Origin of the sequence: Chitinophaga sp. MM2321, assembly GCF_964033635.1 — a bacterium.
Classification (GTDB): domain Bacteria; phylum Bacteroidota; class Bacteroidia; order Chitinophagales; family Chitinophagaceae; genus Chitinophaga.
Genome location: NZ_OZ035533.1, coordinates 634,385 through 749,727, shown reverse-complemented (window position 1 = coordinate 749,727; position 115,343 = coordinate 634,385). Strand labels below are relative to the sequence as shown.

Sequence of the window (115,343 nt, the reverse complement as noted above, 5' to 3'; positions counted from 1 at the left end):
CTAAACCCAGGTGCCATTTCCCTATTACAGCGGTGGTGTATCCCGCTTGCTGTAACATACCGGGCAAAGTAGGCGTACCGGGTCTGATTAACAAAGGTGCGTCTCCGGGAAGTATAGCGGCATTATTCCTGAAGGCGTAACTACCGGTCAGCATTGAAAACCGGGAGGGCGTGCAGGTGGCAGCCGTACAATGTGCATCTGTAAACACTAAACCATTACTGGCCAGCTGATCGATGTGCGGCGTTTTTACACGCGTGGCGCCATAGCATCCTACATCACCGTATCCTAAATCATCGGCGTACATAATGATAATATTGGGTTTGGATGGTTGCTCCTTCTGTGTACAGGAAGAGGCAATTATTGCCCATATTATTACCAGAAAATAGAAAGGCTTCAAGGTATAATTCATAAAAATATTTTAGCGCTGCTGTATGTTCACTTCATCCGGCCACTTAACGGTTTTCCCTGTTTGTTTAACAACAGGCAATTGCGCGTTATATGACTTCAGTTTTTCGGTCAGCAGCTTTGCCATTTGAATAGCTTTCTGCGGATGAACAGCGGATAAATCCTGTTGTTCTCCTATATCATTTTTCAAGTTGTACAATTCTATTTTGCCCGTTTTTTGAAAATAGAGCGCTTTCCAATCTCCCTGGCGAACAGCGCTCACCCAGGCGTAGCCCCAGTTGTTAGACCGGTTGTTGGGGAAATTCCATACCAATGCTCTTGTTGTATCCGTATACAAAGGGTCTTTCAATACCGGTACAAAACTTTTACCATCAATTTTCTGCACCGTTTTATAGTGTTTCACTTTTGCCATTTCAAGAATGGTGGGAAAAAAATCGTCTATACATACATATTGCCGGGTGGTGGTGCCGGGTGCTGTTACACCTGGCCATTGCACCATCATGGGTTCGCGGATACCACCTTCATACAAAGAACCTTTTCCGCTACGCAGCGGATAATTTTGCGTATTCGCTTTTCCGCTGCGGGGAGGGTTACTCAATCCGCCATTATCTGACATGAAAATAATGATGGTGTTTTCAGTAAGATGGCGGTCTGCTACATATTGCATTAAGGTTCCCAGACTGGCGTCCATTCCTTCCACCAATGCCGCATAGGCCGCTTCTGCGTTGTCCAATCCCATTTTTCTATACTTATCAAAATACCGGGGATCCTTATCAAAAGGAATATGGATCGCAAAATGCGACATATACAAAAAGAAAGGTTGTTTTTTCTCCAATGCTATATCCATTTCATGGGTAGCTTCTGAAGTAAGGGCGTCCGTAAGAAAGGTAGACGTACCCCAATATTTTTCCAGGCCCGGTACAGCGCGCAGATTGGTTTTACCGGGAACGTTGCCATAGTTTTCCTCTCCTAAATAAGAAGCGGGGCTCCCTAGCGCCCCGCCTCCAATATTAACCTCAAACCCCATTGTCAAAGGATCGGCGCCGGGTGTACCGGCAGTGCCAAAGTGTCCTTTACCGCATTGAATAGTGCGGTATCCCGCGCTTTTCAGCACCTGCGGTAATGCAGTAACATGTACAGTGCTGTTTATTCCTTTTACAGGACTAAGGCCATTCAGATTCCATGCGGGACTATTCAGCACAAGATCTTCCTGGTCTGTCGATTTATCTTTACCCGAAATCCAGTTGGTAACACGGTGACGGGAAGCGTTCATACCCGACATCAGGCTTACACGTGATGGCGTGCAGACGGTATTTGCGTATGCATTCGTGAACTTCATCGATTGTTTTGCCAACTTTTCCATATTAGGGGTATGGAATTTTCTGTTTGCCGGTGTAATACTGTCCCAAAACGGAACTGATGTATCCTGCCACCCCATATCATCTACCAGAAACAAAATAATATTGGGTCGCTGCTGCGCGCTGAGTGCAACACATGACATCATCAACATCCCTAAAACAACCAATTTCATTCTTTTCATTTTCGTGTATAAACTATGCGGTTATAAATCAATTCCGTTTACTTTTTAATACTGATTTTGATCACCCCAACAGCGTATGCAGGTACATTTATAGCGTTATTGACAGCTACTTTAGATGTAACAGGCACCACATTATCAGGTGCTTCCACCGTATTTTTGGCATACAACGAACCGGAAATATGACTCAGCTCCGCAGTTGCTCCCTGAAGCGATACTCCTTTGATGTCAATCCTGATATCCCGCGCTGCCTGGCTTTTATTAATAAAAGGTACGTAGATCGTTTTACCATCTTTTGAGAGATAAGAAAATGCCGTGATGTAGTCTACATCTACGTCAATTACTTTTGTTGCACCTTGTCCTGGTACCAGATTTCCTTTATTATCCTTATCCTGGATCCACGTGGCTGTTTTAACGATGTACCCGCCGTTGTTTTTAACCGTTGTTGCCAGCCTCTCAGCAGAGTTCTTCACAGCGCCTGCTACCAGCGAATATGCATGACCAACAGGGCTGTTTACAGGTATGTTTCCTTTCCAGAACCTGGAGCTTTTAATGGACGGAGTGGGTGAAATAGAATAAAACTTAATATAGGAAGTGGTTACATCATCGTTATCCGCCCATCTTAAATAATAGTCTGCCTCCACTATCCCTGTAAACAAATTATTAGTGAAGTTTTTTTCATCCGCTTGTTTTCCGATACCGGAGATATAGCCGGTTTCTGTCATCCAAACTTCCTTCCCTGGGAAAATGGCTTTCCATTGGCCAATAGATGCTTCAACTGTTTTCTTTGATATGGCGAATATCTTATCCTTTCTGAATTGCGGACCTTCAAGATTACGGTCAGAGGTTCTTAAGTAACTGTGAATAATAATTGCATCATAAAAATCCCGCGGATAATTATCACTGATTCTTCTACATAGCAGATCCACGTCCTCTCCACGTAATTGCTTATCGATCATGTACGCAAGGATACCTATTTTAACCTGGGGGAATATTTTTTTAACCCGGCGTGAAATACCTTCGCAGGTTGCCATGTATTTATCAATATTATACAACTGGTGGGGGATTCCCTGCACATTTTCAGCTCCCTTAGGGCCAATAAGTTCATTCCCCAATTCCAGGTACTTTACCGTTAGTCCCCTGTCTTTCAGGTGCTGCATCCAGTCCACCAGATGGTCAGCTGGAGTTTTACCCGCTGGCGCAAATGACACGTTACCCACATAATAGATATCCGCGCCTAACTGATTGGAGTAGTTCAGAAAATCTTCATAGCCATACTTGCCCCTCACTTCCGTACTTCTGGTGCCTTTATGTATATACTCCTGTAAATAACTATCTCTGAATTTATTAACCGATACTCTGTACTCCTCCTCTGTTTTGTAATCCTCTCTTTTGACCATGTCTTCGGGAACAATCTTCTTAATTTCCTCCGTCATGAAATCATCGTTCTTCCAGTCATACCAGTTAGCGATAGTACCTCCGGGGAATCTCGTGATAGTAGCGCCGGATTCCTTCATCATTTTCACATAGGGTGCTTCATTGAAACGGTGATGAGGTGTGGAAGTAATAACATACTCATTAAATCCAAAGTTCATCTTTACCGGCTTTCTTGCCGATGCGTCAATACTTATAACAGCCGCAGGTTTTTTCGCAGGTTCCAGCCATATATCAGGATAAGTAATGACATCTTTTCCTATTTTTATTTCCAGCTCCTTTGTTAAAAAACTCCCTTTTGACGCCTGTACGATGTAATCACCGCTGAGGTTCGAAGCATTAATGTTATAGACGCCTTTATTATCTGTTTTAAGACTTTGAAGCGGCGATACCCTTCGGGTATCAGCAGTCTTGAATATTTTAATGGTTACACCTGCTATTGGTTTAAGGTCGCCGGTTGTTACTTTTCCAGCGATACTGTTTACACTCACTTGGCTTCCGCCTGGTGATGTATCTTCCACCATAACCTTCATAGCATTTGCATGCACGCCAGATCTTTGACTGGCATGTGTCGGACTGGTTGCCATTGCAACAGCCGCCGTGATAGCCAGGATTTTTATTCTGCCTATAATTTTATTGCCAGCCTTTCCGAAGAAAGAAGCGCCGATATATTTCTTTTTCATTTGCTAAATATTTATTGCGCCTGAGCAATCCATTTCCCTTACTTTTTGATACTGATTTTAATCACGCCAACAGCATATGCAGGTACTTTTATGTTACCGTTAACAGCCACTTTCGTGGTAACAGGTACGATGTGAGCAGGTTCTTTAACCGTATTCCTGCCAAACAGCGGACCGGAGATATGCTGCAACTCCGCCGTTGCACCTTTTAGCGTTACCCCTGCAATAGCCAGCTTAATATCCCTTGCTGCCTGACTTTTATTAACAAAAGGAACATAGAGGGTATTGCCATCTTTGGAAAGGAACGAGGAGGCGGTGATATAATCCACGTCTACGTCAATTACTTTTGCTTCACCTTTTCCTGGGATCAGCTTACCCTGCCCGTCTTTGTTTTGTATCCACGCGGCTGTTTTCATGGTGTAGCTGCCGTTATTTTTAACCGTGGTGGTAAGTCTGTCGGAAGCGTTTTTCACGGCGCCTGCAACCAATGAGTAGGCATAACCTACCGGTGTGTTTACAATGCTGTTATCTTTCCAGAATCTGGAACTTTTTATATAGGGGGTAGTAGATATAGAATAGAATTTAATGTAAGAAGTAACGGCATCATCGTGATCGGTCCATCTTAGAAAGTAGTCTGCTTCCAGCATTGCCGTAAACATATTCGTGGTGAAATTTTTCTCATCATCCGGCGTACCTGCGATATATCCGGTTTCCGTCATCCAGATTTCCTTACCGGGGAATACTGTTTTCCAGTGATTAACAGAAAACTCAACGATTTTTTTTGACAATGCAAATATTTTATCCTTTCTGAACTGTGGGCCTTCGGCGTTACGGTCAGTCGTTCTTAAATAGCTGTGTATGATGATGGCATCATAGAAATCTCGGGGATAGTTATCATTAATTTTTCTACAAATCAGGTCTATTTCGCTTCCGCCTAATTTATTACCAAGGCCATCCGCGAGAATGCCGATTTTAACCTGCGGAAATATCTTCTTCACCCGTTTGGAAATATCCTGACAGGTAGCCATGTATCTATCCAGGTCATACATCTGGTTTGGAATGGCTTGTGTGTTCTTAGATCCGTGGGGACCGATGAGTTCATTACCGAGTTCCAGGTATTTCACGGTCAGGCCACGTCCTTTCAGGTGTTGCATCCAGTCTACCAGATGATCCGCCGGATTTTTACCGCCTGGCGCAAACGACACGTTACCCACATAATAGATATCAGCGCCTATCTGAGCAGACATATCGCGAAAATCTTCGTAACCGTATTTACCTCTCACTTCTTTACTGCGGGTACCTTTACTAATGTACTCGTCCAAATAGTTATCCCTGAATTTTTTCAGCGTCTCCTGATAATCCTCTTCTGTTTTATGGGCTTCTCTTTTGACCATATCTTCGGGCACTATTTTCTTGATGTCCTCCGTCATGAAATCATCGTTCTTCCAGTCATACCAGTTAGCGATGGTACCTCCGGGAAAGCGCATGATATTAGCGCCGGATTCTTTCATCGTTTCTACATAAGGCGCTTCATTAAAACGGTGATAAGGTGTGGCGGCGATCACATATTCATTGAATCCGAAGCTCATCCTTACCGGCTTTTTCACCGAAGCATCGATGCTGATGACGGCGGTAGGTTTCTTCGCTGGTTCCAGCCACAGGTCGGGGTAAGTAGTTACGCCTTCGCCGATTTTTATTTCCAGCTCTTTTGTTAAAAACTTTTGTTTCGACGCCTGTACAATATAATCGCCGCTCAGTTTTGAAGCATCAATATTATACAAACCCTTACTGTCTGTTTTCAGGCTTTGCACCGGTGTGGTCCTTTTTGTATCTGTAGCCTTGTATATCTTAATGGTCACGCCTTCGATCGGTTTCAGATCGCCTGTTGTTACCGTTCCTGCGATCGCATTTGCAACTACCGGATTTTCACCGGTAGCCGCATGCACCACGATACCTTTAGCCGACTTTGTATGATCAGTGGATTTCGGGGCCGCATACGCCGCACTGGTTGCCAAAGCAACCGATGCAATTACAGGCAGCAACTTGAGGCTTCCTTTAAATTTATTTCCAACTATTCTGAAGAAAGAAGTACCGATATATTTTCTTTTCATTTGTTACGTATTTGTTGCGTTGTAATGGTCGTTTTATTTCGACTTTAATAATTGCGGAACGGGATTCTCCACCATTCCAGGCTTACGGGTGCCTTTCCCTTTAACATTCAGATCACCTAATTCATTTCGGGCCTGTGCGGCGTATTTCATCAGCCGGGCAACCACGTCAGGGTGATCTGCAGATACATCCATTTCCTCTTTTATGTCTTTTCCGAGATCATAAAGCGCCAGTTTTTTACCGGGACCAAATTTGCCCTGGTGTACATTCGCTAACGCCGTATCCGTAGGAACAATCAGCTTCCAGGTTCCGGAACGGATGGCCTGCAATTGTTCCAGCTGATAATAATACAAAACGTCGCGGGGTGACGGGGTATCCGGATTCCTCATTAAAGGGAGCATATCCTTCCCGTCTACCACTAGGTTTTTGGGCAACTGGAAAGATACCAGCTTAGCTAATGTTGGCATAATCTCTAAACTGGTGACCAGTTGATTACAAACCTTACCGGCTGGAATTACGGCTGGCCAGCGCATCAGGCAAGGAACCCGCATCCCACCTTCGGCGGTACTGCCCTTATATCCGGACAACGGAAGATTACTGCCTCCATAACGTTTGTCGGCGCCATTATCCGAAGTGAAAATAACCAGGGTGTTATCATCCAATCCATTTTCTTTCAATGCCCGGTTTATCTCACCCATCGACCAATCAATTTCTTCAACAGCATCTCCATAAATACCGTTGGCAGATTTTCCTCTGAACTGGTCGCTGGCATATACCGGCGTATGCGGCATCGCATGAGGCAAATAAATAAAGAATGGTTTATTCTTATTCTTTTTGATAAACGCGACCGCTTCTTCGGTATAACGTTTGGTGATGGTATTCTGGTCAACCGGTGCTTCAATCACTTCTTCGTTCCTCATGAGCGGTAATGGGATGGCTGCGCGGCCCATATCATTGCTGTAGGGTATGCCAAAGTAATAATCGAACCCTTGCCTGGTAGGCAGGAAAGCACGCTGATCACCCAGGTGCCATTTACCAATACAAGCGGTGGTATACCCTTTGCGCTTCAGCACCTCAGCGATGGTGATTTCATTCGGATTGAGTCCTTTTTTGCTTTCAGGAAAAAGCACCTGCCTCCCTACGCTTCCAATCGGACGCTCATTCGCCTGCATGTCTACCCGCCGCGGATAACAACCTGTCATTAAAGCGGAGCGAGATGGCGTACATATACTGCTGGCTACATAAAAATCGGTAAACCGGATTCCCTCTTTACCCATTTGATCAAGGTTAGGAGTTCTATTCTTTTCCGATCCATAGCAAGTCAAATCTCCATAACCCATATCATCTGTAAAAACAATAATGATATTGGGATTTTTGGAAGTGGGCTTCCCGGATTTACCCTGACCATCCGCCAATAGTGCAGGCATCAGAAAAAACAAAAAAAGTAATTTATGCATACGACTGTATTTAAACTGTTTTTATTCCAGGCGGTTTCATGACTTAGTCAATCAGTATAAAAAGGCCGGATCTGGGCTTTACTGATTTTGTGATGGAAGTAGTGTGAGTGCCTAATTTCTTCTTTTCATATACATCTTTAACCTTTACTTTACCGGATATACCGAGGTCGCTAAAGTTTAACTGAATGTTTTTATTCGCCGATTTATTCCTGTTTATTAACAAGGCAGCCACTCGTCCGTCTTTCAACTTCTTGGCCCATATTTCGGTATCGCCATCCACTTTTATCCGGGTTCCCTGTTCAGTAGGATCCTGATCAATCATAATCGCATCTCTATTAAGCAGAATACTCTTTTCTTCTTTCGTCATATTGATCAGATCACTTCCAATCATCAGCGGGGAAGTCATAATACACCAAAGTGCGAAATGCACTTTTTGTTCTTCGTGTGACAACCCCTGTGCACCGGTCACCAACATGTCGGGATCATTCCAATATCCGTTACCGGCAAATTTCGCCAGCTTATTATTCTCGTCCGCAATACCCATCACACTTTTGTACGGATGAAATTCTTTGGGGATTTCATCGAAAAAGGCGCCATGTCCAACTTTCGGGCTGATATCACTGGTGGTACGCACCATGTTGGAGATGTCCTTGCTCCAATCACGAAATTTGTACGCGCTGATGCTCAATACAATATCTGACTTGCTTTCTTTCAGAATTTTACTCCATTTTACATAAGTATCTTTCAATACATCTTCATCCCAACCGGGTGTAAATCTGCATTTATCTAGCTTGATAAAATCTACGCCCCAGGCAATAAATTGTTTTATCTGTACTTCTTCATTACCAAATCCACCCACTGCATCACCGCCACAATCATGCGTACCGGGAACGGTATGCAGGCCAAATTTAAGCCCCTTTGAATGTGCATAATCTGCCAATGCTTTTATGCCATTAGGGAATCTTTCGGCGTGAATAAGCAGCTCTCCATTGGGACCCAGTTTGGTATCTCTCCAACCACCGTCCACAACAACGTAGTTGTAGCCCGTACCCCGAAACTCTTTCCCCGACAGGATATCAATGACTTCTCTCACCACTTTCTCATTGATATTTCTTTTAGCATACCAGTTCCAGCTATTCCATCCCATCGGAGGAGTGGGAGATAAGCGGTGAATATCCTGTGCTATCGTGTATTGGCTGGTTATAAACAAAAGAATAACCGCAAAAATTCTCTTCATAGTTGTAATAATTATACTTAATAATCTGTTTCACATTTTCCTTACTACTATTCGTAAGAAAACAATTTAGTCGTTAACACGATCGGTTCGTTTGCCAGGAACTGAAGCAGGATATTATGATCTGATCCACGCCCGGTTTCATCCCCGTTTAACCGGCGTTGTTTCACCCATTGGCCGTCTCTATATACCAATTCGTAGGCCCAAAGGAGTTCCGCATGTGGCAATCGTTTAGAGGTAGAAAGAAAAGTCAGGTTGAATCCATCACCGGTTACCAGAAACTCATTATTTTCCTTTGCGATAATGATTCCATATGCCGGCAATTCGCGATTTTTAAGCGCTTCAATTTTCAACTTGTAATCCCCTATCTCCAGTATTTTTGTTTCACCGGCAGGTACCAGTACCCCTCTCATTTTCCCGGTGCCCTGGTATTCGGTGATAATCGGCAGCAGCTTTGAAAGGGTACCATAGCTGTTGCGCAACACTGTGGTATCTTTTGCTTCCAGTCTGTTGTCGATGCCGAACGGAGAAAAACATAACGCGTCTTCCCCCACCGCATAGAATACATTCGCCGCCATGTTTGCATTGATATTGGCTTCCGGAATAAACAACGGATTACCCATCCGTTTAAACAAACCACAGATCACATCAAAATCGGGGCGATAAATATCCGGCGCCAGGAAGTCGAGATGAGGAGCGGCTGCCTGATAAACGGGGACCATTTTCGCAGTAGGTCCTCCACTTGGGTAGTCACCGGGTTTGGGCACCCCCTTTGGTCCTTCCAGCCAGGCATTTGCAAACATCGGCAATGGGTATTCCCGCTTGCCTGCCATGGCCACCTTATCAATGTAGCTCGCAATATACCAGGCCATAAAAATTTCCGCTGCATCTTCACCAAATATCTCGGACCAGTTGCCATTGGTTTTATAATTCGATTTCTTCCAGATGGCATCAAATTCCAGGATCAAAGTATTTTTGTTTTTCCTGAGAAATGAAATCAGTTCATCAGGCACTTTAGATTTAAAATACTTTTCAGCTACGGGGCTATAATCCCTGGGGAAGTTTCTTACGCCCGGTTCATTTTGTACCTGCACCGCAACAACGGTATTTTTATCGCTATCAATTTGTTTAAGGTGCTTCATAACAGCCGCTAATGCTTTCCCATCCGCCATCCATGCTTCCTCTGCAAAACAAGACAGCGCATTTGTATTTTTACCTTCAGGATTCTGGCGGTGAGGGAAACGCTTTAGATCCTGCCGCACCCATGCCGGAGGATAGGAAGAGCCTGCATTTTTCCAGGTAGCAAACCAGAGTAAAACCAGTTTCATATCATGTATCCTTGCTTTGGCTATCAAAGCATCCAGACTGGAAAAATCGAAACGGCCCTCTTCCGGTTCAATCATTTCCCATGTGATGGGAGCCAATACCGCATTCAGATGCAGCCTTTTCAACTGTGCCCACACAGGTTCCATGTAATCCATACTCGATCCGGCCGAATTCGTTAATTCTCCGGAAAGCAAAACAATAGGTTTACCATCAACAATTAATTGCATGGAATTTCCTTGCTTTTTTAAATGCGGAATTGACGACTTCACCTGTGCATTTACATGTAAGTAAACAAGCACCATTATCATCAAAAAAATCTTTTTTTTCATCCGGTAATTATTAATACGCATTCAAGTTTTTCAAACCAATACTTTATCCTTCTCCCGGTAAAATGGGTAATGGAACCATATCCCGATAGCGGATCATCCATTGATGCAGCGCCTTTTTCAACTGATATTCAATATCCTTGTACGCTTCTTTTCCGTACAGGTTATTGAATTCGTCCGGATCATTTTCGAGATCAAATAATTCGAACATGGGCCGCTGCGGCGTAAACATGGTAGTCTGCGCAAATCTTGGTTCCAGCTTTCCTTGTTTGCTGAGTGTTACCAGTTCTTTCCAGAAAGGGCTTTTCCCAAAATCCACCGGTTGATAGTTGAGATAATACATCGGGTTGTAGATGAGCTTAAATCTTTTACTGATAACAGTTCTCGACAGATCAAAACCACCGGACGACGTGTCAGGAAGCGCAGATCCGTGCGGACCACGAACAGCAAAAACATATTCCCTGTCAGGCATCTTTTCATTTTTGAATGTAGGCAGAAAGCTTTGGCCTTCTATTTCCTTTGTTGATTTGATTCCGGCAACTTCCAGAAAAGTTGACACCAGGTCTTCACCTGATACCAGGTGATTGGAAACCGAGCCGGGTTTAATAACACCGGGCCATTGTGCAACGAGTGGTACATGTAATCCACCCTCGTACAAGGTTCCTTTCCCACGGAGTAAAGCCGCCCCGTTATCTCCCATAAAAACAACCAATGTATTTTCAGTCAGATTTCTTTTCTCTAATTCTTCCAGCAGTAATCCAACGCGTTGATCCAGCCGCTGAATTTCCCCGTAATGCGCAGCGAGGTCTTCTCTCAACAGCTTGGTATCAGGCATGCCGGCCGGCACCTTTATTTTGGTAGGATCAGGTTCAAATTCCTTTGCTGTAAAAGGACGGTGAGGATCACTGTAACATGTTTGTATAAAAAACGGTTTTCCCTTAGGCACCTCGTCCAAAAACTCCCTGAATTGATCGATTGTTTTTTCATCATCTTCCTCAATCTTCACATAATTAAGTCTTTTCGCAAAGGTGACCATACCATATTTTTCAAAGGCTTCGTCTGACTCCTTCGGTCCGTTGCCGGAACCATCCAAATGATAATTTCGTCCGCAAAGACCTGTGTAATAACCGTTCTGTTTAAGGATCTCCGGTCCGGTAATAATGTCTTTGTTTAGCGGAGCTGTAAACCGCAGCATCTGAAGGTCCAGTACATTTCTGCCTGTCATGATAGACGCTCTGGACAGCACGCACTGCGGAGCCGTTGTGTAGGCTCTATCAAACCTCACACCTCTCTTCGCGATCTTGTCGATATTAGGCGTTTTCAGATCCGGATGATCGTAGCAGCTTAAATAAGGCGCGCTATGATCATCCGAGAGGATCAATACTATATTTGGTTGCAGATTACCTGTAGCTTTGTCTGGAACAGTACCGCAGGCTGTTAAAAATGTCAGTACAACCCAACCGAAAAAAAAATTTCTTGAAGTCATATTTAGTATCATATTTTCTTGATGCCGGAAATATTATTGGCAGATAACGGGCACGATTTCAGTTATTGGAAATAAATATTTTTCTCACGAGGTCTCCCTATATAAGAGTACGTTTAGCCCACATTCGGGTGGGTGTATCCGTGAATTTATTTCGTTACAGATGACATATCTCCCCGGATCTTTCTATTACCAGAAAAAAAGATAAAGCGCCGCCAGTATAATGGACAAAATAATGGCGCCAAGATTAAACTGTCTGCTGGTATAAAACATCGATCTTTTTATGTCAATGGCTTTGTCAGCTGGCCCTTTTGATTCTATTCTACTGATGACAACAATAATGGCCGATAAGATCAGGAACACTACCAATACCCGGTTCATAAATGGCAGCTGGGGCAGGAATACTTTCAGCATCACAGACAAAGGTATCGCCGCAATGGCTGCCCATAAAACGGCATTCGAAGTAGCCCGTTTCCAGAAAAGTCCAAACCCGAAAATGGCAATGATCGCAGGGCTGATGAACCCTGTATACTCCTGGATAAACTGAAATGCCTGATCCAGGTCACCCAGTAGCGGCCTTGCTAAAACCACTGCTATCATTAACGAAACAACCGCCGAAATCCGTCCTACCAAAACAAGCTTCTTCTCACTCGCCTTCGGGTTGAGATAGTTGATATAGATATCCATTGTAAAAATGGTGGAAGCACTGTTTCCCATCGAAGAAAGAGAAGATACGATGGCGCCGATCATGGCTGCAATGACAATTCCTTTTGCCCCTGTCGGCAGAAATTGGTTAATGATCCACGGATAAGCCCCATCGGGCTTAACCATATCGCTTTTTAAAACGAACGCGATAATACCCGGTAATACCACGATTACCGGTAACAGGATTTTAAGAAACCCTGCAAACAACATTCCTTTCTGTGCTTCCTTCAGATCCTTAGCCGCCAGCGCACGCTGTGTGATATACTGATTGCATCCAAAGTAAGCAAGATTAAGCACCCACATTCCTCCGATCAGTACACTGATACCAGGCAGCAGATCATAATGTGGATTATCTTTCGGCAGAATCATATGAAATTTTTCAGGAGCAACAGCCAGTACCTGTTGAAACCCTGCTATAATTCCGTTTCCGTTACTGACTGCATCCAGCGCAAAAATGGTCGTCAGCAATCCGCCTATAATCATAAACGTAACGTGGATCACATCTGTCCACGCCACTGCCATTAATCCGCCATAAATCGAATAGATAGCGGAAAATAAAGCAAGCCCGATAATACAGTGCATCAAACCAACATTCAGTACGGTGCTGAGAAATAACGCTCCCAGATACAGTACAGCGGTGAGGTTAACGAATATATACAGTACCACCCAAAATACAGCAAGACTGGTACGTACCCTGTTATCAAAACGACTCTGAAGAAATTGCGGCATCGTATATATTCCCTTTTTCAGATAGATGGGAATAAAATATTTAGCTACCACAATTAGTGTAAGCCCACCCATCCATTCGTAGGAGGCAATACCCAACCCAATCACATATCCCGATCCGGACATTCCTACAAACTGTTCTGCGGAAATATTAGACGCGATGATGGATGTTCCGATAGCCCACCAGGTCAACGTTTTTCCTGCAAGAAAATAATCCTGTGAAGTTGTCTCGTGGCCTTTTTTCTTACGTGAAACGTACAACCCAACAATGACAATGATCAGGCTGTAGGTACAGATCACCAGAAAATCAATAGTCGAAATACTCATATGGTACTATTTTGAAAAAGCAAATAATTCATTTTGATCCGCCTGTATGACCATGTCAATAAAAGGGTGATCCTCCGGCAAACCGGTATACCTGCATAGTGTAGTCAACAATCCATTCTGTGCTAAAGATGTACGGACTTCCAGGGATCCTTCGTCCGTTGATCCTTCATACCTGATGGCCGCAGCAGTGGCAGTGGCATAAGCATATGGCTTTCTGCCATGTTTTAAACACAATAGCGCCGGGCCCACCAACCGCTCATTTATGCCCAGTTTTTTTCTCAGGTCCCGCGCATTCCTTTCTATCAAATCCTCCAATGTTTCATCCTTGTATTTCGTCAAAGCCAATAAATGAAATCTGTCCTGCTCCTCCGGATCGAAACCATACTCTCCGATCAACCCGAATTTGGATTCTGACTGGATCTCTTCGATAAAACCATTTAATTCCGGTGCATTAGCAGCTTCGTGGAGAAACTGGTATCCATTTAACCAGCCGACATAACTGATAGGACCATTCGTGCCATTGAACGTAAATAGCTTACGCACCAGCTCATTTTCAAAATGTTTTTTAGGCATCAATCCTGGAAATACAGGGATAGCGCCCTTATATGCGTCTTTGTCAAAAGGTAGCACCGACCAATCCTGTGTTTTTAATGCCAAAGGTTCCTGTTGCAGGATCAGGTCATCCGGCAGCATGACTGAACAGAGGATCTGTGTCTCCACTAATCCTAGTTTATTGGTAACAAAATCCCGGAAATCATTCCCGGCATTTTCCAACAGTCTTTCTTTTATCAATACAGACGGGCGGTACGCATTCTCACAAATAAGCCAGTTAACTGGCAAGCTGTGGTCCCGCTTCATCAGCAACTCTTTAATAACATCCGTCATACCGAGCATGTTAGGAGCGCCTACCGCAGTAATAAAAAGGTCTACCTTTTCAAAGACCTTCCTCATGCCTTGATGATCGCTTATATGAAAGCTTCCGCTAACAGGAATATAGCGTGTCATCTCAGGCTTTCCGGCTACCTGTACCCTAAACTGTTTTTCCGTGTTCAACAGTTCTACGGTATCCCGGTTGTTATCCACAAAATACAGGTCGTACCCACCATCATAAAAGAGGCGGCCAATAAAACCACGCCCGATTTTTCCGGCACCAAAAATTAAAATTGATTTCATCAAGAATATCCTCCTTTAAAAAGATTTAGTATAACGAATGAACTGGCTGTATTGGTCTACATACAAGTCCGTCATTCTCATATCAGGATTCAGCCTGTCGGTTTGCTGTAGCGCTGCTATATAATTTGTTATGTCATCATTCTTCAACTCCGCTGCCATTAATAGGATGGTTCCAAGTATCGATAATTCCGCCTCCTGAAACACAAGCAGCGGTTTCCCCATCACATCTGCCCTCAGCTGATTCCATACATTATTTCTGGCTCCGCCGCCACCTATTTTAATCATTGCAGGGCTATTACCCGGCATTGATTCAAAGCTTAAACGGCGGGCAAAAGCCACTCCGGTTAGTACCGCTTTGAATAGATGCGCCATGTCATGATGCGTTTTCAGGTTGATAAACCCTCCACTGAGATGATTATTCCAGAATGGCGCCCTTTCTCCTTCGAGGTAGGGAATGAAAAGCGGACAGGAAAGTGGGCTGATATTTAGTGTGCTGGTAGATAAACCCGTCAGGTTTTCATAATTGAGTGGCTGACGATATATTTTTTCAAAGAACCAACTGATCAAATTCCCACCTGTTTGCGTACTTCCGTACAAAATAGATTCGTTCTGCTGTAAACAGGTTTGTAAAAAACGGTCTGATTTAACCTGTTCATTACCGAGTCGTTTTCCGGCAATCTCTGAGCTGTTGCTTAAAATAAATCCCTCCTCCTGCTTTAAATCAAGCGCGGCAAAGGATGCATAGAAGTCTGCTACTCCAGGGAATACAAAGGTTTCAGTGGGCAGGCTCCATTTTTTTTTCCACATCTCCAGCATTGTAAAAAACCGGTCATTACTTACTTCGGGTAAATTGTCCGTAGAAATATTTAATGCATCAAGTATATCCTTCGAGTAAGCGCGCGTTATCCGATGGCAAAGGCTGACAGCCGTGCTGAAATGAGTGAAATAACCGCCTGTTAAACGATGAAATATTGCATCCGATATCTGCAGAATAATATGGTTTCCGGCGTTATTATGTTGGTGATGGTGAAGGATTTTCGTAACAAGCCAATTCGTTGCAGGAGGAAGGAACGTTCCTAAATATTGTTCTGCGCTGTTGTCTTTGAAGAGTGTTCTGATTCCCGGTAGTGCCGGCTCACAAGTGTGATCAGACCAGATTGGGAAAAAATCATTGACAGGTACCGCTGCGTCTTTATCCCAATTCAAATAACTGGACACGTGGCCGCTGATACCGATGTGGATTTTTTTCACCTGCTGCTCCAGACAATATTGGCCAAGATGTTTCAGGCATTCCATTACGATGGCTTCAATTTTAGAGAAGCTGTTTAGTGCCTGACCGGGAAAAGCACTGACTGTTTCATTCCGCCAACTTCCAATGATACGGAAGCTGTTGTTTATTCCAACGATGGCTACCCCGCATTTGATGTTGGTGGTCCCGATATCGATCGCAGCAAAGGCGGAATGTGTAGTGGAATGATTCACGGGTGATATTATTTGATAAAATTTCGATAAAATACTGTCGGTTTAAACGCTACTTACGCTGACTTTCCAACACAATCATCTGAAACAGGAGATCGTTGGTATCCAGATTACAATATTGTTGCAGCATCCAGCCAACTCCGTGAAGTGCCCGGGTTGTTTTCATTGAAATCTCTTCGTCTTCATACTGTAAGGCTGCCAGCACACCAGCAATGATGGCCCGGGGAACCACATGATGTTTCAAAGCCAAATTGGCCGGTCCTATAAGCCGGTCATCGTTCCTTAATTTCCGTACAGGATCGGCGGCATTCCTTAGAATTGGGTCCGGTATGGCGGGGTCTGCAAATTTATCCAGGGCACTTTGTACCCATGCTTGCTGTTCTGCAGGATCAAAGCCGAATTCGGCCAATAATGCCTTACTTGCTTCCCCACCTGCCGTGGCAGCCATCTGGTAAATTTCAGGATCGGCGGCAGCTTCTGACAAATAGCTATAGCCTTTTGCAGCGCCCATATAGGTCATCACGGCATTGATACAGTTATAGGTATATATTTTCCGTACCAGCTGATTCCGAAACTCCGGCAACGGCTTGAGGCCGGTAATGTCCGGTATCTTTCCTTTGAAACCATCCAGGTCACATGGCAATTCATTGAAATCCTGTACCATTACATTCACCGGATGATCTGGATCTGACAGACATGTCTTCAGCATGATGCCTTCTACAAAACCGACTTTAGCCTCCAGGTATTGCCTCGATGCGTCGTTATGCATCTTATTAGCAACGTGTTGTTTGAGCACAGCCGCCGCATGAGATAAATTCTCGCAGGTAATGATATTCATGCTCCCGTCGTTGCCCTGCTCCATCCTGTGCACAATTCCTTTGGCAATAGATGCTGCCAGGTCTTCCAGGTTGTTTCCAAAAACAGCCGTAAAGCACACCTCCGCAGTAGCAAATACGTCCAGCCAGGAAGGGTCGTTAATAGCGTAACAATGCTGCGGATTTATTTCAACGATGTCCTTTTTCGCATTGAGAATATGGATCTGATACGTCTTAGACTTTTTCAGCGCACTGATCAAACCTTCGTCTTTATCAACAAATACAATATCCCGGTTGCTCTTACTACACAAGTGTCCGATAAATCCTCTGCCGATTTTGCCCGCTCCGAATACGATTACTTTATTTCCCATGTACAATTTTTATGTTGTTGCATCTGGCGATAATGCATAGCCGCCATCCAGACGAAGTAAACTTCCTGTCATGTACGATGATTGATCACCTGCCAGAAAAAAAGCCAGATCTGCTGCTTCCTCCGCATTCCCAATTCTTCCGATAGGAATTGTATTACCAGCATGTTCTCCAATATTCTCTCCGCTGTAAAATGTTCTTTCTCCTTCCGTATCAAACCAACCCAGTGCAACCCCATTTACGCGTATATTATCTTTTGAAGTAGCGTACGCAATATGTTTTACCATGTGGTTCAGGGCGGCTTTGGAAAGTGAATACGCAAACCCGGTAGGGTTCACAAATTCGCCCTGATTGGAACTATGTATAATAAGTTTGCCGGGGATGTTTTTTGCTTTGCATGTCTGAACAAATAATTTCGCCAGATGGAAGTTGCCAAAAACATTTACAGAAAAGGTTTTCTCTAATAGTTCCCAGTTCGATTCTTCAAACTTCATTTTTTGCTGATATGCGGCATTCAATATTAATACCTCCGGGAAATTTCCGGTGTGGTTAAACATCTCCCACAGGGTATCAATTTCTATGGGGTTTCCCATGTCGGCCTTTGCCAGTGTAGCTTTACCAGGGTACTTCCGGTTAATTAGCCGCAGGGTTTCATTTGCCTTTTCATCGTCACCGGCGTAATTAATAATTACGTTGGCACCTGCTCCGGCAAAACGAAGCGCGCATGCTTTCCCAATCCCCTTTGAACCTCCGGTAACCAGTACCGTTTTGTTATTGAAATTGTCCCTATCGACTACCATAGCTGAATTATTTTTCCGGGCCATATGTCTGCATTATGCGACGACCTATGACCGCTACTTTTCATTTTCGGGCGTATTGGGCACCAGTCCCAGGCTCCATAAAAAATCCAAAGCAGCCGATTTAACATTATAATTTCTGCCCTTCATTTCATGAACAGCTTTGATCGTATTAATAAATGGTTGCTTGTTATCTACATACAGCAGGTAGTTGATTGACATCAATGACAGATCCATATTATCACTACTACTATATTTTTTCAGGTTTTCTTCTCCTGCTTTCTCTTTGAATACCTGATAGGCAATTGCGGAAGCCGTAATAGCCACCGGTGGATATTCGTCCAGTATTGCAGCTACTACAGCCGACCGGTAAGGCTTCAGATCCTTTTCGCTTTGCGACCGGAGCCCGGTCATGGCCCAATAGCGGACAATGTTATTTTTACTCTTAAGCAGGCGGATCTGTTTGCGTGTGATATCTCCTCCACGTTTTCCTGATAAGGAAGCCGCTTCATAGATCTCCTTTATGGGATAGTTTTCATCCCTTAAGCGAAATTCATAGAGGTTTGTCGTTTTTGAAATCAGGCCAAATTCATATTCCGGAAGAAACATAACATCTCTTGCCGCTAATATATCAGTAGTAAGTTGTTGTCTCATTTTCGCCAAAACAGGTTTCATCCTGGGATCGTTAACCAAATTATTGGCTTCCCATTTATCATTTTCCGTATCAAATAAATACTCCGCCGGGCGCTCCTCAAAAAGGCTTTTTTGAAAAGCATTCAGTGTATGCGCCTTTAGGTCCTTCCGCATCTGTTGCTTGATATCACCCATCTCCATATAATGGATATAGCGTACCTGTGGCATGAAAGGCATGAAGTTCCGGGAATAGATATACTTCCCGTTTGTGATGGTACGCACGAGGTCGGTCCCATTATCAGAACGATCTGAAGAAAGTAACAGATGATCAACTGGTTTCGAGCGATTATCTCCGGTCAATATTCTTCCTTTCAGATAGTCAGGTATATTTCCTCCTGCCAGGTTAATGATTGTTGGCGCAAGATCTTCGAAGTCAATCAGCTCATCAGACACTTTTCCTCCAACACCCCAGGGAGACAGATGCTCGTACATGGGCGGGAACCATGCAATAAACGGCACACGGTAGCCGAGATCGATGCCATTTGTTTTCCCTCTTGGGATCCCTTCTCCATGGTCAGCATAAAAAAAGATGATGGTGCTATCCAGCAGGTGGTTCTCTTTAAGTTTAGCTAATAACTGGCCGATCTTATTATCTGTTAACTTAATGGCGTTATAAACCCGTGCCATTTGTTTACGCATTTCCGGGCTATCCTTATAGAAAGGAGGCATGTCAAAAGCCTGTTCGCCTATACGATCTTTTACGGGCAATTCATCCAATACGTCTTTTGTATATTGTTCGTAGGAGTCGGTCATTGTGCGGGACTGATGAGAATCCATGTAATTGAAAATAGCAAAGAAAGGTTGCCCCGGTTTGCGGTTCCACCATCCTGCCTCATTGGAAAACTCATGCCACGCGTCTGCAATAAACTCTTTAGAATTACTTACATTATAGTCGCCTTTACTATTGTTAGTAGTATAGTATCCTGCCTGTTTTAAAAAATACGGGAAGCCATAGATATAGTCAGGCTTCGGATAGTTACTCCTATGATGTCCGGTACCCAGCTTAAATGTTCTGACACCAGTGATAATGGTGGAACGGCTTGGCGAGCAAACAGTACCTGTAGAAAATGCGTTTGTGAATTTCACCCCTTCGCTCGCCAGCCTGTCGATATTTGGTGTACTGGCATCTTTATTTCCATAACAGCCAATAAACTGAGGCGAGGTATCCTCTATAGTAATCCAAAGAATATTTGGTTTGGTTTGACCAAATGAAGCGATGGAGAAAAAAAGCAGTATGGAACTGAGTCTCAATTTATTTTTCATGCATAGAATTTTATTCAGAATTGTACAGACTGTTATCACACATATCATTCACTATGGAAAAGTTTCCCCTAGTCCATCTCTGTCTTTATATTTTTTGCGTAGTTGGGTAAGCTTTTTATGTAAAGCAACTCTTTCCTTTGCATATGCCGGATCATCATATATACTTTTCATTTCCTTCGGATCTTTCTCCAGGTCATACATTTCCCATTCATCCACATCGTAGTAAAAATGTATCAACTTATACCGGTCTGTACGTACACCGTAGTGTCTTTTCACGTTATGCACATTCGCCAGGTACTCATAATAGTGGTAGTAGATAGCATCCCGCCACTTCTTCACCGGTTTTCCCGCCGCCAGTTTCCGGAAGGATTCTCCTTGCATGTCACGAGGAACGGATACACCTGCGTAATCCAGGATGGATGGTGCATAATCCAGGTTTTGAACAAGGTTACTCACAACTGTACCCGGTTTTATTTCCTTGGGATATCTTATCAATAAAGGTGTGCGTAAGGATTCTTCATACATAAACCGCTTATCAAACCAACCGTGTTCTCCCAGATAAAAACCCTGATCGGAGGTATAAACCACGATTGTATTTTCTTCCAGGCCATGGGCTTTCAGATATGCCAATACCTCGCCTACGCCATCATCTACTGATTTAACACATTTGAGATAATCCCTCATATAGCGTTGATACTTCCATTTATCCAATTCAGCTCCTTCGGGGATCTTCTTCAGGAAAACAGCGTTCAGTTTATCATAAACAGCCCGCCAGTTAGCTAATTGCTGTGGGGTAAACCGTTTTATTTCGGGTAGAAAATTGGTCGTTTCACCAGTGAATGGGTCGTTTTCAAATTTAAGGTCATGACCCCAGTTCAGATACTCTGAGATCTTCATTCTTTGTGTGTGGGCGGCAGTTCCTCTTCCGGAATAGTCATCGAAAAAATTATCCGGCAGTGGAAATTCTGTATCCTCGTATAAGTTGAGGTACTTTTCTTCCGCCAGCCAGGTGCGATGGGGAGCTTTCTGTTGCAGCATCAGGCAGAATGGCTTTGAGGTATCCCGGTTTTCGAGCCAATCCAGTGCAAACTTTGTTGTTAGGGTAGTCACATATCCTTCCACTCTTTTTTTAACGCCCATCTCGTTAAAATCGGGGTTGTAGTATTCGCCTTGTCCTGGCAGCACATTCCAATAATCGAAACCCTGGGGGTCGCCATTCAGGTGCCATTTGCCAACCATAGCCGTTGTATAGCCGGCCTTTTTCAATAATTTCGCAAACGTTACCTGGTCATTATTGAAGATCGCATGTTGATTATCTGTTTTGCCACTCAGGTGATTAAATTTTCCCGTCAGCACTACTGCCCTGCTTGGTCCGCAGATAGAATTGGTTACAAAGCTTTTTGTAAACAGCGCGCCCTCTTTCGCGAGACGGTCAATATTCGGTGTTTGATTCAAGCCGCTCCCATAGGCACTGATGGCCTGGTAGGCATGATCATCGCTCATCATATAAATGATGTTGGGCTGTTTACTTTGACATTTTACAATAAATGGGCTTAGACATAAAGAAATTGTAATACCGATACAATATCCTCTCAACAATATTTTTAACAACATCGTAAACTTTTTAGCACAAAGGTTATTGAATGGCAACGCTTACGCGTTGCCAGCATATGAACAGTCAAGTAATGATATTTATAATATCCCTTTAGTATCCCGGGTTTTGGACTAAGTTTTTGTTTAAGACCAGCTCATTCAAAGGGATGGGGAACCAGATCCGGTAAGACGCCCAGTTCAATTTAAATGTCGGCACCATTTGATTATTAAACGATACTGTTTTGCCGTCACTCAAACTGTTAATGGCACTCTGATAGCGATCAAAACGCATCAGGTCAATATGTCTTAATGATTCAAAGCACAGTTCGCGTGCACGTTCATCCAGCAGCTCGGCGACGAAGTCGGCTTTTTTATAGGCGGTATTTACTGCGGTCAGGTTGGCTGCAGGAATGGCACGCTGTCTTACTGTTACGAGATCACTTGTAGCGGTAACCACGTCTCCAGTGAGATAAAATACTGCTTCCGCACGTAACAGGTATATTTCAGCGAGTCTGAGCATAGGATAATTCCCTGCCCATTTCTTTTTATCGATCTTTTTGGTGGCAGGATCTATCGCACGGAATTTTCCTGCGTAGAAGTAACCTGTTTTTATGCTCGCATCCGTCACTGCAATGGGAGCATAATACACTGCGCCATCTACGGTTTCTTTCACAGATTTATTAGTATAGGCACCTGTGAGGTTCCATCCACGACGGGTGTCATTAGCATTGTATTTGGTCCAAAGTTCTCCCAGTGGTACCTGCTGCGCTGCACCGCCGCCGTAGGTATTAACTGCGCCGGACGAAAAGAACTGGTTCTGCGAATTGAAGTAGTTACCATTGAGGGGATCCTCGCTGCTTTCTATCACAAACAGACATTCTTCCTGTTGATACGACTTGGTGGTTTCCATAAACAGGTAGCCATACTTTGCCGTCAATTTGTATCCACCACTGGTAATGATGTCATCCGTTAATGTTTTCACGTGGGTGTACGCCTCATCCGAATTAACCCAGTCAAAGCTATTTAACGGGAAATTCAGGTCAGCTCCGACACTATTCAGTTTGGAACTCCCCAGGAAGGCATATGTTCTTGCCAAAAATCCTGCTGCAGACCATTTATTAGCTCTTCCACTGATGCTGGCGCGGGGAGACAGATGCTGGTAAGCAAAATCCAGGTCTGCAATCACCTGTAAAAACACTTCCTGCAGTGGTTTACGCGGACCATCCACGTCTAATTCAGCGTTGGTCACTAACGGCACACCGCCATACATCATACCCAGGTGCATATAATAAACACCACGGAGAAAACGGGCTTCCGCAACTATTTCTTCTTTGCGTGCGTCGGGCATATTGATGCCATCCAGTTTATCCAGTAAGATATTACACCGTCCAATAGCAGCATAAAAACAGAAATAGGCTTCCTGATTCATCTCAGAGCTGCTGGACCAGCTTGCAATACCCCATGGGCCAAACTTTGCGTTATCAAGGTTAAAGCGTTTCACGGCTTCGTCTGTGCTAGCAGTCAGCATCACCGGAAGCTGATGGAAATATAGTCCACCTGCTCTCCCCTGCATCGAATTCTCATTTAGCGGGCTATAGCACCCGTTTATCGCTTTTTCAGCATCAGCAGCTGTATGGTAAAACTGTTCAGCAGATATCGTGGAATAAGGAACGCTGTCAAGGAATTTCTTACATCCACTTAACTGAACTGCTGCCAAAATAATTACTAAAGTATATTTTATAGTTTTCATGTTGCAATTCTTTAAAATTAAAAGGTAACAGTGGCGCCAAAAATAAATGTTCGCATACGTGGGAACGCCAGATTATCAAGGCCTGTCAACAGATCATTGCGCCAGTTTACTTCGGGATCATAACCTGAATAGTTCGTCCAGGTTAGCAGATTATTGCCTGTAAAATAGACTCTTGCCCTGCTGATACCTGCGCGGCTGGTGTACTTACCGGGAACATTATAAGCTACCGTTAAGCTTTTCAGGCGGAGATAGGAAGCATCTTCCACATAAAATGAAGATGGATACAGCGCTGTGGCATTACTGGTACTAAACGTTCCATATTCGTTGGTAGGGTTGTCTTCTGTCCAGCGGTTATGATAAAAATCCGTACTGATGTTCTTGTTATTATTATAGGAAGTCAGATACAGCTTAATGGTGTTCAGTACTTGTCTACCGTGCACTCCTTCTACAAAGAAGCTCAGATCGAAATTTTTATAGCTGAATGTATTGGTAATTCCGCCTGTGAATTTAGGCTGGCTCTGACTGATAATCCGCATATCACTGTCATCTACCACATTATCACCCGTCAGGTCTTTAAATTTATAGCTGCCTGGTTTCACCTTTGCACCGTTAAAGGAAACAACACCAGGTTTCAGTTCGTAGACTCTGAGCCCCGGCTCAACGGTAGGATCGCTATCACCCTGCCAGGTAAAGTCGTTCAGCTGATAGACACCATCAAGTACGTAGCCATATCCTGTACCTACTGGTTGACCAATAGTTATACGTCCCCATGTAGGAATATCGCCAGGTCCGGCAATCGGCAGACTTTCGGCACCACCCAAACTTACGACCTTGCTTCTATCGAAGGTTACGTTAAGGCTAGTATTCCAATGGAAAGATTTTGTGTCGATGTTACGGGTAGCTAAACCAAATTCAAAACCACGGTTATCAATCCTGGCAGCATTCTGCCATTGATAATTGTAGGCGGATTGTGATGGCAGCACCCTTTTAACCAACATATTTTTAACCTGACGGACGTAGTAGTCAGCTGTCAATTCAATTCTTCCTTTTGCCATTGCCATATCCAGGCCAGCATTGTACTGCGTACTCTCCTCCCATTTCAGGTCTGGATTGCCGGGATTCACGATGGCCTGTCCGAATTGTGCCTTACCACCGGTAGCATAATAGGAGTTTTCCAGAAGTGGGAGATAACTATAGGCAGGGATGCCCTCATTACCCGTGACACCATAACTCAGCCGTGCTTTCAGGTTATCGAAAAGACGCTGATTCTTCATGAAACCTTCTTCCGTAACTCTCCAACCAATCGCTGCACTGGGGAAATATCCCCATTTGTTGTTTTTACCAAATTTATCCGAACCATCTGCACGGAAAGTAGCCGTCAGCAAATACCTGTTCATCAAAGAATAATTCGCCCTGGTGATATAAGACAAGCGGTTATTTTTCCAGCGGTTTGATTTGATACTATTGACCAACTGCGCTTTGGATATATCATTTATACCCACACTCTGATCCGGAAAATCCTGTGCACTCAGATTGTTGCTCTGGAAATTATATGAACTCATCTCAAAGGCGCCCATCACATCCAGGTTATGATTGGCATTAAATCTTTTACGATAGCTAAGTTGGCTGGTATTTGTCCAGTTATAGGAATTAATATCCTGCAAAAACGCCTTACCATTGGCACTTACACCAGGCGTAGTATTGGAGCCGTAGAACTCTTTACCTTTTGAATTAGATAAGGTACCCCCACCGGTGATATTCAGTGTAAGTTCTTTGTTGATCTTGTAAGTAGCGTAAGCGTTCAGGAGGGTTTTACTGGTGGTTACATTCTTATATGCTTTCACAATATCATTAAACGGCGAAACGTAATCTTCATAACCATTATTGGCATCCTCCACCGTATATATTTCCACAGGACGGGAAAAAAGAATCCGGTCTGTTACCCCGGAGAAGGAGCCACCACTATTCGTAGCACCATTCAGGGATGAAATAGAGGTATTTACATTGACGCCTACTTTAAATGCTTCATTTACGTTGTGATCCAGTCTTAACCGGGCACCATACCGGTCATTCGTATTAATGCGAATCACCGACTGATCTCTCAGATAATTGAGGCTGGCGGAAAAGAGCGTTGTTTTGCTTCCACCGCTAAGCGATACCGTATGATTTTGTGATAAAGAGTTCTGGTATATTTCATCCTGCCAGTTATGCCCCTGTACATCGACAATACCATCTTTATCCACATCCATTTTTGACACCAGCGAATCGGTTAGTCCAAATTTTGTTTTCCGGAACTCATAATATTCCTGGACACCCAAAACGTCTAACTTCTTGCTGATCTGACCTATACTGAGGTTTCCATCATAGCTAATAACCGTTTTGCCGGCCTTTCCCGATTTGGTGGTAACCAGTACCACGCCGTTCGCGCCTCTTGACCCGTAGATAGCAGTAGCAGAAGCATCCTTCAATACTTCAATAGACTCGATGTCTGCCGGGTTAATATTACCCAGCGGATTGGGGGTGGTCGAAGTTCCCAGCGAAGAACCCGCAATCTCACTTGAGTTCAGGTCTATCGCAATACCATCTATCACAAACAGGGGTGTGGACGACCCATTCAGGGAAGTAGCACCGCGTACCCTGATATTGAAGCCTGATCCTAGCTCACCTGACTGCGAGCTGATTTGCACGCCAGCCATTTTTCCCTGGAGGGCGCTCAGTACATCCGTTTGTTTGTTATCGTTTAATGATTCCGTTGTCAGTCCACCGATAGCACCAGTGATATCCGACCGTTTCTGGGTTCCATATCCTACCACCACCACATCATTCAGGCCGGTAATATCCTCCTCCAGTGTGACATTAATGTCAGTCAGTTTATCAACTTTTACGGTTTTCATTTGATATCCCAGACTGGAAATCCCTAATACATCATTTCCGTCGGCTACCGTTAGTCTAAACCGCCCGTCGCTATCTGTAGTCGTTCCTTTTTTAGTACCGACTATCACTACAGATACACCCTGTAAAGGATTGCCCGCCTTATTGACGACTCTCCCGGTAATATCAATGGGAGGAGCTACCGCACTGGCCCCGGTAATATTTAAAAGAATATCAGATATATATGCTTTTTTCAAGCGGATTACGATCGTATTCTTAACAATGGCATAAGTAAGTTGCTGACCTTTCAGACAAGCTGTCAAAGCCTGATCAATCGTCGCGTTCTTAACGGTAATATCGATCGGTGAGGTCTTCTGTATCAGCCCCTTATCATAAAAAAACATGAACCCGGTCTGCTGCTCAATAGCTTTGAATACTTCCAGTAAAGGAACATTCTTTTTAACGATGGTAACCTTTTGCGCATAACTATTCGCGCTAACCTTGAATATGAAAAATAACAGTAATACAGTTGTTAACTTCATAATCATCCATATTTTGGCTCGTGATGATTTGGTACCGTTTTTGTTTTGGTACCCTACAGGTAAAAACATAATTTTGGTTAGATTTAGGGTGATAAAATTTGTTTAACAGACGACTTTTGACCCATCGGCCAGCGATGCTCGTAACATTGCTGGTCTTTTTTTTGAACGGCATTCCACGCAAGCATATGTGATCTACATATGTTGCGAAACACAGACAATTAAACTAAATACCTGTTTTAAATAGTGAATAATACGTGGTGCTAGTGTACAAATATAGTTTTACCTTCTACTGTAAATTTAACATTGCTCAGTTCTAATATTTTTAACACATCTGACAATTGCGCATCTCTGCTTATTTTTCCTTCAAACACATGTTCCGGTACTTTACCGGTATAAACTACATCTACATCATACCAGCGGCTGATCTGGCTCATGATAATTGAAATATCCACTCCGTCAAACTCGAACAATCCATTCTTCCATGCGACCACTTCGTCCATATTAACCGCTCTTATTTCCGCCCTATCGCTTTTCTTACGCAGGACTGCCTGCTCACCCGGTTTCAATAAATCAGATATTTTGCCTTTGGTTATTTTTACGCTTCCCTCGATCAGGCTCGTTTTTATGGCATCGTCGTCCATATAAGCATTGACGTTGAAATGCGTGCCCAACACATTTATCGACATATCGCCTACCTTTACCTGGAACGGCTTTTCTTTATTTTTCGCGATTTCAAAGTACGCCTCTCCTGTTAACTCCACCTCCCGTTTACGACCGGCAAAAACGGTGGGGAAACGTAATGAGGACGCTGCATTCAACCAAACCTTGCTACCGTCAGGTAATACCACTTTGAACTCTCCGCCACGGGGCGTTGCAAGCGTATTAAAAGAAACCGGCGCGACAGCAGCAGTCGACGCAGGTGCAGTATAAATTAATACACCATTCTGTTTGGTAACTTTTGCACTTCCTTCCCCGAAACTCCCGTTTTGAACGCTATCCAATACAACAGTACTGCCATCGGCCATTGTGAGTAACGCGTGATCCCCTCCCGGCCCAACCGATGAATTGCTTTCAGTTATTGAAGCAATATTAGTTCCGGCTTCATTTTTATCTTTTTGTAGCGTACTCCATAAAATGCCTCCTGCAATTAACAGCAAAGCTGCTGCCGCCACCTGCATCCATGGCCTCAAAATGGCTTTTCCCCCTTTAACGGGAACCAGGCGGCTTTTATCCTTTTGCAGGATATTTTGTAAAATAGAAGCTGCCACATGATTATCCATATGTACTTCAGTGTCAGCAGTTTCTACAAATTCCTTTACCAATGTCCGGATTTCAGCTTCATTTTCAGACCGGTCCAATAATTCCATAAACGCCTTCTCCTCTTCAATGGTGCAACTACGATGAACATAACAGTTGAACAGATATTCTAAACGTGATACAGCCATAAAGCAGGTTAATATTAAAAATTGTTTTCTTCTAACAACTATCCTTATATAGGAGAGTACGTATCGTACCGCGTTGGGTGGGGTGGAAGAAAAATAAAATTTCGCAGGCTGAACTCCAAGTAGCATTCTTATGTTGTCCACTGCCTTATATCCTGCCACCAACATCCTTTCCACCTATCTTAATAAATTATTTTCCTAACTAAGTGTAAAACAAACTTCTTTTTTTGCCAAAAGATCGGTTCCATCGGCTATCTGAATAAAAAATTCTATCTTGTTATCTACTTCAAAACTCCGTAAAAATTAAAATGGCAAGAAGCAATTCATTTCTTAGTGAGCTATCCAACGAGGAAATTTCCGGTGTAGCCTATAAGAACCTGCAGTTAAAAAAAGGGATCCTCTCCTATTTTGCCAACCAGGGCAGTACCACTATTGCTGACCTGAGCAAGACCCTAAATATCAGTTCACCTAAAATAGCCGAGCTTATCAACGAATTGATAGAGGCCGAACTGGTAAAGGATCACGGCAAAACGGAATCCGCTATAGGACGCCGGCCCAACTTATACGGACTGGAATCCGATTCCCTGTTTTTCCTCGGCGTGGAAGTAAAAAACAATCATATCAATATAGGGCTCCTTAACTTCCAGAAAGACCTGGTCAGGTTTCAGGAAAAAATCCCCTATGAACTTAACAACACGGCCGCCTCACTGGATCAACTATGCCATCTCATTAATAAATTTATTAAGGAACTAAAAGGGTCGTCCAAAAAAATATTCGGGATCTGTATCAACCTTTCCGGCCGTATCAACTATAAAACCGGCTACAGCTACAGCTACTTCTATTTTAATGAGGAACCCCTCACAAAGATCTTCGAAGGAAAACTGGGGATAAAAACCTATATAGAAAATGACTCCCGGGCAATGGCCTATGGCGAATTTTGTAGTGGCGTTGTAAAGGACGAAAAAGATGTGATCTTCATCAATGTCGATTACGGGATAGCCCTTGGCGTTATGATCAACGGAGAACTCTACTATGGAAAATCAGGATTTGCCGGTGAGTTCGGACACATCCCTTTTTTCAATAACGAAATCATTTGTCATTGCGGCAAGAAAGGCTGCCTGGAAACAGAAACATCCGGAAAGGCACTTGTCAAAGAATTTAAGCGGCGACTCAGTCACGGCGCCACGTCTATCGTATCCAAAAACATCCCTGATATCAACGACGTAACCATGGAAGATATTCTGGAAGCCGCCAACAACGATGATACACTCGCTATAGAATTAATTGCGGAAATAGGGGAGAAACTAGGGAAAGGGATTGCGATCCTGATCAACCTCTACAATCCGGAGCTGATCATCCTCGGAGGCGCCTTATCTTCCACCGGAGAGTGTATCTTTCTTCCCCTCAGAAGCGCTATCAATAAATATTCACTCAGCCTGGTCAATAATGACACCTTGTATAAGTTATCCAAACTGGGTAATAAAGCGGGTGTAATAGGCGCTTCTATGCTGGCGCGCAATAAATTATTTAATATATAATTTGCTAAAGTGAATAAATTCTCTTTACATTTGCACTCGCTGAATAAAACGGATCAGTAGTTCAGTTGGTTAGAACGCCGCCCTGTCACGGCGGAGGTCGCGAGTTCGAGTCTCGTCTGGTCCGCCTCACGGTACAAGTCGATAACGCTATCGCTTGTACCGTTTTTTTTATCCCCGCATTTCTTTCGGCAATACACCAAACCATTTTATTAACACCTTTGGCGCAGGTTTTCTGAAATAGCTATTCAAAAATTATTTTCCAGAAGGAGGAAGACCCTCTTTCACACACCGGAAACCTAAGTTATTGGAACCGCTACTCACTTCCCCTTTACCTCTGCTGCCTGGTTTATAACGGATACAGTACTGGTCGCTGCAAAGAAAGGAACCACCCCGCTGCACACGTTTGATGGCATCGGGCTCATCAGGATCATAGCTGTCTGATGGTCCTTGCGGGCTTTTTACCGGACTATTCTTATAATAATCGGGCCTATAGTAATCGTTGCACCACTCCCATACATTACCGTCCATATCATACAATCCATATCCGTTTGGCGGAAAAGATTTTACCGGGGCAACCCCGATAAAACCGTCCTCTCCTGTATTCTTATCAGGAAAGTTTCCCTGGTAAATATTAGCCATCCATACTCCACCTGGCTTTAACACGGAACCCCAATAGTATTTCTGATCCTGATTTCCACCTTGAGCTGCATATTCCCATTCCGCCTCCGTAGGGAGACGCTTGCCCGCCCATTTAGCGTAAGCCATGGCATCTTCATAGCATACATGTACAACAGGATTGTTTTGTTGACCGTTAATGGTGCTACCCGGCCCTTCTGGGTGCCTCCAACTTGCCCCGTGTATATACTGCCACCATTGCAACGGATCATCAAGGGAAACGGCCTGAGAAGGCGGGACAAATACAACCGAACCTTCCACCAGGCTTTCAATCGGCACACCTGGAAAGTCAGCAGGATTCAAAGGTCTCTCTGCTACCGTGATATAATTTGTTGCGTTCACAAATTTTTCAAATTCACCATTCGTTACTTCATGTTCATCCATCCAAAAACCTTCCAACACCACCGTATGAACCGGCCTCGTATCCAAAAAAGCAGGATCGTCCGCGCCCATTCGGAATGATCCAGCCGGAATCCAAACCATAGATAAAGTATCTGAAGGCACCGAACCTTCAGCGCTGTTAGATTTCCCCTGTGAAGAAACGGTATCAGCTGTTGCACTTACATTTCGCTCTGCAAGGTTTCCGATACAACCGCCAAGTACCGGTAACAGTATTATAGAGAGATAAAAAAATTTCGTCATCATTAATTATTTGCTTTGCTTATTTGAAGAAGGAGAAGCATCTTCACCACGCTTTATTTCAGAAGGGAACGAAGCGGAAGGCGAGCCGTACTCGTTCCTCAAATTTTGCTGCGACCCAGCATCCGGGTATAGCGGAATATACATTCCACCGGAGTTTTTCAATTGTTCAAAAAGCTCTTTATTCATTTGATTGACAATTTTCTGGTGCTCTTTATCATGAATCAGATTTTTAGCCTCAAGGGGATCCGTCTGTAAATCATAAAGTTCGTCGGTATCCCATATTCCTGTATAATGAATATACTTATAACGATTTCCTCTTAGTGCGTGTATAGTAGGCGTCTGCGGGAAATTACGCTCCCAGTAATATTCATACAGCAATCCGTCCCTCCAGGGCTGCTGCTCACCTTTTAGAAACGGTAAAAAACTCTTCCCATCCATATAATCCGGTGCTTTCAGCCCCGCCACATTCAAAATAGTCGGCGCTATGTCAATGTTAGCAACCACTTCTGTTACAACGGTACCCGGTTTAATTAATTCCGGACAATAAGCCAGCATTGGAACCCGCATCGAGGCTTCGTAGGCGGTTCGCTTATCAATAAGACCGTGTTCTCCGAATTGAAAACCATTATCACCCATATAAATAATCAAGGTGGACTCCAACAAACCCTGTTCTTTCAGGTAATCCATTACACGTCCTACAGATCGATCCACGCCGTAAAGGGTTTCCGCGTATTGTTTATAATATTCTCCGATATTCAAACTGCTATGATACGGGAACTCAACACCATGCCAGGAATTTCTTTGATTTTGCAACCACATCGGGGCTCCCTGGTGTGTTCCGATCTCCATCGTAAAAGGTGGTTGAAAACTATAATCTTTAAACATGTCTTTGTCGCGATCAGCCGGAATAAAACCAGCGTGTACGCCCTTATGCGACAGATACAACATAAAAGGTTTATTCTTTTTATGGTGCTTAAGGAAATCCAGCGCATAATCCGTTAGCTCGTCCGTAATATATCCTTTCTGTACCACATGCTTTCCATTCACGTTAAACCCATTCTTTTCGGGCAAATACGATCCCTGTCCTTTAAAAGAAACCCAATAATCAAAGCCTCTCTGTGGATCGTCAAAATTGCCTCCCATATGCCATTTACCGATCATGGCTGTTTCATAGCCAACCTGCTGCAGGTACTGCGAATAAAAAACCAAATCCTTTGATACCGGATTATTATTATCCACCACCTGATGTTTGTGCGCATAAAGTCCTGTAAGAATAGAAGCCCGCGAAGGTGAGCACAAAGAAGTGGTCACGAAAGCATTAGGCAAATAAGCCCCTCCCTGTGCAAGCCGATCCAGATTCGGCGTCTTAATAAAAGATTGTGCCTTCAAAAATCCCAAAGCATCATAACGATGATCATCTGTTAGTATAAAGACAACGTTCCGGGGCTTACCTTCCGAAGCCTTAGCGAGCTTTAATGAACCACCCACCTGTTTCACTACGGCGTTCTGGGCTACAACAAAACAAGCGTTAACAAACAGCAAAACAATGACGTTTATAAAAGTCAGTCCATATTTTGAATGTTTTTTCATATCTAGTATTCCAATTTTAATTTTTTAAATGATTTATAACCCGCACCGGTATTTAGTTATTCAGTCATTTTTATTCGGCCCTTTTGTACATCCTGTAAGATTAATAAGTTCCTGCGACAATTACTAATCATTTTCAGTTTTTTGCCAGGGAACACTTCCTCCTTTTTGGATTTGTTTCATCAGCAGGTGCTGTAACGATCTGTGTTGATCAACCTGAGAAGTGATAAGATTGTGTTTTTCCAATGGATCGTCTGAAAGATGATAAAGTTCATAAGGACCGTACGGGGTATTTTGGAGCAGTTTCCAATTATCAGCAATAACCGCTTGTATGGTTTGCCCACCATATTGGCGGTTTCCTTCTCTGCGAATAAAAAAAACCGGACGTTCGGCAAGTTTTTCAGAAGGCTTTTTCAGTATCGGAAGCAGGCTCTGTCCATCAATGCTGTGGTTGATGCTGGCGCCGGTAATTTCGCTGATGGTAGGATAGATATCCATTGTAAGTGCCAGCTGTGTGCTCACAGCACCTGCTTTTATTTCGTTTGCCCAAACAAGAAATGCAGGCACCCTGATACCACCTTCATACATACTACCTTTTCCTCCTCTTAATGCGCCGTTGTTCGCTTCCACAGACAATTCCCCACCATTATCACTTAAAAAAACAATCAAGGTATTTTCATATAATCCCCGCTCTTTTAAGGCCTGGATAACTTTCCCTACCCCATCATCCAAATGCTCAATCAAAGCAACCAGTTTCGCCCTTTTTTCGGATATATGCGGCTCTCGTACTTTTACTTTTGCCAGCCATTCAGCCGGAGGCTGTATGGGAGTATGTGGGGCGTTATACGCCAGGTATAGGAAAAAAGGATCCTGACTTTTACTTTGTTTATGAATATAATCAACCGCCCATTCCGTGAAGATATCAGTAGCATGCCCCTTTGGATTTACCACCTGCTGATTTTCACGCATGAAATTTTTCCCATGACGAAGATGGGTCGAGTAATCTTCCATCATATCATCCAGAAATCCATGAAAAAAATCAAACCCCTTTTCATTAGGCGTATTAGGCGTTTCAAGCCCTAAATTCCATTTACCGATGATCGCCGTGTGGTAGTGCTCCTGCTTTAATAGTTTAGGGAGCAGCATGGCATCCGGCATAAGAAATCCAAAATTATCATCCGCCCTGTATCTCACCAACCCGGGAACACCCACCATTTCCGGGTAACGACCACTTAACAAAGCGGCTCTGGTGGGGGAACACACGGGGGAATTCGCATAAAAATTATCGAAACGGATCCCTGCTTTACAAAGATTGTCAATATTCGGTGTTCGGATATCCGGTGTTCCGTAATACGAAACATCATGGTACCCCAGGTCGTCAGTTAAGATAACGAGGATGTTAGGCTTTTTTTTTGTTGGGCAAAAGTGCAAAAAGATGCCACGAACAATAAATGAAGTAAGATGATTGTACTTTTCATTTTTTAATCATTTATAATTTAATATCAGTTTGAAAACATGTCTACATCTTCCATTTTAATTGCTAAATGATGTAACCACATTTTCTAACTTTACCGGCTGTGATATAACATCCGGAAAATAGTTGATACTATCAAGCCGAACACTATTACCAGCCACTAAATGCAATACCGGGGATTTGAAATAGTGTTCAAATGTGACATTACGCAATGCAAGACTATCAAAATTCATTACATGGAAGAAAGCGGACGAAACGGTTTTTCTATTACCTTCAAAAATTAATTCATAATTCTTTGCTCCCTCCCGGAATGAAAAGTTTGCGTTTCGAATAGTCATCCGCAGACTTTTATTTTGGTCACCATTAATGCTGAAAGACCGCAGCATCTCTGTAGCCTTTATATTCTCAAAAACGATGTTGGTGACAGGTTGTCCGTTTTGCCACAGCCCATTTTCATAATTATAATAATAAAGACAATCTCCGTGGTTAATCGTCACGTCTTTAATAAGCCAGTTGCCGCTTGGCTGTTTTGAATGATCATCTTTTGGCGAAAAATGCACAAAAGCAGCCAGCATTTCTGTTCTCTGACTAACCCGGTGTGGATACTCACCCGGGCCCCATATCGAGCAATTTTTAACTGTAAAATTCAAGCACCCAAATCTGAAAGCGTTGGATGAAGTATTGATTTTGCAGTCGTACACCAAAAAATCAATGTTATCATTTCCAGCAAATGCATCGTCTCCGGTTCGAAAATCACATCCCGAAACTGTAAAATTTTTACAAAACCTTGTATGAAGCCCATCATATCCACCTCTTATTGAAACCTGCTTAATCGTTGCGTCACTACAATTTCTGCAATTTATCGTCCAGTTTGCTGCATTGATGATGGTTATCCCCTGAATAACAATATTGCTACAGTTTGTAAGTCTTATACCATGGGGTCCACGGAAACTGTTCTCTCCTTTGGGATTGAAGCAATCGGATCCATCAATAAGTCCTTCTCCCTCAATCCTGATATTAACCAGGTTGTCTCCCGAAATCAGACTATTACTCCATTCTCCTTTGCCATAGTCGAGATAATTATTACTACCCTGCAACACCGATCCTTTTTCTAACCGTAACGTAACATTACTCTTTAGTTGTAATGCCCCGGTTAAATATCTGCCCTTCAAAAAACGGACAACTCCTCCCCCTGCAGCTGCACAGGAGTCAATAGACTGCTGTATTTTTGCGGTTACCAGGCCGCCTTCATTAGCTGGTACATTAACAATTAACAGGGCGTTGGTTTGCGATTGTATTGAAGAAGCCACAAACAGGCAGCAAAATAAAAATAAAAACATCTTCTTCATAAATAAGAATTAAAGCATATTACCCAGACCCTTAATTTTGCTGCCTTATCTGCCAGCAACTATTTTAAAAAAAACTGTATGTGCGAAAGCATCATATCGTTCGGTATTTTTGCATCATTTGCTTTACTTACCAGGTAGATATTATGCTGCTTACCATCATTCTCATGTGTTAAATCAGCCGTAAGGGTGATAAAATCCAACTGAACTGCCGCTGCACTCTCCTCATGGTTTTGTCCTTTACCTGCAAAAGAAAATTCTCCTATTTTCTTCCCATCAGGCGCATCCATCCTTATTTCCAAGACACAGCCGGCAACCGGTGTTTTCTCCCAGCCCAATGTCAGTGCGGCGCGCGATATGCCGGACAGGTCAATGTTGCCAATTCCCACCCACCCACCGGCTGGTGGCAACATCATATAGGAAGATCCATTGATAATGGATTTACTAAAGCCCTGCATGATATTGATCTCATCAAAAGTAATTTTGGGATTTTTCAATATCAGCGATTTATTACCCATCAGCGGCTTGCTATTCATTCCACCTCTATCTGTATAAGTAGCAGAAATATACAAATCGCCCTCCTCTGTGACGGGCTTATTCAAAGCGGTATTTACTGCTCCTTTTGGAGGCAATGACTTCAGTTGCAGGTTTAGGGATAATATCCATGAAGTAATCAGTTTTGCATCGCTTTCCTTTAAGTCAGGATGTGCAGGCATGGCCACAGGCCCCCAGGCGCCACTACCACCTTCCATTACTTTCTCCGCAAGGTGTGTAACGGATTTCGAACCTGGTTTATATCGTTGTGAAATGGCTGTAAATGAGGGCCCCACTGATTTCTCATCTACTTTATGACAACTCATGCAATCCAATGTAAGCATCTTATTTCTACCCATCATGGCCCTGCTTAATGTCTGATGTCCTTGTGATGAACCAGCCTTACCCGTTCTGGAGTGATATTCAGCCGAAACAATCAAATTACCCAAGTCGATATTCTTACCATCTTCTTTGTCACTCACCACCACTTCATATTTTACTTCTTTACCGGGGAAATAAAATGTTTTGTTACCATCGATTTTAATATTTACTGCCGGTGCTTCATTACCTGCATATACACTTACAACACTGCTCTTTGAAGAAGCGTTTTTATCATCCTTCACCTCCACCCAGATCGCATAGTCGCCCTCTTTGTTAAAGGTATGTTGCAGCTTCGGTCCGGATGTTTCTTTTGTTGTTCCATCATCAATATGCCATATATAAGTAATTTTGTCGTTCTCAGGATCTTTTGCTGTTACCTGTGCTGTTATTTGGAAAGGCAAGGCCCCGGAGGTTTTATCTACTTTTATGGCTGTAGCCTTCGGAGGTCTGTTGCCCGCTATATAATCAATACGCGCCAGGCCCGCATTTGCATTTTTAGAAAACCATCCACTGCCATATTCAAGTATATAAATTCTACCATCAGGGCCCACTTCCATATCTGAAGGGTTGGCAAATTTTGTACTTAACATGAAAGGTTCCATACTATCGAAATCTCCGTTTGGTAACAAAGTCAGCACTTTTATCCAGCCGCGGACCCATTCATAAATAAAGAATTTGTTGTGGTAATAATCGGGCATGCGGGTTTTCTTTGGATACAAATCAGTATAGTAAACGGGACCGGCCATCGCGGTTCTCCCGCCACTTCCTACCTGTGGAAATTCTTTTGATACGCCGTAAGGATACCAGATAAATGCCGGCTTCGCAGGAGGTAACTGTTGCAGTCCTGTATTATTCCGCGAATTATTAATTGGTTTTCCCGGATCAAAGGGAAGACCAGATTCGCCAGTAGCATAATCGTAAGCAACGTAAGGGATATTATTCCCAACAAAAAAAGGCCACCCGAAAAACCCTGCTTCCCGTGCCTGGTTAATTTCATCGTACCCTCGCGGGCCACGTGTTTCCATGCTGTCATTTTTTGCATCAGGCCCTACTTCACCCCAATATAAAAATCCCTTTTTCTGATCTATCGAAATCCGGTAGGGGTTGCGGTTGCCCATCACAAAAATTTCGGGTCTTGCATTTTCTGTTCCTTTTGGAAATAAGTTATTATCTGGTATCGTATAGCTTCCATCTTCATTTACACGGATCCGGAGGATTTTACCACGCAAATCGTTGGTATTACCCGCGCTTCGGCGGGCATCAAATTGCTCGTGCCCCGGCCGGTCATCCATGGGCGCATATCCATGACTTACAAAAGGCTGATTGGGCTCATTAAATGGCGTGGTGTTATCACCGGTGGATAAATAAAGCATTCTATTGTCACCAAATGCGATGGACCCGCCTGTATGGCAGCATATTTCCCTTTGGGAATAAAACTGCAACAGTATCCGCTCTGATTTTACATCAATGCTATCGTTGGTATAAGTAAAACGCGACAGCCGGTTCACGGACGTGTCTGCCGGGCTGTAATATGCATAGATAAAATTATTTTTTGCAAAATCAGGGTCTTTTTGTATACCCATCAATCCTTCTTCGGCATTTACACCGGAATTGCCTGTTTTCCAGTATACGTTTAAAAAACCTGCTTGTTTAACCGATTTGGTGTCGTCTTTGTATACCATGATTTCACCCCTCCGTTGTGCCACCAGGATATCGAGATTGGGGAGAATGGTCATTTCTGTTGGCTCGAAAAAAACGCCATCTACCAATTGTACTTTCGCAAACCGATCTTCTTCAGGTACAGGTGGTGTTGTCGCTTTTGCATAATTCAATACTTTATTCTCACCTACTGCATATTTGATACCATCCAGGATATGCTTTAAATAACTGGAATCGTTGTACAGCTCCTCAGTAGGACTAAGTGCCATACACCACGCTCTGCCGCCGTCATATTCCTGGTACCATGTTGCTGGATGATCATAGCCATTGGCCGTATCTTTGTAACTATTTTCGCCTACCAATCTCCTGTACCAGCCCCAATGACTGCCGGCCTCTATGGCAGTATGAATACCCACAAATCCTCCACCTGCTTGAATATAACGTTGAAAAGCATTCTTCTGATAGTTGTCCAGCAGCACATCTGCCGTATCAGCAGTATTAAAAAAAACAACGGCGGCGTAGTCCTTCAATGCGGCTTCGGTAAACCTTTCCGCATCAGATGTGGTATCCACCTCGAAACCATTTTCTTTCCCAATTTTCACAACAGCATTGGCGCGTTCATCTATAAACGCATGCCGAAACGCCGACGTTTTTGTAAATACCAATACTTTTGGATTTCCGGCACGTTTGTTACAACCCGTTAGCACCAAAACAACTGCTAAAATGGTCAGCGAATAAATTATTAAATGTTTTTTCATTAGATATTCGATAAGTTAGATTTTGTGCGTGGGCTTACATCTATAGAGTGTACAGCACAACACGCCAATAGGAATTTTTAGACACCTGTTGATAAATGTCTACCGGGATTTTGAGTAAATGCCGGGTGCTTATATTTATTTCAAACCGAATATGGATCCTTCTATAAGATCCATATTCAGCTACACATCAACTTTCAAAGATTGGAAGCGCTGATTGTCTGTGACAATCAATATCCAGGATTCTGTTTAAAACCAGCCGTATTAGTGGTAACATCAATTTCCACTGATGGTACCGGGTATAGGTAATCCATACTTTCATCTATCGTTACCTTAACTTTTGGCGTATATCTTGCCTCAACTTTTACTTTAAGAAGTCCGGTTCTTACTAGGTCGTACCATCGGATATGTTCAAAACACAACTCTCTGGCTCTTTCCTGCAAAATTTCGTCAAAGGTCAAAGTGGCTGTCGTATAATTCGGGAAGTTGGGTGTAGCGCTTGCAGGAATGACCTTGCCACCTGCATCTAGTCCCCTCGCCCTTTTTACCACCCTATTTGCCGCATCAACGGCTGATTCAGGGGCCAGACCACCATTCGCTTTTAAGGCCGCTTCGGCATACATCAGCAATACATCAGCGAACCTGATAATGTTAATATTATTAGGGCATTGACTGAACAGGAAAGGCATCTCTGCATTCCAGGCTCCCCACTGATATTTGGCGGTTCCCATCAACGTCCAGATAGGAGCTGCCTTAGTTTCATTAGGGTCCATCGCCACTTTTATATCAAAGGACTTTTTACTGGTCGGTACATTATTCGTAAAGTCAATGGTATAAGTAGGCACATTTATTTCTCTGCGACTATCTCCGTCCTTAAAGAAATAATAGAAAGAGGGTGCGGGTTTTATAGCACTCTGGCCGATGGAAGCAAAAAACCTGAATGTATTCGTCGGCTTCTTACCCGTGCCCTGGAGTCCGTAAAAATCCTTACTCCATGAGCTACCATAAGGATCCACCGAAAACTGTACATCCCATATTGATTCTACATTGCTGTTCTTTTTATCTATGGAAAATACATCTGTGTATAACGGCTCCAAATCATACACGCCCGCATCGATCACGTCTTTTAAAACATCTCTCGCCTGTTCGTACAAAGATTGAACTGTTTGATCGATCTGGGCATATCCAGGAATTTTAGCCGATTCCTTGTAAGCAGCCATACTAACTAACGCCCTTCCTTTTAACGCTTTAACAGCCCAGTAATTTGCTCTGCCAGGCTCCGCAACATCCTTCACTTTAAGTAAGGCCCCCTCTTCCAACGCATCGTCCAGATCTGCCAGTATCCTGGCATAAACGTCTTTTATAGGAGCCCTGGGTAAGTCAAAATCAGGAGAAACTGTTTCTTTGACTACCAACGGTACCTCTCCAAACGCCCGCACCAGGTTCAAATATGCGAGTGCTCTTAAAAATTTCGCTTCCGCAACAACCCTGCGTTTAACTCCCTCGCTGGCGCCACTCACATCAGGAGCTCTTTCAATCATAGCACATGCCCGCTGTACTAGTATATAATTATCAGCCCAATATGTTCTGAAAACAGAAGTCAGTCCTGTAGATGCATAGGTGTCCAAATCCTGTCTTTGCCCCGCCCCCCCCGTACTCGTTTCTATATCAGTTCCCACACCTGCTATAATGGTGGCCATATTATTTGTATAAAGACTTTGCGTTATCGCATATGCCCCTGTTATACCCGTTTTAAGAGAAACGTCATCAACAAAAAATGCATTGGGGTTCAAAAAAGATTTTGGATTTTCTTCCAGCATCTTTTCACAGGAAGAAATACACGTTGCGATCAATACTATTAATACCAGTGAAAGTTTATAGGGGAAAAATTTCTTCATATTTGTATATTTTTCTCAACTAAAAGGTAATATTTGCTCCTAATGTCACAATTCTTGGTTTTGGATAAGCGCTCCAATCCATTCCGGGCGCCAGCGTATTGCTATTTGAAGTGCCCACTTCAGGATCATAGCCCAAATACCTTGTCAATACGTACAGGTTTTTACCGCTTGCAAAAAGCTTTATGTTGCTGATTTTTAACGCCCTTATTGCTTTTATGGGTATTGTATAAGCTAACGTAACATCACTTAAACGAATAAAAGATCCATTCTCAATGTTGTCACTATACAAATGGTCATCTGCAAAAAATCCCTTCCGTTTGTATTGATCACTTGGGCTGCCCTCAATAAACAGATCGCCTCTGGTTTCATCTGGATTGATAGTATAGAGCGTGGGAAACCACCTGTCGTTCAAATCCCTCATTTGGTTTGACCAGCTTTGTAAGCGGGAGAGCCGGACCCTTGTGGCGTTCACAATATCGGCACCATAGCTAAATTGCAACACCACTGATAAATCAAACCCTTTATAGGAGAATCTATTAATAAAACCACCCGAAAAGTCAGGGGTCCCTTTCCCCAATATCTGCTGATCTCCATTATCAATAACGCCATCGTGATTGATATCTTCTATTATGTAGGATCCGGGCTCGTATTTACTGATGTCTGTTCCAAAAATTGAGGTGATCCCACTTTTATCAATTTGCGACTGGCTTTGGTAAACCCCTAATTTCTTGAATCCGTACCAGAGTCCGAGCGGGTATCCTTCCTGAATGATGTTAACCATCGACTGAAAGTTCCCTGATGGGTTTCTTTGAATGTAACCGTTCTGGTTCAATTCAATAACTTTCGAACGATTGAACCCCATATTATAGGTCACGTTCCAATTGAAGTGCTTATTTCGGATAACAGCGGCATTCATACTGATTTCCAATCCTTGGTTTTGGATAGAGCCCAGATTTGTCCAATAGCTTTTGTATCCGGTTGATAATGGTGTAGTTACCTGATTAAGCATATCACGGGTAACTTTATTATATACATCAAAGGTGAAGTGAAACATATTGTCCAGTAAGCCCACTTCTAACCCTATATCTGTTTGTGTAGTCGTTTCCCATTTGAGCGAAGGGTTTGGGGTACTATTAATGGCTAAACCAAAAGTCGGATCTACGCCGTTCATAGGGTAAATTGCCGTATTCAATGATGCGATGGACTGATAGGCTGGTATAGCCTCCTGGCCGCTCTGACCCCAACTTAGGCGAACCTTCAGATCGCTGAGTGTCTTTTGTTTTTGAAGAAATTTCTCCTCAATAACCCGCCATGCGAATGCACCTGACGGAAAGTTCGCAAACTTATTACTTTTACCAAACCGCGACGAACCATCCCGGCGCAATGTTGCCGTAAAAAGGTAGCGATCCATATACGAATAATTGAGCCGGGTAAATAAAGAAGCCAGCGAGGATTCATTAAAATTATTTTTAGGTATCTGCGGATTTATTCCCAACCCTATCGCATTAATACCCAGCTCTTCTACTGCAAAATTTCTGTTTTCAAGGCTCGCTTTTTTATTTCGATCAATGTTATAAGACGCGCCCAACAAAGCGTTCACGGCATGGCTCTTTCCAAACTTCTTATTATAAAACAGTAGGTTCTCCGTCGTCAGATTAATTTGCTTGTTAAAGCTCAGCGAGCTTACACCATTCGCCGAATATCCCTGTTGGGTGTTGGAAGGATAATAATTTTCATTGGAAGCATCTTTATTGATGTAGCTATTCTGGGTTTGAAAACTAAAATTGTCATTAATTTTCCAATTCAAAGTCAGAGAAGATACTAACCCATTATTAAACCTGTTAATAGTTTGATTATTTACCTGATAATAGGGATTGTTGTTTACGCCTACTGCTTCTTCAGGAAATAAATCCAGCTCACTGGACGTAATTGGCTTTGTGGGGGGTTGAGAAAGTGTGTTCATCACAACACTTTTGCTATCTCCTCCAAAAACACCTTTAATATTTTTCGTATTCGCATTCAGGTTCAGATTTAACGACAGGTTCTTATGTAATTTCTGGTTAAAATTGAAACGGCCGGAAAAATTATTTGTTGAGCTGTTAGGGATTATTCCATTTTGTCCAAAATAATTTAATAAAAGTGAGTAAGTCTGCTTGGCATCACCCCCGGAAACATTTAACCGGATATCTTTCGTCAATACTTCCTGGAACATTAAATCCTGCCAGTTTGTATTAATAGAGTCGGGGCTGTTATAGCCATCCCAATAGCCATAAGCGCCACGATCTGCAGGAAGTTTATATATATTTTCTTCAGCGTCATAATATGATAAAGAATCAATGGTGGTTGTCCCCTTTTTAAAATAATTTACATTCTGGTCATAACGCATATGTACATAATCGGCAGCCTTCATCATCTCAAGTTCATGCGGAATGCGTTGCAGGCCATAATTCGCATAAATATCAACTTTTGTTTTCCCTTTAGAACCGGACTTTGTTGTAATTAGCACTACGCCATTAGCTCCTCTGGATCCATATATTGCAGTGGATGATGCATCTTTTAATATCTCTATCGATGCTATGTCTGCAGGACTTACATCTTCTCCGGTACCAATAATACCGTCTATTACGTACAAAGGCTCGTTACTCCCGTTGATCGACCCTGCACCCCGGATACGGATGCTGGATTCACTGCCGGGTGAACCATCCGATTCTGTAATCTGTACCCCTGCAGCCCGTCCCTTCATGACATCCGCCAAAGAAGTAACAATCCGATCGGTCGCAGCGTCTTCTGATATAGAAGATACAGCGCCCGTCAGATCCCGTTTTTTAACCGTACCATAGCCCACCACCACCACATCATTCAAAGAGGTGAAATCTGCGGAATGTAGGATAACATCGAGTTGAGCCTTACCATTAACAGCAATTTTAACCGTTTCATAACCTAAATGGCTAAAACGTAATGCCGCATTCTCCTGAACAGAAATTGAAAAATTTCCGTCTTCATCCGTGCTGGTGCCTCTTTTGCCGCCCACTACCAGAATGGTCACCCCAGGGAGTGGCTTCCCTTTTTCATCGTTTACGTTCCCCCTAACTTGAATAAGCGCAGGAGGTGCATCAGGGGCTTTCACGGGCTGCGTTTCTTCCTTTCCCCTAATCGTGATGGTATTTTTTGTGATAGTAAAATTCAGGGGTTGACCTTTAAAGCATAGTTCCAACACCTGTTCAACAGATGCATTTTTGACGTTAATATCAAAAGTTTTTGCCTGTTGTAATAACTCAACCTTATAAAAAAACTGAAACCCCGTTTTTCGGTGAATTTCTTTAAAAACCCTTTCCAAACTGGTATTCCGTTCCGAAATCGAAATGTTTTGTGCATTTGTTTTTTCAGCCCTTACCTGCAGGAATACAGCAATTAGCAAAACAGCTGTTATTTTCATGACAAATAACGTTTTGGAGATTATTTTCATACCTGGGATCTGGTATGGAAACGAACAGATTTTTTTCATACTTTTGTAAGGTTTGGTTTAGACATTGAACAATCATTCCATTTGTATTTATGGATAAGACCAAACAATTACCCGGGGGTGCTGCAAACACCCCTGGTTTCGTTTCGGTAAATCCTTCGCCTTAATTTGAGAAATACATCAAAGCAACTTAAAAATTGGTCTCTCTGTTTTTGTTATTTATCGTGGATAAACAGGTTTAAGATAAAACAAACACTTTCCTTCCTTCAATTCTAAAACGTACACCGCCAGCTTCCATAATTTTCAACACCTCTGAAATGTCATTCTGCCGGCTTACCAGCCCCGAAAAATGACCGGTTGGCATTTTTCCTTCATAGATAACTTCAACGTCATACCATCTTGCAATCTGACGCATTACTTTTTCGATATCAGCTGTATTAAATTCAAACCAACCATTCTTCCAGGCCATAACTTCCTCCATTTCGGCCTGCACTACCTCCATATCCCCTGTTTTCCCAACCCTTGATTCCTGACCCGGAACCAACACTTTTTCCGAAGTACCCTGAGAAACTTTTACCGACCCTTCCAGTAAAGTTGTATTGACAGAACTTTCATCATCATAGGCCATAATGTTAAGATGAGTTCCCAACACCTCCACGACCACGCCCTTCGCATTTATTTTAAAAGGCATCGTTGCATTCTTAGCCACTTCAAAATAGACTTCCCCCGTCACGGTTACGTATCGTTCCTTACCTTTGAAGTAGGTAGGAAAATGAATCGAAGAAGAAGCATTAAGCCACACCTTGGTCCCATCCGGCAATATTAGCTGATAGTTCCCTCCACCAGGGGTGGAAAGTGTATTATAAATAATCGCCTGCGTATCTGTAATGCCGGCATTATAGGCCAGTGTGGGCGTTTTCAACTTCACTACTTTGGTATTGCCCTGCCGGGTCAAAGCACCTTCCTGCGTGGAGTCAAGTACAATTTCAGAACCGTCAGACAAGGTGAGCACCGCTCTATTCCCCCCAGGCACAACAGTGCTCCTGTGCAGGTGGCTACTCTCATCTGACAACATCGATTGTTGCGCCGGAGGTTGATTGTTTATCCAATAGTAAGTTGCGGCAACACTAAAAATAAAAATAGCCGCTGCCGCTGCAATCCGTAACCAGCCCAATAACGACCTGCTCATCCCAATAACGGGTGTCCCGCTATTCCGCTTTCCTTCCTCTAATATTCCCGAAAGCATTTCTTCTCCCCTGGCCTCACTGAACAATTGATTTTCAGTACTGAATTTCTCCCAGGTCTCTGTCAATAAACCCATTAATTCCTCATCTTTTTCTCCGAGGGATATTAACGCCATTAATTCATCCCGCTCCTTTATGGTAGCGGTTTTATTAAAATAAGCCTGAAATAAATAAGTCAGTCTCGATTCATTCATATTATCCATTTATTATACTCACAAAAAGTAATGCGCCAGATCTTTTTGTCAACCATAAGACAAGAAAAATCCCAAAAAGAGGTAATGGGTTGAAAATACTTTTCATTCTTTTAAAAAAATGGTACAAAAAAAATCAGGAAGTTGATATGTGCACGTAGATAGGTTTTCAAAAAACGTAGTGCCAGCACCATGTGCTTTTTCACTGTTTCAAGAGAAATATTCATCTCGGAAGCTATCTCCAGGTGCTTCTTCCCCTCTCTCCTGCTTAGCATATATACTTTTTTCTGCTGCGGTGGGAGTAAGTCAATGGCTTCGTCAATCAGCCGATCAGGGTTGCTATCACTACTTCCCTCTACATTACTATCGGCGTGCTGCAATGCTGTTTTTATCCATTCATTCTTTTGGTATTTTTCCTTGGCTATTTGTTTCAGACAATTGAACGTATGATTTCTTGCCACTACCAGCAGATAAGCCTTAAATGAGTTTACCGCTAAAAGGGAATCCCGATTGATCCATATCTTCAAAAATACATCCTGCACGATCTCCTGTGTCAAAGGTTCAGATTCAGTAATACGCATTACAAAATCCCCCAGTTGATTATAATAGGATTTAAAAAGCTGCCCAAAGGCATTTTCATCCCCCTCCGCTACTTTTGAAAGTAGCACCTTCAAATCATTTTTTGAATGGCCAGACATGAAGTTAGTGTTTTGAATAAAATGAAATTAATTACTACAAAGTGATATCACTATCCAATCGAAATCAGATCCAATGCGGTCTACAGCCCTTGTGCAGCAAGAGAACAGACTAAAATCAGGGTATTTAAAATATGAGGGTACCTACCTATTATTCACGATCGCGAAAACGTAAACAAGGTATCATGAGTTTTTCCCAGGTCTTTTTTCATACGTGTATCTTTCGAAATCCGACAACCTCACATCACTTACCAGATGTAATCGAATAACCAGTATCGCAGCCTTTCACCAGTTACTATCACCCATATTTATGCCATTAGCACGCTATACGCCTGCATTTTAGTGAGATTGACATCTTTTGGCTTGCTCAGCGCTCATTCATATGGGGTAAGATTGTACCATACTTCTGGTAGCTCTATTTGGTTGTGTTCTCCCATCCTATTGGTTGATCTTCTGACTTACACCGGTCGCCGGCTATGTATGCATCCTGAATAGTTGCGCCGTAAATACGTCTATCTGCTCTCATGTTACTTCGATATAGGTACATTTCACGTTTTCCCGGAAAGCTGTCCGATTAAATCTACTGCTTTTTTCTAAGTTTAACCAGTGACCTTTCATCAAAAACAAAGCACAGTTTAAAAATAGGTAAAATGGGCAATTATTAATAACTTAAAAAGAAAATAATTTACCGATGCAAAAACAAGATCTGCAGAAGCACAAATCGTGTTTGCACTAAAGCGATCAAAACAAGAGATTGTCGGGAAATGGGTAAGTGAAGCTACATTTTACAACGGAGCGAAGCAGCTCAGTTTGACAGCGGTGAAAGGCTAAAGCATCGGGCAGAAGAGGGTACTAACACTCACCCCCATAAGAAAGCATTACTGAATAGGTGCAGGAAAAATGTCTGATGTAGATTAAACTTAAAAAAGCAGGCCAAGTATCTAATCTCAAGGTGGCTGTGACACGCTTGTTTTAAATACTATCGCCTGCTTCTTATCTTCCACGGAAAAGCATCAAAAATTACTTTCCATTTTCTAAAACTCCTTGTCACCCAATTCGCTTTTCGGGAGTTTCAATTTACTGGTAAGTCTATTTAAGCTAAAGCTAAGGTTGACCATAAAAATATCTGTTTCATAAATATAATTGGTGGTCGTATAAAAGCCAGGGCCGCTGGTAGTAATACGTTGGCGACCGGAACCCATAAAACCCATATCCATATTTTGCCACTGAAGCATAACCGACATCTTCCCCTTCATGAAGGTCTTTTTCACGGATGTACCGGGCGTCAAAAACATAGAATTCTCTCCCTGGGCTGTAGGACGATCAGACAAATAATTCAGATTCCCCTGAATACTCCACGTACTACTTAATTTAAAATTTGTGTTGGCATTTATCGAATAGGCCCATGCTGTATTACTGATGTTAAATTTCTCACCTAAAATATTAAGATTGCCATTGATCTTGTAATGATAGACATTCCCACCTATATACAGATTCCACCATTTCAGCGGTTGCAAATTGGTCCCCAACTCCAGCCCTGTTAATCGGGCTCTTTCTGCATTGGTATACACCCGGTTGAGAATAGTATCGGCATAGATGCTATTGACCCTTTGAATGGCATTTTTTATATCCTGATAATAAGCGGTAACAAAAAAGGATCCGCTCTTAAGGTTTTTAATGACGCCAAGTTCAACGAGGCTTACAAGTTCTGGTAAAAGGTTGGGATCTCCTTGTTCCAGCGTTTCCGAATGCTCCCGTTCAGGAATGGGATTGAGCTCATGATGCGTTGTCCTTTGTATTCGTCTACTGTACCCCGCCTTGGTTTTCCAACCATTATTCAACGTGTAAAGTAAGCTGGCAGTGGGGAATAAATTGGATAAATTCAGCTTATGCGGAACGGGATCATATGATAAATCAACAGTTCTGGTCGCATATTCATAACGCAGGCCCCCTATGTATTCCAACTGGCCGGCTTTCGCACTGTATTGACTATAAACGGCATTGATCTGGCTTTTGGCGCTCATGCTCCCCGAGAATCTCGCCGGATCCTCAAACGCGGGCAGAGGTGTTACCTGGTAATCAAACTTACCCTCCTGCGTATCGTATCTAAACTGATAACCACTCTCCAGAATGCCCCGTCCAACAGACATCGCATAATCCAATTTAAACCTGTAACCGTTGATAGGTCTTTTATAAGGATTAAAAACATATTGCAGCGTATCCGCGCCAGGCGTATCGCTCGTCAGATTACGATTCCTGGTATTGCCATACAAATTGGCACGTTCATACACAACAACAGCCGTTAATGACGATTTATTCAAAAAGATGTGCGTGTAGTCCAGATTACCTAGCGTGAAATTCCCTTCTTTTATCTGAAGGTTGGAATTAAAATATTCCGTTTCCCGAAATGGTTCAGCAGCATCCAGGTAAGTGGCGCTATTTTTATAATGAATATCGGCTAAGCGTGATTGAAATCTCCGGCCGCTAAAAAAACCGAGTGAAAACACATTGTTTGAATCCGGCGTAAAATCGAGCGACATCCTTCCCGCATAATCATGCTTATCAAAACTTCTTTCCCCGGTAGAAGGAAACCGGGTAATATAGTCCCTTGTATCATTGTAGTTTTTCGTAAAAGCATCCCCTTCCCGGAAACCGGCTACATCATTTCTGGTGTAATTGGCCCCGGCAGATATATCCCACTTGTCATTTTTATAATTCACCATTACATCCCCACCGAAACGAATCGGTTTTTCCAGATTATTATGATCCGTGGTACTAGGCAAACCTTTCTGCACATTGACTACAAAAGAAAGCCCTTCATTCACCCCCTTTTTAGTGACGATATTGATGATCCCGGATTTTCCGTCAGGGTCATATTTCGCAGATGGGGCAGTAATCAATTCTATATTTTCAATGGCATTGGCAGGGATTTGGCTTAGCACCAACTGCGCATCTGTTAGTACAGGTTTACCATTAATTAAGACCAGGAATCCGGTAGAACCCCGCATACTTATCTCACCTTCTCCGGTTACGGACACCGATGGCATGTTTTTTAAGACATCCATGGCCGAACCGCCTTTGGCTGCTTCAAACTGGTTTGCTCTATATACCTGCTTATCAATTTTGTTGTAACTTTCTGCGACCTTTCCAACAACTTTAATTTCGTCCAACATTCTTTGATCCGGATTAACAAATAGTACGCCGAGGTCAACTTTCTCTCCTTCAGACAGATTTAAAAAAGGTACCATCTTCGTTTGATAGCCAACAAATTGAATTTTCAGGTAAAAATGGCCTGCTTTTAATCTATTCAGTTGAAAATGGCCTTTTGAATCCGTAATTGTGCCGTTTACCAAACTGGTGTCGCTTGTATTATATATAGACACGCTTGCATAGCTCATGGGTAAATGGGTGAACTGATCACTGACTATTCCCCCGACACCCGCATTTTGCGCAGATAGCGCTGACGTAATGACCAATAAAACACCAATAAAGTAAATACACTTTTTACTTAAAAGGAATGGGCGTTTTTTTTCAGACAAAGCCTTTGTTAATACTGATCCGCTTGTTGCCGCAATTGCTTTTTCGATCTTTAATCCACTCATGAATTTATTTATTACTGGTCTCACAGGTCTTTTACTAATTATTTCTTCCTAAATACTTCTTCGTGCACTTTGTTCCCATCTACATCAAAATGCTGAAGTTTCAGTACCGGAACGTCATTTTCGCGAAATGCATACCCTTTTAAAAACCCCCCTTTTACCCGAAGAAACCGATGGGCGGGCATTTTGTCCTCTTCATTCCAACCCTCTGCATGTTTGTCGCTGCCAGGTCCACAACCAAACTCCCAGAGGTTGGTATTTTCCCAATGGGTTACATACTGCCAGTGCCGATCGCCATTACATATAAATATGTTGTCGTGTTCGTTGATAAACTGACGTAACTGATCACCCTCATATTCGAAGTTAGTATTGGAGTAGTTGTCATGTTTATTGTTTCGGTCGGGACCTAAAACCGGCGTAGGTGATATCAATATTTTAAACGTAGCATCTGACGCTTTAATGGTCCGGAAAAACCATTCCTTCTGTTCCTCCCCCCATATTGTTTTGCCAGGTCCATCCGGAGCATTGTTCTTACTTCTGAAATTTCGACCTTCCACCAACCATATTTGCAAATCCTTTCCCCAGCGAATGGTTTTATAAGGTTTTTCGCTGGCGGGAAATTGTTCTTTATCGAAAATTTCCAGGCCTCTTTCAAATGAAACAGTACCATATGTCATTCCCGGATAGGCATCATCACACAAAGTGTCATGATCGTCCTTCATGAAATAAGTTGTTATTTGCCTGAAAAAATCCCTTTGGTAAGGCAGCGCAAATATTCGGTTCCATTTAAACCTCATCAGCGCTTCGGTAAGTGCATAGGGTTGTTGTTTATCATAATACTCCACATCTCCGGTATGCACATAAAAATCAGGGGCCATATTTAGCATCACCGGATAAATCTGATGTCCTTTTAAAGCATTATCACGGCGTAAGTAGTCATGACAGGTAACAATACAGAAATTGATATCTTTCACGCCTCCTTCCGCTGGAGGCGTAAGGAAAGTGCCTTTTGTAGTACTTGAAATTTTTGCATCAGTATTTGTCCTTGCTTCCAATACAATCATATATCTGGTACCTGGCTTTGTATCCAGCTTCCATTGTGCCGTAAAGTCCTTATCCGGATCCACTTTAATCCACGTCAGTTCTTGCTTTGCAGCCAGTTTGTTTTCGGGATAAAAGGTCAGTCTCACCTCTCCATTTGCGCCAGGACAAGCTCCCTCCATGTCCACCAATTGATACCCTTCCGGTATTTGGGCATCATATATTTTTTTCTCGTCGATGCACTTCTTTAATTCCTTATGTTCAGTGTTGGCAGGTAGTTTGAATTTCATCCCATTCACCTTCATTTCGGGATTTTGGGTCAGGCGTGTCCAGATTACCACCGAATTTTGGTCAGCCCAACCATTTCGAAAGCCGTTGCCAAAATAAGGTCCATCGTTCGCTCCTGTTACCTCGCCACTACTTTTGATATATAAGCCTACTGCCAACCCTGTAGTGGTCAGGGCAGCTTTTTTAATGAAGTCTCTTCGGGAGTTTTCGTGATGCATTATGATAAATTAAAACCGAGATAGTTAATTGAATATGAATTATAAAATCCTCACCGACGTCGAGCACGCCCAAACATAGCTTTTTTATTTTTCCAAAAAGAACCTCCAATGAAACTTATTTTATCGGGCCCGGCTGGTTATCTGTAATCGCCACCATTGAGACTAAAAATCACTGATTTCTGCCAGGTCTCCATCAGTGACTTCATAGATTTTGTTATTTTTGAATGACGCGCTGACAGGTCATCCTTTTCTTCCGGATCCACTTCAAGATTGTACAGTTCAAATTTCACCTCATTCTTCGAATTAATCCGATGTAGTTTATATGGCCAATCGAGCCAGGCAGCGTGACCGGGCAGGCTACTTTCGGCGTATTTACGGGTGATAACGCCGGCATCCAAATGCAAACCAGCACTATCAATAGTCGTTATTCCGGCCTGCTGTTCTTTAAGAAGGGCTGCCATTAACACTGCTGATGATCCTTCATTTATACCACCACCGGGATACTGCCAGAATCCCATTGGTTGGGTCCTGGACTTCATGGTACCCTTTAATAAGGGTACGAAACTAATACCATCCAGCGGGGGTTGGTCTTTCATCTTAACGCCCGTAATTTCAAGGAGTGTGGGGTATATGTCGGAAGTATTGAATGGAATATTTGTTACACGGGGTTTTGGAATTTGGTCAGGCCATTCGAGCATAGCGGGAACCCGGAGTCCACCTTCGTAGATCTGACCTTTGTTTCCGCGTCCACCCGTAGCGCTGAATCCTTTAACGCCGCCATTGTCACTACAAAATAAAAGGATCGTATTTTTATCAATTTTAAGTGTTTTTAATTCCTGCCTCAATTTGCCAAAGGCCCGATCCATTGCGGTTATTTCTCCATAATAATTTCGCAGCTTTTCTTCCTGCCCTGCATACAGTTGGAGGTCTTGTTCAATTGCTGCATAGGGGTTATGGGGGGAGCCAAACCAGACTACGGCAAGGAATGGCTGGTTATTACCCGTTTGCGCACGTATAAATTCAATGGCCGCATCAGCAGTAACCATGGAGCCTTCTCCCTGTGTCTGAACGGCAATACCTTCACGGCTCAAAATGGGATTATTGTTATAAAAGTTGGGCGATGAGAACCAGCTATCAAACCCACTATTACCGGGGTTTATAGGACTGCCGCTTCGTACGGGGCCAAGGTGCCATTTCCCAAAATGACCCGTAACGTACCCCGCCGTCTTAAGTGCTTCAGCAACCGTGATTTCCTGCGGCCTGAGCAACCCTCCCCAGCTAAAAACGCCAAAACGGTTCGGATGGCGGCCGGTGAGAACACTCCCGCGCGTAGGCGAACACACAGGAGCAGCTGCATAAAAATGATCAAAGCGCAGTCCCGAACGCGCCATACTATCAAAGTTTGGCGTTTTAAGAACCGGGTGCCCGTTATATCCCATATCGCCCCAGCCCTGATCATCGGCCATACACAAGATGATGTTAGGCTTACTTTTATGCTGCGCCACCGTTTGCCCGACACCAAATATCATTAAAAACACCAACATCGCGATGCCTCCATATTGGTAATTCCTATTGAATGTAGTTAGCCTCGAGCGCTTAGTAAGCCTGAACGGAGCGCAAACATTCAAAAATGTTGTAGCAAAATTATTCATGAAATAATAGTTTAAAATTACATTTAAGAACAGGTAATACCTGATTCATCTTTTGATTGAAACCCGGTATAGATGTTTAAATATGTTTAGGATGGTGAGGCGGGTAAAATTATATTTTCAACATTCATGCTGCTATTTTCCAACACCTTCTTTTTTAAGATGAAATACCAATCTTCCGCCGGTTACGATATCCTGATGATTCAGCGTATATTTTTTATAGGGCTTTCCATTCAAACTTAATGAGTGTATGAAAACGTTTTCCTCCGCACCCGGACTTTCGATGACGAAATTTTTTCCAGGGTAAAAATCGGCATCAAGATCTATTGTAATCTTCGTAAATACCGGGCTGGCAATCTGAAAATTCATATTACCAGGGCAGTCAGGATAAAAGCCCATCATTGCAAAGAGCAGCCAGGCTGACGTGGTTCCACAGTCATCGTTACCAGGTAGTCCCGCTGGCGAAGTGTTGAAATTCCCGGATATCATTTCCCGCACATATTTTTGGGTACGCCACTCTTCTCCCTTTACATAATTAAAAAGATAAGGGTAAGCCATATCCGGTTCGTTACTCATGATAAAGTAGTTGTCATCGAAACAGGTAACCAGTTTCCGAACAAATTTAGTTTCGCCGCCCATCAGTTTTATGAGTCCCGGAATATCATGTGGTACAAAAAAGGTATAATGCCAGGTATTGCCTTCAACGAATCCGGTTTGTGAGCGCAATGAATTTCCATCAACAGATGGATTAAAGGGTTCAAACCATGAACCATCGCTCAACCTAGGTCTTATAAAATTAGTTTTGGGGTCAAAATAATTTCTATAATATAGCGATCGGTTGTTAAATAATTTATAGTCTTCGTCATTACCCAGCGCTTTCGCTAACTGAGCCAGGTTCCAATCGGCAATACCATATTCCAGTGCAGTAGAAACAGATCCCCATATCTTTCTTTTGTTTGTAGCATCCTCCGGAATATATCCATATTTGAGCAGGTTATCCGAACCAGGACGTACCGGGTTATCTACTTCCGGGACGGTAGCATTATGTTTCATCGCTTTATATGCAAGTGCTACATCAAAATTTCTGATTCCCCTGAGATAAGTGTCTGTAATAACAGGAAGTGCAGGATCACCCACCATCACATACGTTTCCATACCTGCAAGCTCCCATTTAGGAAGCCAGCCACTTTCCTTGTACATCGCGATCATTGTTTTGACCATGTCCGATTGCTTTTTCGGATAAACAAGGGATAAAAAGGGGTGAACGTTCCGGTACGTATCCCACAAAGAAAATACGCTATAACGATCGAAGCCATCGGCTTTTACTATTTCATTGGTTAACATGGCAGGGTATTCGCCATTTATATCGCTGAAGATATTCGGGTGTAATAGTATATGGTATAGGGCCGTATAGAACATACTTTTTTGCATGAGAGTGCCGCCCTCCACCTTAATCTTAGACAATTCACTGTTCCAAGCATTTAAGGCGTCATTCCTTACCCTGTTAAAGTCAACAGCGGGTTGTTCTTTTTGTAAATTTTCCCTGGCATTATCTATACTTACATAAGATACGCCTACCTGTACTGATATTGTTTCGTTTTCCTCTGTATCGAAAGTAAAATACGCCCCAATATTATCACCGGCAATTTCCCGTTGGAAATCCTGGAATTTTCTCTCATCGTTCCAAACCCCACAGGACGCAGGCTTTTTGCTCAGTTTGGCAACGAAGTATACATTTTGAATCGTTGGAGGGCCGCAAAATCCTCCGATGGATTTAAAGCCTTCTACTTCGGTATCTGAGACGCGGCGTATATTTGCTCCTTTACGATTGGTAAGGGAGAGACCGAGATTGATCAGAATATTTGACTTCCCTTTTGGAAAGGTAAAGCGGCTAATTCCGGTACGAAGGGTGGTCGTAAGTTCAGCCTTGATATGGTACCGGTCTAATTGAGCAGTATAATAACCGGGGGAGGCTTCTTCCTTAGAATAATCAGACCAATATTTATAAGGCACTAATTCCAGGTTGCCGGTGGTGGGCATTAACAAGAAAGTACCCATTTCCCGGCAACCTGTTCCGCTTAGATTAAGATGCGAAAAGCCTGACATCTTTTTCTCCCCGAATCGATATGGACTTGCCATGCCCCTATTTTTTAAGGTGTCGTAGGTATTTAAAGGAGATAGTGATAACAGTCCATGGGGCAGTACCGCTCCAGGATTTGTATTACCTCCACCCGCCGTGCCAATGAATGGATCAACATATGATGACAGATTTTGACTATTGGCACTCAGGAACGACAGAAAAAGAATGGCAGAAAAAAACAGCCTCATTTGTATTTAAAATTTAAATATTGGGGTTTATTCGTTCATAGATTTTGTTGAACCATCCTATTTGTTAGCGACGAGCGCTGCACGACAATACTGCACACATTTGGCCACTTCTTTTACGGCATCTGAGCCTGCAGGAATAGGATACTCCATTTCAATATCGCAGATGATCGGCCATTTTTTCTGTTGGATCAATTGAAGGATTTCCGCTATGGGCGTTCCTCCTGATCCAAATGGTACCGGCTTATCAGGTATAGCAGCCTTCGGGCCTGTTTTATCTTTTATATGCAGGCATACAATACGGTCATGCAGTCTTTCAATGATTGTATTGGGATGTAATCCGGTAACGCCATAATAGTGACCTACATCCAGGTTCAGCATCACTTTGGGTCCATATGCCAGTATTTTATCAAAGCTAAAGCCCGGCTTACCAGGTTGTCCGTGATTGTGAAGGATGATAAAGAGGTTATGTTTATTTGCAAAGGGGGCTATACGTTGGGCTACTTCTTCTGAAATCTCCATGGTGATCCCTTTTGCGCCTAATACCCTGCATACATTAAAGGCATAATCAATTTCTTCATCGGACCAGTTCTTTTCACCCAATTTAAGAGCAGTGATCCTGACGCCTTTTTCGTCAAACATTTTGCGGATTTCTTTGAATTTATCCATTGAAATGCCGACACGCCAATCCCGGAGCGTCTTGGCGTCGTTTCCTTTGGGTTTACCAGCATATTGTTCTACCGGTCCCCCCATTAACTCTACTGAGTTTACACCTGCGCTAATCGCGTAATCCAACACGGCAGCTATTGATTGCCCCTGCATTTTGCCGAAACTATAAGTGATCGTGCCGATTTGAACACCGGATCCGGCATCATGCCGACTGGAGGAGGTTTTGTGAGACGCGCCGCAACCACCGAGAAAAAGAACGGTCATTACCGGAATAACCAGGAACCAACATCTGAGTCGGAATATTTTTTTTGTTTGTTTTTTCATGATGATAGCTATGACAATATTTTAAACGGTTTTCTGTATCAGTAATGGCAGGGAAATTTCAATCAGGTTCCTATACTTGCCATGCATTATAATCTCCTGATCCAAATATTCCGATAGCTGACTTCACTCTTATGGTCTTGCAGCAACAATGGAAATGCTGTTTGATTAAGCGAGGATTTCTTTTCTACCGGATGGGTAGGGCCTTTTAATATTACATGATTCTGGACAAGCACTCCGTTATGAAAAACGGTGAAAGCGCCCGGTGTTTTTTCTGTATCGTCACTATTAAACCGTGGCGCCGTGAAGATGATTTCATATACCTGCCACTCGCCCGGTTTAAGGGAAGCATTGACCAGCGGAGGATATTGTTTGTAAATGGAGCCGGCCTGTCCATCAGGATAGGTTTTATTCAGGTGTGAATTTAAAACCTGGACTTCGTAATTGCTCATTAGGAAGATGCCTGAATTTCCTGAATTTTGTCCTTCTTTACCTGCTGTTACATCTTTGATGGGCGTTTTCCATTCAATATGCAGCTGGCAATCGCCAAATTTTTCTTTTGTTTGAATCGGGCCCGTTCCGGGAACTACGGTAAATTCATTGCCATCTACTTTCCAGACTGCCGGTCCTCCCGCTTTCTTTTTACTTTCAAACATGTTAAGGGTGCCTTTATCGAACAATACGATGGCATCGGCAGGCGCGCTCCCATTTACGCCCGGTTGTACCAATGTAGGTTCGGTTTGCTGGGACAAAACGACGGTTCCCGGCAAAATGATCAATACAATATATAGTGCTGCTTTCGCATAAAATTTAAACATCGTTTCAGTCATGCTGTTTTCGTTTATTGGTTAACGTATATGCCTCCTTGTTACTTATCAACTCTTCCGGGTTCGCGAACATTAGCGCCTTTGATATTCATAAGTTTATCACCAAGATCACTTCTGGCTGCGTCAGCGATTGTCGTAAGTGTTGCGACAATTTCAGGGTTCTGGTCTTTCACATCATAACGTTCGCCGGGATCACGGCGCATGTCGTACAGTGCTGTCAGTGCCGGTGCATTACCAACGTTTCCGGAGGATCCGTCTTTTCCCGGTGCAAAACCCACGTATGTTCGCGATGGATGTTGAAAAACAAGTTTCCATTGATTTTTCCTGACAGCATCCAGTTGGTCGAGGTTATTATAATACAAGAATACTTCCCGTGGATTGGCTTTTTGATCGCCTGTCATTAATGAAAGTATATTCACTCCATCAATTTTATTTACGGGGAGTGAAGCATCTGCCATGTTGGCCAAGGTTGGAAGAATATCAATTGTTGACGCTATCTTATTGCAAACAACGCCTTCCGGAATATGTCCGGGCCATCTCATGATACAAGGCACCCGCATGCCTCCTTCCCAGGTGGTTCCTTTTCCTTCGCGGAGGCCACCGGCAGAACCTGCATGATTCCCAAAATTGAGCCATGGGCCGTTATCAGAGGTGAAAATAACCAAGGTATTATCATCAATACCGTTTTTTCTGAGGGCCTCCATAATTTGTCCAACAGACCAATCAATTTCCATCATTACATCGCCATAGGCACCCAGGTCAGACTTTCCTTTAAACTTGCTGGAAGCGGCGATCGGAATATGCGGCATCGAATGGGGAAGGTAGAGGAAGAATGGTTTTTTATTGTTTTTATTAATAAAAGCAACTGCGCGTTCCGTATATAATGTTGTCAATTGCGCCTGATCCTCCATGGTAGCAATCTCTCTCACCATGTCATTCCCGTTCATCAATGGAAGCGGCGGAAATTTCGCATTGGGTTTAAGTTTTCCATCATAATTGTAGTTCCACATGTCATTAGAATAGGGAAGACCGAAATACTCATCAAACCCTTGCTGTAAAGGCAGGAATTTCCGGTTATCGCCAAGGTGCCATTTCCCAAAGATTCCACTGGTATACCCACGTTTCTTCAGTACTTCTGCGATGGTTTCTTCCTCTGGATTCAATCCTATTGGCGATTTGGGAAACAATGCCCCACCAATTCCCACGCGGGTTGAATAACAGCCGGTAAGTAATGCAGCGCGCGAAGCAGAACAAATGGCATGAGATACATAAAAGCTGGTGAACCGCATTCCCTGCGCAGCAAGCCTGTCGAGATTGGGTGTTATATACTGAGATGCACCAAAAGAATTTAAGTCGCCATAACCCATATCATCCGCGTAGATCAATACGATGTTAGGTGGTGGTTTTGGTTTGGCCTCCTTTGCGGATACTAAGCCCGCCTGAACGACTGTCATCAATAGCACGCAGCATCCTAAAAAGAATATTTTATTCCTTTTCATTTCTGTTAAATTTTTGAATTAAACGAAATAATTTAAGTCAGCGCATTACTTTTTCAACACAGGCATCTGCTGCATTACTTCCTGGAGCTTGTTCTTTGCCACGAGTGCCGTTCCCTTGATATCAGCTGGGGGCATAGGGTTTTGTTCCAACACATCATTTTTCATATCATAGAAGCGACCATCGTCATACAGTTTGAAAGAATGATCTCGTACAAAAGCCTTGCGTTGATAATCAACGTACACGTATTCTTTCACCGGACCAGGCTTACCGAGTATCTGCGGGAGAAAGCTCTGCCCGTCCAACACGCGGTTTGCAGGGATAGCTATGCCTGCGGCCTGCGCCAGGGTAGGAAAAACATCGCTGAAATCAACGAGGCTTACATGGACCGCTCCTTTCAATGATTTTCCTTTCCAATAAGCAATCAAAGGGACCCGGGTACCTGCGTCTGTAAGGGTTCCCTTACCGCCCTTTATAATGCGGCCATCCTTCATTTTAGAAGTTATTTTGACATTCGTTCCATTATCACCGGTAAAAATAATGAGCGTATTTTCTGCCAGTCCTAATTTGTTCAATTTGTCCACAATCTTCCCAACGATCATATCTGAATAGGCAACCATGTCTTTAAAGTTATCGTTATCATTCTTGTGCCGGCTGGCAGGATCCACCCATTTACGGCTTACCGGTGTAGGCAGGAAGGGGTCGTGCACTAATGCCATAGGATAGTAGATAAAGAACGGCTCATTCTTCTTTCTGTCCATAAAATCGAGGATATAATTGCTAAATATATCAGGACCGTATTGATCGTCGTTTCTCGACAGTGTTTTCCCATTTTGCACAATCAATGGATTGGCATACCTCTCTCCTTCTGATTTTTCGTTTTGCAACTGCCACAAACAATATTCATCAAACCCGAATTGGTTAGGGCGTGATACATCCTCCCATCCGGGCAGCTTTTTCCCGGAGATACCGTTCAGTTGCCATTTACCCGCAATGCAGGTACTATAACCTGCATCTTTAAATAAATTCCCAAAAGTTTTCTCCTTTGGATCCAGATAGCCAAACACCCGGTAGTTGCGAAAATTATGTTTCCCCGTCATGAGCTTTACGCGGGACGGCGTGCACAGGGGCTGAGAAAAGCAATTTTCAAACCGCACGCCCATACCTGCCAGTTTATCCAGATTCGGCGTATAATAGGATGCGCTTCCATAACTGCTCAGGCATTCATATCCCATATCATCCGCCATTATCAGGATGATATTTACTTTTTTAGCCTTACCGGTACTATATGGATCCTCACTCCTGCTCAAAGCATTGGAAGAACCTGACACTATCATCAGGAGGAGGATGAATATGCTTTTCAATTTCATAAGTTTAACATTAATAGTTAATGTGCACGATATGGCCATAGTACTTAAACCGAGCTAAGAAATACAATCATTGAAATTATCTACCTGTTCACATAAGGATTAAACAGTCAGCTTCCATCCTTCGCGGTATGCGCGTTTTACGAACTGGTTGGCTTCATCAAAGTTGGTGATCTTCATATTAGCGCCATCCCACAGCATTTTGATATTGCGGCCGGGATAATTCATTCCTTTACCGTCAGCCCTTGGCCGCTGTATACTATGGCTTCTTATTGCGAGGTTACCCATCAATACTGCCTCCGTAAGCGGACCAGCCACGGCAAAGTCGGAACTGAGTTCTTTTTTACCATAGCCTGCAATAGCCGCTTCTACCCATTCTGTATAATGTCCGGCTTCTCCACCAGGCACTAAAGGAATGGTATGCTTTACCTTCACTTCATTATTACGGGACAGTGGTAACAATTTAGGATCCTTTCCGTAGGTACTACACATCATTTTCCCTTTGGTACCAATGAATAAAACACCATTGCCTCCGTCGCCGCCCATCATTTCGGTTGGTTCGAGTTCTTCCGGACGTACGGGCTGAATACCACCATCCATCCAATGCAGTTTTAGCGGTGTTTTGCCTTTGCGCGATTCAAAACTCATGACAACATGCGAAGATGGCGGACAGCTATCCGGATAATAAGCTTGTTTTTGATTTACATATACACTTCCAACGCTACATTCAACTGCGGTCGGATATTTAAGTTTTAATACACGGAAAGGCGCTTCCATCAGGTGACAGGCCATATCGCCAAGAGCGCCGGTTCCATAATCCCACCATCCACGCCAGTTAAAAGGCACTACTTTGTCAACATAATCTTTATAGGGGGCTGTGCCTAGCCATAGATCCCAGTCCAGACCTTTGGGGATCGCCGCACTTTCAGAAGGCCAGGGGATTCCCTGCGGCCAAACCGGCCGATTAGTCCAGCAATAAATTGTATTTACCTCGCCAATGATGCCGGCGTCATACCATTCCTGTAATTGTCTCACGCCATCTCCGGAAGCTCCCTGATTGCCCATCTGGGTGACTACTTTATACCGGCGAGCGGCTTCAGTTAATATACGCGCCTCATATATATCATGGGTAAGGGGTTTTTGTACATACACATGTTTACCTAATTGCATGGCGGAAAGAGAGATAATGGCATGGTTATGATCCGGTGTTGATACAGACACTGCGTCAAAATTTTTTGATTCTTTATCAAAAAGCTCGCGCCAGTCTTTATAATATTTTGCTTTTGGAAAATTAGCGATTGAAGTGGCTGCTTTCCTGTCGTCAACGTCACATAGAAAACCTATTTCCGCCTTGCCGCCTTTATAAAAATTCGCAATGTCCGATTGCCCCTTTCCGCCGGCGCCCACCCCAGCGATAACCAGGCGATCACTTGGTGCAATAAAGCCTTTGCCACCCAGTACATGACGCGGAACAATCATAAACCCTGCGGCAGCCGCGCCGACATTTCTAATAAAATTCCGTCTCGAATTTTGGGGAGAATCGTTGCTATTTTCCTTTTTTAACATAGTCGTTACTTTTTTATAATAATTATCTTCCGGGTTGAAGTATGTTTAACAGTTGTTGTTTGAGCTTTTCTTTTCCAGCCATTTCCCGTGGGGTCAGGTTGGTAGTTTGAATGGCATATTTTTCCTCGGGATCCTGCTGAAGATCATAAAATTCGCCTGTTTGGTATAGTTTCCACTGTTTATCCTGAATCCAGGTAGCGGGCTTAAAAGAACCCCATTTGGGGTCATAAGCACAAAAAACCCAGTCTCTTTTGGCGGCATTTTTTTTGTTTAATAACTGACCATAAAAGCTAGTCCCGTCTGTATGAAAATCTGCAGGCTTTTCTTTTCCGGCTGTTTCTAAAAATGTGGGCAGGATATCCGTAAAATCAATCAAATTATGATTTACTTGTCCAGGTTTAACGACACCTTCCCAGTATGCGATGAGCGGCACATGCGTGCCATATACCGTAGTGCGTCCTTTTCCTCCCTTCACTTCCTTACCATCTAAAACAGAGATGATGCTCGGGCTGGTGCCATTGTCTCCCGCAAAAATTATTAATGTTTTACGGCTGATACCTTGTTCCTGAACTGTCTTAATAATCTCTCCTACTTTTTTATCCATATACGCTACCATACTTCCAAAATAGGCGGGACTACTTTTATCTTTCGCCTTTGAAGCGGAAAAATCCTGACTATCGGGAGTAGCCTGAAAAGGGTCATGGGTAAGTACCATTGGATAATAGAGAAAGAAGGAAGTATCCCGGTTTTTTTCTATGAATTTTTTTGCGAATGCAGCAAACAGGTCCGGCCCATATTCACCCTGAAAACTTTTACTTCCATCGCGGGTATAAATAACCGGGTCTTTATACCGTGGATCGGGGTTGACCGGCTCTACCTGCCAAAGAAAATAATCATCAAACCCGCTATTTTGAGGATATGCCCCCTTCTGTCCTGCGATGCTTGTTGTTGCTGTGACCCCAGTAACTGCCACTTCCCGCTAATAGCAGTTACATAGCCAGCCTGTTTTAATAAATGGGCAAACGTTGTTTCACCAGGGTCTAAAATCCCAAACCCTTTATAATTACGGAAATTATACTTTCCGGACATCAATTGCACCCGGGAAGGGGTACATAACGGATTAGCGCTACATTCCGTAAAACGCATACCTGCTTGTGCCATTTTATTCAGCTGTGGCGTTTTATAGGATGATCCCCCGTTCGCTTGCAAAGTTTCATATCCTAAATCGTCGGCTAAAATAAAGATGATATTGGGTTTAGCTGCTGATGTGTTCCTTTGCGCCTGCGTCACCAATGGTATCAAACAAAGCTGCACGATCAAAAGCCTGAAATTTATTTTTTGAATAGACATAAGTACTTCTTTTAATAATCTGTTCTGGTCGTAGCATATTATTCTATCCATTCATCCCCGCTCATTTATACTGGTGGCTTTATTTAAATAAACCCCCAATAAATAAGTCAGTCCCGATTTGCTCACATTATTAATTTACTATACTCACAAAAAATAATGCGTAAAATATTTCTGCCACCCATAAGACAAGAAAAATCCCAAAAAGAGGTAACGGGTTGAAAATACTTTTATACTGCGACTGGAGGTTCTACCAACTTTTTCATCCATTTGCTGTCCATTGCAGACCGCATGGGTAAAAAAAGCGAATAAATCAGCCCGGTCTGCAAGTGAGTAAAGAAAGCATCCTCGTATTAAAAATACGTAGGGCCGATTGGTAATCAAGTGGGCAATATGGGTTTACGAGAAATTACTGAAGGCAGGCGTTACGGATATGGGGATCAAGTTGAAAGCCTGGGGGATCAACAAAAAAATTAAGCATATAACTTAGTTAATCTGTAAAGGGAAAACGGCACATCCCTAACACCTCTAAGTGCATTTCTAAAGGCTTTTATTTTAGCATTAAAGGATTCCGCAGCAGCATTAGTACTCCTGTTATTAAAGAAGTTCAGTATCTCCAGATAATGGGTTTGTATAGCCCTGGGAAGGGTTTTAAAGGATGACAGACCTGCCGATTCGACATCATTATACCACAATGCCAGCTTTTTAAAAGCCTCTTCTTTGCACTTGGATTTTCTGTATACTTCGCCTAATCTTAATGAGAGTTGGTAAGCTTTACGTATAACCGGATAACGTGTAAACAGCAGCTCCGCGCGTTGTTGTTGATCTCTGGTCCAAAGTCGGGGATGTTTAAAGAGTAGATATCTGCTCCTGGCTAGTAGTTGTTTTACGGTATCCCCATTGGGCAATAATTCAGGCTGATAGACGGTCTTGTGGATTTTAGCCTGCTCGTAGGCCCGGTTCAAAAGCATCCATTCCGAACAGTGTCCTTTCTGTTCCCAGCAAATAAAATCGCTTAAATGATGCTTATATTGTTGCCCGAGTTGTTTTCCATCGACTTGAAAGAAATGGCCCAACTAAACGGGGCTGATGGGTAATTATCTAAGTAATCCTTTTAAAAAAGCCGCGAATTCCTCTGGCATCCACGTTCCTTTTTTTACTATTTCCCAATCCCTTGTGACGGTTTCTCCGGTGGTTACAACCTCCCACCGGAGAAGCGTTGCATATAAGGTAACCCGCTTTCTGCGGATGGGGAAATCCTGAACGGCAACAGGGCGCAAGAAAATCTTTTGCGTGAAGTTTTTTATGCTGATGCTCAACGGGTACAATATTCTTTTCTTCTAAATAAATACTAAACTCAGCATCACCTTGACTACTACCCAGCCTGTCGTTCAATGCTGCTTTCGATTTACCCGTCGATACTTGTCCGCATATTCCCCCTCCATTTGATCCTGGGGTCACAGCATGAGCCGATCGCATATTGCCGTAACCTACCACCCGCACACGCGATTTTTCTCTTATATTATTTATATTAATTAAACAAGTTCAATAAATATCAGGTTTTCCCCTGTCGTTCATTTTTATCGTTAAAAAATGTGGCAAATGCCAAAAGAATAACTGCAGCAATCAATGCTGGTACCTGCCAAATGGATTGCCAATTGTATATTTTAGTTCCGCCAACAATATTGGTATAATGTTCGGTTACAAAACCCGAAATATAGGAGCCGATCAGTATGCCAAAGCCGTAGGTAGCGAGGGTAATAATGCCTTGTGCAGCACTTTTGTTCGTATCCTTTGCAGCATTATCGGTATAAATCTGACCGGTTACAAAAAAGAAATCAAAACAAACGCCGTGCAACACAATCCCTGCGTAGAGCATCCACAAATTCGTACCTGTATTTCCGCAAGCAAAAAATATGTATCTGATGATCCATGCGCCAATACCAATCATTAGCATTTTTTTCACTCCGAGACGGCGAAAAAAGAATGGAATTAATACCATAAAAACAAATTCGGACGCCTGCCCTATCGTCATTTTCCCCGCAGCATTTTCAAACCCTATATTGTTTAAAAATGAATTCGTAAAACTATAATAAAATGACAGCGGAATGCAAATGGCAACAGATGATAGGAAAAATACGGTAAATGATCTTGATCTAAATAACTGGAACGCGTCTAGCCCGAGAAGAACAGACAGCTTGGTACTCCCACCTCTTTGAGGAGGTGTATTGGGAAGCGAAAAACTATAAACACCAAGCAGTAACGATGCTATTGCTGCTATACGAAAGGTGAGCGCATCCGTTTCAATTTTCATAAACCCGATTAGCAGTCCTGCTGCGATCCAACCAACAGTTCCTAAAACCCTGATTTTCGGAAAATCTTTCGATGCGTCCTGCAACTGCGAAAAAGAAATGGAGTTGGCAAGGGCCATTGTGGGCATATACAGAAGCGTATATAACAGGATCAGCCACCAGAATGCATTAGCTTCGGACACATTGCTAATACATAGCAACGTAGCCGCTCCAAGCAAATGAAGAATACCCAAAACTTTCTGCGCCGGGAAATAACGATCTGCTACCAATCCAATAAAAATCGGGGAGATAATGGCAGCAATGGAGAGGTTTGCGTATGCAGATCCAACAAATACGGCATCCCCGTTAAAATTAGAAAAAATATAAGCCCCCATGGTAACATACCATGCACCCCATATAAAATATTCCAAAAACATCAAAATGGACAGTCTGAATCGGATTAGCTTTCTCATTTGATTATTTAATAGGCGTAAGGGTCAATTCTGCAAGATCCAACATAGCACCCTTCTCTTTCTCCGAACCCGATAAAAAAACAAAATTATGCACGCCGGCACTCAAATTGAGCGTACCTATTCTCTCCTTTCTGAAAGTAAACCACGATCCCGAGCGGGCAATTTTCCCCTTCAACGATTGCCCACCAGCTTTAAGCCGAAAAGATTTTCCCGCCTCACTGTCAGCAACAGACCATTTCAAATACACCGCGTACTTGGTCGGTTTTTCCACCTGCACCGTCCACTCCGCCTGGTCATCCGTGTTAAACCAGCCGAATGCTTTCCATTCAGGCATATACTTTATATTGGGTCCCACAGCTTTTGCCCTGGATGCTGTTAGATGAAGTACCCCCTCCTCGTCTTTAATAATCAGCTCCTGGTGATTCACAGTGTCTCTTTTATCATTGAAGCTTTCAGGCATGATACTTTGTACTGCGTCAACAATCATATCTTCAACCGTTTCAGCTAATGGAGAGGGTTGATTATAGTAAGGCATGCTCGATGCTCCTTCATACCCCCCTTCCCTGATTACACGCTTTGAAGCAATATAACACGGAACATCATTGGAATAAGCATTAACCCAAAGCCGCTCTGCGCCAAATTCATTCTTGAGCCGTATGCTGTAATCTACCACTACTTCGCCGGCCAGGTTCACCATCACCATTTTGTCGGCAAAGTTCCAGGTTTGAACAGGGTAATCCAATGTTGATGCAATGCTGTCTCCTCTTTGTATGCGCTCAAGCGCCAGCCGGGCATAATATGCTTCTCCCTCTCCCTGCTGTTTAGCTGTTTCCATCAATTCTGCTACTGTGGAAATATGTGCGAAAGGAAGTTTAATCCGGACCATTTTCCCCACTGGTGGTGCATTCAATGGCTCCAACTGTGAAGCAAGTACCTTATCAACATTGTCAGCTATTTCCTTTGCGTTTTGTTTCACATTTTCAGGAATGCCACGGGGTTTTGGATCTGCATCGCCAGCACATCCAATTGCAATCAGCGCCATTGCGCCGGGATGATTAGCTTCGATCTGGTGTCTTGCTTCACTTATCCAGTCACCATGTATCTTATTGATATTCCCTTCGAGCGTGGTGCCATGACAGGCATAATTAACGAGCACTGCACGTAGCGTACCATCGGCATTAGCTATTTTCAGTATAGGCAAGGCGGGATCCGTAGGGCCGCCTTCAGTTCGCCGGTTGTGCGCAAATGAAGCCTGTCCCTGTCCCCAGCTAATGAAGGCGGGTTTCCTGTCTTTTAATGCCGACAATGCCACTTCTTCAAGCTTCCGGCTTAGCTGTTCGGTATACCCGGCGATATGTAAAAGCTGATCCAGGGCCAGCAATGAGTCGCTGAATTTTCCCGGCCGGTACTGAAGTATATTCAGGGCATTGCCAATTTCCGGACCGCCGTGGGTATGTGACGCACAAATAACTATTTGCGCAGGATCGAGACCTGATTTTTCTGATAAAGATTTTACCAGCCTGGAAGTCAGACGCGCTGATATTCCCAGCAGGTCAACTGTAATCAACAATGAAGGGTGTTCCTGGTCCTTTCCAAAAGCAAGCGCATTGGCCTGAAGCCGATCAATTATTCCCTCAGATTCTATTTTGGTACGGGAGCCATAACCAGTCAGGCGTATAGGCTCTGCAGGTGTAATATCGACGCGGGCGATACCTACATCTACCGTTTGCTTTGCAGTCATGCCCTGCTGACTATAAGCGTATCCATATATAACTAAGATGGCGGTGCATGTCAAAAAGAAATGCAAAAAAATGGGTCGGGTAATCAATTTCATCGTATGCTTTTTTTACTGATGGATAATGATAAATCGCATCCTTCTGCAAATAATCATCCTAGCTGTTTCAGGAATGCCAGCAAGTCTGCCATTTGCTGTTTATCAATTTTCTTTTCAAAATCTGTTGGCATGGCCGACATGCCAAGCGCAGTTAGCGAGGAAATATCCTGCCGGGCGATATTAGAAACCTCTCCATCGGCATTTGAAATGGTTATTGCCGTGGGCGATTCCGCCGTAATAATTCCCTGGATTGATTTGCCATTATTAAGCTTGGCGATCCATAAATCAAATCCATGAGCAATGGATTTGTTCGGATCCAGGATATTTGTCAGGATATCTGATACCGGCCATGCGTAAACGGTACCAAGATCTGGACCAAAAGGCCTACCATCCTTCTTACCTAACTGGTGACAATACGAACAATTCGCCAGGAACATCTTTTTCCCATTTGCTATATCGGCTTTCAATGTTAATGCATCCTGGTACTGCTCAATAACAGCTTTGCGTTTATTGTCGCTATCAGTTAGCAATGTCCGTGCTCTTTTCATCTGTTCGCCGCTTCCACGGAGTTGAACACTTTGCGACCAGCTAAAAGAACCACGATTGATTTCGCCCGCCTCCACTTTATCGAGCAGTAATTTAACACGACCTGGGTTACCGATAAACGTGTTGATAGCTTCGTTTCTTATTGCGGGTGTGAAAGCATTCCATTGATCCAGCAAATATTTACAGATTTCTTCTCCGGGAATTTCACCAAGTGCTTTTACCGCTGCTAGCTGAACCTCCATGGGAGATTGGGGAGTAAGTAATTGTTTCAGCTCCGTTGCATATTGCTTCGGGTTCCGGATTTTCAGGAATGCGATTGCATCTGCCCTTGTATCCTGGTCGAGGCTCTTATCCAACGCTTTCCCCCTGGCTTTCAACATGGCCGTTGCTGTTGCGGGAGTCGCCGGTAGTCCCATTAATTTTAAAATATTTACGCTACTATTCCTTATCAAACCAGATGGATGATCAAGTGCTGCCCCGATGAGCAAATTGCGCTCTGATGTTAGTTGCTCCGGAAAAGGCATTCGGGTGGCCAACCCAGTATATAATCCCGCCAACAGAGGTGCCTGCCAACCTTTTTTCTCCTTTGAAGGATCTGATAATGTTTTTTGAATTAATTGCTTAACCGCCTCTACGCCCTGCGTTTTAGCCATAATCCCCCCCAATAATTTAACCATCGATCCATAAGCTATTACGGATGGATCGAATTTAGCGAGCATACTATCCAATAAGACATTAGTTTGTGACGACTCTGCACTGAGCGCAGCTATCTGCATCCAGTTATTACTGATATCTCTGAAAAGCAATTTCTGCCGCACTTCAGCGGCCAAAGGGGAGTTTACCGAACCAAGCGTACATAACAACTGAAACCTGACCTTTTCATTAGCGTCATTTTGCATAGCAAGTAATGCAGGAATTAATACCGCGTCGGCGCTCATATGCAACTCTGCCAACTGGATTGCATTCTGTCGAACCCCCGGTTCGGGATCTTTCAATGCCTCCAAGATAATCGGAGCAGCGAGCTTATTCATTCCTTCAAGCGTCCATAAAGCATGGAGCCGTCCCAGAGGAGATGTAGGATCACTCGCTAATGATGTCAACGCAGGAATAGCTTTATCATCATTTCTATCCACAAGCAGCCTTTGCGCGTTCATTCTCCACCAACTATTTTTATCCTTCAGTTTCTCAACCAGCTCCTTCTCACTGGCTTTCCCCAAATGGAGCCCTTTTGTCCAATCAGCAGCGGGTGCATCAGTGGCGGATATCCTGTAAATGCGCCCAATGGTATTCCCATTATAGAGATCTACCTTTTTAAGCATTTCTTCCGACATAAACTCCGGTCCCTCAATGATCTGACGATACATATCTATCACATACAAAGCACCATCGGGGCCCACATACATATTGACCATCCGAGAATAAGGATCAGTGGATGCGAGGAATTCCTTTCGCTCGGAAACACGCTTAGCAATGAAAGACACTCCTGAATCTTTCAGCCTATCGGCATGAATAATATTACTTGCCGGCTCCGCGACAAAGGTGATATCATTATTATTATATTCTTTTGGAAAAGCCCCTCCAAGATAAGCAGTGATCCCACAAGCCGACGTAAAAACGCCTATATCGGTTAACATCTGGTACTCCGGATTTTTAGTAATGGGGAATACCTCGGGATGATGCGCCAGCGTTTGAGTAGCACCAGACGCGGTCAGGTTGGGATTACGATGAAGATACCTATACGCAATTATTTCCTGGTATAAATGATTTCCACTATTTACCAGCAAATGATTACCCCACGCATCAAAACTCAAACCAAACTGCGACGTACCAGACATGGGTTCGATCAGATGTCTATCGGGGCGAAACCTTATTGTGCTTTCTTCAAGTATTGAACTAGTTGAATCGGAAGCATAATGAATATTACCTCCCTTTATTACCGGAAGGCTTGACAGATAAACCCAATTATCTAATCCATACTCCGGATTATTAACATTCGCTTCGATGTTGGAGGTGTCGAAACCGGTTAGCATTATCTCTTTAATATCAGCTATTCCATCTCCATCAGTGTCTTCCATATAATATACATTCGGCGGATCTGTTACTATCATTCCTTTCTTCCATCGGGTAATTCCAGATGGAAGAACCAATGAATCAGCGAAAACCACACTTTTATCCATTACGGCATCACCGTCGGTATCAAGAAGCTGCAATATTTTCCCTATTCTTGATTTATTGTGTGGCACTCCTGTCATCTCTACAACGTATAACCGTCCATCCTCATCGATAGTCATATCAACAGGATCATTCACCAGCGGCTCGCTTACCAAAAGTTCTATCTTAAATCCCGGTGCAAGCGTAAAGGAGGAGAGCGCCTCCTTTACTGCCTGAGTAGGCTGGTAAGCAGGTCTGTTATTACAACCTGCTGCCATCAAAAAAATAAAACAAATACCAGGCAAACACCCCTGCAGAATATTTCTCGAATTTTTCTTCATTATCATGTTTTAAAAATATAGCTTAATACGAATTCAATCTTTTTCGAACAGCATCCAATAAAAAATCATAACAACTATTTTCCGGAATTTACATCCGTTAATAGCCAGGATTTTGTTGCAACACAGAAGCCCCATTGATTTTACTGAGGTCGATTTGCACCTGTGGTATAGGATAACGTTCATTTTTACCTTTAACGAATTTTGCTCCATTCATGTACAGATAATTATAACCGGATATGTGGGTTTCATGAAAAATATAAGCATTTAGCACATCGGCCATATATCCAGCATTATTATTACTATCCCATCGCTGAAGATCAAAGAAACGGTGCCCTTCCATTGCTAGCTCAATCTTCCTTTCAAACCAAACCGCTTTGCGGGCAAACGCTTTCCCTTGCGTTACAAACTGATCGGTATACAGTCCTATTTTATAATTGGCTGCCGGGACGTTTGAAAATCCCTTCAACGGGTCATTATTGTCAATATATTTTTTTACCCAGCCGTCAGGATTCGCGGCGCGACTACGAACCCTGTTCACATAATCCTGCGCGTTCTGCAATGATCCGATCTCCACTTCTGCTCTGCAGCCCATAATAGTATATCGGCAAAACGAATCATTGTATAATTATTTGAATTTACGTTCCCCCCGCCTTCAGAGGTGGTTGATCTCTTAGCTTTATAATAAATGTGCTTGATAGGAAGATAAGGCCCGGCCGCAGCCTGTGAAACAATCCAGGATGCTCCCGGCATAATACCCCAGTCGAGATAAGGAATACCTCTTCTGCCTACAGTCCAATCTATACGTGGATCTAAAGTACCTGTATATGGCTCGAAAGGCGAGGATGATGCAATGCTCTGGTCATTTTTGATATCCGAATCGTTCCAGGTATCCAGCAAAGGCAATCCCGTAATTGGATCGGTTTTAAAAGAATTAACCAGACTGAAAGAAGGCTGATAGAATCCGCAACAGTTTGCCGGCCCACCGGCGCCATAGTTTAACTGATCCGCAAGATTTCCATTGGCTCCACCGGAATTATCATTGACCGACATTTGTACGGCGAACACAGATTCAGCACTGTTCTTAGTAGAAGGGTTAAAATTATCAGAATACCTGACAAGGTCATATTTCTCGCCTGCCGGATTCACTCCATGCTGAATAATATCCGCTAATAAAGGCTTTGCCTCCTGAAATTTATGCTGATACATATAAGCTTTAGCCAGGAAGGATTTTGCTGCCCAACTATTAGCTCTTCCTATCTCAGATTTGGTTTCAGTGAGATTCGTGGCGGCATACATCAGGTCGGCCTCTATTTTCGGCCATACCGGCTCGGTATTGGGAACCTGGTAATTTCCATTTTCAAAACTAATGGAATCGGTGACATATGGAACATTCAACCAAAGCTTTGCCGCTTCGAAATGAAAAACTGCTCTTAAAAATACAGCTTCAGCCCTTATCTGAAGTGCTTCTTCGTCGCTTATAACCCCTTCTTTTATCTTATCAAGCACCCGGAGCACATCATTTGCACGCTGTACGCCCGTGTATAAAGCGCCCCATTTACCATCGAAATACGGATTCACCGCTGTTGCAGTATAATTTTCTATTAACTCAAGATCAGTCTGATCACCATACTCCGAGCCCTTATGCGCATCATCGGAGGCAACACCGCCGAAAGTCCAGTTACTGATCGACTGCGACCATACGCCCACCACAGCTCCAGGTCCACCAACACCATCCAACAACGAATAGGCGCCGACCAATAAGCCATTAACCCCCGCTTTGTTGGTAAGATTTTCTTCACTTAGCAAACCTTGCGGTTCCTTTGTCAAAAAACTTTTGTTACAAGCAAGTGTAGAGAACAATAAACAAAAGCCAATAAATGCCGATATCAAAACAGATGAGATTTTCATACTGAAAAATTTTCAAGCTGATGAATTAAAATGTAAGCTTAGCGCCAAGAATAAAGTTCTTCTGGTTGTTAGGATAATTACCATAATCAATTCCAAATGAAGAACTGGCGTTGGCACCACCTATGCTTCCGGTTAGTTCCGGATCAAGACCTTTATATTTCGTAAGCGTAAAAAGGTTTACTGCCTGGCCGTATATTCTGAAGGTTTTTACACCCAGTTTACGCAGCAATGCCAGATCAGGAGTATACCCCACCGTTAAAGTGCGTAGTTTAAAAAACGAACCGTCTTCTTTTAAATATGAATTAAAAGTGCCGTTGGTACTAAAGCTATTGGCATATTCTACCAGCGGAATCTTCGAATCCTGATTAGCGGGAGTCCAGGCATCTTTCAAAGCGTTACTTTTGGAACGCCCTTCTGCTGAGCCGAAGAACTCAGTGAAATAGCGAACAAAATTAACAACATCATTTCCCTGCGAGCCGTAAAACATTCCCGAAATATCAAATCTTTTAAAGCTCACCCCCAGGTTCACGCCGTAGGTAAAATCCGGGTTAGGGTCGCCGAAAAAAACACGGTCTTCCGGCGTTATTTCCTTATCGCCGTTCACGTCCCTGTACTTGAAACGGCCAGGTGCTGCGTCGGTTTGTGCCGGAGAGGATGCAACTTCATTATCATCTCTGAATAGCCCAACCACTTCGTAACCAAAGAATGACCCAACAGGATGCCCCTCCTGGTTACGTACAAGGTTGCCAATACGCGAATTAGAAACATCAAAATAGCCAGGATCAGGAATACTCACTACCTCGTTCTTGTAAGTGGTAATATTTACGCCAACATTGTACGACACCTCTCTATTAAATTTTCCACGGTAGGCAACCGAAATATCCCATCCCTTGTTTTGAATATCGCCGATATTCACCGTAGGCGGAGTGGCCCCGCCAACGCTTGCAGGAAGCGGAAGAGGAAACAGCAACCCATTAATTGATTTCTTATACCATTCAATAGAGAAATCCAGTTTATTATCAAGAATGGTGGCGTCAAGTCCTATATTAGTAACCACATCTTCTTCCCAACTGGTTTTCCTGTTACCAATACTCGACTGGTAAAATCCTTGGCGGGTGGAGCCTGTGCCCCCGATATCATAATAGGAAGTTCCAAAACCTGAATTATAAAGAGAAAAGGCATTGCTCGCGTTAATGTTGGCCTGAGATCCAAGTATACCGTAGCTACCCCGGAATTTCAGCAGATTCACAAAACTTACGCTCTCCATAAATCTTTCGCTCGATATTTTCCATCCCGCTGAGAAAGACGGGAATACTCCATAACGCATATCAGATCCAAATACGGAGGAACCGTCCCTCCGCAAAGTTGCTCCCACCAAATATTTATCATCGTAAGAATAATCAAGCCTGCCGAATAATGAAAACAAGGTATTCACATAAGAACTGCTGTAATTGGACACATTCAGTGTGCCATTGTTTAACACAAGATAATCAGGAGCTGTAGAGAAAAACTTTGCGGCAGACCCGCCAACAGCACGGCCGGAATTTTTTATAGCTTCCGAACCAACCAAAAGCTTTATACTATGCTTGTCTATTTGCTGGCGATAGCTGGCTGTGTTCGTCCATGTATAACTGCTGTTGTATAATGCATTCTCATCAAAGCTGTTATAATTATTATGCTGCTCTTTGTCTTCGTATTTATTGTGGTTAAAATTATAACTATACTGATTGTCAACCCTGCCCCCAAATGTAGTACGCAGCGTAAAATTCTTAAGAAAATTGACTTCAGCATAGATATTACCGCTCATATTCCAGAAGTTGTTTTTTTCCATCCTGGAACGCTCTCTGGTCGCAACCGGGTTACCCACGGAGCCAAGCTCAGGGCCAAGCCAGGTGCCTCCATAATTTCCCATAATATCGCGTACAGGTATCATAGACATAATCCGGTAAGCATTAGAAATTTCATTATTATCATTGAGATTGCTGAATCCGGGATTACGTTTGTAATACAGATAGGCATTTTCTCCAATCTTCACATGTTTGCCCAACTTAAATTCGCTGTTTACCCGAACAGAATATCTTTCGAGGTAACTTTCGATCAGCGTTCCCTGCTGATTCAAATAGCCCAGGGAAAAAAGATAAACAGATTTATCGTTACCTCCACTGGCTGAAATAGTATGACTTTGAATAGGTGCTGGTTTAAACAATTCGTGAAACCAGTCGGTACCACCTCGGTTCACTTTTTGAATAAGGTAATCGTTCTCCGGTTCCATTGGATCAAAATTATATTTGGATGGGTCCACAGCGGGGTCACCTGCATTTGCAGCACCCGCAATACCAGGCCCTGCATAGGTGTATTCTGGCAACCCATTACCAAATAGTATAGTTCCAGGATTAACCGTCTTTAATAATTGAGCGTAGTCTGTCGGGGGCATTAAATTGAATACATTCCCCGATTTCGGCAGTTGTATGCCGTAATATGAATCAAAGGTAAATACAGGATCACCCGATTTCCCTTTCTTTGTGGTCACTACAATCACACCGTTAGCGCCACGCACTCCGTAGATAGATGCAGCTCCGGCATCTTTAAGAACCTGGACGGAAGCAATATCATTTACATTCAGATTGCTTAAATCTCCCTGAATACCATCAATAATTATTAATGGTTCACTATTCCCAAAAGACGTCACACCGCGAATAAAAATATCAGTACGCCCTCCGGGTGCACCCGAAGTGATAACATTCAGGCCTGAAGCCTGCCCCTGCAATGCCTGCGAAGGATTGGACACCGGTACAGCTTTCACGTTATCTACATCTACAACAGTAACCGATCCGGTGATATCACTTTTCCGCTCACTGGCATAGCCTGTAACCACTATCTCCGACATGGAAGATATTTGTGTGGTCACATGAATAACGATGTCTGTTTGCCCTTTAACAGGAAATTCTGTGCTGGTGATATTAATTCCCGAGATCACAAGCACCGCATCATCCGGCACATTGTTTAGTGTAAAACGCCCATCCACCTCAGTCGCTACTCCCTGTTTTGTTCCCTTAACCAGTACTGTTGCAATTACAGCTTCGCCCTTCTCATCAACCACCCTACCCTTAACAGTTATGGGTGGAGCTATTGGAAGCGGCATTACAACCTTTTTAATGACGGGCAATTTCCTGGTAATAGCAATTGTGCTATTTTCAACCATGAACGATAACGGTTGGTCTTCAAAAACTTCTGTAAGAAAATCCATCAGCGGGATATTCTTCACATCGATGGTAACCCTGTTAGCTGATTTAAGCAAATCATAATTACAAAAAACTACAAACCCGGTCTGTTTTTCTATTGCCTTAAAAACCTCCTGCATAGGAACATTATTTCCAGAAAAGCTGATGGGCTGAGAAATAACCTTCGCACTCACACTCATTAGCGTTGCGATTAAAAGGAAGATAGTCATTCTCATCACTAACATCATTTTGATTTTGGTCAGATAACGTACCCCGCTTTTGTTTACAAAAAGATCAGGGCGAAAGGAAGTTGTTAGATACATAGACTTGTGGTTGAGTATTAAAAATTCCAATAAACGTATTAATGGGCATACCTCGGCACCACCGTCCCCGTTTGTATTCGGAGCGGCACTCGTTAGGGCAACCTTGTAATTAGTAGTTTCAAATAATCATTTGCTTACAATAAGCTTCTTCCCCTCAATCTTAAAATGAACATCGGATTTTTCGAGTATGGATAATATTTGCACCAGGGTGAGGTCTCTCCCCATTTTACCATAAAAACGCATCGATGGAATTACGGACGTATAAACGATATCTACATCATACCATCTGGATATCTGGCGCATCACGGCCTTCAGGTCACATTGATTAAAATCAAATACCATATTCTTCCAGGCAAGATCCTGCGCAATATTTGTAGGCATCACTTCATTATTCTTATATGCTTCACCGGGAACCAAAACAGTATTATTCACACGCACCTTACCCTCAGCGAGACTCGTTTTCACGCCTTCTTCTTCAGGATAAGCATTTACATTGAAATGCGTGCCCAATACGGTAATTTTATCTTTATATGTTTCAACAATAAAGGGGTGTGATGAATTTTTCGCCACTTCAAAATAAGCTTCCCCGGTGATTCTTACCACGCGATTTTCTCCGGAAAAAGATGTAGGAAAAGTAATGCTGCTCGCCGCATTGAGTTGCACAACGGTACCATCCGAAAGGGAAAGATTAAATTGAACTCCTTTAGGAGTACTAACCGTATTATAAACAACAACATTCGATTTTTCGTAGGTCAACGTACCATTTTCGTTCTTAACATGGAGGTCTCCTTCTTTAATTGACTGCGACTTAACCTTACTTAACGCTACTTTTTCTCCGTTACTCAATGTAAGAAGTACACTTCCCGACACAAGAGGAGTATCATTAAACGATGGTGAAATTTGCTGTACTAAATCCGTTTTAGTTTTCTCCGCATTGGGCCACAGATAATACCCCACAAGCAAAATTACCAGAGCCGCAGCGACATATTTAAACCACCGCATTCCCCGTAAGAATACGACCTTCCCTGTTTGCGTTGGGTTAGTTGAAGTTTTGAGGGGTATGTTATTTGTTTGAATAATCTGTTGGATCATCTCTTCCACTTCGCCTTCCAGGTATAGTGGCGGGCCACCAACAAATTGCTCGCAAACACTATTAATGGCGTCCATATTATCTTCCACGTTATCCAGATTACTCAGGAACGCCAGCAGTTGCTCTTTCTCAGCGTTGGTAAGAGAGCCATTTATATGTCCTTGTAGCAGACGGCTAATGTCAGTGTTTCCTTTCACAATAGTATAGACACCGCTCACATGACAGTTGTACTATTCAATAAAAAATTATAACAGGAAATTCTGGAGGATGATAATTGCGGGGGTTAGCGCAATCCCTTCACACTTAAGGTATTCGCGGATAAAATTTAATGCTTCAACCAACTGATTCCGGACAGTATTCTCCGAAATATTTAATTGCTGAGCTATTTCCTTACGACTCAGTCCTTCACGACGACTCATTAAAAAAATCTGTCTTCTTTTTTGGGGCAGCCGGTCAACTGCCTTGTCGATCGATCGTTGTGTAGACAAAGCTTCCAACTCATCGATCATTTCTACATTTCCAGGAATATGTACTGCTAAATTCTCTATCTTTAACTCATACCTTAGTCGGGCCCTGATATGATTTGAAGTAGTATTTAACAGGATTCTTCTTATCCATGCCTTTGGATTTTCAACAGTATGCAAGTCTTTCCTGTACAACCAAAGCTTTAAAAAAACATCCTGCATGATGTCCTGAGCTTCCGGTTTAGATTTAGTAAGGAAAACAATGGCAGAGAGGAACCTTTTATAATAAAAGTGGACAATTTCGCTAAATGCAGCTTCATCACCTCGTGATAGACGCGTAAATAAGTCGATATCAATATCGTCGTTGTGCTGATTCAATTTACTTTAGTAAAAAATGTATTAACCAAAAATAACAAAAAAAACTATCTCCAATAAGAAATTAAATATAAATTAATTAATACAATGGAAACCACAATTTTCACTCACACTTTATTTACTGGAAATTCAGTTCTTCACGACCAGGTAATAACATGCGCAAACGGCTTGATAGTTACAATCGAAAAAGGCAACAAGCAAGATGCATCGTATTACACGGAAAATCTTTCACCTGGCCTAATCGACATTCACATCAATGGTGGAAAATATCTTCACTTTACCAAGTCGCCTGACTCCGAAGCGATTCAGGATATTGCTACTGCTTTCGAATCTGTGGGCACGGCATATACCTTACCAACAATCGTCAGCTGTTCGCTGGAGAACATGATGAAAGGAATTAGTGCAATAAAAATACATCGAACCAATCACCCTCATTCCGGTGTACTTGGAGTACATTTGGAAGGGCCATTCCTGAATCACGTAAAAAGGGGAGCTCATCTTCCAGAGTACCTTCAAAAACCCAGCGACGAAATATTGCAACAGATACTGGATCATGGCAAAGGACTGATTAAAATGATCACGTTAGCTCCCGAACTATTTACGTCAAAGCAACTAAGCTTTCTAATGGAATCAGGCATTACCATATCGGCCGGTCACTCAAATGCAACTTATTATGAAGCGCAAAAGGCATTTCAGTCAGGCATTTCAGTAGTAACGCACCTGTTTAATGCCATGTCGGGTTTTCATCACAGAGATCCGGGACTGGTAGGCGCCTGTTTTATGAATAAAAAAGTTTATGCACCTATTATATTGGACGGATTTCATTGCGATTACAATACCGCCAAATTTGCGAGTCAAATAAAAAATGAAAAATTATTCCTGATATCAGATGCCCTGTTTATAGGAGAACAGATAAAAGAATTTATCTGGGAAAACTTCAATGCGCGTCTTGAAGAAGGAAGATATATAAATTCAGAGAATAATCTTGCAGGATCTACTATATCGCTGGCGGACGGCATAAGAAATGCGGTAAGACATCTGGGAGTGTCGTTACAAGAAGCCATCGAAATGGCCACAATAAGACCTGCGAAGGCGCTAGGAATAGAAAATGAAATCGGATCGCTGGCACCAGGATACCCAGCCGTCTTTACATTATTTAATAACGACTTACAAAAATTTTCCACTTTACGGATGTAGTACTTCAATAGTTGTAAGTTGCCTTCCCGCGGTTCAGAAAAACCCGTGGTATCCTTGTCAGGAAATATCAAAACGGTCAGCACTTTTTCTCTATCATTCACAAATTCCTCTACAGAAGGTCTATCAAACAACACCTTCATCCTTATTTTATTATTGGCGGGCGGCACGCTCATATATTGTACAACATTGCCATCTTTTGTATACAGCTCGCCGTGTTGCGGCGGAGGCGGCGAGTTCGAGTCTCGTCTGGTCCGCAAGAGGGGACAAATCATCATCAGTATGATTTGTCCCCTTTTCATTTGAGTCGGTATTGCAACATACCCCGTAAATGGCTGGTGGCAGGTATCACATTTGATATTATCCTTTAGTTCATAGGGAATATTTTCTTGTATACAATAGCGTAGTAATTGGCCGGTGAAACCTGGGAATAATGATGCTATCTCCATTCTCCTCTAATATTTTAAAATAAGCCTCTGTGCCGTAAATGGGGATAGCTTGTTATCACGGATAGGCAGCATTCACTTTACATAGAATACCAGGAACCACGTCCGGCGCCATGTTGTTGTAGGTGCTTAGCAGAAACGAGACTTTCCAGGTGTTTTTTTATAGTATTCCTATTGGCTTTTGTTAAAACAACAATTTCACTGATTGTTACACGGCCTCTGGATTTTGCCAGTTCAAGTATTTCTATAGATAATTCCGGTAGCTGTCCTAAAAGAAGCTTTTCCTGTTCAATTTTAATTTCCAGTCGGGCTTTCTGCTGCTGAAGTGCGCGTAGAAAAAATAATATCCAGGGCATCCAGTCTGGGTTTTCAGCTTTTAATGTGCCTTGTGTTCTTCTTAAAGCAAGGTAATATCCTTCCTTACTCTGCTCAATAACGGCTTCCAGAGAGCTATATGGCACGTATACATACCCTGCCCGTAATAGAAAAACTGTTGTTAGAATGCGCGATAACCGACCATTACCATCCTGAAATGGATGGATAGCAAGAAAAACCACAATAAAAATACATATTATTAAAAGCGAATGAAGTTCTTTCGTTTCAATAGCATTAACAGTCCAGCTAACAAGTTCCTGCATGCGTAATTGGGTATCAAATGGGCTGGCGGTCTCGAATACAATACCCAGGCTTTTACCATCCTGATCAAAAGCTTCAACGTGATTCGGTGATTTTTTGTAATTCCCCCGATGCCAATTGTCTTTGGAACTATGCTTTAATAATTCCCGGTGAAGTTGCTGAATGTAGCCTTCAGTTAGCGGGATATATGTGTAATTTTCAAAAATAAGGTTCATTACATCTGCATATCCGGCAACTTCTTCTTCATCGCGAGATGTAAATTGTTTTATAGCTAAGTTCCCAAGCAATTTTTCTACTTGTTGATCGGTTAATTTCGCTCCTTCAATACGAGTTGATGACCCTATGCTTTCAATTGTAGCAACCCGCTTTAATGAAGTGAGATGTTCTGGTGCCAGTTGCCCTAAGGCGCGCCATGCACCTTTAAATTCGTCAATTTCTGAAATTAGGGAAAGCACCTCGGCGGTGATATTTATGGCTGTAGTCTTTATCATATATACCCATAAAATTACCCAATTATACCCGATTATTTATAAATTAGCCCAATATACCCACAAAATTACCCAATTGTACTCAATTAAATTATTAATTACCAATATTTCTCAATATGTAATTAACGTCATCAACTGGTTTATTTTCTCCAAATCAGTGGTAAACTGGTTCGAACGTTGTCCCCTTCGCTCCGCATAGCATTAAAAAAACCCGCGATAAATCGCGGGTTTTTCATTTTAAGCCAAAGGTTATCGAATGGCGGTTTATCGTACCTTGTCAAGCAGTCAATTCAATATTTACAGATCGTAAAAAGGTAGTGCGGATCTGCATTATTTATCACTCGTCTTTTGCTCACTTAATTTATCAATGTAGCTCATAGAATTAACGATATCCGGTAGATTTTCACCAAAATTATGTTCACATTCCACGAATATCATTCCTTTATAATCCTGCCGTTTTAATTCCGCTACTACTTTTGTAAAGTCCACTACACCGGTGCCTACTGTCACATCTGCGGTAGCTTCTCCTTTTCCTGCCTGGTCTACATCCTTCAGGTGAAGACCCAGTATATGGCCTTGCAGTGTTTCAAGACATTTGGCCGCATCGAGACCACTTCTTGTCCAATGACCGATATCTGCACAGGCACCCAGATTTTTGTGCGTTTTGATGATACTCAATAAAGAATCCGGATTCCAGTAAAGGCTGATGCCTTTCCAATGATTATGAATGGCCACTTTTATATTATATACACCTGCCAGGCTATCGACCATATCCAGATGCGCTAATAAAGGTTCGCAGGTAACATATTCCAGTTCAAATTCTTTCGCCATTTCAAAGGTTTGTTTCCATTCTTCCACATTATTTCCTCCGCCAACATACATGGATACCATTTTTGTTTGCCGCTGCGCTATCAGGTCTTTCATTTTGAGAATGCCTTCTTTTGAAAGCGTCCCCATAGTGGTATCACCGTATCCTTCTCCCAGCTTATAAAAAGAAAATCCTTCCACGTATTTTATTTTACCACTGTCTACCTTTTCCAGGGCAGCTGTAAAGGGAAGATTATTGAAAGAATATAGTGCCACTCCCATCTTCCAGGAGGCGCCTGTTTTATCGCCGTCATTGCCACTATTTTCCGGGCCATTGCAGGCGGCAAAAAGAAGGGTTGCGAGGCCAATTAAACACGTGTAAATACTATTCTTTTTCATCTCTTATTATTAATATTAAAAATATTGAAATACTGTTGCAGAAAGATGACAAGCAATATGCCCGTTTTTGATCTCCGCATCGATCCGAAGATAGGCCCCGTCTATATGCTATCACCTGCTTTTAGGGAACTGTTTCCCTAAAAGCAAGCATAAAAATAGTCAATACATGATAAGGAAATATCATGATATTCGCCTCTTATCATAAATTATTAACCAAAATGCACCTCTTCAGACCGCAAGAGGCTATGCGACGCCGTGCTATTTATCACTCGTTTTATCCGCACTCAATTCATCCATGTAGTTGATGGAATTAACAATGGCAGATAGATTTTCACCAAAATTGAATTCACATTCGATGGATACTACTCCTTTAAATTCCTGCCGTTTTAATTCCGCCACTACTTTTGTAAAATCCACTACACCAGTACCTACTGGCACATCTGCGGTAGCTTCTGCCTTTCCGATCTGGTCTACATCTTTCAGATGAAGGCCCATTATATGCCCTTGCAGTATTTCCAGACATTTAGCCGGATCGAGGCCGCTTCTTACCCAATGCCCGAGATCTCCACAGGCGCCCAAATTCTTGTGTGTTTTAATGATACTTAAAAGGGTATCCGGATTCCAGTAAACACTGATACCTTTCCAATGATTATGAATAGCCACTTTGATGTTATATACACCCGCCAGACTGTCGATCATATCCAATTGCGTTATTACAGGTTCGCAGGTAACGAATTCCAGATCAAATTCTTTGGCCATTTCAAAGGTTTGTTTCCACTCTTCCAGATTATTTCCGCCGCCCACAAACATGGACACCATTTTTACCTGCCGCTGCTGCATCAGGTCTTTCATTTTGCGGATGCCTTCTTTTGAAAGTGAGCCCATCGTGGAGTCACCGTATCCTTCTCCCAGCTTATAAAAGGAAAACCCTTCTATATATTTTATTTTACCGCTGTCGATCTTCTCTATAGCAGCTGCAAAAGGAATATTATTGAAAGAATATAGTGCCAGCCCCATCTTCAAGGGTGCACCTGCTTTCTCTCCATTACTACCACTATTTTCAGGGCCATTGCAGGCGGTAAAAAGAAGGGTTGCCAAACCAATTAAACAAGCGTAAACACTATTCTTTTTCATTTCTTGTTATTAATATTAAAAATGTGGAAAGGGGGTATCAGAAAGATATGTTTTTATCTTCGCAACCATCCCTGTTATTCAGACAACGTAAAGGCGACATATGCATCACTTGATTTTCCGCCCCACTTTGATCCGCCGCAGGCAATCACTACATATTGTTTACCATTCACCGTGTAGGTAGATGGCGTAGCTACACCCGGCGCCGGAAGATCTGTTTCCCATAATATTTTTCCGGTCATTTTATTATAGACCCTGAATTTACCATCAGCAGAAGCACCAATAAACAATAAACCACCTGCGGTAACTACGGGTCCACCATAATTCTCACGGCCTGTTACAGGTACGCCTTTCGCTTTCAGCTCCTCAAATTCACCGAACGGCACTTTCCACACCAATTCCCCGGTATTTAAATCAATAGCACTGATCGTTCCCCATGGCGGATTGATCGCAGGATACCCCTCCTTGGTTAAAAATTTATTATACCCGGTAAAGCCATACAATGCTTTTGGAGGTCCATCCTGCTTTTGAGCAGGTCCGGTATATGTTTTTGGTTGTTCCGATTTCAAGTCCAGGATGAAAGAAGCCACCGCATTCTTCTCTTCTTTCGACAGGTTATTAAATCCCGGCATCATTCTTCTTCCTGTAGAGATTAACTGCACAAACTCTTCGGTAGAATATTTTTTCTCTACTCCTATCAAACCGGGATAGTCGCCTGCACCCAGGCGTTCAGGGCCATGACATCCCATGCAGTGCTGGGTGTATATGCCCACGCCTGCCTCCAGGTTTGTTCTGACCTTTTCTTTATCGGGCTTGCTCGGTACCATGTTCAGCACCCAGGTCATTTCATTGGCATTTACATACAGCAGATTGGTGGTAGGATCTACAGCAGGTCCACCCCATTCTCCACCACCATCATATCCGGGAAAAATAAGCGTTCCCTCTACGGATGGAGGAGCAAACATATGATCTGTACGATAGCTATTGAACCTTCTTTTTATATCGGCGAAAGAAGAATCGCTGACCAGCGTATTCAGATCTGACTCCTTAAAGTTTTGTCTCACAAACGGTTTGGGCAAGGTAGGTACTGGTTGGGTGGGCCACAATACTTCTTGCTGTAACCGGGTATCAGTAGGCACGGGTACTTCTTCAATGGGAAATATTTCCTTACCGGTTTCTCTTTCAAACATAAAGATGTAACCTGACTTGGTAGATTGCGCTACGGCATCGATCTTTTTACCATCACGTACAACGGTAATGAGTGCTGGCGGCGTAGGCACATCCCGGTCCCATACATCGTGATGTACGGTTTGAAAATGCCAGAGCAATTTACCCGTGGCAGCATCCAAGGCTAACAGGCAGTTGCCATACAGGCCTTTCCCCAGTCTATGTCCGCCGTAAAAATCATTTGTCGGGTTGCCGGTGGGCGCAAAAAGAATTCCTCTTTTTTCATCCAGGCTAAACCCTGCCCAGCTATTGGTAGAGCCCATAAATTTATAGGCAGTCGTGTCTTCCCAGGTTTCATATCCCGCTTCTCCAGGATAAGGTACGGTATGAAAGATCCATTTTTGCTCGCCCGTTTTCACATCAAATGCGCGGATATGTCCGGGGCTTTCATCTCCTACCAGTCCACTCAGGAAAAACAGGTTTTTATAGATCATCACTGGTGAGGTAGGGGCAACAAAAACTGTCTTTTCATCCCGGTCAAGTCCTTTGTTCAGATTGATACCACCATCCTGACCAAAAGAGGGAATGAGTCGACCGGTGACAGCATTCACGGCAAATGCCACCGATCCTACGGTAAAAATGATTCTTTTATCATCACCTTCTTCCCAGTAGGCCACGCCTCTGTTCATATTAACGCTATTCCGCGGCCAGGTTTTATTAACGGCCGTATCCGTGGCATCAAAATTCCATTTTTCTATGCCCGTAGCCGCATCAACAGCAAACAACTTCAATTTGGGAGAAACGCCGTATAGGACGTTATCAATAATGATCGGGTTGCACTGCATCGGGCCAAACTTCGTACTATCACCACCTTCCGAGAGATAAGTCCAAGCCACTTTCAGCTTGCCCACATTCGAGGTATCGATCTGGTCGAGTGATGAGTAATGGGTGGCCGCCCTGGTTCCTCCCGCCACCTTCCAATCCGTATAGGCGGACTCGTTACCAGAGGTACAGGAATTAATAATAGATATCAATGATATGCCCAGAAGAAATCTGTAACTAGTGAATTTCATACGTTTACATTTAATCATCAACTCCTGAGAGTTGTTACATTTTAAAAGCCACCTTTAAAGTACTCAATACATAATCATGAAATGTCGTCATATTCTCCTCTTTGCATGGATTTTTACCCATAATATGCCCGTTCACGTTATATGACGATCCTACTACGCATTGGCTACTGGTTTTCATGATGTGGTCGCCCATCCGGTGGGCGCCATTATTTTTCATAGGAAACAGCACCGGATTTGGCGCCTACAGTCACTTCTACCGCCTTTCGGGCGAAGTTCAGTTTATTCCCGGACAGTTTGATATCATTACTTTTAGCGCCTTCTACCCGCAGAAAAGTGCCGATGTTGTTGAGCGGTCTGGACCCGTTGATAAATACATTACTGCTATTTTGAAGGCGGATGAGCGATTCCGCATTTTTGCTGCCTGTTGCCTTAAAGCCAGTCAACTCCAAATCATCCACATCATCACAAACGATGGCTGGGCGCAAGTCTTCGCTTTTAAGATCGAACCGCACATTATTCAATACCACACCGGAAACATGGTGCATATAAAGACCATAAGCCGGCAGCTCACCAAACATATACATTTCAGGATAGTCCCTTTCAAGATCGGGAACGTTCCGGATAGCCGCCTGTTCAGCGGTGCCTCCGCCGGCAAACGTAATATCAATATTGCTGAATGTAATTCCCTGCGGCCTTGTTTTCGACGTACCGGTAATAGAGATGCCCACATTCAGTTTGGTGATATTCAACCAGCCGGCAGGAGAAACGGCAAACTCCGGTTTCATCTCCAATTCTCTGGGAACTGTAGCCCTGATATTTTCGAAAAGGATATTTTGCAGCTTCCCCTTTTCCCAATCTTTGTCATCAAAAGTAGTCCAGGAGTCATTATACGGACCGGCAGACCATCCGGAAAGCCGGATAGAGATAGGGCCCTTCACATTCTCCATCACAATATTGGAAAAGGTCATATTCCGCGTAACAGCGCCCATCGATTCCTGGATCTTGATCCCGTTTAAGCCCGTATTACGTATAATGCAATTGCTCATCGTCACATTTTCAATATCTGCCAGCGCATCCGGTCCCACCCGGAATGCGGCACAACGCGAACTTAGGATGCAATTGGTGATCACTATGTTCGAGCATACGTCTTCTCTGGTACTGGCTTTTAAGGCGATGCAATCATCTATTGAATGGATATTTGTGTTGTTGATAATTACATCTTTGGAACCATCTATATCAAATCCATCATTATTGGCATTTTTAAGATTTACCAGCTTTACACCTTCTACCCGCAACCTTTCGCACTGCAAGACAAATACGGCAAACTTGCAGGAATTTGTAATAAAAACATCCTGTATCCTGATATCCTTGCTACCATGAAGCACAATTAGATCGGGCCGCTCGTTGTCGGTTTTCACCTTGATGAGATCGCCCTGGCCATCAATTTTACCGGGTCCTGTAATCGCGATATTCACGCAATCAGGTGCATAAATCAATGACCGGATCGGATGCTTGGTACTTAACTTGGTATCGATATTATATTTGCTGGCATCCGTAGATCCCAGTAACAAGGCGCTAACGGTAAGATGCAACTCCACATTGCTTTTAAATGTAATGCCGGAAGACAAAAAAGTGCCATTATCCAGTAATACCACACCGCCATTATTCTTCGAACAATCATCTATAGCTTTTTGAATGGCCATGGCATCATCTGTTTTACCATCTGCTTTGGCGCCGTATCCGCGCACATCAAAAACTCTTTTTCCCGGCGGGAAACTGACTGCATACAATTGCACATGCAATGCAGTTAATATCAATGTTAAAAAAAAGACAATGGCTGTCTTTCTCAAAAATTCAGTCCTTTTCATAACGTGTAATTTATTCTCTGGATGTTGATAACGTGGGATGGATCCCTTATTATTTCAAATGTAAACTTTGGGCGTCTTACAACTATAACATACTTATCTTCTTTTATGCTTTTCTTAACCTACACGCACCAGGATCTTACCAATACAGTAATGATGATCAGTCTGGGGTAAGTCATGAAGATTAAAGGATAATATTCTTAAACTTTAAAGCGCCGGACCGGATAAATTTGAAGTGTACTAAAGCGATCTTTTACAAACAGAAAATTACCGGTACAATTTCATCCTCCTGTAAAGATTTATTCTCATTTCGAGTCCAAAAATCAACCATGAAAAAAAATAATGAAAACAACAGGCGATCTTTTATTAAATCTTTATCGGTAAGCGCCTGCTTATTGAGTGGCATTCCCGCTACTTTAGCTGCTGTTCCGGAAGAAAAAGCATTGCCTGGAGTTCCTTTAAAAAAGGATGATATCATTCTTTTCCAGGGCGATTCCATAACAGACTGGCATAGAAAAACAGATATAACGACCAGTAATGATTCTGAAGGGATGGGTTCCGGCTATGCGCTCCTTACTGCGGCAGCATTACTGGATAAGCATCCAGAAAAAAATCTGCAAATATTCAATAGAGGTATCAGCGGAAATGGCATAAAGAATTTAGCTGCCCGATGGGACAATGATTGTCTTTCGCTGAAACCCAACGTGCTTAGCATACTGATAGGGGTTAATGATTTCTCCATGAAATTGCGTGACAGCCATTCCGGAAATGCCACCACATTCAGGGAAGCTTATCAACAGCTGCTGGACAGGACGATGGCTGCACTACCGGAAGTAAAACTGATCATTGCAGAACCCTTTGCAATAAAGGGACTTTTTCATGTAAATGATTCCTGGTTTCCGGCATTTGATGAATACCGGCATGTAGCAAAGGAATTAGCAGAGAAATATAACGCCGCATTCATTCCTTTACAGCACATTTTCGAAAAGGCCCAACAAAAAGCCCCGGCATCTTACTGGAGTGGCGATGGTATTCATACCACATTGGCGGGCGCGAAACTCATGGCCAACGCATGGCAGGAAGTTTTTAAACCTGCCCGGAAGCATTAACATTTTAATATCACATCAAACACCAGCAAAAAATGAAAGCATATATTTTGTGCCTAAGATTAATCCTTATTCCTTTTCTCTTGCCGGTAATAGGTGCTGCGCAAAAAACAGTCAAAACATTTCCGCTGTCTTCCCTGGATCTCAGCAAAATGAAACAAACCTACGGAGTCCCCAGGGTATACCACCGGGGAGATGAAAAGCAAATGACTATCGCCAAAAAAACTTTTGGATATGGCGTTGGTACGCGGATCAAGAGCGCCTTATGGATTGACCTGGCACGTGGTGCAGACAGGTTTATAGCTGATGTAGGCGTAGATGATGATACCACCAATATTGTTTTTTTTACCAAACAAAATTTTAAGGTTATCGGAGATGGTAAAAAATTGTGGGAATCAGGTCCGATGGATTTGGGCGACCCTTCAAAACATATCGATATTGATATCAGGGGAATTGATACGCTGGTGCTTACGGTTGTAAACGCCGGAGACCTGAGCAGCTATGTGCAGATGGATTGGGCAGAACCACGGTTTATGATTAGCGGGAAAGATCCAGTAGCCATATCCGCACCGGAAGATAAAGCAGTAATACTGACCCCTAAACCCCGTCCGGTTGCACAAATCAACGGTCCTAAAGTATATGGATGCAGACCAGGCAGCCCGTTTCTTTACCGTATACCTGCTACGGGTACCAGGCCGATCAGGTTTTCTGCAAAAAGGCTACCTGCGGGACTTACACTGGACGACCAAACCGGTATCATCACCGGCACATTAAAAAAGCGCGGCGATTACAAAGTAGTGCTGAAAGCTCAAAATGCAGCCGGTACTGATACCCGTGCATTTACTATTTCCTGTGGAGATAAACTGGCCCTTACACCACCAATGGGATGGAACGACTGGTATACACATTTTGATAATATAACGGATCAGAAAATGCGTAAGGCCGCAGACTTAATGGAACAGAATGGTATGGCTGATGTTGGATACCAATATGTAAACATCGATGATTGCTGGATGAATGCCACCGCAGTGCGGCATCCCGGACGGGTAGGTCCATTGCGGAATGCAGCGGGTGATATTCAACCAAATTCCTATTTTCCTGACATGAAGGGGATGACAGATTATATTCACGCTAAAGGATTAAAAGCCGGTATCTACTCCTCTCCCGGCCCCACTACCTGCGGCGGATACGGTGCCAGCGCAGGTCATGAAGAACAGGATGCCAGACAGTTTGCCAACTGGGGGTTTGATTTTTTAAAATATGACTGGTGTTCCTACAGCGAGGTAATCGGACCCGGACCTTACACCTCTGAACAAATGCAAAAACCTTTCCGCGACATGGGGAAATATTTGAAAGAACAACAACGGGATATTATCTTCAATCTTTGTCAGTATGGTATGGATAGTGTATGGCGCTGGGGGGCAGAAGCAGGCCACTCGTGGCGCACCGGAGCTGATCTTGGTCTGGACATCGATATCTTTTACGATGTGGCCATTAAAAATGCGCTGGAATATGGCAGCTGGTCAAAACCAGGCGGATGGAATGATCCGGATTATTTGCAGATTGGATTTCTGAGCAATGCACCTTGCAAACTATCTCCTACGGAACAATATTCTTTTATGTCACTATGGTGCTTATTACCTTCTCCGTTATTTTATAGTGGAGATATGGAAAAGCTGGATGACTTTACACTCAATATACTTTGCAACCCAGAAGTAATTGAGGTGAACCAGGACAGGCTGGGAAAACCAGGAATAATAAGCGGTATCGATTCCACAAAAGAAACTTTTGTTATGGTAAAGGAATTGGAAGATGGCAGCAAGGCGGTGGGATTATGTAACCAGGGACTTTTCCCCACGGAGGTAACCTACAAATGGGCAGGTGATAAGAAAAGTAAACGCCAGGCAGTACGTGATCTTTGGCGGCAGCAAGACAAGGGCATTTTCCAAAACGAATTTACTACCACTGTACCTGCCAGGGGAGTAGCACTGATAAAGGTTTCAAATCAGCAGGCGCAGTTAATCTGTTGCCACTAACCTGCATGCATCCCATGTAAACCAGCCCTTGTCTGTGCTGATCTTTATTACATTTTCACCAGGATGCAGCCATCCTTCCGGCACCTCAATAATAGCAGTATAAGGATAGGCCAGGTGATAAGGTAGTGTATCCTGTTTCCCAAGTCCGCCAGGCATTGCAGTTGAAAAATGTCTATTGTTTATGGATATTGAAACAACCGCCGGTGTGGTAGATTGATCAGCAGTACTGATGTATAAACGTGCGCTTTTGCCGGTGGCAAACGGCGGCAGGTCTATAATGCTTTTCAAGGCCGACTGCTTTGTTACGATCCACGGTATCAGTGCCGGATCTGGGCGCGGGCCTGATATGGTCACTGCATATTTTCCGTCGGCTACGATGCCTTTTCCCTGATGATATCCGTCAAATTCTCTGCTCATCTGATCCACTCTGCCGAATGAAAAAAGCATCCCTCCAGAAGGCTGGATAATTACATCATCCGCATTCCAACTGGATATTTTCCACCCCGTTTGCGATAAAGATAGCCGGCTCCCGGTTTTTACAGGTGCTTTTATAAGAATGCTCCTCGTTTCTCCGGGAGGAACAATAATAAAATTATTGTCAAGCAGCAGGTCATTTCTATAATCCAGCAAAGGCGCTACCTTACTAAATAACGCTGTCATTTTTCCGGTGTTCTTCAGGGAAACCCGGAGCCTTTCCATTCCTTCTTCTATAGCTAAGGTGGTAACTGTGGCTTCCAGCCGGGTTCTTTTCACAGGTATAATATAGGACGGTAATTCCTCTATGAGGGCAACAGGTAATGTTGCCGGAGGTACAGGCAAAGGCGCGTATACTTCAAATTCATCCACTGCACCTTTTCCCGTTCTTACTCTTATATAACGGGCTTTTGAAGGCGCCGTTAATATTTCTACTGTACGGCCCGGCGAATAAACAGTCATATCGTCTATCCCTGGATGTGTAAACACCTCGGTCCATTTCCTGGCATCTGTGGAGGTTTCTATCTGCAATCCGCCAAGCGGATGGTCAGTCTGCTCAAAGGTACGGTCACGGCCAATCTTAAACCTACCTATGATGCGCTCCTGCCCTAAATCTATTTCAAAATATGATTGCAGGGTATCTGCCAGCCATGCACTGTTATTACCGTATTTTCCATCATTAATGAAAGCAGCCGTAAATGATCCGTTAAGGCTAACAGAAGAAGCACTGGCAGGTTTTGCTCCGTTTCCGACATACGCATAATTACTGGCAACAGCGGGGCTTGCGATGCTGGGCGCCTTGCCTGGTACTGCTGTTTTGCTATCTTCCAACAACCCTGCAAAAACGTTGCCCACGCCAGCCAGCCCCAAAATATGTACCCGCTCACTTTGCACATTCGATGTAGCATCGGTTAATTTCAACTCTACAAACAGCGGACCGAGGTTGGCAGGAGGTGCTATATGAATATCTTTGATTTTGATTGATTGTCGCGGCAATACAACGGCCTTGCCACTCCCTTTATCTACCACACTACCATTGCTGGTACGCACGATATACTGCCAGGATAATTTTCCTGACGGCTCCGGAAGATCACTCGTAATCCAGAGTTCCGTATCAATACCTTTTGTTTTGTGGTAAGTAATGGAAAAGTATTTCAATGATATGGCAAGCGGACGGAATGCATCTGTAAGAAAATAGTAGTTCATTAAAGGTATCCCGTCGTAATCAATATGAAAGGAACCGGCTCCGTTTGACCAGCCTTCATTGAGTACCCATGCAAACATCCCACCAAGTGAAGCGCCCCGCCGGCGAAATGCATCTGAAGCCAAGCGAATACCTTCGGCCCCGATAAATTGTCCTGCATTGATCATTGCCTCCAGGTTTTTTGGTTCCCCGAATAAGGAAGTGATCACGTTTTTCCCCAGCCACCACTCTTCGCCCATTGCATGGAATATATTTTTCCGGATCATTACCCGCTTTTCTGCATCACGTTCCGGAATAATCGGCCATTGATCGGGAGGAGGAATATCGCGTTGCCATACTTCCAGGTTTGCAGGGCTTTCTGCACCATATTCTGTAGACCGCATCATGGGGCCTTTTCCCCAATGTTCCGTCATAGTCAGATCATTGTAATAATTGTAGATGGATGGCAGATAAAAGTATCCGCCGTGCCGGTCGCCCTGCACCGGATTTGTAGCACGGAACAACCGGCCGTCTTCTTCCTTTACGGACCGTTCCAGGGCATTCAATGCTTTATGATCAAGTCCTGTCCACCAGCCCATTTCATTGCCGCCAGACCATTCAACGATGCTGGGATGATTTCTTACCTGCCGGACAACATTACGGGCAGTATACTCGAGGTTATTTACAAAAACATCGTCTGACTCAGGCACCGAATTCGCCAGCGGAAATGTATGTATCAACATCAGGCCCAGCTCATCTGCCAGATCAAACATCTTTTCCGGCAAAACACCGCCACCCCATAACCTTAATGCATTGATACCGGCATGATGCGCCAACTCAAGCACCCGGGGGCCTCTCTTCATAATATTACCCTGCAACAGATCAGGCTGCTGTAGGTTAGCGCCTATCATCCTGATGGGCCTTCCATTCACATACAATAAATTCGGCCTGCTAAGCCCCGGCGCCTTAGTGGCATCCTGCGGCACGTTTGCAGGCGCACCTTCCACCTCACCCCACGTTAATTCACGGATACCGATACGGGTGCAAACGGAATCCAGTATTTCCTCGTTTTCCCCAAACAATATAGCTGTTACGTGGTACAAAGGTTGCGCGCCCTGGCCATTGGGCCACCATAAAGCGGGGTCCTGCAGCCGCAGCTTTCCCGTTACCGTGCTATTTCCTTTCTCCAGGCGGATGTCAGCAGTGCTTTGCTGATCGGCGCCATTCCCCCTGATGCATAGTTTCAGTTGTCCCTTACCGGAACTGGCTATCGTATTTACATCAAGATTAACGGTAATGGTTGCATTTTTATACGCATCCGTCAACCGGGATTTTACCTGCGCCCATACTATCCTGGAGGCGCCGGTTGTTTCGATGCGCACATCTTTCCATATCCCCAGCGTCCAGATGGCAGGGCCCCAGTCCCAGGCGAAATTGGTGGGTGCTTTGAGATCCTTTAGTACCTGACGGGTTTTATTTATGCCATTCAGAAAAAAATAATCAGTTCCCGCTCCACTGTTCTTTCCATCTGCGCCCAGGAGGTAGGGAAGTATTTCATCAGGCATTTTATCCAGCTTTACCGCCAGTATATTTTCTTTACCAGGTATCATGACCGATGTAATATCGAATTCAAACCGCCTGAACATGCCTGCGTTCTTACCTACTAATTGGCCATTCAGCCACACCTCACAACTGTAATCAACCCCATCAAATACAATTACGTTTCTTCTGCCGGGAAAACCGGCCGGGGCTATAAATTTTTTCTTATACCACCAATCCTTTCTGCAAACCTCTGTCAGCCGAGGATCTCCATCTCCATAAGTAATCGGGTCAAGAAGATGCTGGTTTTCAAGGTCAGACTGGATATTGCCTGGAACAGAAGCAGGTATCCAGCCGTTGCCTTCCGGTAAGCCGGCACCTGTTCCTTCATGAATCCACCAGTCATCTCCACTGAGCAGTATCACTTGTCTACCTTCCTTATCCGCTTGTTTGGATACTCGAAGCGAATCCGGAAGGTTATCTAATGCGCCGGCAGTCAGACCGACAGGCGTTGTTAATATCAATAGGATTCCTAACAATTTAATCTTCCGAAAAAATTCCATGCAAACTATTTTACTTGAATAAAAACGGTGTAGCACCCGTACTACATGAAAATGCTTTGACCTGGAATAGCGCCCTTATAAATACCATTTTCGTCGGGTAGTACTGGTGGCACTGTACTCCATTCATACGTGACAGGTTGAAGATTCAGACCCGAATGCAACGTTTTATCCCATTCAATCAATTGGCCACTATAAGTAGCCAGCCGGCCCATGATGGCCGTTAAAGTACTGTATGCGCCATTTTCCGCATCGGCAAATTTGTATTCGCTTTTAGCAACGGCGGCAAATAGTTTATCGTGCTCCGTCTGATACGGATTATTTTCCTGTTTAAAATCGAACTGGTACAACCCCTTCCCGTTGTGCGTTACTATCCTGCCCGTATCCGTGTGAATTCTTCCCTTAGTGCCGGTTAATGATTCTGCTACTTTGAACATTGTTTTAGGGATTTGTCTGCACTGGCTATTCAAAATGCTGCCATCCGCATATTCAAACTCTACTGAATGGTGATCAAAAATTTCACCTGCCTGTTTCCCTTTTCTGACTTCTCTTCCACCCATTCCCTGTGCTTTTACCGGATAGGCTCCTTTAAACCAGTTGACCGCATCAATGTTATGCATATGTTGTTCTACAATAGGGTCGCCGCAAAGCCAAACAAAAAAATACCAGTTACGCATCTGGTATTCCATTTCGGACTGCCCTGGCCGGCGGGGTTGTAACTGGCCACCGTCGCCATTCCACCAGGCCTGTGCCGAGGTGATGTCTCCTATCAGTTCTTTTCTTTTATATAGCTCCAGGTAGGAATGCTGATAGTGGCGTTGTAGTCCCACTATCACATTCAACTTTTTTTGCTTCGCAATTTTCGCGGCAGCCAGCACCTTTTCTACACCAGCGGGATCGGTAGCTACCGGCTTTTCCATAAATACATGCTTACCCTGTTTTACAGCCTCTTCAAAATGAAGCGGGCGAAAACCGGGAGGTGTGGTCAAGATCACCACGTCCGCTAAAGCAATTGCTTTCAGATATGCATCAAAGCCTGTAAACATTCTCTCTTCCGGTACATCAATCATTTTCTTTAAATCAAGTTTATCCTTGCCGGACGTTCCGCCTGACCATTCGCTGAGCTCTGATGTTAATAAGCTGTAACTACTGTCTATCCTGTCTTTAAACACATCTGCCATCGCTACCAGGCGGACATTTTGTTTTGACAGCAACGCCTGCACAGCAGCGCCAGTACCACGGCCACCACAACCGATCAATGCTATCTTAATCACATCATCTGCTCCCGAAAAATAATTAGCCTGTGATAGCAGTGGCGCCGCCAGTAAGCCACCACCCATTACAGCCACGTGTTTCACAAAATTCCTTCTCGAGTTAATAGTATTGTTGGAGATTTTATTCATGGCATAAAAATTATTTGCAGTTAAAAAATTATTTACCGAGATATAGTTTGAAAAATGCTGCAGCTTCTTCCTGGGTTGGTTGTTGTACCGGACGAATGATCCTGAATCCAACAAATGGAGCATCCACGTTCCACCAGCGGCTTTTGGGGATCTGCGGGTCCCGCCTGTTCCAGGAAGGTTCAGACTTCACCCTGTCCGCACTTCTTAATCCATCAGGCTGATCATTGTAATGCCCGCCGCGCACTGTACGCGGATGTTTCGTTGTTGGCAACCGTACCGGGGAAATACTGTCCACAGAAGTGCTGTAAAAGTCTTCATCATATTGATCGAGCATCCATTCGGCCACATTTCCCAACATATCATACAAGCCCCAGGCATTCGGTTTCAACTCACCGGTTTTATGATAACGCCCACCGCTATTACCAGCATACCAGGCATAATCGTCTAGTTCTTTTGCATTATCTCCAAAGGGATAAGCAGTAGTTGACCCTGCCCTGCAGGCATATTCCCATTCTGCTTCCGTTGGCAACCGGTAAAAAATATTTGTTTTCAGATACAGCCAGCGGCAATACATGATGGCACCAAACTGTTGCATGCTGTTTGCGGGAAAACCGGCGGTATTACCCATGCCCAGGGTCATTTCAATATAAGGTTGAGAAGGGCGGGTCATGCCATCCGCTTGTGAGTTGAATGAAATATTTTCATCCTTGGCGAATGCATCATATTCCGGGTAGGTAACTTCATAAGCACCCATCCAGAAGGCATTGATAACAACTGTATGCGCGGGTTGTTCATCGGCTTCTTTTATAGTGGCATTGGCAGGGCTTCCCATCATAAATTTACCCGCGGGCACCGGTACCATCGAAAATTTTAATGCCGTACCAGGAATCATTTGCTGATAAGATTTGAAAGAAGTATCAGCTGTGGATTGCCCCCTCACCTGCTCATAATAGAAAATGGAAAGTATGACCAGTATACTGGCAAGTTTCATAACATCTTTTTATAACATCAATAGATAGTGGTGAGCAGCGTATTTACCTACGCTCTTGTCGCCATTGAAATACCTGTTCTACCGGTGTTTATTTCAACACCTTTGCTGCCCATTCAGCAGAACGTTTTAATAACAGCTTGAAAGCGGGAGATTGAAATGAAGCTTCATTATGTCCCAATAATGTTTGGAAAACGCGCCCTTTTCCATATTCATACGTCCAGGCGAGTGGTTCATCCTTAGCGGTTGTTGCAGAATAGGCGGTTAATAAGGGAACTATCGGTTCATCTCCTTTCTGGTTATAATATAGCTCATCTACCGTTTCAAAATCTTTCATACCGCTGGTTATCAGGTGAGGCGTTTTGCTTACCTGTACCTTAAATTTTCCGTATGGCTCATGCGCACTATTCGATTGGTGATCCCACACCCGCCTGCAAATAGTTCTGTATGCCGGCCAGTCTGCTGCCGCAGCACCGGGAAGCGAATAATGAAAAGCTCCGTTGGCGAAATGAATGATCAGCAAACCTCCGCCACTTTCAAGATAGCGGATGGTCCTGGCCTTTGCAGAGTCGTGCAAAGGTCCGGGATCATTCCAGTTACAGTAATTCATCACCAGTACATTGTAATCAGTCAGATCATATTGATACAGGTCGTGAATAGTAGTGGAAATATCTACCTGGAAGGGTGCATTTTTCTCCAGCGCCTGTTTAATCATTTCCGTTGTTTCTTTCCAGGGATGCGCCGGATGGTTGTTACCCGTAAGAATAAGTGCTTTCAGTTTTTTATTAAACAGCAATTGTGTTACCTCCGGAATGCTGTAGAACTTTGCCTTCACGCCTCCTTCCGGAATACTGATTCCTGCTGCCCAAACAATTCCGTTTAGCATGAGTTTCCGGAAATCATCGTTTGCCCAATTCTTGTAAAAATGTCCCATCGTGGTGCCGAAGCCTCTTCCGCCATTTTTCCTTTCTACGGCCCAGGCTACGGTGTTACCTGTGCCCGCATTGCCATTCAAAGCCGGAACAGCGGCAATTGACCGCAAGCGCGGATCATTTTCCCTGAAGCGCACATTATAATAGAACTCTTCTTCAATCTGAAAAGGTTTTACACCTTTTGATACAGGGTGTCCCGGCGAAGGCAGTTCCACTGCTGCGGTAAGCGTGGAAATAGCAGAATACCAGTTCCTTTTACCATCATCCCCCTGCCAGTCAAAATAGCCGCCATTCCATTCTTCTATCTGATCCCCATATTCATCCGGTGCAAATGTGGAGAAATGATATGTTACTAATCCACAGCCACGCTCCATTTGTTTTTCCATGATTTTCATCCGGTCCGCTGTCATAAAAGGTACCTGTGGCAGCATATCTCCTTCCCCATCGCGGCCGTCAGACAACGTCATGATGAGGTCTGCCTGATCAAATACCGCAGCATCCGCAGGCCAGGTGTTGTAGATATCTACTTTTATATTTTTGACATTGCAATGCTCCAGCATGGCCTTTATGAGCCGTGCATTTTTTGTATGTTCATGTTCACCGGGACCATGCGTTTTTGCCGTTGTCAGCAATACTATGTTATGACCCTTTTTGCGTAATTGCGCATACCCCGTATCCCAAAGTAATAATAGCGTACAGCAAACTGCGATGAGCAAGTATATCTTTTTCATGACAAACCTAATTTAGTATGCTGTGAAGATTTTCTTTTCCTGACAAGATAAAGGGCGCCAAATGAAATGATCAGCACCGCAGGCATTGCAGATACATACCACAACGTTTCGGCGCCGGCTGCCAGTTTGATAGCAGCCCATTGTATAGCCTCTTCTGTACCACTAACCGCATTGCTAAACACTTCAGCAGATGTTCCGCCAGGTACTTTCGATGCAATCCTTGCTTCATATACCTGCCCGAAATAGGGCAATATCAGGGATGTTGACAACAACCCTGTTCCCCCCATTATGGATAAGCCCAACGGGCCCGTTTTAGGTAAATTTTCTGATACAAATCCAATCATAGTAGGCCAGAAAAAGCATACCCCCACAGCAAAAATTGCGGCCGCGGCAAATGCCGTATATCCCTGCGCGTAGCCCAGCCATAATAAACCTGCAAAAGAAAAAACGGCAGAGAAAAATAACAGCCCGGGAGTGGATAGTTTCTTTAAGATAAATCCGGCATTGGCCCTGCCCACTACCATGATTCCGTTAATAAATACGAGTAATAAAATGGAGGGAACACCCACAGATGAAAGCAATTCAGCGATCCATTGATTGGTGCCAAGTTCAGTTGCACCCGTCAAAAACATACAGCCTACCATGAATATAAACAGGGGTCTGAAACATTCCTTTATCATTTCCCTGTTGGAAACGCCTTGCTCCACCCGCTCTGATTGCGGAAATGACTGGTTGAAAAACATGTACCCATATACCAGTGTTGGCGGTATCATCACGATCATCTGCCATTTCCAACCTGCGCCGAGCCATGTCAACAAAAATCCAAGTATGCCGCCTATGGCAATGCCGGCGGGAAACCAGATATGCCAGTCATTTATCTTCCTGGCTTTGTCGTCCGGATACATACCGGTAACCATTGCATAGCTCGTTGCTTCAACAAAACCATTTCCCAGTCCTACCAATAAAGTAGAAAAGAAAAGCGACCAGAAACCAGTAGCACAAATAGTGAGAACGATCCCCAGCACATGACCCAGAAATGCTATGCGGTACATTGTTTTCATTCCGATAAAATCACATAAAGGGCCGCCAACAAACATAGCGATAGTAAACCCCCAGAATGCAGCGGCGGCTGTTTGCCCTATTTCCTTTGGGCTTAACTGAAACTCATTGCCCAGCTCTCCCAGCAGATTGGCCCGTATGGCAAAACTCAGCGCAGTAACTACCAGGGCCAGACAACTGGCATTATACAACCGCTGTTTATTTATTTGCTTGATCATTGGCTATTTCGTGTTTATAATAATTCAGATAAAACCCTTACAATACTTTTGCAGGATGAATTGCCTCCTGTATACCTGCTACCTGTTAAGGTGTAAGTCCCAGTGCAGACAACATGCCCTTATCAACAATATCCACCGTAGCAGCACCATAAGGCTTCCGGACAGCAGGATCCAGGATAGTAAAGTATTCATTGAACGACCAGTATTCCCATCCTATACCTACTTCTTCAAAGGATTGACGCAATTCCCGGATGTAGCGGATCCGCTCTTCAGGATATATTCCCAGGGAAGCGCCATTTTTACGCGCCTGCACATGATCTATACATCCAAATTCTGCTACCAACACATGTAGGTTACCGCCATGTGCATCATTCCAATCCCTTACATTCCGGGCTCTCATACGTAACCACTGACTGTTGAAATAACCATTGCCATATTCAACCAGGTCAGCGGTTGCTTTTGATTTATTTTCTTCTTTCACCTCGCTGAGCATTTTACTCATTCTTTCCGCCACAATTTCCGGAGAGGAAGGCCAGGGCATAAAGCTGATATCCTTCCACACGCCACCGGTTCCACGCCAGGCATCGAATTGTGTATTGAACCCAAACCGGTAAGGTTCGTAGGTCGTGAAACTGTAGTAAATATTATTATCATTGGCGGGGTCCATTGCTGTCATGGCATAGATATTTCCTGCCCTGTCGCCCGAAACAATTAATGTGTGATCAGGCATCACACTCCGTACAGCTTCCACCATTTTTGTATTGAGTCTGTTCCAGTCGCCATCCTTATTTGCAAAAGGCTCCGTCATCAATTGAAAGCCTACCTGCTGTGGTGTCCATCTTTCTGTCAGGTATCGGGCGAAGGCCTTGTAAAAGCCCAGTAACTTTACAAACCCGGTATCCGTACCCAAATAATGGGTTTTAAATTTCCCTTCAGGATGAAGATCTACCACACAAGGGAGTCCTGATGCAAGGGCTCTGTTAACCACCTGGTCCACGAAACCCATGTTGGCCATATTGACGCCATCACCCTCAATAAATTCGTCTGCTGTTAACAGTATTTTGATATGATCAAATCCAATACTTTTGGCAACAGCAATATCATTAGCAGAAATCTGCCACTCCTGTTTTACCGGGAAACCCTGGTTCTGAATACGGTCAAACACAATACCCCGCTTCAGGATTATTGCCGGACCTGCGGGAGGAACAACCCTCGTCACTTCTTCCGGTATTCTGATGGAATGGTAAATCTTTATATCCGCCAGGTTGCCGCCGAATGATGCGGCGTCATCCTGAAAGCCACCGATCATCAGCGGGGCTGCCTCATTGATGATAGCTCCCGTTACTTTACTCGTCTTTACCAGTTGTCTATCTTTATAAAATTTCATTTCACCATTGCCATAGGTGATCATCACATGATGCCAGATGTTATCATCTACCTGGAATCCGCTGTTCATGTCACCTTGCAGACCATTGCCACTAAATACCAGGTTACCGGTTCCTTCCTCCAGTTTAAGAGAAAAATTCCTTCCGGCAGCAGGTATGCCTTTGGTTACAATCACCCTGCTGTTCGTGCGGTTTCCTGCAACCTGTAACCAGGCTGCTATGGTAAACCTGTTGCCCAGGTTAGTATTACCGGTACTAACCGTGATCCTGGATCCAGGCTCACTGAAATTCATTACGTGGCTGAAAGAAGAACCGGTACCCGGAACCCATTTAGCTTTGTTAACTTTCCCTTTATCACCGGCCCCATTACTGTTGCGAACAATATCGCCTTTGCCTTCATCCAGTTTCCATCCTGCTGTTTCCATTTCGTGATAGAGATCCTGCACCTGTTCTTCCTTAAATGCTGTACCAAATATTTTTAAGCGGGCAAGATTTCCGCCGAATGTGTTAGCGCCATTATGATACGAACCGATCGTCAGTGGTGCTGATGAATCGCTTATTGTTCCAGTAACCATACCGGTTTTAACCAGGAGGCCATCTATATAAAAATGCATCTTTCCCTGCTCATACGTAACGGCAACATGGTGCCATTTTTTGTCAGGATGTTTTATGCCGGCGTTTGTATTACCTGAAAGTGCGGGAGAAAAAAACTGTAGTTCCCCTTTTTTTGTATCCAGCTTCAGATCAAAATAAGACATAAGTGCAGTATCCGTACCCTTAGCCAGGATGATGCCCGGCTCCTTATTTATGGCCGGGGCTTTCACCCAGCATGCAATGGTAAACCTGTCTTTTAAATTAATATTACGGGTGGTGTCAACATGTACACCTGCGCCCCTGGCACGAAAGTCCAATACGTTGCCAAACCGCGTATCTGTTATCCAGGTGGCGTTTTTCAGTTTACCGGTTTGGGTAACGCCGTAATTATCGTACGTGTTGGCGGGGCCATCAAGTTTCCCATATAAGGGATTACCGGAGTCCTGATAGGTAGCAATACCCATTCCCTCGTTGAGGTCCCATTCCGCCAGTTTACTGGTATAAATATCTGCTATCTTTAGAGCGTTCAGTACAGACTTCACTATTTTCAGTTGCCCTATATTTCCGTTAAAGGCGGCCGATCCATCTGGCTGTGCACCCACGTTCAATGTGGTGTTGGCAGGAGCAATGCTGCCGGTAACCGCCACCGTTTTAACCAGGTTACCATCTTTGTAAAACTTCATGCGACCTTGCGCATAAGTGATAGCCAGCTGGTGCCAGTTATTATCGTCTACTGTTATCCCGGTGTTCATATCGCCTGACAGACCAGGTGCATAAAACCGGAGATGCCCTGTAGTTTCTTCCAGTTTTAAACTATAATAAGACGGCGATTTATCATCGGCTCCCTTCACCAGGATAGTCCTGGATTGTTGTCTGCCGGAAACGGCTTTTACCTGGCAGGATATTGTAAATACATCTCCGATGTTTACATCTACTGTCTTATTTCCGGGTACTTCCATCAGTGCAGGTGTATGCCACCGTATATCCATTTCCGTTACCCCCGAATGAAGGGGTAATGCTGATGTCCCAAATAACAAACCTGCAAGCAGGATGACCACGCGTACAGGAGAAACAAAATTATTTAACATGATAGCAATGAATGTTTAATGATCCCTGCCGGTAATGCAGGGAACAATATTGCAGCAGCCACATTTGTATGTAAAGTTTACAAAATGCGGCTACTGCAAAATAATAATCAGCTAATGGCATTTCCCACGCCAAAACAATTTACCAGCCGTTATTCTGGTTGATATCAAAATCAGGAATAATAGCGGCTTCACCTATGGGTATAGGGAACAACAGATATTTCTCCTGCCATGCATTACGGCGTTCTGTCACAAATCTTTGGTAAGTGAAAGAGCCATCTCCATTTTTAATGGTTTCCATGCCTGTCACCACTTTATCGGTTTTGTCGATAATCTTCCACCGGCGTACATCCCAGAATCTATGTTCTTCAATTACCAGTTCCACCCGACGTTCCCGGCGAATACGCTCGCGCATCTCAGCGGGAGTTAAGCCAGCCGGAAGATCCGGCATCGACACTCTTCTACGGATAGTGTTGATCGCATTGTACACATCAGGGGTAGCGCCAGCAGCTTCGTTTTCAGCTTCCGCGAAATTCAGATAGATCTCTGCCAGTCTGAACTTCTTCCAGCCTTGGTTAGGAATCTGGCCCACCTGCACTTTAGGATCAATGAATTTTCTCAGGTAGTAACCGGTGTGCGTGTTCTGCATGTTCGGTGGTACTTTCATCAGTTGATCCGTACCGCCGAGAAATGTTTCTACGGTATGTACCTTACCTTTAATGTTATCATAGATGGCACCGTTGTACCATACGGTTGCATAAAACCGGGGGTCTCTTCCCACGAAGGGCTTCTTTTCATCATACCCGGATGCCGCATTAATAATGGGCTGTAAGTGGTCTGCATCGCTGTAGCCGGTTATCGCTGGCTGTCCGGTAGCCTGCATATCATAGCTATCTACTAATTCCTGGGTAGGGCATGATCCTGCTTTGTAGTTTCCTACGCTGGGAATATTATTGACATAACTCAATAAAGATTCATTCCTTTTATTCACTTCATAAATCGTTTCCTTATCCAAAGGAGACGTGGTCAGATCTGAATAACTAATAAAGTAATTCTCATAATTGGGCGCCAGTTTATAGAGGTCGCCGGCGGTGAGTTTGCTCAATGCCTCTCTGGAAACGTCTGCTGCTGCCTGCCATTTCGCCTTGTTATTTTCAGGATTCCAGAGCGGACTGGCATTGTACAATAATGCTTCGGACTTAATCGCATACGCCACTGCTTTGCTAAAACGGCCTCTTTCAGATTCTGTCGTCAGGCGCATGGGTAGCGTGGGCTCTGCAATGGCTTCATCACAATCCTTCACGATAAAATCTATGTTCGCCTGAAAGGTAGGGCGTATTAAACTGGTGTAGTCAAAAGCATTGTCGAAAGGTTTATCTGCAATAGGCATTGGACCAAATTGCTTGATCAGCTCCCAGTAGTAGAAAGCACGGAGCAGTTTCGCTTCCGCTCTCATTCTGCTACGATACAATTCGCTACTCACCGTGGCATTTTCGATATTTTCAAGAAATACATTCGCATTCCTGATACCGCTCCAGAAAGCCGGGTAGTGGTTGGCGTTATTACCATAACCACCCGCTGCCAATGGGTTGTTACCGGGATTCAGCGCCCCGATAATCCACTGCGCGGAGATATTTGCCGGCTGGTTTCCCACCTGGGAATCAGAACATTCATCGGTGGTACTGGCCAACATGGCGTATTCTATATAGGAGTAAAAATAACTTGGTATGGAACTATATACCGTATTTAAATATCCTTCCGTGCGATCAGGATTTTTAAATACATCCACCAGCGACATTCTGCCATCCGGCGTAATATCCAGCGGGCTTTTGTTGCATCCGGCACCAGCAATCAACGAAACAAAAACCGCTGTTGCCACAAATCGTAACGCTATCTTTTTCATATGAAATTTAATTAGAAAAATTAGAAGGTGATGTTTAGCCCAAAATTGATAGTCTTGATAATGGGATAAGAGGTTTCATTTATTACCTCAGGATCTATATCTCTGGTTGGGAGCCTGTCCCAGGTTGCCAGATTAAATCCATTCGTATAAGCTCTTATACCTTTGGCGCCTATCTTTTTGGCCAGATACATCGGGAATCTGTAGCCTAATTCTACGTTCTTCAACCGGATATAACTCCCGTCTCTTATGAAAAATGAGTTACCAATTTCGTTTGGCGATCCTTCTGTTGTCAAGCGGGGATAGCTGATTTTTTCTCCGGCAGCAACACGCTCCGGTGTCCAGGCTTCCAGGTGACGTTTAACATAGTAGTTGGCAGACATTGTACCTGCACCACCATAGTAAGCCGTTACGTTCGTGATACCTTGTACTAATATACTTACATCAAAGTTTTTGTAGGTAACATTGAAGGCACCACCAAACGTAAACTCCGGAACAGCGGAATAACCGATAGGCGCAACGTCCTGTGCATCTACCACCCCATCACCGTTTAAGTCTTTATACCTAAAATCACCAGGTCTTGAATCGTGACCACCTACGCGTTGCACCGGCGAACGATCAATTTCTGCCTGATCAGCAAAGTAGCCATCCACGATATATCCAAAGCTCTGACCTATCCTGTAACCGGTTTCCCTAAAGCGGTATGCATAGGATTCGGGTAACAGTGGTTCATCCGCATACAGTTGCCTGTTAGAAGTATAGTTCAGGTTTAATTTTGATAACATGGACCAGTTACTATTGAAACGTTTACGGTAGTTCAGTTCAATTTCATATCCATGATTTTTAACGACGCCTATGTTCACCGGCGGCAATGCACTCACGGGAAGTCCGTTTAACACCGGTATCTTTCCCCTGTTCCGCAGGATATTATCTCTTTTCTCACTATATATATCTACCGTCAGACTTAATTGATCAAACAATCCTATTTCGAAACCGATGTTTGATTTCTTCGACACTTCCCACTGCAGCATTTCATTTTTCAACAGGCTGGTTACAATCGTGCTACCGGATCCTAAACTTCCAGAAGCACCGCCCCCGCCTACTTGCAGATCATCAATATATAAGAATCTTCTGCCACCGATACGGTCGTTTCCAACGGTACCATAGGAGCCTCTTATTTTCAGGGAATTGATGATTCTATGATTGGCTAAGAATGCTTCATTCGATATTACCCAGGCAGCAGATACTGCGGGGAAAAATCCAAATCTTCTTCCTTTGGCAAATTGTTCCGAACCATTATAACCGGCGTTAAACTCAGCAAAGTATTTGTTATCATATCCGTAGGTAGCCCTTGCAGCCGAACCGATGAGGTTAAATGGCAATGATTCGTTGATGATTGTTTTCTGCTGTTGATAAAGTAATAACCCAGTCACCGCGTGTTTGCCAAATCCTCTCACATAATTCAACGATCCCTGGAAATCCGAGAAGGAGGTAAAAAACCGGGAGCCAGAAACGGTTAAAGGCGTATTCTTTTGTGCATGGTTGATATACTTCACGCTATCCTGGCCATCTGCGCCCGGTACACCACGAAGAATAACTTGTTCCCATCTTTCATAATCGCGCCCTGCATAAAAGTTATTGGTGCTCTTAGAATCGAAAGACATCACCGCTCTTGCTGTTAAACCGGGTGTGATAAATTCCAGTGACTGTTCCATACCATAAGTAGCTGTTACGTTACTTCTGGTCTGTTGTGCATAACCAGTACGATTTAACTGGCCCAGCGCCGGGTGATCCGTTGTGATCGTGGTGATCACCTGTCCATCTGGCGTATACGGAGGCACCGTAGCATTGAGGTAGTTCATGTATGCCATCACCCATAAAGCAGGTGAAGAGTTGGCTACTTCATCGCGGCCTACGAGGTTTAACACACCCAACGGCATATTTTGCTTTTCAAGATAACCTGCCACATTCAAAAATGCTTTCAGTGATTTGTTGATCTGCAGATCTATATTGGAACGGAAGTTATACCTGTCTAGTTTAAAACTCGGATCGTAGGGAAGTCCTTTTTCAAATTTGAACTGTCCGCCCTGATTGAGATACCCTGCGTTTACGAAGTACCGTAAACTCTTATTGGCGCCGGAAATATTAAGATTGTACCGTTGTTGTAAAGAAGCTGGTTTTATCAACATATCTTTCCAGTTGGTATTGGGATAGCGAATAGGATCATCTCCGAGGCGGAAATGCTCCAGTGCTTCGGGAGAAAACGCATCACCTTGTCCGTCGTTTCTTTGGGCCTGGTTTCTCAGGGTGGCGTATTCAAAGGCGTCTACCGGTGTAATAAATCTGGTAAAGCTTTGGGTACCTCCTTCAGCGGAGAAGTTAATTTCCGGAATTTCCGACGTTCCTCTTCTGGTGGTTACCAGGATCACGCCATTCGCCCCTCTCACCCCAAAAATGGCGGTGGAGGACGCATCCTTTAGGATGGTCACGGACTCTACTTCATTTGGATCGATGTAGGTCAGTTCACGCTCTACCCCATCCACCAATACGATGGGAGATTGCGCATTGATGGTACCTTGTCCGCGTACAAACAACTGCGTGATATCGCGACCGGGTTCTCCACTCCGTTGCATCGCTGTGAGCCCTGGTAAACGACCCGCCAGTGAAACGGCCAGATTCGCAGCCGGGCTTTGCTTGATTTCCTTGGTTGAAATGGAAACAATAGCGCCGGTTACAGTTGCCTTTTTCTGCTTTCCATAAGCTACTACCACTACCTGATCGAGGTCATGTTCAGAAGAAGAGAGCCTTACATCAATAGTAGCAGCTTCCCCTACCTTAACGGTCTTTTGTTGATAACCTACGTGTCTGAAAATCAATGTTGCGTTTTCGGAAACAGTGAGGGAAAAATTTCCGTTCACATCTGTTTGCGCACCGTTTTTTGTGCCTGCAACTATTACGGATATACCAGGCAAACGTTCGCTGCTGGTGGAATCCAGTACAGTACCGGTGATCTTCTTATTTTGTTGCGCAAAACCGGTAAGGCTCATGCCTACCGTAATAACCAACAGCAATAAAAGCTTTAAGGATGACAAAGGCCTTAAACTTTTTCTTACCGATAAGTTTAAGCACTGACACACCACTCCAGCGGACAAAAATTTCATAGTGGTGGCCCCAGTCGATTGAAATGATTTCATAAACGGGAATTGTTTTTAATAAGTGACGTAAAGCTTCTGGTGTCCAGAAAACATACAAGATTTGGTTGATGATCAGTAGAAACAGCATCACCTCCCCTATGCCTGCTTTTGGGGCATCCTGGTTGATACTTAAGGATCAGTTGTTAATAAAAGTCGATGCTTATCGGTTATATATGGTCTGGGGATATACCTCACCCAATCGATAGTAGCAATAGCTATCGATACCTATTTTTCATACGTGTTTTTATAGTAATGTAACAGTTGTAAAATCGCACACGCCCCCCCTCCTGTTAAGATTGTTCTGATAAAATAGTGTACGTTGACTATTTTCAAAAATATGCAATATTCCGGCATATCCAAACTTTTTTTTAAATATTTTTTTTATTCAGTCTTTTCTCTATTTTTGAAAAAAGGATTATGAAAGTGAAGAACAGAAATATCGGTATCAAATAGCATATATGTGCTTCCCAGATTCATCCCGGGAACTTTATCGCTATCATTCTATATTCAAAAGTAATTCTCCTATTCCCTACTAATATCATTTTATTATCCTCCTTTTTAGAATATTTAACTTTTATGAACAGGAAGATGTCACGTGCTATAAAAAATACATACCAACCGCTCCTATAAGAAGTAGGAAAATGCTAAAACTTTTTAAGAGATTTAGATAGATACTTAGTTTTCCAAACAAATTATCATCATTAATTACTGAAAATAACTTTTGCTCAATCTGGCTATCTACTTTATCTTAATTCATTGATATTCAGCGTATACTGCTTTTAATTAGTCGCTTATAACCATAAAAAAATGAGGCTATTACGAACACAAATCACTCCTTTAGTTAATGACTCATTATTTGTTGAGTTAAGAAACCAGTCTTTCTTAGCCTCCCCTTTTCATGGCCGGCCGTGTTTTCATTCTCATCCCGAACTTGAGTTGGTACTGATATTGGAAGGTTATGGAAAAAGGATCATCGGGAATAAAGTAGAACCATTTGAATCAGGGGATATGGTATTCATTGGTTCCAACGTTCCTCATGTATGGTTAAGTGATCCGGACTTTTATAAAGAGGATTCATGCCTGGAGTCAAAAGTGATTGTTACCTATTTCAATCCACAGATTTTTCAACAGATGTTTGATTCTGTAAAAGAATTTGAAGGAATAAAGGAAATGATAGCACAAGCATCAAAGGGCATCAAGATATTTGGCGAGTCGAAGCAAATCATCGCTGATAAATTGCTGGAGCTGACTTCTGCAAAAGGCTTCGAAAAGGTGGAAGCCCTATTGAGAATCATGCACCTCATATCGGTTTCTTCCGAAAAAAGTTTTATTGCCAGCGACGATGCAAACGGTCTTGAATCTCAAGGTTCTGACAAACTAATCAGCATCATCAATTTTATAAAGAATAATCTCTATGAACAAATTTCATTAAAACAGGTGGCAGACATTGCCTGTATGACAGAACAGTCCTTATGCCGGTATTTTAAGAAAAGAACTAAAATGAGCTTTTCGCAATATCTGCTGGAATTACGGATGGCACATGCAAGAAAAATTTTAATAGAGCAGGACCTACCCATTTCTGATATCGCTTATTCATGCGGATATAATTCCAGCTCACACTTTTGTAAGGTTTTCCGGGACTATACCGGTCAAAGTCCATATCAATATAGATCAGGGGTTAAAAAAGAGACGCAGCCCCCACTCAGCCGCTCTTAGACAAAACCATTACCTGTATTGCTTTCCCATTTGCATCATCCTTGTTTACCAGGAACTGCGAGCGTATTTTTTATTTTGAAGAAATTGAAATACTATCGCTATTTTTAGGTTAACTATTCCACGATTCTGCCAGACATTACACTATACAACGATTGTTTACTACCTGCGCGGCTGTCAGCGGGTGACCCTACTGCTTTTCATACCCTTTATACCAGATACGCTCCTACTGTATTTAATGCTGCTATGGTATATACACATGACGAAACCCTGGCGGAAGACATCGTGCAAATGGTTTTTATGACCTGCTGGGAAAAGCGGTCAGCGTTGGCCCGGATAATCAGTATGGAAGATTATCTTTTTGTGATGGCCCGTAACCGGATATTTGATGAACTCAAAAAACTGGCAAACCAACAACGGCTTGCCCATCGCTATAGTCAGGAACAGGACAGGCAGACATTGGGGATAGAAGATCTGCTCCAGGAAAAACGATACCATGAAGTGGTACAGGAAGCCATCGCGAATTTACCTGTTCAGCAACGTGAAGTATATGTATTGTACAATACAGGTAGCATGACCTACGAAGCCATTGCCGGACAATTGCAGCTGTCACGGCTCACCATTAAAAAACACCTGGAACTGGCCCGCCGGTCTGTACGGCAGTACGTCCGCCAGCGATTCCCCGAATTGATACTGACCGGTAGCAGCTGGTTGTTTTTCCTTTAATATCTTTTCTTTACTTTTTTTCTTTTTGCTTACGCCACTTGTTTACGGTGATCGTCTTTATAGTCTAAAGCTGCTATATGACCGATTCTCGTTTTACTGCCTTGCTGGATGGCCTTCGCCTTGGTCAACTTCTCCCGGATGAACTGGAGGAGTTACAAGCTGCTATACGCAGCGGGCAGTACGATGCACTGATACAGGAAGATATCCGGGTTCTACTGGAACAAATGGACGAACATCCACTATGGACAGCAACGCGTTCCGATAAATTGTGGCAACAACTCACAACACAAACTTTCAACGCTCCTGTAGAAAAACCGCTGCAACGCATTCCTTTACTGAAAACAGCCTGGTTCCGGTATGCAGCAGCAGTAATCATCTTATCCAGTGTCGGAACTTTTTTCTGGCTCAACACTTCCACTATAAAACCAGCTATTGTTCATACTATTCCAACATCTCCGGTAAATGATATTGCACCCGGTGGTGATAAGGCCATCCTTACGCTGGCTGATGGTTCCACTATTGTACTTGACAAGGCCGATAATGGAAACCTTGCGCAGCAGGGAGATATAAAAATAGTCAAACGAAAAAACGGCCAGGTGGAATATGTAAAGTCAGGTAGCACCAACACTCCGGAAAGCGCCGTTTCCTACAATACGATGCAAACTCCCAACGGGGGCCAATACCAGCTCACATTGCCGGATGGTACCCGGGTTTTATTGAATGCGGCATCCAGCGTTAGCTATCCTGTAAGCTTTACCGGTAAACAGCGGATCGTATCGGTAACCGGGGAAGTTTATTTTGAAGTGGCGCCTGATCCTGCTCACCCATTTATTGTTAAAACCTACAAGGAGGAGATCATTGTACTCGGCACTGCCTTTAATATAAATAGCTATACAGACGAACCAGCTATAAAAACCTCCCTGCTCAAAGGAGTGATCAGGATAAATGACCGGCTGCTAAAGCCAGGCGAGGCTTATATAAACGGGAATATCATCCCTACAGATATAGCGCAGGACCTCGCATGGAAGAATGGCATTTTTGATTTCAATCATCTTCCACTGAAAAAAGTGATGAAACAATTGGCCAGGTGGTATGATATAGAAATCGTTTATGAGGGAGAAATACCAGGATTTGAATTTTATGGCGAAGCCCAAAGAAGTTTAAAGCTGGCAGATGTGTTAGAAGCCCTTTCCGGAATGGGAGTACGGTTTAAAATAGAGCATAACAGACGACTCATCGTTTCCAAAATGTAAAATTATATCCAATAAAAAACCGCCACGCTTGCAGGCGTAGCGGCAAAAAATTGGATAGGTTCATAAAAGGTCCTGGAGAAGACCACTTATTATTTCACCAAACCAACTATTGCAAAAGTATGCAAAATGTTCTTTGTAAGGTACTGCCTCATTATGGCAGCCCTTTAACCAAACGATTCCTACGCGTTATGAAATTAACGACTCTGATTTTCCTAATTGGCTGTTTGCACCTGAGTGCGCGGACATTTTCCCAGACGGTCAGTCTTTCCGGCAGGAATATGTCTTTGCCAGCTGTATTTGCCGAAGTAAAAAAACAAACCGGTTTCCTGGTGGTATCGAGTTACCAGTTACTGGGGAAAGAGAAACCGGTTACCGTTAATGCCGTTAACCAGCCCGTGGAGGATTTTATCAAAGAGATATTGAAAGACCGGCAGCTCTCTTATACGATATTGGATAAAACAATCAGCATCAGGAAAAAGCCCGCTTTCTTTGCTGAACCTGATCGGGTAGCTGATCTAACAAAGCTACCACCGCTTCATATCCGTGGACAGGTAACCAATGAAAACGGACAGCCGCTTATAGGTGTAACCGTAGCTCTCAAAGGAACCCAGGTGGCTACGAACACAAATACCGATGGTGAATTTGAAATTAAGACAGCGCAATCCGGGAGCCAGCTGGTTTTTTCGAGCATAGGGTTTGAAACACAGTCAGTAGATATCACCGGAAGGAACAACCTGGTAATCGTAATGAAGACAAGGGTTTCCGACCTGGGTGGTGTTGTTGTAATCGGTTATGGAACACAACGGAAGGTAGATGTAACAAGCGCAGTGGCCAGTATCCAGTCAAAAGATTTTGTGCAGGGAGTAGCCAAAGACGCAGGCCAGTTACTACAAGGTAAAGTGGCAGGACTCACCATCGTTTCTCCCAGCGGTGACCCAACTAAAAACTCGCAGATATTGCTGAGGGGAACAGCCACGCTGAATACGAGTACCCAACCCCTGATACTGGTTGATGGAATTCCAGGCGACCTGAATACAGTGGCTCCCCAGGATATTGAATCCATTGATGTATTGAAAGATGGTTCCGCCGCTGCTATTTATGGAACAAGAGGCACCAATGGCGTTATCCTCATTACCACAAAAAATACAAAAGGAAATGTTGATCCTTCTATTGAGTACAGCGGCATCCTCAGTACGCAAAGGATCGCCAGAAAACCCCAAATGCTCACTGCTGCTGACTACCGCAAACTCCTGCAGGAAGGCGTAGCCGGTGAGGATGAAGGCGCCGATACAGACTGGCTCAAGGCAATCTCCCAGAATCCGCTAATACATACCCACAATTTTACCATCCGGGGAGGTACTGCAAAAACAAATTATGTGGCAAGCGGTACCTACCGGTCCCTCGAAGGTATCTTTCAAAAAACTGACAACCGCACACTCAATAGCCGTGTAGACATCAATCACAATATGTTCGGCGGAAAAGTACTGATGAATGCGGGCCTTTTAACCAGGAACAATAGTTATACTTCAACCGGAAACGGGGTAAGCTTTGCCGGACACATATATCGTCAGGCGCTTAACCGTAATCCCACGGCACCGCTCCAAAATGATGATGGTACATGGAATGAAAAACCAGCCGTGTATCAGTACGAAAATCCATTGTCAAGGTTGTATGAATCTGATGGTAAACATACTAATATTCTCACAAGGGCAAACGGTAGCATTGCATGGTATGCACTGCCATCACTACGACTGAAAGTACTGGGCGCTGTGGAAACTTTTAATCAGAATGAAGGTTATTCTGAAACCAAGAAGCATATTTCTACCATCAGAGGTGGAAAAAATGGTTATGCCATTATAAGAAGCGACAAGGGATCAAATAAATTACTCGAAATGACAGCCGAGTACACCCAGCGTGTACAGCAGCACCGGTTTACAGCCCTCGGAGGTTACAGTTACCAGGAGAACAGTGATGAAGGAAGCTGGATGGAAAACTGGGATTTCCCGACCGACAAATTCTCCTACAACAACATTGGTCTCGGAGATGCCATTAAACTGGGTCGTGCACAAATGGGCAGCAATAAATATGAATCGAATCTTATCGGCTTTTTTGCCAGGGCGACTTACAGTTTTGACGACAAGTACCTCCTGATGGCGAGTTTGAGAAGAGAGGCTTCTTCTAAATTTCTTGGCGCCAAACAGCCCTGGGGTAATTTTCCTTCCGTTTCTGTTGGCTGGAGAATTAATGAAGAAGGATTTATGCAGGATATAAGTTTCATTGATAACCTGAAGCTCCGGGTAGGATATGGTGTAACAGGCACCGCGCCGGATGCCCTTTTTCTCGGTATCGCAAGACTTGGTTATGGAAGTTATACCCTGGTTGATGGAAGATGGGTACGCAGTCTTAGCCCAAGCAGCAATCCAAATGAATTCCTGCGCTGGGAAGAAAAAAGGGAAACAAATGCAGGCCTGGACTTTTCGCTTTACAAAGGCAGGATCAGCGGTAGCATCGATTACTACAAAAGGTTAACAAAAGGTTTGCTGTTCGATTATCCGGTTCCTTCTCCACCAAATCTGTTCAGCACCACCACTGCCAATGCCGGCACCATGGAAAACAAGGGTATCGAAATGTTGGTTAACCTCGTTCCTGTGCAGAAAAAAGATTTTACATGGACCACCTCTGTAAACTTCTCTACCAATAAAAATAAACTCGTTTCTCTCGAAAATGAATTGTACAAACTTACCAATGATTTTTTCGATGCAGGAAGAGAGAGTGGTGAACCATTCAATGCGCAAACCCATCGTGTACAAGTAGGCAACAGGATCGGAAACTTTTACGGTTTTAAAGTAATAGATGTAACGGATGACGGAAAGTGGATCTACGAAACTACAGATGGAAAAGCAGTGCCTTATGATGAATTCGAATATAAAGATGAAGACAAAAGAATATTGGGTAATGGTCTTCCTAAATATTATACGGGATGGAACAATACCTTCAGGTATAAAAATATAGACCTGGGTATCACTATGCGGGGAGCTTTTGGTTTTCAGATACTCAACTTCCAGAGAATGTATTTTGAAAACCCAGGCACCACACAATATAACCGCCTGAAATCCTCCAATGATCCTGTATTTGGAAAGGCGGTATTAAACAAAACTGTTTCCAGAGAATATAACAGCTATTATGTTGAAGATGGTGACTACTGGAAAATCGACAACATCACCCTGGGATATAATTTTACGATCCGAGCCATCAAGGCGCAGAATGCGAGAGTGTACATCTCTACGCTGAATTCAGTCATCCTTACCGGTTACAAAGGAATTGATCCGGAAGTAAACAGCCTCGGACTTTCTCCAGGCAATGATGAAAGAGATAAATATCCTTCCGTACGCACTTTCACCATCGGTCTTAACATTAAGTTCAACTAATAATATTAATAGCATGAAAAATATATATAGCAGCTTCTTACTGGCTTGCGTGTTGCCTATTGCGCTGGGCAGCTGCACAAAGCTTCACGAAAAAAACTTCACGGAAATCGTTTCTTCAGATTTTAATCCTACCGAAGGAGATCTGGGTGCACTGGTAGGATCCGCATACGCCAACTGGCGGCCTCTGTACGGACATGACAACGGTTTTTTTTCCGTGCAGGAAGAAACCTCCGATGAGTGGGTAGTGCCCGCCCGGCCCAACGGATGGGTTGATGGCGGTA

At 43.4% G+C, this 115,343-nt stretch carries 68 protein-coding genes, 1 tRNA gene and 1 pseudogene (2 of these 70 running past the window's edge); 10 read left to right on the top strand and 60 right to left on the bottom strand.

Features of this window, described 5'->3' with window-relative positions; all coding sequences use genetic code 11:
- From ABQ275_RS02710 to ABQ275_RS02625, 18 genes are all read right to left on the bottom strand, one after another.
- Positions 1-409, bottom strand: partial view of an arylsulfatase gene (locus ABQ275_RS02710; RefSeq protein WP_349316732.1) — the beginning only. The gene continues 1,133 nt to the left of window position 1, outside the view; only the first 409 of its 1,542 coding nucleotides appear in the window; it begins with the start codon at positions 407-409; its stop codon lies off the left edge, out of view.
- A 9-nt stretch (positions 410-418) separates the two neighbouring features.
- On the bottom strand, positions 419-1,936 hold the full coding sequence (locus ABQ275_RS02705) for a sulfatase (RefSeq protein ID WP_349316731.1): 1,518 nt from the start codon (positions 1,934-1,936) through the stop codon (positions 419-421).
- A 47-nt stretch (positions 1,937-1,983) separates the two neighbouring features.
- On the bottom strand, positions 1,984-4,059 hold the full coding sequence (locus tag ABQ275_RS02700; protein WP_349316730.1) for a hypothetical protein: 2,076 nt from the start codon (positions 4,057-4,059) through the stop codon (positions 1,984-1,986).
- A 38-nt stretch (positions 4,060-4,097) separates the two neighbouring features.
- Complete coding sequence (locus ABQ275_RS02695) at positions 4,098-6,167, bottom strand: carboxypeptidase regulatory-like domain-containing protein (RefSeq protein WP_349316729.1); 2,070 nt, start codon at positions 6,165-6,167, stop codon at positions 4,098-4,100.
- Between the two features lie 33 nt (positions 6,168-6,200).
- A complete protein-coding gene (locus ABQ275_RS02690) occupies positions 6,201-7,622 on the bottom strand; it encodes a sulfatase (protein ID WP_349316728.1) in 1,422 nt (473 codons plus the stop codon).
- A 43-nt stretch (positions 7,623-7,665) separates the two neighbouring features.
- Positions 7,666-8,859, bottom strand: coding sequence for a glycoside hydrolase family 27 protein (locus ABQ275_RS02685; RefSeq protein ID WP_349316727.1), 1,194 nt, complete (start codon positions 8,857-8,859; stop codon positions 7,666-7,668).
- A gap of 47 nt (positions 8,860-8,906) precedes the next feature.
- Positions 8,907-10,409 (bottom strand): DUF5597 domain-containing protein, encoded by a 1,503-nt coding sequence (locus tag ABQ275_RS02680; protein ID WP_349316726.1) that lies wholly within the window; start codon positions 10,407-10,409, stop codon positions 8,907-8,909.
- Between the two features lie 145 nt (positions 10,410-10,554).
- A complete protein-coding gene (locus ABQ275_RS02675; protein WP_349316725.1) occupies positions 10,555-11,994 on the bottom strand; it encodes a sulfatase in 1,440 nt (479 codons plus the stop codon).
- A 186-nt stretch (positions 11,995-12,180) separates the two neighbouring features.
- A complete protein-coding gene (locus ABQ275_RS02670) occupies positions 12,181-13,749 on the bottom strand; it encodes a sodium/sugar symporter (protein WP_349316724.1) in 1,569 nt (522 codons plus the stop codon).
- Between the two features lie 6 nt (positions 13,750-13,755).
- Positions 13,756-14,922 carry a hypothetical protein gene (locus ABQ275_RS02665; protein WP_349316723.1) on the bottom strand — a complete coding sequence of 389 codons (1,167 nt, stop codon included), beginning with the start codon at positions 14,920-14,922 and terminating at the stop codon, positions 13,756-13,758.
- Positions 14,923-14,937: 15 nt separating this feature from the next.
- Positions 14,938-16,404, bottom strand: coding sequence for an FGGY-family carbohydrate kinase (locus tag ABQ275_RS02660; protein WP_349316722.1), 1,467 nt, complete (start codon positions 16,402-16,404; stop codon positions 14,938-14,940).
- Positions 16,405-16,453: 49 nt separating this feature from the next.
- Positions 16,454-17,587, bottom strand: coding sequence for a hypothetical protein (locus tag ABQ275_RS02655; protein WP_349316721.1), 1,134 nt, complete (start codon positions 17,585-17,587; stop codon positions 16,454-16,456).
- 9 nt (positions 17,588-17,596) lie between these two features.
- Positions 17,597-18,385, bottom strand: coding sequence for an SDR family oxidoreductase (locus ABQ275_RS02650; protein WP_349316720.1), 789 nt, complete (start codon positions 18,383-18,385; stop codon positions 17,597-17,599).
- Between the two features lie 54 nt (positions 18,386-18,439).
- Positions 18,440-20,338: a sulfatase gene (locus ABQ275_RS02645; RefSeq protein WP_349316719.1), complete on the bottom strand. Its 1,899-nt coding sequence runs from the start codon at positions 20,336-20,338 to the stop codon at positions 18,440-18,442.
- A 51-nt stretch (positions 20,339-20,389) separates the two neighbouring features.
- Entirely contained in the window at positions 20,390-21,844 is a 1,455-nt protein-coding gene (locus ABQ275_RS02640) for a sulfatase (RefSeq protein ID WP_349316718.1), read from the bottom strand.
- 199 nt (positions 21,845-22,043) lie between these two features.
- Positions 22,044-23,681 (bottom strand): RagB/SusD family nutrient uptake outer membrane protein, encoded by a 1,638-nt coding sequence (locus tag ABQ275_RS02635; RefSeq protein ID WP_349316717.1) that lies wholly within the window; start codon positions 23,679-23,681, stop codon positions 22,044-22,046.
- Positions 23,682-23,698: 17 nt separating this feature from the next.
- Positions 23,699-27,094, bottom strand: a complete 3,396-nt coding sequence (locus tag ABQ275_RS02630) for a TonB-dependent receptor (protein ID WP_349316716.1) — start codon at positions 27,092-27,094, stop codon at positions 23,699-23,701.
- 260 nt (positions 27,095-27,354) lie between these two features.
- On the bottom strand, positions 27,355-28,704 hold the full coding sequence (locus ABQ275_RS02625; RefSeq protein ID WP_349318814.1) for a FecR family protein: 1,350 nt from the start codon (positions 28,702-28,704) through the stop codon (positions 27,355-27,357).
- Positions 28,705-28,844: 140 nt separating this feature from the next.
- Between ABQ275_RS02625 and ABQ275_RS02620 the strand changes: the two genes are divergently transcribed.
- Positions 28,845-30,074: an ROK family transcriptional regulator gene (locus ABQ275_RS02620; RefSeq protein ID WP_349316715.1), complete on the top strand. Its 1,230-nt coding sequence runs from the start codon at positions 28,845-28,847 to the stop codon at positions 30,072-30,074.
- Positions 30,075-30,124: 50 nt separating this feature from the next.
- Positions 30,125-30,198 (top strand) — tRNA-Asp (locus ABQ275_RS02615).
- 128 nt (positions 30,199-30,326) lie between these two features.
- Here the strand turns inward: ABQ275_RS02615 and ABQ275_RS02610 are convergent.
- From ABQ275_RS02610 to ABQ275_RS02475, 28 genes and pseudogenes are all read right to left on the bottom strand, one after another.
- Positions 30,327-31,394, bottom strand: coding sequence for a formylglycine-generating enzyme family protein (locus ABQ275_RS02610; RefSeq protein WP_349316714.1), 1,068 nt, complete (start codon positions 31,392-31,394; stop codon positions 30,327-30,329).
- A 3-nt stretch (positions 31,395-31,397) separates the two neighbouring features.
- Positions 31,398-32,981: a sulfatase gene (locus tag ABQ275_RS02605; RefSeq protein WP_349316713.1), complete on the bottom strand. Its 1,584-nt coding sequence runs from the start codon at positions 32,979-32,981 to the stop codon at positions 31,398-31,400.
- 123 nt (positions 32,982-33,104) lie between these two features.
- A complete protein-coding gene (locus tag ABQ275_RS02600; RefSeq protein ID WP_349316712.1) occupies positions 33,105-34,409 on the bottom strand; it encodes a sulfatase-like hydrolase/transferase in 1,305 nt (434 codons plus the stop codon).
- 102 nt (positions 34,410-34,511) lie between these two features.
- Positions 34,512-35,801 carry a glycosyl hydrolase family 28 protein gene (locus ABQ275_RS02595; RefSeq protein ID WP_349316711.1) on the bottom strand — a complete coding sequence of 430 codons (1,290 nt, stop codon included), beginning with the start codon at positions 35,799-35,801 and terminating at the stop codon, positions 34,512-34,514.
- Positions 35,802-35,860: 59 nt separating this feature from the next.
- Complete coding sequence (locus tag ABQ275_RS02590; RefSeq protein ID WP_349316710.1) at positions 35,861-39,130, bottom strand: ThuA domain-containing protein; 3,270 nt, start codon at positions 39,128-39,130, stop codon at positions 35,861-35,863.
- A 227-nt stretch (positions 39,131-39,357) separates the two neighbouring features.
- A complete protein-coding gene (locus tag ABQ275_RS02585; RefSeq protein WP_349316709.1) occupies positions 39,358-41,025 on the bottom strand; it encodes a RagB/SusD family nutrient uptake outer membrane protein in 1,668 nt (555 codons plus the stop codon).
- A gap of 19 nt (positions 41,026-41,044) precedes the next feature.
- Positions 41,045-44,530: a TonB-dependent receptor gene (locus ABQ275_RS02580; protein ID WP_349316708.1), complete on the bottom strand. Its 3,486-nt coding sequence runs from the start codon at positions 44,528-44,530 to the stop codon at positions 41,045-41,047.
- Between the two features lie 196 nt (positions 44,531-44,726).
- The gene (locus tag ABQ275_RS02575; RefSeq protein ID WP_349316707.1) at positions 44,727-45,926 is read right to left on the bottom strand and encodes a FecR domain-containing protein; all 1,200 of its coding nucleotides are present in this window, start codon (positions 45,924-45,926) and stop codon (positions 44,727-44,729) included.
- 110 nt (positions 45,927-46,036) lie between these two features.
- Positions 46,037-46,621, bottom strand: coding sequence for an RNA polymerase sigma-70 factor (locus tag ABQ275_RS02570; protein ID WP_349316706.1), 585 nt, complete (start codon positions 46,619-46,621; stop codon positions 46,037-46,039).
- A 1,031-nt stretch (positions 46,622-47,652) separates the two neighbouring features.
- Complete coding sequence (locus ABQ275_RS02565; RefSeq protein ID WP_349316705.1) at positions 47,653-50,220, bottom strand: TonB-dependent receptor domain-containing protein; 2,568 nt, start codon at positions 50,218-50,220, stop codon at positions 47,653-47,655.
- A 38-nt stretch (positions 50,221-50,258) separates the two neighbouring features.
- Complete coding sequence (locus ABQ275_RS02560) at positions 50,259-51,764, bottom strand: alkaline phosphatase D family protein (protein ID WP_349316704.1); 1,506 nt, start codon at positions 51,762-51,764, stop codon at positions 50,259-50,261.
- A 137-nt stretch (positions 51,765-51,901) separates the two neighbouring features.
- Positions 51,902-53,308, bottom strand: a complete 1,407-nt coding sequence (locus ABQ275_RS02555) for a sulfatase-like hydrolase/transferase (protein ID WP_349316703.1) — start codon at positions 53,306-53,308, stop codon at positions 51,902-51,904.
- 240 nt (positions 53,309-53,548) lie between these two features.
- The gene (locus ABQ275_RS02550; protein WP_349316702.1) at positions 53,549-55,741 is read right to left on the bottom strand and encodes a GH92 family glycosyl hydrolase; all 2,193 of its coding nucleotides are present in this window, start codon (positions 55,739-55,741) and stop codon (positions 53,549-53,551) included.
- A 57-nt stretch (positions 55,742-55,798) separates the two neighbouring features.
- Positions 55,799-56,731 (bottom strand): TIM barrel protein, encoded by a 933-nt coding sequence (locus tag ABQ275_RS02545; protein WP_349316701.1) that lies wholly within the window; start codon positions 56,729-56,731, stop codon positions 55,799-55,801.
- Positions 56,732-56,817: 86 nt separating this feature from the next.
- Positions 56,818-57,558 carry a DUF1080 domain-containing protein gene (locus ABQ275_RS02540; protein ID WP_349316700.1) on the bottom strand — a complete coding sequence of 247 codons (741 nt, stop codon included), beginning with the start codon at positions 57,556-57,558 and terminating at the stop codon, positions 56,818-56,820.
- A 38-nt stretch (positions 57,559-57,596) separates the two neighbouring features.
- Positions 57,597-59,054, bottom strand: a complete 1,458-nt coding sequence (locus tag ABQ275_RS02535; RefSeq protein WP_349316699.1) for a sulfatase — start codon at positions 59,052-59,054, stop codon at positions 57,597-57,599.
- A gap of 45 nt (positions 59,055-59,099) precedes the next feature.
- Entirely contained in the window at positions 59,100-60,422 is a 1,323-nt protein-coding gene (locus ABQ275_RS02530) for a sulfatase-like hydrolase/transferase (RefSeq protein ID WP_349316698.1), read from the bottom strand.
- Positions 60,423-60,521: 99 nt separating this feature from the next.
- Positions 60,522-61,985 carry a Gfo/Idh/MocA family oxidoreductase gene (locus ABQ275_RS02525; RefSeq protein WP_349316697.1) on the bottom strand — a complete coding sequence of 488 codons (1,464 nt, stop codon included), beginning with the start codon at positions 61,983-61,985 and terminating at the stop codon, positions 60,522-60,524.
- Between the two features lie 22 nt (positions 61,986-62,007).
- Positions 62,008-62,958: a sulfatase-like hydrolase/transferase gene (locus ABQ275_RS02520; protein ID WP_349316696.1), complete on the bottom strand. Its 951-nt coding sequence runs from the start codon at positions 62,956-62,958 to the stop codon at positions 62,008-62,010.
- Positions 62,859-63,335, bottom strand: coding sequence for a sulfatase-like hydrolase/transferase (locus tag ABQ275_RS02515; RefSeq protein WP_349316695.1), 477 nt, complete (start codon positions 63,333-63,335; stop codon positions 62,859-62,861). Before ABQ275_RS02515 ends, ABQ275_RS02520 begins: the two co-directional genes overlap by 100 nt.
- Positions 63,336-63,805: 470 nt before the next feature.
- Positions 63,806-64,408 carry a transposase gene (locus tag ABQ275_RS02510; protein WP_349316694.1) on the bottom strand — a complete coding sequence of 201 codons (603 nt, stop codon included), beginning with the start codon at positions 64,406-64,408 and terminating at the stop codon, positions 63,806-63,808.
- Between the two features lie 479 nt (positions 64,409-64,887).
- A complete protein-coding gene (locus ABQ275_RS02505; protein WP_349316693.1) occupies positions 64,888-66,096 on the bottom strand; it encodes a nucleoside permease in 1,209 nt (402 codons plus the stop codon).
- A 4-nt stretch (positions 66,097-66,100) separates the two neighbouring features.
- Complete coding sequence (locus ABQ275_RS02500) at positions 66,101-67,837, bottom strand: neutral/alkaline non-lysosomal ceramidase N-terminal domain-containing protein (RefSeq protein WP_349316692.1); 1,737 nt, start codon at positions 67,835-67,837, stop codon at positions 66,101-66,103.
- Positions 67,838-67,983: 146 nt separating this feature from the next.
- Positions 67,984-70,968 carry a PVC-type heme-binding CxxCH protein gene (locus tag ABQ275_RS02495; protein WP_349316691.1) on the bottom strand — a complete coding sequence of 995 codons (2,985 nt, stop codon included), beginning with the start codon at positions 70,966-70,968 and terminating at the stop codon, positions 67,984-67,986.
- 97 nt (positions 70,969-71,065) lie between these two features.
- Positions 71,066-72,876, bottom strand: a pseudogene (locus ABQ275_RS02490) (RagB/SusD family nutrient uptake outer membrane protein).
- A 25-nt stretch (positions 72,877-72,901) separates the two neighbouring features.
- On the bottom strand, positions 72,902-76,237 hold the full coding sequence (locus tag ABQ275_RS02485) for a TonB-dependent receptor (RefSeq protein ID WP_349316690.1): 3,336 nt from the start codon (positions 76,235-76,237) through the stop codon (positions 72,902-72,904).
- A 309-nt stretch (positions 76,238-76,546) separates the two neighbouring features.
- Positions 76,547-77,707 (bottom strand): FecR family protein, encoded by a 1,161-nt coding sequence (locus ABQ275_RS02480; RefSeq protein WP_349316689.1) that lies wholly within the window; start codon positions 77,705-77,707, stop codon positions 76,547-76,549.
- Between the two features lie 48 nt (positions 77,708-77,755).
- Complete coding sequence (locus ABQ275_RS02475) at positions 77,756-78,352, bottom strand: RNA polymerase sigma-70 factor (RefSeq protein ID WP_349316688.1); 597 nt, start codon at positions 78,350-78,352, stop codon at positions 77,756-77,758.
- An 84-nt stretch (positions 78,353-78,436) separates the two neighbouring features.
- Here ABQ275_RS02475 and nagA point away from each other — a divergent pair, with 84 nt between their 5' ends.
- Complete coding sequence (gene nagA, locus ABQ275_RS02470; protein ID WP_349316687.1) at positions 78,437-79,546, top strand: N-acetylglucosamine-6-phosphate deacetylase; 1,110 nt, start codon at positions 78,437-78,439, stop codon at positions 79,544-79,546.
- Between the two features lie 523 nt (positions 79,547-80,069).
- Here nagA and ABQ275_RS02465 read toward each other — a convergent pair.
- From ABQ275_RS02465 to ABQ275_RS02440, 6 genes are all read right to left on the bottom strand, one after another.
- A complete protein-coding gene (locus ABQ275_RS02465; RefSeq protein ID WP_349316686.1) occupies positions 80,070-81,116 on the bottom strand; it encodes a Fic family protein in 1,047 nt (348 codons plus the stop codon).
- Between the two features lie 327 nt (positions 81,117-81,443).
- Positions 81,444-82,319, bottom strand: a complete 876-nt coding sequence (locus tag ABQ275_RS02460; RefSeq protein WP_349316685.1) for a sugar phosphate isomerase/epimerase — start codon at positions 82,317-82,319, stop codon at positions 81,444-81,446.
- Between the two features lie 258 nt (positions 82,320-82,577).
- The gene (locus ABQ275_RS02455; RefSeq protein WP_349316684.1) at positions 82,578-83,453 is read right to left on the bottom strand and encodes a sugar phosphate isomerase/epimerase; all 876 of its coding nucleotides are present in this window, start codon (positions 83,451-83,453) and stop codon (positions 82,578-82,580) included.
- Between the two features lie 74 nt (positions 83,454-83,527).
- On the bottom strand, positions 83,528-85,690 hold the full coding sequence (locus tag ABQ275_RS02450; protein WP_349316683.1) for a PQQ-binding-like beta-propeller repeat protein: 2,163 nt from the start codon (positions 85,688-85,690) through the stop codon (positions 83,528-83,530).
- A gap of 34 nt (positions 85,691-85,724) precedes the next feature.
- Positions 85,725-85,907, bottom strand: a complete 183-nt coding sequence (locus ABQ275_RS02445) for a hypothetical protein (RefSeq protein WP_349316682.1) — start codon at positions 85,905-85,907, stop codon at positions 85,725-85,727.
- Positions 85,897-87,558 (bottom strand): glycosyl hydrolase family 28 protein, encoded by a 1,662-nt coding sequence (locus ABQ275_RS02440; protein ID WP_349316681.1) that lies wholly within the window; start codon positions 87,556-87,558, stop codon positions 85,897-85,899. Before ABQ275_RS02440 ends, ABQ275_RS02445 begins: the two co-directional genes overlap by 11 nt.
- A 326-nt stretch (positions 87,559-87,884) precedes the next feature.
- Between ABQ275_RS02440 and ABQ275_RS02435 the strand changes: the two genes are divergently transcribed.
- Both ABQ275_RS02435 and ABQ275_RS02430 read left to right on the top strand, forming a co-directional pair.
- The gene (locus ABQ275_RS02435) at positions 87,885-88,664 is read left to right on the top strand and encodes an SGNH/GDSL hydrolase family protein (protein WP_349316680.1); all 780 of its coding nucleotides are present in this window, start codon (positions 87,885-87,887) and stop codon (positions 88,662-88,664) included.
- A 32-nt stretch (positions 88,665-88,696) separates the two neighbouring features.
- Positions 88,697-90,697, top strand: coding sequence for an NPCBM/NEW2 domain-containing protein (locus ABQ275_RS02430; RefSeq protein ID WP_349316679.1), 2,001 nt, complete (start codon positions 88,697-88,699; stop codon positions 90,695-90,697).
- On the opposite strand, the gene ABQ275_RS02425 is transcribed toward ABQ275_RS02430, so the two are convergent.
- From ABQ275_RS02425 to ABQ275_RS02390, 8 genes are all read right to left on the bottom strand, one after another.
- A complete protein-coding gene (locus ABQ275_RS02425) occupies positions 90,680-94,456 on the bottom strand; it encodes a glycosyl hydrolase 2 galactose-binding domain-containing protein (RefSeq protein WP_349316678.1) in 3,777 nt (1,258 codons plus the stop codon). The genes ABQ275_RS02430 and ABQ275_RS02425 overlap by 18 nt on opposite strands.
- Positions 94,457-94,497: 41 nt before the next feature.
- Positions 94,498-95,856, bottom strand: a complete 1,359-nt coding sequence (locus ABQ275_RS02420) for a Gfo/Idh/MocA family oxidoreductase (RefSeq protein ID WP_349316677.1) — start codon at positions 95,854-95,856, stop codon at positions 94,498-94,500.
- A gap of 28 nt (positions 95,857-95,884) precedes the next feature.
- Positions 95,885-96,847 (bottom strand): SUMF1/EgtB/PvdO family nonheme iron enzyme, encoded by a 963-nt coding sequence (locus tag ABQ275_RS02415; RefSeq protein WP_349316676.1) that lies wholly within the window; start codon positions 96,845-96,847, stop codon positions 95,885-95,887.
- 88 nt (positions 96,848-96,935) lie between these two features.
- A complete protein-coding gene (locus ABQ275_RS02410) occupies positions 96,936-98,507 on the bottom strand; it encodes a ThuA domain-containing protein (RefSeq protein WP_349316675.1) in 1,572 nt (523 codons plus the stop codon).
- Positions 98,504-99,784, bottom strand: a complete 1,281-nt coding sequence (locus ABQ275_RS02405; RefSeq protein WP_349316674.1) for an MFS transporter — start codon at positions 99,782-99,784, stop codon at positions 98,504-98,506. Before ABQ275_RS02405 ends, ABQ275_RS02410 begins: the two co-directional genes overlap by 4 nt.
- An 85-nt stretch (positions 99,785-99,869) precedes the next feature.
- Positions 99,870-102,851, bottom strand: coding sequence for a LamG-like jellyroll fold domain-containing protein (locus ABQ275_RS02400; RefSeq protein ID WP_349316673.1), 2,982 nt, complete (start codon positions 102,849-102,851; stop codon positions 99,870-99,872).
- Between the two features lie 139 nt (positions 102,852-102,990).
- Positions 102,991-104,751, bottom strand: a complete 1,761-nt coding sequence (locus ABQ275_RS02395) for a RagB/SusD family nutrient uptake outer membrane protein (RefSeq protein WP_349316672.1) — start codon at positions 104,749-104,751, stop codon at positions 102,991-102,993.
- Between the two features lie 20 nt (positions 104,752-104,771).
- Positions 104,772-107,840, bottom strand: a complete 3,069-nt coding sequence (locus ABQ275_RS02390) for a TonB-dependent receptor (protein ID WP_349316671.1) — start codon at positions 107,838-107,840, stop codon at positions 104,772-104,774.
- 909 nt (positions 107,841-108,749) lie between these two features.
- On the opposite strand from ABQ275_RS02390, the gene ABQ275_RS02385 reads away from it, so the two are divergent.
- The 5 genes from ABQ275_RS02385 to ABQ275_RS02365 form a co-directional block, all read left to right on the top strand.
- Complete coding sequence (locus ABQ275_RS02385; protein ID WP_349316670.1) at positions 108,750-109,658, top strand: AraC family transcriptional regulator; 909 nt, start codon at positions 108,750-108,752, stop codon at positions 109,656-109,658.
- 243 nt (positions 109,659-109,901) lie between these two features.
- A complete protein-coding gene (locus ABQ275_RS02380; RefSeq protein ID WP_349316669.1) occupies positions 109,902-110,381 on the top strand; it encodes a sigma-70 family RNA polymerase sigma factor in 480 nt (159 codons plus the stop codon).
- Between the two features lie 77 nt (positions 110,382-110,458).
- A complete protein-coding gene (locus tag ABQ275_RS02375; protein WP_349316668.1) occupies positions 110,459-111,634 on the top strand; it encodes a FecR domain-containing protein in 1,176 nt (391 codons plus the stop codon).
- A gap of 188 nt (positions 111,635-111,822) precedes the next feature.
- A complete protein-coding gene (locus ABQ275_RS02370) occupies positions 111,823-115,062 on the top strand; it encodes a SusC/RagA family TonB-linked outer membrane protein (RefSeq protein WP_349316667.1) in 3,240 nt (1,079 codons plus the stop codon).
- A 13-nt stretch (positions 115,063-115,075) separates the two neighbouring features.
- Positions 115,076-115,343, top strand: partial view of a RagB/SusD family nutrient uptake outer membrane protein gene (locus ABQ275_RS02365; protein ID WP_349316666.1) — the start only. It continues 1,346 nt past the right edge of the window; the window shows 268 of its 1,614 coding nt (coding positions 1-268); it begins with the start codon at positions 115,076-115,078; its stop codon lies beyond the right edge, outside the window.

Bases quoted from the DNA above. Each gene is read 5' to 3' on its own strand.
- ABQ275_RS02535 (WP_349316699.1), bottom strand. From the start codon at position 59,054: ATGAAAAGGAATAAAATATTCTTTTTAGGATGCTGCGTGCTATTGATG.
- ABQ275_RS02575 (WP_349316707.1), bottom strand. From the start codon at position 45,926: ATGAATGAATCGAGACTGACTTATTTATTTCAGGCTTATTTTAATAAA.
- ABQ275_RS02530 (WP_349316698.1), bottom strand. From the start codon at position 60,422: ATGAAATTGAAAAGCATATTCATCCTCCTCCTGATGATAGTGTCAGGT.
- nagA (WP_349316687.1), top strand. From the start codon at position 78,437: ATGGAAACCACAATTTTCACTCACACTTTATTTACTGGAAATTCAGTT.
- ABQ275_RS02640 (WP_349316718.1), bottom strand. From the start codon at position 21,844: ATGATGAGCGATGATCATGCCTACCAGGCCATCAGTGCCTATGGGAGC.
- ABQ275_RS02650 (WP_349316720.1), bottom strand. From the start codon at position 18,385: ATGGTAGTCGATAGGGACAATTTCAATAACAAAACGGTACTGGTTACC.
- ABQ275_RS02620 (WP_349316715.1), top strand. From the start codon at position 28,845: ATGGCAAGAAGCAATTCATTTCTTAGTGAGCTATCCAACGAGGAAATT.
- ABQ275_RS02505 (WP_349316693.1), bottom strand. From the start codon at position 66,096: ATGAGAAAGCTAATCCGATTCAGACTGTCCATTTTGATGTTTTTGGAA.
- ABQ275_RS02445 (WP_349316682.1), bottom strand. From the start codon at position 85,907: ATGAAAAATAATGGCGCCCACCGGATGGGCGACCACATCATGAAAACC.
- ABQ275_RS02585 (WP_349316709.1), bottom strand. From the start codon at position 41,025: ATGAAGAAATTTTTCCCCTATAAACTTTCACTGGTATTAATAGTATTG.
- ABQ275_RS02395 (WP_349316672.1), bottom strand. From the start codon at position 104,751: ATGAAAAAGATAGCGTTACGATTTGTGGCAACAGCGGTTTTTGTTTCG.
- ABQ275_RS02515 (WP_349316695.1), bottom strand. From the start codon at position 63,335: ATGTCTATTCAAAAAATAAATTTCAGGCTTTTGATCGTGCAGCTTTGT.
- ABQ275_RS02700 (WP_349316730.1), bottom strand. From the start codon at position 4,059: ATGAAAAAGAAATATATCGGCGCTTCTTTCTTCGGAAAGGCTGGCAAT.
- ABQ275_RS02420 (WP_349316677.1), bottom strand. From the start codon at position 95,856: ATGAATAAAATCTCCAACAATACTATTAACTCGAGAAGGAATTTTGTG.
- ABQ275_RS02550 (WP_349316702.1), bottom strand. From the start codon at position 55,741: ATGAGGCTGTTTTTTTCTGCCATTCTTTTTCTGTCGTTCCTGAGTGCC.
- ABQ275_RS02545 (WP_349316701.1), bottom strand. From the start codon at position 56,731: ATGAAAAAACAAACAAAAAAAATATTCCGACTCAGATGTTGGTTCCTG.
- ABQ275_RS02425 (WP_349316678.1), bottom strand. From the start codon at position 94,456: ATGGAATTTTTTCGGAAGATTAAATTGTTAGGAATCCTATTGATATTA.
- ABQ275_RS02440 (WP_349316681.1), bottom strand. From the start codon at position 87,558: ATGAAAAGGACTGAATTTTTGAGAAAGACAGCCATTGTCTTTTTTTTA.
- ABQ275_RS02450 (WP_349316683.1), bottom strand. From the start codon at position 85,690: ATGAAATTCACTAGTTACAGATTTCTTCTGGGCATATCATTGATATCT.
- ABQ275_RS02485 (WP_349316690.1), bottom strand. From the start codon at position 76,237: ATGCAGGAGGTTTTTAAGGCAATAGAAAAACAGACCGGGTTTGTAGTT.
- ABQ275_RS02705 (WP_349316731.1), bottom strand. From the start codon at position 1,936: ATGAAATTGGTTGTTTTAGGGATGTTGATGATGTCATGTGTTGCACTC.
- ABQ275_RS02670 (WP_349316724.1), bottom strand. From the start codon at position 13,749: ATGAGTATTTCGACTATTGATTTTCTGGTGATCTGTACCTACAGCCTG.
- ABQ275_RS02525 (WP_349316697.1), bottom strand. From the start codon at position 61,985: ATGTTAAAAAAGGAAAATAGCAACGATTCTCCCCAAAATTCGAGACGG.
- ABQ275_RS02595 (WP_349316711.1), bottom strand. From the start codon at position 35,801: ATGAAGAAGATGTTTTTATTTTTATTTTGCTGCCTGTTTGTGGCTTCT.
- ABQ275_RS02555 (WP_349316703.1), bottom strand. From the start codon at position 53,308: ATGTTGGTGTTTTTAATGATATTTGGTGTCGGGCAAACGGTGGCGCAG.
- ABQ275_RS02560 (WP_349316704.1), bottom strand. From the start codon at position 51,764: ATGCATCACGAAAACTCCCGAAGAGACTTCATTAAAAAAGCTGCCCTG.
- ABQ275_RS02625 (WP_349318814.1), bottom strand. From the start codon at position 28,704: ATGTTGGTGGCAGGATATAAGGCAGTGGACAACATAAGAATGCTACTT.
- ABQ275_RS02665 (WP_349316723.1), bottom strand. From the start codon at position 14,922: ATGAAATCAATTTTAATTTTTGGTGCCGGAAAAATCGGGCGTGGTTTT.
- ABQ275_RS02635 (WP_349316717.1), bottom strand. From the start codon at position 23,681: ATGAAAACTATAAAATATACTTTAGTAATTATTTTGGCAGCAGTTCAG.
- ABQ275_RS02605 (WP_349316713.1), bottom strand. From the start codon at position 32,981: ATGAAAAAACATTCAAAATATGGACTGACTTTTATAAACGTCATTGTT.
- ABQ275_RS02675 (WP_349316725.1), bottom strand. From the start codon at position 11,994: ATGACTTCAAGAAATTTTTTTTTCGGTTGGGTTGTACTGACATTTTTA.
- ABQ275_RS02630 (WP_349316716.1), bottom strand. From the start codon at position 27,094: ATGAAGTTAACAACTGTATTACTGTTATTTTTCATATTCAAGGTTAGC.
- ABQ275_RS02580 (WP_349316708.1), bottom strand. From the start codon at position 44,530: ATGAAAAAAATCTGTTCGTTTCCATACCAGATCCCAGGTATGAAAATA.
- ABQ275_RS02460 (WP_349316685.1), bottom strand. From the start codon at position 82,319: ATGAAAAAGAATAGTATTTACACGTGTTTAATTGGCCTCGCAACCCTT.
- ABQ275_RS02375 (WP_349316668.1), top strand. From the start codon at position 110,459: ATGACCGATTCTCGTTTTACTGCCTTGCTGGATGGCCTTCGCCTTGGT.
- ABQ275_RS02540 (WP_349316700.1), bottom strand. From the start codon at position 57,558: ATGACTGAAACGATGTTTAAATTTTATGCGAAAGCAGCACTATATATT.
- ABQ275_RS02370 (WP_349316667.1), top strand. From the start codon at position 111,823: ATGAAATTAACGACTCTGATTTTCCTAATTGGCTGTTTGCACCTGAGT.
- ABQ275_RS02610 (WP_349316714.1), bottom strand. From the start codon at position 31,394: ATGATGACGAAATTTTTTTATCTCTCTATAATACTGTTACCGGTACTT.
- ABQ275_RS02410 (WP_349316675.1), bottom strand. From the start codon at position 98,507: ATGAAAAAGATATACTTGCTCATCGCAGTTTGCTGTACGCTATTATTA.
- ABQ275_RS02500 (WP_349316692.1), bottom strand. From the start codon at position 67,837: ATGACTGCAAAGCAAACGGTAGATGTAGGTATCGCCCGCGTCGATATT.
- ABQ275_RS02695 (WP_349316729.1), bottom strand. From the start codon at position 6,167: ATGAAAAGAAAATATATCGGTACTTCTTTCTTCAGAATAGTTGGAAAT.
- ABQ275_RS02455 (WP_349316684.1), bottom strand. From the start codon at position 83,453: ATGAAAAAGAATAGTGTTTACGCTTGTTTAATTGGTTTGGCAACCCTT.
- ABQ275_RS02415 (WP_349316676.1), bottom strand. From the start codon at position 96,847: ATGAAACTTGCCAGTATACTGGTCATACTTTCCATTTTCTATTATGAG.
- ABQ275_RS02680 (WP_349316726.1), bottom strand. From the start codon at position 10,409: ATGCAATTAATTGTTGATGGTAAACCTATTGTTTTGCTTTCCGGAGAA.
- ABQ275_RS02645 (WP_349316719.1), bottom strand. From the start codon at position 20,338: ATGAAAAATAAATTGAGACTCAGTTCCATACTGCTTTTTTTCTCCATC.
- ABQ275_RS02430 (WP_349316679.1), top strand. From the start codon at position 88,697: ATGAAAGCATATATTTTGTGCCTAAGATTAATCCTTATTCCTTTTCTC.
- ABQ275_RS02590 (WP_349316710.1), bottom strand. From the start codon at position 39,130: ATGAAAAAACATTTAATAATTTATTCGCTGACCATTTTAGCAGTTGTT.
- ABQ275_RS02380 (WP_349316669.1), top strand. From the start codon at position 109,902: ATGGTATATACACATGACGAAACCCTGGCGGAAGACATCGTGCAAATG.
- ABQ275_RS02400 (WP_349316673.1), bottom strand. From the start codon at position 102,851: ATGTTAAATAATTTTGTTTCTCCTGTACGCGTGGTCATCCTGCTTGCA.
- ABQ275_RS02465 (WP_349316686.1), bottom strand. From the start codon at position 81,116: ATGATAAAGACTACAGCCATAAATATCACCGCCGAGGTGCTTTCCCTA.
- ABQ275_RS02405 (WP_349316674.1), bottom strand. From the start codon at position 99,784: ATGATCAAGCAAATAAATAAACAGCGGTTGTATAATGCCAGTTGTCTG.
- ABQ275_RS02385 (WP_349316670.1), top strand. From the start codon at position 108,750: ATGAGGCTATTACGAACACAAATCACTCCTTTAGTTAATGACTCATTA.
- ABQ275_RS02570 (WP_349316706.1), bottom strand. From the start codon at position 46,621: ATGTCTGGCCATTCAAAAAATGATTTGAAGGTGCTACTTTCAAAAGTA.
- ABQ275_RS02495 (WP_349316691.1), bottom strand. From the start codon at position 70,968: ATGAAGAAAAATTCGAGAAATATTCTGCAGGGGTGTTTGCCTGGTATT.
- ABQ275_RS02690 (WP_349316728.1), bottom strand. From the start codon at position 7,622: ATGCATAAATTACTTTTTTTGTTTTTTCTGATGCCTGCACTATTGGCG.
- ABQ275_RS02655 (WP_349316721.1), bottom strand. From the start codon at position 17,587: ATGGGAAATAAAGTAATCGTATTCGGAGCGGGCAAAATCGGCAGAGGA.
- ABQ275_RS02565 (WP_349316705.1), bottom strand. From the start codon at position 50,220: ATGAGTGGATTAAAGATCGAAAAAGCAATTGCGGCAACAAGCGGATCA.
- ABQ275_RS02685 (WP_349316727.1), bottom strand. From the start codon at position 8,859: ATGAAGAGAATTTTTGCGGTTATTCTTTTGTTTATAACCAGCCAATAC.
- ABQ275_RS02435 (WP_349316680.1), top strand. From the start codon at position 87,885: ATGAAAAAAAATAATGAAAACAACAGGCGATCTTTTATTAAATCTTTA.